This window comes from Pseudomonas sp. NPDC090203 (assembly GCF_044746765.1).
GTDB lineage: Bacteria > Pseudomonadota > Gammaproteobacteria > Pseudomonadales > Pseudomonadaceae > Aquipseudomonas > Aquipseudomonas putida_AD.
Genome location: NZ_JBIVCV010000010.1, coordinates 156,287 through 268,173 on the forward strand (window position 1 = coordinate 156,287; position 111,887 = coordinate 268,173).

The following is a 111,887-nucleotide window of genomic DNA, read 5'->3' on the forward strand; positions in this document are numbered from 1 at the left end:
TTGGTTGGGTTTTGTTGTTTTTCCCCTTCTTGTTTGTTTCCCCCGCGGGGGGGGGGGGGCACCGCGCCCACCAACATTAAAACCATTGCTTTGTTGGGCCCCCCCCCCCCCGCGACGAGGCCCGTCCGGCCCATCCAGGAACTACAGACTGAATCCGGTAACGACTATGCCCGCTCTGACCACCTACAAAACCCCGATCCTCCAGGACTGGGTCGACTACAACGGCCACCTGCGCGATGCGTTCTATCTGCTGATCTTCAGCTACGCCACCGATGCCTTCATGGACCGAATCGGGCTGGCCAGCGACGACCGGGACGCCAGCGGCAACTCGCTGTTCACACTGGAAGCACACATCAATTACCTGCACGAGGTGAAGCTCGGCGAAGAGGTCGAGGTTCGTACGCAGATCGTCGCCCATGACCTCAAACGGGTTCAGCTCTATCACAGCCTGTACAAGGCAGGCGGCGATGAGGAGCTGGCGGCCAGCGACCAGATGTTGCTGCACGTCGATCTGGCGGCAGGCCCGAAATCCGCACCATTCAGCGAGCATTCACTGGAAGCCCTACGGGTGCTCACCGAAGCGCAGCACGACCAACCGGCCCCGGCCTACACCGGTCGCACCATCGGTTTGCCGAAAAAGTAGCAGCACGGCCTACCGGCGGGAGCGATCCTGAGGGCGCCCCGCCGGCAAGCCGGACTGCTACAGACCAGCTACGCAGCCACACGCTTCCCAGGCACAGAAGGCGCCACACTGACGCCCGGTTCGTCATCCAGCTTGATGAACATCGCCAGCACCGGCCCCAGCAACACCACCACTATCGAAGCCGAAAACGCCGCCATCCAGTTGGTCCCCGTCACATCCAGTAGCCAGCCGATCACCACCGGCGACACCGCCCCGGCCACTGCCATGCCGAAAAAGGTGCAGGCGCTCGATGTCGCGGAATGCTCATGGGACACCTCGGTGCCGATCACCCACAGCGGCGAGTCGGCCAGCTCCGAGCAGAAGAACGAAAAGCTCAAGCCCGCTGCGCAGATGTAGATGTTTTGCGTGAACATGAGCGGGATGAGCCCGATGATCGACGCCAGAAAGCCAAAGATGATCAAGTCCCTGCGCGAGCGCAGCTTGTTGCCCGTCACTTTGAAGCGCCAGTCCGAGAGCATCCCGCCGACGGCTGTTCCGACGGTCCCGCCTAAAAGCACGAATGTGGAAAACAGCGCAGTTTTCGACAGATCCATGCCGTAACGCTGTGTGAAAAACGACGGAATCCAGTTCAGAAAGAACCACAACACCCAGCCATGACAGAAACAGGTCGCAGCAGCCGGCCAGACCTTGCGCAGCATCGTCGGCCAGTGCACCGGCGTCGGTGCGCGAACGGGCTCCATGACGACCGCTTCGACCTGCTTCTTCGACTCGCCGAGAATGAAATACATGGCGAACATGTAGATCAGGGTCAGCACGCCCAGGATGATGAACGCCATGCGCCAGGAGAACTGCAGGATCAGAAAGGTCACGATCAGCGGCGCCAGGGCGTTGGCCAGCCGCCCGGACGCATGCATCACGCCTTGAGCAGTGCCGCGCTGGGTGATCGGAATGGCCCGCGCGATCATGCGTGCGGCGGTTGGATAGATCGGCGCTTCACCTACGCCCACCACGAATCGGGCGATGACCAGCACGACCAACCCACTGACCAGGCCTGTGGCAATGGTCGCCACTGACCAGATCACGCCATACAACAGCATTGCCTTGCGTGAACCGATGCGGTCGCTGAGCCAGCCGCCGGGGATCATGAAGCAACTGTAGGCCACCGCGAAGGCCGAGAACATCATGCCCAGGTTGGTGTTGCTGAAGCCCAGTTCCTTGCTGATGGTGGGAGCGGCGACCGCCAGGTTGGTGCGGTCGACGTACATGATGAAAGCCATCACGCAAAGCAACACGAAGGTCAGTGTCGCCCTGCGCTTTTGCGCATGAGTCGGTAACATTTTTTCCACCTGTTCTTGTCTTTATCGTGGAACGAGCGGTCCTCCCGGCGTGGGTCAGACCGCTCGCGTCGCTACTGCATACGGCTGCGACTTACTTGAAGAAGCCCTGCAACACCTCGTAGGTCTCGTCGGGGCATTCTTCCTGCAGGTAATGACCTGAGGGCACGGTGGCCGTCTGCACGATGTTGGTCGCGTAACGGCCCCAGACTTCTGCGGCGTTGTGGTTGCGACCCACGCCGCCCTTCTCACCCCACACAATCAACGATGGCGTGTGGACCTTGCGCCCTGCCTCGAAGTCGGCGGTGTCCATGTCCAGATCGATCCCGAAGGTCGCCCGGTAGTCTTCGCACATGGCGTGAGTGGTGGCCGGGTTCTTGATGCAGCGAATGTAATCGGCCAGCGCCTCGGGACCGAAGAAGCTGGTGCCCTGCGCGGTTTTGGAGAGTTTGCGCAGGATGAAGAACTCGGGGTCCATGTCCATCATCCGCTCAGGCGTCGGGTAATCCTGAGCCATGAAGAACCAGTGCCAGGAAAACTTGCCCCACTGCCGGGTGACGTTGTTGAGCAAGTGATGCTGCGGCAGCATGTCGACAAAGCCTGCTTTGAGCACCTTTTCCGGGTGATCCAGGCACATGCGATGCAACACGCGGGCGCCGCGGTCATGGCCTGCGGCGTTGAACTGCTCGAAGCCCAGCGACTGCATGACCTCGACCTGATCCTGCGCCATGGCGCGGAACGAATACTCGGAATGGTCGCCCCCGCCTTCGGGTTTGGAGCTGTCGCCGTAGCCGCGCAGGTCGGTGCAGACGACGGTGAAATCCCTGGCCAAGCGCGGTGCGATCTTGTGCCAGGACAGGTGATTGAACGGGTTGCCGTGCATCAGCAACAGGGGTGGACCTTCGCCGCCCACAACCGTGACGATCTCGGCGCCGCTGGTTTTGACGGTTGTTTTGGTGAAATTCTCGAACATATCGCCAGCCTCTTTATCGGTTTTATTCTTGAGTACGAACGTCCTTTACCAACCGGGTGAATTCCCTGTCCTTATGCGGTGGCCACCTCGCGCTTGAGCTTGCGGGCGGCGGCGTTGTCCGTGGCCACGCGAAAGGCTGCGGCCATCGCGCCCACGTCCGCCTTGCCGGTGCCGACGATGTCGTAGGCCACGCCATGGGCGGGGGTCGCGTAGACCGTTTTCAAACCGCCGGTCAGGGTCACGCCTTGGGAGAAGCCGAGCAGCTTGGTCGCGATCTGGCCCTGGTCGTGGTACATGATCACCACCGCGTCGAAATCGCCGTTGCGCGCCTTGATGAACACGGTGTCGGAGGGGAATGGCCCCTCGCTGGCCAAGCCCCTGGCGCGCAGCTTTTCCAGGGTCGGGCGGATGATCGTGATCTCTTCGTCTCCGAACAGGCCGTTCTCGCCGTTGTGCGGGTTGAGCGCGGCAACGCCAATGCGCGGGGTGGGATTGCCGAGCGCCTTCAAGGTGTCGTGAGCCAGTTGCAGTGCGCCCTCGATGCGATCCGGCTGGACCATATCGACGGCTTTGCGCAAGGCAACATGGGACGTGACACGAAAGGTGGAAAACTGCGGGATGATGTTCACTTCGCCGAAATAGCCGACATGATCGGTCCAGGCAGCAAACATCTGATGCTCGTCGTGGTAATTCCAGCCGCCGCGATGCAGGCCTGCCTTGTTCAGCGGTGCGAAGCAGATGCCGTCCAGTTCGCCAGCCAGTGCCAGGTCAGTCATCACTTTCAGGGTTTCGCCAGTCAGGCGGCCGGATTCGGCGTTGACCTGACCGCGCTCGAACAACGAAGGGTCAATGTTGTGCAGGTCCAGCAGGGGGACCGCTTCGCTGCTGTGATCGGCGTCGCTCAAGGTCGGGATGACGGTGTAGGGAATTGTCAGGCCTGCATCGCGCATCCCCAGCTTCAGGACACGCTCGTCGCCGATGATCACCACGTCAGCCCGCTCACGCGCCTGGGGTGTCGACAACAGCTTGACCACCAGCTCCGGGCCGATGCCTGTGACATCACCGAGCATAAGTCCAATCAAAGGCTTCATCAGGTGTTCTCCGGTCGGGTTTTGTTTTTGTAGTGATCCCCATCCTAGTCCTGCGCCCGTTCGCAACAACGTGCAAAACGTGGCCGGGCAATTCACGGAGTGTGGTTTTGAGCTCACTCCCACTTGTCCAGGTAACAGCGAGGGGCAGACATTCAATGGTCAAATCCCGGGCACAAAAAAGCCCGCATCGCTGCGGGCTCTTTCCTGTCGATAAACCGATCAAATAATGATCAGTTGACCTTGGCGTTCAACTCGCCTTTGGCGTAACGCTCGAACATGCGCTCCAGGGAGATCGGTTTGATCTTCGAAGCGTTGCCTGCGGTGCCGAAAGCTTCGTAACGGGCGATGCAGACGTCGCGCATGGCCGAAACGGTCTTGGCCAGGTATTTGCGCGGGTCGAACTCGCTCGGGTTCTTGGCCATGAATTCGCGGATGGCACCGGTGGACGCCAGACGCAGGTCAGTGTCGATGTTGACCTTGCGCACGCCGTGCTTGATGCCTTCGACGATTTCCTCGACCGGCACGCCGTAGGTTTCCTTGATGTCGCCGCCGAACTCATTGATGATTTTCAGCCATTCCTGAGGAACGGACGAAGAACCGTGCATCACCAGGTGGGTGTTCGGAATGCGTTTGTGGATTTCCTTGATGCGCTCGATCGCCAGGATGTCGCCGGTAGGCGGCTTGGTGAACTTGTAAGCACCGTGGCTGGTGCCGATGGCGATGGCCAGGGCATCAACGTTGGTCTTCTTCACGAAGTCAGCGGCTTCTTCAGGGTCGGTCAGCATCTGGCTGTGATCCAGCACGCCTTCGGCGCCAACGCCGTCTTCTTCGCCGGCCATGCCGGTTTCCAGCGAGCCCAGAACACCCAGCTCACCTTCTACCGAAACGCCGCAGGCGTGGGCCATGGCGACTACGCGCTGGGTCACGTCAACGTTGTATTCGTAGGTGGTCGGGGTCTTGCCGTCGACGCCCAGCGAGCCGTCCATCATCACCGAGCTGAAGCCCAGTTGCATGGAGCGCTGGCAGATGTCAGGGCTGGTGCCGTGGTCCTGGTGCATGACCACCGGGATGTGCGGGAATTCTTCGATTGCCGCCAGGATCAGGTGACGCAGGAACGGGGCGCCTGCGTATTTACGCGCACCGGCCGAAGCCTGAACGATCACCGGGGAATCGGTCTTGTCGGCCGCTTCCATAATGGCGCGCATCTGTTCCAGGTTGTTCACGTTGAATGCCGGAACGCCATAACCGAATTCGGCTGCGTGGTCCAACATCTGGCGCATGCTGATAAGTGCCATTGTCTGTCTCTCTCCCGGTAGGGTCGTTAATCGCGTGTGCCTGCCGTAACGGCAGCTCTTCAAATTATAGGGGCGCACGGCAAAGGCGGCGCCCGGTGTTGCATCGTTCGAACCGCCAGGTGCCTTATGGCGCCTTGCAGCCGCGACCGATCAAATCGTTGGTAGCGTCCCAGTAGACCAGGCCTTCGCTGCCTTTGTTGTCGAACGCCAGTACGCCGTTGCTGTAAAGCGCGCCGGAAGCACCGGGCGCTGCCTGCAAGCGGAACACCTGCTCGCTCTGGTTCAGGCGTACATCGACCTCTTTCTTCGCAGGGTCGGCGTAGCGCCAGTAAACCTCGGCCTTGCTGTCACAGACCCAGTGGGTCCAGGCAGCGGCCGGTTCGGAAGCCTTCATGCTGGCACAACCGCCCAGCAGCATCAGTGTCGCAAGGGCAATCAAGCCTTTCATTACCACTCCTGGATCCCCTGCCGGACGCGACTCGCGTCAACGCCCGGTAAGTCTGGGGCCGTTCTGTTTCAGATGCACCCTGGCGCCGTCAGTTCAGATTCAGCGACAGGCTACAGGTCCCACGGCGGGCATGAAATCGTACTTTTCCCAGACTTCAGGACCGCCACGCTTGTAAACGATCGGTACGGTTTCAGCCTGCCAGCCAGCCTGATAGCAGCTGACCTGAAGCTGTTCCGGCGCGCCGTTGAGCGCCGTCTGGGCTTCAGGCTTGCTTGCGCAGCCGACCAGCAAACCCGCCATGATTAACAGCGGTAATGGCTTGACCATGTCATTCCCCTTCACCACGGCCTGATAATCAGGCCTTGGCGCGTTGTTCCAGAACTTCCACGGCAGGCAATACCTTGCCCTCGACGAACTCGAGGAACGCGCCGCCACCGGTGGAGATGTAGGAGATTTTCTCGCCCACAGCGTATTTGTCGATGGCTGCCAGAGTATCGCCGCCACCGGCGATGGAGAATGCCGAGCTGTCGGCAATCGCCTGGGCCAGCACTTTGGTGCCATTGCCGAACTGGTCGAATTCGAACACGCCGACCGGGCCGTTCCACAGGATAGTCCTGGAAGATTTCAACAAGTCGGCGAAGTGCTCGGCGGTTTTCGGACCGATGTCCAGAATCATGTCGTCGTCGGCCACGTCGGCGATCAGTTTGACAGTGGCTTCTGCATCCTGGGCGAATGCCTTGGCAACCACAACGTCAACCGGCAGCGGCACGCTGACCTTGGCGGCGATGGCGCGGGCGGTGTCCAGCAGGTCTGGCTCGTACAGCGACTTGCCGACCTTGTGGCCAGCAGCGGCCAGGAAGGTGTTGGCGATGCCGCCACCGACGATCAACTGGTCGCACTTCTCGCTCAGGCTGTTGAGCACGTCCAGCTTGGTGGAGACCTTGGAGCCGGCAACGATGGCGGCCATTGGCTTGGCCGGGTTGCCCAGGGCCTTGCCCAGTGCTTCCAGCTCGGCGGCCAGCAGCGGGCCTGCAGCCGCGACCTTGGCGAATTTGGCGACGCCGTGGGTCGAGCCCTCGGCGCGGTGAGCGGTGCCGAAAGCGTCCATCACGAAGACGTCGCAGAGAGCGGCGTACTTCTGCGCCAGCTCGTCGGCGTTCTTTTTCTCGCCCTTGTTGAAGCGCACGTTTTCGAACAGCACGATGTCGCCGGCCTTGACCTCGACGCCGTCCAGATACTCGGCGATGAGCGGTACTTCGCGACCCAGGGCCTTGCTCAGGTAATCGGCCACAGGCTTGAGGCTGTTCTCGGCGGAGAACTCGCCTTCGGTCGGGCGACCCAGGTGCGAGCAGACCATGACAGCCGCGCCTTTCTCCAGCGCCAGCTTGATGGTCGGAAGCGATGCCAGGATGCGTGCGTCGCTGGTGACGACACCATCCTTGACCGGAACGTTGAGGTCTTCGCGGATCAGTACGCGCTTACCTTGCAGATCGAGGTCGGTCATCTTCAACACGGTCATGAGGTGTTCCTGTGTTTATTACTGTTGTTTGTTGATGCTGCGCAGATAGTGATCGGCGACATCCAGCATTCGATTGGCAAAACCCCATTCGTTGTCGAACCACGCCAGCACGTTGACCAGCCTTGGACCGGAAACCCGGGTCTGGCTGGCATCGATGATGGCCGAATGAGGGTCGTGGTTGAAATCACAACTGGCGTGCGGCAATTCGGTGTATGCCAGCAGGCCTTTTAGCGGGCCGCTTGTGGCAGCCTCGCGCAGAATCCGGTTGATCTCGACCGCGTCGGTGTCACGCCTGACCTGCATCGTGATGTCCAGGCATGAGACGTTCACCGTCGGCACACGAACTGCTTTGGCCTGAATTCGGCCGGCAAGTTCCGGGAGCAGCCGCTCGATGCCGCGCGCCAGACCAGTGGACACCGGGATGATCGACTGGAAAGCCGAACGCGTGCGTCGCAGATCCTCGTGATGATAGGCGTCAATCACGGGCTGGTCGTTCATCGCCGAGTGAATCGTGGTGATGGTGATGTAATCCAGGCCCAGCTCGCGGTTGAGCAGGTCCAGCAACGGCACGCTGCAGTTGGTGGTGCAGGACGCAGCGGACACCAGCAGCTCGTCACCGGTCAGCTTCTGCTGATTGATGCCGTACACGATGGTGGCGTCGACATCCGCCTCGCTCGCCATCGGATGGGAGAACAGCACACGGGGTGCGCGGGCCGCCAGGAAGCGCTCGCCGTCGGCGCGGGTGTGATAGACACCCGAGCACTCGATCACCAGATCGACGTCCAGTTCGTTCCAGTCGATGCCTTCCGGCGTCTCGCTGCGGAACACTTTGATGACGTGATCGTTGATGTGCAGAAAATCGCCTTCGACCCGCACTTCGCCGGGAAACCGGCCGTGTGTGGAGTCAAAGCGCGTCAGGTATTCGAGACTGGCCATGTCGGCCAGATCGTTGATCGCCACCACTTCAAAGCCCGCCTTCGCCCCTCGCTCGCACAGCGCGCGCAGCACGCAGCGGCCGATCCGACCGTAACCATTGAGGGCAACTTTGTAAGGGCGTGACTCTGGCATGGGGGTTCTCAAAAGCTTGAGTGGTAGAGAACCTGTAGGAGCGCGCTTGGCCTGGGCCGCACCCGGACGATTGCGACATGTCAGTGACACCTGTGGTGGATGACACGACGCAATCGCGGGCAAGCGCGCTCCTACAAGGGGGCGCGCGTCGGTTACTCGTCTTCCAGCAGCTCTTCAGCCGTGCTGATGACGTTCTCCAGCGTGAAGCCGAACTCTTCGAACAGCGCAGGCGCAGGGGCCGACTCGCCGAAGGTGGTCATGCCGATCACGCGGCCTTCCAGACCGACGTACTTGTACCAGTAGTCGGCGTGAGCAGCCTCGATGGCGATACGCGCACTGACTTCCAGCGGCAGGACCGACTGCTTGTACAGCGCGTCCTGGCTTTCGAAGACGCTGGTGCACGGCATGGAAACCACACGTACGTTCTTGCCGTCGGCCGTCAGTTTGTCGAACGCCTGAACGGCCAGGCCGACTTCCGAACCGGTAGCGATCAGGATCAGGTCAGGCTCGCCGTTGCAGTCACGCAGCACGTAGCCACCACGGTTGATGTTCTCCAGTTGCAGCGCATCGCGTGCCTGGTGAGGCAGGTTCTGGCGGGAGAAGATCAGGGCCGAAGGACCGTCGTTGCGCTCGATGGCGTGTTTCCAGGCCACTGCCGACTCCACGGCATCGGCCGGGCGCCAGGTGTCCAGGTTCGGCGTGGAACGCAGGCTGGTCAGTTGCTCGATCGGCTGGTGAGTCGGGCCGTCTTCGCCCAGGCCGATGGAGTCGTGGGTGAACACGTAGATCACACGCTTTTTCATCAGCGAGGACATGCGCACCGCGTTGCGGGCGTATTCCATGAAGATCAGGAAGGTCGCGCCGTATGGCACGAAGCCGCCATGCAGGGCGATGCCGTTCATGATCGCGCCCATGCCGAACTCACGCACACCGTAGTGCAGGTAGTTGCCGCTGGCGTCTTCGCCGGTGATGGACTTGCAGCCTTTCCAGATGGTCAGGTTCGAACCTGCCAGGTCAGCCGAGCCGCCGAGGAACTCGGGCAGCAGCGGGCCGAAGGCGCTCAGGGCGTTCTGGCTGGCTTTACGGCTGGCGATGGTTTCGCCCTTGGCGTTGACTTCAGCCACGTAGGCAGCGGATTTCTCGGCGAAGTCAGCTGGCAACTCGCCGCTCATGCGACGGACCAGCTCGTTGGCCAGCTCAGGGAAAGCAGCGGAGTAGGCAGCGAAACGCTGGTCCCACTCGGCCTCGGCCGCCAGGCCTTTTTCCTTGGCGTCCCACTCTTTGTAGATGTCGGCCGGGATTTCGAACGGGCCGTGAGTCCACTTGAGCGCAGCGCGGGTCAGGGCGATTTCGTCGTTGCCCAGCGGAGCGCCGTGGCACTCTTCCTTGCCCTGCTTGTTCGGCGAGCCGAAACCGATGGTGGTCTTGCAGCAGATCAGGGTCGGCTTGTCGCTCTTGCGAGCGGTTTCGATGGCGGTCTTGATCTCGTCGGCGTCATGGCCGTCGACGTTGCGGATCACCAGCCAGCCGTAGGATTCGAAGCGCTTTGGCGTGTCATCGGTGAACCAGCCTTCGACTTCGCCATCGATGGAGATGCCGTTGTCGTCATAGAAGGCGATCAGCTTGTTCAGGCGCAGGGTACCGGCCAACGAAGCGACTTCGTGGGAAATACCTTCCATCATGCAGCCATCACCCATGAACACGTAGGTGTGGTGGTCGACGATGCTGTGGCCAGGACGGTTGAACTGTGCGGCGAGCGTCTTCTCGGCGGCAGCGAAACCGACGGCGTTGGCGAAACCCTGGCCCAGCGGGCCGGTGGTGGTTTCAACGCCCGGGGTGTAGCCGTATTCAGGGTGGCCCGGGGTGCGGCTGTGCAGTTGACGGAAGTTCTTCAGGTCGTCGATCGACAGGTCGTAGCCGGTCAGGTGCAGCAGCGAGTAGATCAGCATCGAGCCGTGGCCGTTGGACAGGATGAACCGGTCACGGTCGGCGAACAGCGGGTTGCTCGGGTTGTGTTTCAGATAATCGCGCCACAGGACTTCAGCGATATCCGCCATGCCCATAGGGGCTCCTGGGTGGCCGCTGTTGGCCTTTTGCACGGCATCCATGCTGAGGGCACGAATGGCATTGGCACGCTCACGACGGCTGGGCATCGCTGATCTCCTGGGGCAAAGAAGTGGGATCTGAAAAAGGCGGCCATTTTCCCTCAGGCACTGCCTTGGGGGCAATGACAGATACATCCCGAAGCACGATTTTCCTGCCTTGCAGGCGATATTTCTTCACTCGCAAGGGACTTGCGCCCGCAAACGGCGCAATCACGGCGTCAGCCCGTCGCCACCCATCGACCAATATCAAAACTTTTTGATATTGCCCTTGCAGCATCCCGGATCGGTATCTAGACTGCCAGCCCTATGAGTATTCCTGCGTCCGCCATCAGCCCCGAGCAAAGCGATGAACTGGCTGCCTTGTGCAAGGCCGGCGGCGACCCGCTGCGCCTGAACGTGCTGCGCGCGCTGTCCAACGATTCGTTCGGCGTGCTGGAACTGGCGCAGATCTTCGCCATTGGCCAGTCCGGCATGAGTCATCACCTCAAGGTGCTGGCCCAGGCGGACCTGGTGGCAACTCGCCGGGAAGGCAACGCGATCTTCTATCGCCGCGCCCTGCCCCACACCGATTTATTCGGCGGCAAGCTGCACGCGGCACTGCTTGAAGAGGTCGATGAGCTGACGCTTCCCGACGATGTCCAGGCCCGTATCGGCCTGGTCCATCGCCAACGCGCCAACGCCAGCCAGGACTTTTTCGCACGGACCGCAGAGAAATTTCGTGCCCAGCAGGACCTGATCGCAGGACTGCCGCAATACCGCGACAGCCTGCTGTCGCTGCTGGACAAACTGAGTTTCGAGGCAGGCGCCACGGCCGTTGAAGTCGGGCCCGGTGACGGCGGTTTCCTGCCGGACTTGGCGCAGCGCTTCGGGCATGTCACAGGGCTGGACAACAGCCCCGCCATGCTCGATCTGGCGCGAGACATCTGCACGCGCAAGGCGCTGGATAATGTCGAGCTGAAACTGGCCGATGCATTGACCGACGCTAATGTTTCGGCTGACTGCGTCGTCTTGAATATGGTGCTTCATCATTTTGCGGCGCCGGCCGAAGCACTCAAACAACTGGCCAACCTGTTGCGACCGGGCGCAAGCCTCTTGGTGACAGAGTTGTGCAGCCACGACCAGAGCTGGGCAAAGGAAGCCTGTGGCGATCTCTGGTTGGGTTTCGAACAGGAAGACCTGGCCCGCTGGGCCATCGCTGCGGGGCTGGTCCCCGGAGAAAGTCTGTACATAGGTTTACGTAATGGTTTCCAGATCCAGGTCCGCCACTTTCAGCGACCGGCTGGCGACACTCACCATCGGTAACACAGGAAAATTGTCGAGATGAGCGAATACTCCCTTTTCACCTCCGAGTCCGTGTCCGAAGGGCATCCGGACAAAATCGCCGACCAGATCTCCGATGCGGTGCTGGACGCCATCATTACCCAAGACAAACACGCCCGTGTGGCCGTGGAAACCCTGGTCAAGACCGGCGTAGCCATCGTGGCAGGCGAAGTCACCACCAGCGCCTGGGTTGATCTGGAGCAGATCGTTCGCGACGTGATCAGCGGCATCGGCTACACCAGCTCCGACGTCGGCTTCGACGGCGCGACCTGCAGCGTGATGAACATCATCGGCAAGCAGTCCCCTGACATCAACCAGGGCGTTGACCGCGCCAAGCCTGAAGATCAGGGCGCTGGCGACCAGGGCCTGATGTTCGGCTACGCCAGCAACGAAACTCCAGAGCTGATGCCTGCGCCAATCGCGTTCTCGCACCAGTTGGTCAAGCGCCAGGCTGAAGCCCGTAAATCCGGCCTGCTGCCTTGGCTGCGCCCGGACGCCAAATCCCAGGTCACCTGCCGCTATGAGAACGGCATCGTGGTCGGTATCGACGCCATCGTGCTGTCGACCCAGCACAACCCGGATGTGTCTTACAACGACCTGCGCGACGGCGTGATGGAACTGATCGTCAAGCACGTGCTGCCAGCCGAGCTGCTGCACAAGGACACCCAGTTCCACATCAACCCGACTGGCCAGTTCATCATCGGTGGCCCGGTGGGCGACTGTGGCCTGACCGGCCGCAAGATCATCGTCGACAGCTACGGCGGCATGGCCCGTCACGGCGGCGGCGCGTTCTCCGGCAAGGATCCATCCAAGGTTGACCGTTCGGCTGCCTACGCCGGTCGTTACGTGGCCAAGAACATCGTTGCCGCTGGCCTGGCCGAGCGCTGCGAGATTCAGGTTTCCTACGCCATCGGCGTCGCGCAACCGACTTCGATCTCGCTGAACACCTTCGGCACCGGCAAGATCAGCGATGACAAGATCATCCAGCTGGTACGCGAGCACTTCGACCTGCGTCCGTACGCAATCACCAAGATGCTCGACCTGCTGCACCCGATGTACCAGGACACCGCAGCCTACGGCCACTTCGGCCGCACGCCGGAAACCAAGACCGTGGGCGAAGACACCTTCTCCACGTTCACCTGGGAGAAAACCGACCGCGCTGCCGCCCTGCGCGCTGCTGCAGGCCTGTAATACGGGTTAGCGGTTGTTGTAAGAAAAAGCCCCTGGCGATGAGAGTCGTCAGGGGCTTTTTCGTGGGTGTCACCCCCTGCGTGCCACCAGCAGGAACGAGGCGGCGCTGGCCAGCAAGCCTGCGCAGATCCTGTTGAACAGCCGCTTGCCGCTGGGCTTGGCGAACAGCCGCCGGGCATACACGCCCATATAGCAGTACAGGGCGATGGCAACGCACTCCAGTGCCAGGAACATCGCACCCAACTGTGCGAACTGTGTGGTGATCACCCCGGAACGATCGACGAACTGCGGCAAGAACGCAGTAAACAGAAGGATCGCCTTGGGATTGCCGATGGCCACCAGAAACTCTTGCCGCGCCAGACGCCCTACCCCGACCGAGCCCGCCGCCTCATCCACAGGCGAATCCCCATTGGCGCGCCAGAGTTGCACCGTCAGATAGAACAGGTAGGCGGCGCCAACGATCTTGATCGCGTGAAACAGCAGTTCGGAGGTGTGCAGCACTGCCGCCAGCCCCACCGCCGCCAGGGCAATCATGATCGCGAATGCCAGCAGCCGCCCAAGGCCACCGCTGCACGCCCGCATGAATCCGTAGCGTGAGGCATTGCTGATCGACAGCAGGTTGTTCGGACCGGGTGCCATGTTCAGGGCGAAGCAGGCAGGGATAAAGACCAGGAGTGTCGACAGGTTCACGGAGAATCTCCTTGTTGTTTTCTGACACACATAAGAGACCCCATTCTGCACCCTCGCCGAATCGGCTCAAGGGACAGCCAGGCAGCGAAAACGGCCCCAACTGTACCGGCAGCCGAAAAAGCCTGTAACCAGACTGCCGGGCAAGCCTGGCGCCGAAACCTTAGCCTGACTGCCCACTCGTTCAGGCAAGGATGCTTCGATGCTGCGTTACCTGTGCTTCATGGTCGGTGGGCTGATCGCCCTTTCAGTCAGCTTCGCCAATGCCCAGCCCTGCCCCGAGTGGCCCGGGGGTCGGGCCGAGAGTGAAATCCGCTCACTGCAGCAACAGATCGAGCGCTGGGACGATGCCTATCATCGCGAGGGCGTCTCGCTGGTGGCCGACGAGCTTTACGACCAGGCCGTGCAGCGGTTGGGCAAGCTGCGCAAGTGTTTTGACCAACAGGCACCCAAGGACGAAAACCCGCTCAAGACTGCGACAGGCCCGATACTGCATCCTATCCCCCACACAGGTTTGAACAAGCTGCCCGACGAACACGCCGTGCAGGCCTGGATGAGCGGGCGGAGCGACCTGTGGATTCAGCCGAAAGTGGACGGGGTTGCGGTCACTCTGGTCTACGAGAAAGGCAAGCTGGCCAGGCTCATCAGCCGTGGCGACGGCGTCAGCGGGCAGGACTGGACCGGGCACGCCCATCAGATCCAGGCGATTCCGCCCTCGTTGGCGTGGGAATCGACACTGGTGCTGCAAGGCGAGCTGTACTGGAATCTGCCCGATCACAAGCAGGCCGAAGCCGGCAGCGCCAATGCTCGCAGCAAGGTCGCTGGCCTGCTCGCGCGCAAGGCGATCAGCGAAGAGGAAGGCGCGCAGGTTGGGCTGTTCGTCTGGGACTGGCCAGAGGGGCCGGCGGGCATGCGCGAGCGTATGGCCGGACTGCACGCGCTTGGCTTCACCGACAGCCAGCGCTTCAGCGAACCGGTATCAGGCATCACCCAGGCCAAAAGCTGGCGTGAGTTCTGGTACACCCACGCCCTGCCCTTTGCCTCCGATGGCGTCGTGATTCGAGAAGGCCAGCGCCCGCCTGCGGAGCGCTGGCGGGCCAGGGCGCCTTACTGGATTGCGGCGTGGAAATATCCGCTTGCACAAATACTGGCGCAGGTGCGAAGCGTTCATTTCAACGTCGGACGCAGCGGAAAGATCACGCCGGTGCTGGAGCTCGAACCGCTGACACTGGATGACCGAAACGTCAGCCGGGTGAGCGTCGGCTCGTTCAAACGCTGGGAGACGCTGGACATCCGCCCCGGCGATCAGGTCGCCATCAGCCTTGCAGGGCTGACGATCCCGCGCCTGGACGGCGTCGTCACCCGCAGCGATGAGCGCACCCCGTTGACCATCCCCAACACCGCCGACTATCACGCGCTCAGTTGCTGGCAGCCGGTTTCTGGTTGTGAAAGCCAGTTCCGCGAGCGACTCAAGTGGCTCGGTGGCAAGCAGGGCCTGGCCATGACCGGTGTAGGACCGGGCACTTGGGACAAGCTGATCGAGGCCGGAAAAATCAACGGACTGCTGGACTGGATGCACCTCGACGGTGCACAGCTTGCTAACATTCCCGGCCTGGGAGAGCGCAGCAGCGCTAGACTGTTGGAGAGTTTTCAGGGCGCAGGCGAACAAAGCTTCGAAATCTGGCTCAAAGCGCTCGGCTTGCCGCCGGTCGCGGGCGCGCAGCTGGGCGGTTCGTGGTCCGAGCTGTCTGCCCGCAGCGTTGCCCAATGGCAGGCCGAACCCGGCATTGGCCCGGGACGTGCGGTGCAGTTGCAGGCATTTTTTCAAGACCCGCACGTGCAGGCCCTGAGTGGCAAGCTGCGCGAGCGGGGTATCAAAGGGTTTTAGTCACTTTTCATCCCGGACTTCATGTCGTCTGTCCGGGCATCTTTTTCAAGGAGCGTTCATGAAATTCTTGTCATCACTGCTGATGGTCACCGTCTGCGGGATATGGGCGGCGCCGTCAATGGCGGCCGAGCCTTTGTGCGAAGCCAAGCGCGCGGACATTCAGGCGCAGATCGAGCAGGCCAAGACCGCCGGGAACAGCGATCAACAGGCGGGCCTGGAAAAAGCCCTGAGCGAGAACACCGAGCACTGCACCGACGCGAGCCTGATCAAGGCACAGGAAAAGAAAGTGCTGGAGGCCAAGCAGGAAGTCGGCAAGCGTCAATCGGACCTGGACAAGGCGATGAAGAAAGGCGACGCCGACAAGATCAACAAGCGCAAGGACAAACTGGCCGAATCGCGCAAGGAGCTGCAGGACGAACAGCAGAAGCTGGAGCAGATCCAGCCCGATGAAGACGACGAGTAAGAAAGCTGCAAGCCATAAGCTTCAAGCCGCAAGCCACGCCAACACCGCGCACGACTTGCGGCTTGTGGCTTGCCGCTTGAAGCTGACGCCAGTCAGTGATCGCGAAACTCCTTGTGACAGGCATCACAGGCATCTTCGACGTTGTTCATCGGCGGGATCATGTTGGCCGGGGTCAGTTGCAAGGTTCTGGTCGCGATGACCAGTTCCCCGGTCCGGGCCTCAAGCGCCCGGGCCAGTTCCTGAAAGCGCGCCTGACGCTCCCACACCGCATCCCTGGCGCTGGTGTGTTCTGCTTCACGAACGGGCGGGAAGTGTTTCCACGGTTCGTGGGCCAGGCCATCGAGCTTCACCGCACCCTCGGCGAACTTTGCGCCGTCGAACGGCAACCGCCCGCGCAGCATGCCGCCGGTGTCTTCGCTGGTCTTGAGCATCTGCTTGAAGATTGCCTTGCGCTGGCCGAGCGGGGAATCCGGGTCGACGCCCCCGCAGGCCGTCAACGCAAAGGCTGCGACCAGCAGCAGACCGAAACTTCTCAACGCGACGCTCTTTGAATTCATGGCGACTACTGGCGAAAAAGGGTCGCCAGTATCTGCGTACGCCCTGAAAAACCCAAGTGAATGTTCAGGCAGGCGTGCCGACGGAAACGCCGAACAAAGCGACCACCAGCGCCAGCCCGATGAACCACACCAGCGAGCGCAGGGCGGCCAGATCCGCCAGGTAGAAAATGATGTAGAGCAGGCGCGTGGTGACGAACAGCACCGCCAATACATCGATGGTCACCAGTTGGGCGACCCCGGCGATATGGGCAATGATCACACCGGCTGCGAACCCCGGAATCGCCTCGAAGCTGTTCTGCTGCGCGGCATGGGCACGGCGCGGGAATCCTTCGAGGCTTTCGAGGAAATCCCGGGGGTCGTGGTTGTCGCTCATGCGGAATCCACCACCGCCGAACTTGGCAATCCCGGCACACACAATCGGCAGCAGAATCACGATCAACACGCACCAGAAGGCAACGGTCATGTTCACATCCTTAAAAAGTGAGCTTCATCAGAAGCATTCCGAGTAAAACCAGCGCACAGGCTAAGAGCCGCGGCCGGCCAAAAGGTTCTTTGAGATAGCGCATGCCGAACAACACCACCAGCACCACACTCACCTCGCGCAACGCTGCCGCCTCTGCCACTGAGCCTAGCTGCATTGCCCAGAGCACCAGGGCATAACTTGCCAGAACGCAAAAACCGACAGCCAGGCCCAGCCTCCACTGCTCGCGCCAGAACAGGGTGAATGCCGGACGTTTCTTGAGCACCGCCAGCAGCGGGAAGGGCCAGGCGCTGATGAACGTCAGCCAGACCAGATAGTCCAGCGGGGCGATGCCACGCTTGAGCGCCTGGCCATCGATCCAGGTGTAACAACCGATGCACAGGCCGATCAGCCCGACAACCGGCAGCATCGACCACGGCAGACGATCCCCGCCGCCACCCTGCCATAACAGGCAGACCATGCCGGCAGGGATCAGCAGAATGCCGAGGATCTGCTGGGTCGTCAGGTGCTCGCCTGCGAAGATCAAAGTCAGCGCCAGCACCACCAGCGGCGACAACCCTCGCATCAGCGGGTAGACCAGGCCCAGATCGCCCACCTGATAGGCGCGGATCAGCAAGGCGCGATAAACCAGCTCGAACAACGCCGACGCCACAAGCCAAGGCCAGATGTGCAGCGGCGGCGGCGTGACGAACCCCAGCGCGATCACCGCGAGGACAAAAGCGACCACGTCCATGCTGGCGATGACCAGCAACCGCTCGCCGCTGAATTTGATGAGGGTGTTCCAGGTGGCATGCAGCAACGCTGCGATCAGGACCAGGGTTGTCGCCAGCACGTACTCTCCTTATTCGCCCACACCAACCACCAGGCGACACTTTTTCGAGCATAAAGGTTGGCGATGACGGAATACACCAGGCGTCCCGATTGGCTAAGATGCCAGCCATCACAGCCGAGATCGGCCGTACACCGAACCGTTGTATCAGGAGCCTGAATGTCCAGCGAAGAAGACACCACCATCAGTGGTGCAGCGCCCATGATTCCCGACCAGCGCCGGGAGCTGATGCTGCGTCAGTTGCGCAAGCACCAGGTGCTCAGCGTGCACCAACTGATGGAAATGTTCGACTGCTCGCACATGACCATCCGCCGCGACATCGCCTTGCTGGAACAGAGCGGGCGCGCATATTCGGTCACCGGCGGCGTGCGCATCGCAAGCCAGGTGCACAGCGAGCCCAGCCACCAGTCCAAGGCCGTGGTCGAACTTCCCCACAAACAGGCGATGGCCCGGCTGGCCGCAACCTTGCTGCACCCGGAAATGACCGTGTACCTGGACGCCGGCACCAGCACGCTGGAGCTGGTGCCCTATATCGTCGCTCTGTCGGGGATGACCGTGGTGACCAACGATTTCGGCGTGGTCAATGCGCTGGCCGATGCGACCCATGTGGACGTGATTCACACCGGCGGCCTGCTGGATCACCCGAACCGCTCCTGCGTCGGCGGCCTGGCAGCGGCGACCCTGCGCCAACTGGCGACGGACGTTGCCTTCATGTCGACCAGTTCATGGGACCTGCAACGCGGCACCACCACGCCGTCTGCCTTGAAGGTCGAGGTCAAGCAGGCGGCGATGCAGGCCGCCTCCCGCAGCGTGCTGCTGACCACCAGTTCCAAGTACGGCACCTTCGGCATGTACAAGGTCGCGGGGCTTGAGCAGTTCGACACGATCGTCAGCGACGACGGCCTGGGCGGCGCGGCGGCAGACAGCATCCGTGCGCTTGGGGTGGATGTGTTGTTGGCGTCGATAACCGGTTAACCACCTGTAGGAGCGCGCTTGGTCTGGGCCGCATCCGGACGAGGGCGGTGTGCCAGACGCAATTGACGTAACTGACACACCGCCGTCGCGGGCAAGCGCGCTCCTACACCTGAACTGCGTATACCTTCAAAGCCCCGGGCCAGATACCGGGGCTTTTTTGTTGTTCAAAAAATGATCTATGTTAAATTTTGTTAACTCAAAAAATTACTTCACATTATTCGTTCACAGGTTCACTATCTTTAACAGATCCGAACATACATCTTTCAAGTGCCAACGGTAGCGAAGGCACTCGACCCGAGGAGAGACTCATGAATAACAAGAACGTCGGCGTCATTGGCCTGGGTGCCATGGGCCTTGGTATCGCCCGCTCGCTGCTGCGCAGCGGCTTCAATGTGCATGCCTGTGACGTGCGCGCAGCCGTCACCGAGCAGTTCGCCAGCGAAGGCGGCGTTGCTTGTGATTCTCCAGCCGCGATGGCTGCTGCCTGCGACGTCATCATCACTGTCGTGGTCAACGCCGAGCAGACCGAAACCGTACTCTTCGGTGAGAACGGCGCCGTCGCCGCTCTGGCTCAAGGCAGCCTGGTCATCGGTTGCGCCACTGTCGCCCCGACCTTCGCCATCGAGCTGGGCCAGCGCCTGACTGAAAAAGGCCTGCTGTACCTCGATGCACCGATCTCCGGTGGCGCCGCCAAAGCCGCTGCCGGCCAGATGACCATGATGACCAGCGGCCCTGCCGACTCCTACGCCAAGGCCGACGCGGTGCTCAACGGCATGGCTGGCAAGGTCTATCGCCTGGGCGACGTCCATGGCCTGGGTTCGAAAGTCAAAATCATCAACCAGCTGCTGGCCGGTGTGCACATCGCCGCGAGCGCCGAAGCCATGGCCTTGGGCCTGCGCGAAGGTGTCGACGCCGACGCCCTGTACGAAGTCATCACCAACAGCGCCGGTAATTCGTGGATGTTCGAAAACCGCGTGCCGCACATCCTCAAGGCTGACTACACGCCGCTGTCGGCCGTGGACATCTTCGTCAAGGACCTGGGCCTGGTACTGGATACCGCCCGCGCCAGCAAATTCCCGCTGCCGCTGTCGTCCACTGCGCACCAGATGTTCATGCAGGCCTCGACCGCAGGCTTCGGTCGCGAAGACGATTCGGCCGTGATCAAGATCTTCCCGGGCATCACCCTGCCGGGCGCCAAAGCCGCCAACGACTGAGGACATCGCACATGAGCACTACGACTGCGCGCCCTCTGCTGGGCTGCATCGCCGACGACTTCACAGGCGCCACCGACCTTGCCAACATGCTGGTGCGTGGCGGCATGCGCACCGTGCAAAGCATCGGTATTCCAAGCGCTGAAAGCCTGGCCGAACTGGACGCCGACGCCATCGTCATCGCCCTGAAATCGCGCACCACCCCGGCTGCCGAAGCGGTCGAGGAATCGCTGCAGGCCTTGCAGTGGCTGCGTGATCGTGGCTGCGAGCAGATCTTCTTCAAGTACTGCTCCACCTTCGACTCGACCGCCAAAGGCAACATCGGCCAGGTCAGCGAAGCCCTGCTGCAGGCGCTGGACAGCGACTTCACCCTGGCCTGCCCGGCCTTCCCGGAAAACGGTCGCACGATCTTCCGTGGCCACCTGTTCGTGCAGGATCAACTGCTCAACGAATGCGGCATGCAGAACCACCCGCTGACGCCGATGAGCGACGCGAACCTGGTCCGCGTGTTGCAATCGCAAACCGAAAAGAAAGTCGGCCTGCTGCGCTACGACAGCATCGCCAAGGGCGTTGAAGGCGTGCGTGCGCGCATCGCCGAACTGCGTGCCAACGGCGTGGTCATGGCCATTGCCGACGCACTGTCCGATGCCGACCTGTACACCCTGGGCGAAGCCTGCGCCGACCTGCCGCTGCTGACTGGCGGTTCGGGTCTGGCGCTGGGCCTGCCGGGCAACTTCCGCAAGGCCGGCAAGCTGCGCGACATCGACGCTGCAAAACTTGCGCAGGTTGACGGCGGCGAAGTGGTCCTGGCCGGTAGCGCATCGGTCGCCACCAATGGCCAGGTGGCTGCCTGGCTGGAAGCCGGTCGCCCTGCCCTGCGGATCGATCCGCTGGCGCTGGCCGACGGCAAGCCTGTGGTCGAAGACGCCTTGGCCTTCGCCCGCGATGCCGGTCAGACGGTTCTGATCTACGCCACCAGCAGCCCGGATGAAGTCAAAGCCGTGCAGCAGAAGCTGGGCGTCGAGCGCGCAGGCGCGATGGTTGAAGAGGCGCTGGGCAAGATCGCCAGCGGCCTGCTGAAGGCCGGCGTAAAACGCTTCGTCGTCGCAGGTGGCGAGACCTCGGGCGCGGTGGTTCAAGCGCTGGGCGTGAGCCTGCTGAAAATCGGCGCGCAGATCGATCCGGGCGTTCCGGCGACCATCAGCAGTGGCGACCAGCCGCTGGCACTGGCGCTCAAGTCCGGCAACTTCGGTGGCCGTGACTTCTTCGACAAGGCCCTCAAGCAGTTGGCCGGAGGTGCTGCATGAGTGCCGAAAATAAACTGCGCGAAGAAATCTGCGACATCGGCCGCCTGCTGTTCGGCCGTGGCTATACCGTCGGCAGCGCGGGCAACATCAGTGCACGCCTGGATGACGGCTGGCTGATCACCCCGACCGACGCCTGCCTGGGCCGTCTGGACCCGGCAGCCATCGCCAAGGTCAACCTGGCGGGCGAATGGGTGTCGGGCGACAAGCCGTCGAAAACCCTGATGCTGCACCGCGAAGTCTACGACCGTAACCCAAGCGTTGGCGGCGTGGTGCACACCCACTCCACGCACCTGGTGGCGCTGACCCTGGCCGGCGTCTGGCAGCAGAACGACATCCTTCCGCCCATCACGCCGTATCAGGTGATGAAGGTCGGTCACATCCCGCTCATCAACTACGAGCGCCCGGGCTCGCCGAAAGTCGCCGAACAGGTGGCGAAACTGGCGAACAGCGTGCGCGGCGTGATGCTCGAGCGGTTGGGCCCGGTGGTCTGGGAAAGCTCGGTCGCCAAGGCAGCCTTCGCCCTGGAAGAGCTCGAAGAGACCGCCCGCCTGTGGCTGATGAGCAACCCCAAACCCGAGCCTCTGGACGCAGCGGCGCTGGAAGATCTGCGCCAGGCGTTCGGTGTGAACTGGTAACCCGCTGACAAAGCGTTTGATTGGGGACCGCTTCGGCGGTCTCCGGCTCCCGGCTCGCCGGACAAAAATAACAACAGGACACGACACTCAACATGACTCCTCTGATCCTAATGACCATCGCAGGTGCCGGCATCGCGCTGTTGCTGCTGCTGGTCCTCAAGTACAAATTCCAGCCGTTCGTGGCCCTGATGCTCGTCAGCATCATCGTCGCCCTGGTCGCGGGCGTTAAGCCGGCTGACCTGGTGGCAACCATCGAAGGCGGCATGGGCAAGACCCTGGGCCACATCGCGATCATCATCGCGCTGGGTGCCATGATCGGGCGAATCATCGAGTTGTCCGGCGGCGCCGAGGCGCTGGCCAAGACCCTGATCAACCGCTTCGGCAACAAGCGCACGCCGCTGGCCCTGACCGTCGCCGGTTTCATGGTCGGTATCCCGGTGTTCTTCGAGGTCGGCGTGATCATCCTCATGCCACTGGCCTACGGTGTTGCTCGCGCTGCACGCAAGCCGCTGCTGATCTTCGCCCTGCCGATGTGTGCCGCGCTGCTGTCGGTGCATGCGTTCCTGCCGCCGCATCCGGGCGCTGTCGCCGCTGCCGGGCAACTGGGCGCTGACCTTGGCCGTGTGCTGATGTTCGGTATCCCGATGGTGGCTGTGCTGTGCCTGATCGGTTACGTGATCGCCGGTCGCATGACCCGCAAGACCTACCCGATGACCGACGACATCCGCAGCGAAGTCTACGGTCCGCACATCACCAACGAAGACCTGGTGGCGTGGGCCAACAACGACTACTCCAACACCAAGGAAGCGACCCACACCAAAGAGTTGGGCCTGGAAGAAAGCGCCAGCAGCCTGGCAGCCAAATTGCCCAAGGCTCCGGCACCGGGCGCCGGGATTATCGTTGCGCTGATTCTGCTGCCGATCATCCTGATCCTGCTGGGCACCCTGGCCACCACCATGCTGCCAGCGGATTCGACCCTGCGCAGCGTGCTGACCGTGCTGGGCGCGCCGCTGGTTGCGCTGCTGATCGACACCTTGCTGTGTGCCTGGATCCTGGGTTCGCGCCGTGGCTGGAGCCGCAGCCAGGTGTCCGACGTGATCGGCTCGGCCCTGCCGGGCGTTGCCATGGTGATCCTGATTGCCGGCGCCGGTGGCGTGTTCGGCAAGGTCCTAGTGGACACCGGCATCGGTGCTGTCGTTTCCGAAGCGCTGCGTAACACCGGCCTGCCGGTTCTGGCGCTGGGCTTTATCCTGACGCTGCTGTTGCGCGCCGTGCAAGGCTCGACCACAGTGGCACTGGTGACCACTGCCGGCATCCTCAGCCCACTGATCGCCAGCATGAACCTCTCTGCCAACCACATGGCCCTGCTGTGCCTGGCCATGGGCGGTGGCGGCCTGGCGATGTCGCACATCAACGACGCCGGTTACTGGATGTTCACCAAGCTGGCCGGCCTGAACGTGGGTGACGGCCTGCGCACCTGGACCTTCCTGGTCACCGTGCTCGGCACGCTGGGCTTCTTGATGACCCTGGTGATCTGGCCGTTCGTTTGATACCCCAGGCGGTGTGCGAATCCTGATTGCACGCCGCCTGTCTCTTAGAAGACAGGAGTAAGACATGCCTCGTTTCGCTGCCAACCTCAGCATGCTGTACCCGCAACACGATTTCCTCGACCGCTTCGCTGCTGCGGCGGCGGACGGTTTCGAGGCGGTGGAGTACCTGTTCCCGTACGACTTCACGGCAGCCGAGATCAAACAGCGCCTGGTCGACAACAAACTGACCCAGGCGCTGTTCAACGCACCGCCGGGCGACTGGGCCAAGGGCGAGCGCGGGATTGCCTCGCTGCCGGGTCGTGAGGAAGAGTTTCGCGCAGGCATCCAGAAGGCACTGGAGTACGCCGCCGTGCTGGGCAACGACCGCATTCACGTGATGGCCGGCCTGCTGCCAAGCGAAGAGCTGCGCGAAAAGCACCATGCGGTGTATATCGAGAACCTGCATCATGCAGCGCAGGAAGCGGCCAAGGTCGGCGTGACCGTGCTGATCGAGCCGATCAATACCCGCGACATGCCAGGCTTCTTCCTCAATCGCCAGGACCAGGGCCAGGCGGTGTGCAAGGAAGTCGGTGCCGACAACCTGAAAGTGCAGTTCGACTTCTATCACTGCCAGATCGTCGAAGGCGATGTGATCAGCAAGTTGCGTCGTGATTTCGCAGGCGTGGGCCACATCCAGATCGCGGGCGTGCCGGACCGTCATGAGCCGAATCTGGGCGAAGTGAATTATCCGTGGCTGTTCGAAGAAATCGACCGCTTGGGCTACACCGGCTGGATCGGTTGCGAGTACCGCCCTAAAGGCGATACCAGCGAAGGCCTGCAGTGGCTGCGGGACTGGAAGGCGAAGAACCCTTCCTGACCTCGTTGTGGGAGCGCGCTTGCCCGCGATTGCGGTGTGCCTGTGGCCTCTGTGGTGACTGACAGGCCGCCATCGCGGGCAAGCGCGCTCCTACAAGCGGCGGTCGCGTATTTCGCGCATCCTCACACAACGATCACTCGTTCACCGCCTCATCCTTGAACTGGTCCTTCACGTACGTGATCTCGGTCTTGCCGTGGGGCGCTGGCAAACCGTCTTCGCCCAGGTTCACGAACACCATCTTCTCCACCGTCAGGATGCTCTTGCGAGTGATCTTGTTGCGCACCTGGCAGGTCAGGGTGATCGAGGTGCGGCCAAACTCCGTCGCGGTGATACCCAACTCGATGATGTCGCCCTGGCGCGAGGCGCTGACGAAGTTGATCTCGGAAATGTACTTGGTCACCACCCGCTGGTTACCCAACTGAACGATGGCGTAGATCGCCGCTTCCTCGTCGATCCAGCGCAGCAGGCTGCCCCCGAACAAGGTACCGTTGGGGTTGAGGTCTTCGGGTTTCACCCACTTGCGAGTGTGGAAGTTCATAGGGGGCTCCAGGGCGTTTGGAAAATCGTGGCGTTTGTGCCCCCAAGCTTCAAGCTTCAAGCCCCAAGCTGCAAGTAAAAGCAGATCTGCTTTCACTTGTCGCTTGCAGCTTGCAGCTTATAGCTCAGAAGTTATAATCGCCCCCGCTTCAAAAAACGGTCATCACCACTTGATACCGTTTTCCCGCCACCTGTCCGAGGGGCGCTGCAGCAGGTCAGACCTGTCAGGCTCGGATGGGGCGTTGTTTGTTCAGGTTCGTCTCGAACCGGACAAGCCTTAAACGCACAACGGCGCCCATTCGCACACTACGAATGGAGACTCTTATGAGCGCTGTACAGACGCCCGCCGATTTCAACGATTTCAAGGTTGCCGACATTTCCCTGGCTGCATGGGGCCGTCGCGAGACCATCATCGCTGAGTCCGAAATGCCTGCCCTGATGGGCCTGCGTCGCAAATACGCTGGTGAGCAACCGCTCAAGGGCGCGAAGATTCTCGGCTGCATCCACATGACCATCCAGACTGCCGTGCTGATCGAAACCCTGGTTGCCCTGGGTGCCGAAGTACGCTGGTCGTCGTGCAACATTTTCTCGACTCAGGACCAGGCCGCTGCCGCCATCGCCGCTGCCGGTATCCCTGTCTTCGCCTGGAAAGGCGAGACCGAAGAAGAGTACGAGTGGTGCATCGAGCAGACCATCCTCAAGGACGGTCAGCCATGGGACGCCAACATGATCCTCGACGACGGCGGCGACCTGACCGAGATCCTGCACAAGAAATACCCGGCGATGCTGGACAAGATCCACGGCGTCACCGAAGAAACCACCACTGGCGTACACCGCCTGCTGGACATGCTGGCCAAGGGCGAACTGAAGATCCCTGCGATCAACGTCAACGACTCGGTCACCAAGAGCAAGAACGACAACAAGTACGGCTGCCGTCACAGCCTGAACGACGCCATCAAGCGCGGCACCGACCACCTGCTGTCCGGCAAGCAAGCGCTGGTCATCGGTTACGGTGACGTGGGCAAGGGCTCGGCCCAGTCCCTGCGTCAGGAAGGCATGATCGTGAAGGTCACCGAAGTCGACCCGATCTGCGCCATGCAGGCATGCATGGACGGTTTCGAGCTGGTTTCGCCGTTCATCAACGGTGAAAGCGACGGCACCGAAGCGACCATCGACAAGGCTCTGCTGGGCAAGATCGACCTGATCGTGACCACCACCGGCAACGTCAACGTTTGCGACGCGAACATGCTCAAGGCGCTGAAAAAACGCGCTGTGGTCTGCAACATCGGTCACTTCGACAACGAAATCGACACCGCTTTCATGCGCAAGAACTGGGCATGGGAAGAAGTGAAGCCACAAGTGCACAAGATCCACCGCACAGGCGCAGGCGATTTCGATCCACAGAACGACGACTACCTGATCCTGCTGGCCGAAGGCCGTCTGGTGAACCTGGGCAACGCCACCGGTCACCCAAGCCGCATCATGGACGGCTCGTTCGCCAACCAGGTTCTGGCCCAGATCTTCCTGTTCGACCAGAAGTACGCTGACCTGAGCCCGGCTCAGAAAGCCGAGCGCCTGACCGTCGAAGTTCTGCCGAAAAAGCTGGACGAAGAAGTGGCCCTGGAAATGGTGCGCGGCTTCGGCGGCGTGGTCACCAAACTGACCAAGACCCAGGCCGACTACATCGGCGTGAGCGTCGAAGGTCCGTTCAAGCCGCACGCTTACCGCTACTGATCTGTGTGTTGCACGGCTTGCCCGCCGTTACGGGCAAGCCGCTCACGCATGAACGGCCGCAGCCCTGGTAGGAGCGCGCTTGCCCGCGACCGCGGAGTGTCAGTCGTAATGTTTGTATCTGACACACCGCCGTCGCGGGCAAGCGCGCTCCTACGGGGGCAGGCGTAAGGTTTACGAGTTCCCCAGGATACGACCATGTCCCAAGACCGTCGCTACAGCTTCGAGTTCTTCCCGACGAAGACCGACGCTGGTCATGAAAAACTGATGGCTGTCGCCCGCACGCTGGCCAGCTACAACCCACACTTCTTCTCCTGCACCTACGGTGCCGGTGGGTCCACGCGCGAGCGCACGATCAACACCGTGCTGCAGCTGGAAAAAGAAGTGAATATCCCGTCGGCGCCGCATTTGTCGTGCGTCGGTGACAGCAAGGCCGACCTGCGCGGCCTGCTGACGCAATACAAGGATGCGGGCATCAAACGCATCGTCGCCCTGCGCGGCGACCTGCCTTCGGGCATGGGCATTTCCGGCGGTGAGTTGCCTCACGCCAGTGATCTGGTGACGTTCATCCGCGAAGAAACCGGCAACCATTTCGAAATCGAAGTCGCCGCCTACCCGGAAATGCACCCACAGGCGCGCAACTTCGAAGACGACCTGAAGAACTTCGTGCGTAAGGCCAACGCCGGTGCCAACAGCGCGATCACCCAGTATTTCTTCAACGCCGACAGCTACTTCTACTTCGTCGAGCGCGTGCAGAAGATGGGCGTGAACATCCCGATCGTGCCGGGCATCATGCCCATCACCAACTACAGCAAACTGGCACGTTTCTCCGACGCCTGCGGCGCAGAGATCCCACGCTGGATCCGCAAGCAACTGGAAGCCTACGGCGATGATGCGGCGAGCATCCAGGCGTTTGGCGAACAGGTCGTGACGCAAATGTGCGAGCAATTGTTGCAAGGCGGCGCACCGGGCCTGCACTTCTATACGATGAACCAGACTGAACCTAGCCTGTCGATCTGGAACAATCTCAAACTGCCCCGCTGAACGGTTTGAATCTGTCTCGAACATGCCGGTCACTATAGGGTAATGTTCGCACGGCAGGCTGATAGTACATGGCCTGCCAGTGCCTGACCGAGACGGATATCCAAGCAGTTGACTTCATTCAATAACATCTCTTCCCGCCCGCAGCTGGTCTACCTGGTATTCGGTGCCGACACCTACCACCAGGAAGCAGTCTTCAGCATTGCGAGCGCCCTGGCAAAAGCCGGTGATACAACCGAGCGTCCCTTCGACATTCAAGTCTTCAGCGACAACCCAGAACCCTATCGTCATCTGCCGGTGCGCGTACGCGCCATCGATGCCGAGATGCGTCGCCAGTGGAGCGGGCCGCACCATTATCACTTCCGCTGCAAACATGTCGTTGCGCGGATGGTGCTGCAGGAGTCGGAAAAAGCGATCCTGATCGACACCGACACCTTCTTCCACGCAAGCCCCATGGCGCTGTTCGAACGTGTTCAGCCAGGCACGTTGCTGTGCAACGCCTTTCAACTGCGCTATGCCGATTGCAAGGGCACCATCCTCTACACCGCACTGGCCGAAACCCTGGCGCAGCGCGGCCTGGCCGATGATGAAATGTCGCTGGTGAACTCCGGCGTGATCGGGCTCACACATCAGGACATGGCGCTGCTCGACAGCTCCATCGCATTGATGGACGAGTTCTTCCCCATCACCCCCGGCGCCTACACGCTGGAGGAATTCTGCCTGGGCGTTGCCGCCTACCGCTCGATGAAAGTCGATCAGTGCACCGACCTGATCCACCATTACTGGAGCCGCAAGCAGCTGTTTCGCGCCAAGGTTCGCGCCTGGCTGGGCAAGCACGGTCACGCTCCGCTCAGCGCCCAGGCCCTGCACGACACCGGCAATGTCTCGGCACAGTTGCCGCGGCCCGGTACCTGGCAGCGCCTGGTCTACAAGAGCGCGACCCTCGCGGTGCCACAGCCGCAGCGCCAGTTCGTACGTGAAGTGCTGTACGGCTGCTGTGAGTACCCGAACGAATTCGATCGCGCCTGCTCCGCCGTCTGGTGGGAAAAGGCCTTCAGCAACGCCGAACGACGGATGCAGGGTCCCATCCCGCCAGCGCAGCTCCAGCAATGGCTGGAGCACTGGGCAGTGCGCAGGCTGCTTGGCCGTCGGCGTACCGCCATCTACCAGCATCTGGTCAAGGTGCAGCGCTCGGCCTGATCGACCACAGGCGGCGCGAGCGATCTCTTGCGCCGCCCCTTCTATTTGGCGGGCGAGCATCGTACTCTCGCGCCATGCCCCTGAACCTGCGACTGCTATGCGCCGCCCTTCTCGTCTGCCTGAGCTTCACCGCTCTGGGCGAAAGGCTGCGTCTTGTCACCGAACCCTGGGCGCCCTATGTGATGGTCGATGGCCAGGAGGCGTCGGGGCTGGACTACGAGATGACCACCATCGTCTTCAAGCGCCTGGGGATCGACGTGCAGTGGCAGTTCCTGCCCTGGAAGCGTTGCCTGTTGATGCTTGAGCAGGGTGAAGCCGACGGCGTGCTGGACATTCTCAAGCTGCCCGAACGCGATAACCTGCTGCTGTACCCGAACGAGCCGCTGTCCGAGATCAACTGGGTGCTGTTTCAGGCCAAGGCCCGCCCGCACCGGTTCGAGCGCATGGAGGACCTGACCGGGTTGACCGTCGGGGTATCCCCCGGCTACCAGTACAGCCCGGAATTCGACGCCTCGACCCTGTTCATCCGGGAGCCGGCGCCCACCCACGAGGCCAACTTCGGCAAGCTGGCCCGTGGCCGCGTCGATCTGGTGGTGACCGAGCGTCTGGTCGGCCAACAGATGATCGACAAGCTCAAGCTGCGCGACGAGATCAGCGAAGTGCCCAACGTGATTGCCCGCCAGGACCTGTACCTGGCGGTGCGGCGCAACGTCGGCATGGATCTGCTGGTGCAGCGCTTCGGCGCCGAACTCAAGCGCTTCAAGCGTGAACCGGCCTATGCCGAGCTGGTGGCGCGTTACACCGGGGAGCTGCCGCCGGCCCCGGCAACCACGCAAACGGCCGACGGGCATGATAAAACCGTTGAGCAGCACGAACGCAGCGAGTTGTGATTGCTCTGTTATACTCCCGCGATCCCGCCAGGCTCACGCCCGGATGCTCGGTCTCACAGAAGACTTCTCGAACACGTCAGCAGCGCATTTTCTTTCACCCGCGCCCTGCCCCGAGTTGAACTTACAGACCCCGGGACTGCGCCCTTCGAACTCTTTTTCGCGCCGAGCACCTCACTTCTATTCGGGCCCATTGCCCCAACTTAAGACAGGATTACTCATGTCCTTTGCTTCCCTCGGTCTCTCCGAGGCTTTAGTCAGCGCCATCGAGGCGGCTGGCTATTCCCAGCCTACGCCAGTGCAACAGCGGGCTATCCCCGCCGTGTTGCAAGGCCGCGATCTGATGGTCGCCGCACAGACAGGTACTGGTAAAACCGGTGGTTTCGCTCTCCCTATCCTGGAGCGCCTGTTCCCCAACGGTCACCCGGACAAATCCCAGCGTCACGGCCCGCGCCAACCGCGCGTACTGGTCCTGACCCCAACCCGTGAACTTGCAGCCCAGGTCCACGACAGCTTCAAGATCTACGCCAAGAACCTGAAGTTCGTCAGCGCCTGCATTTTCGGCGGCGTCGGCATGAACCCCCAGGTGCAGGCCATGGCCCGTGGCGTCGACGTTCTGGTCGCCTGCCCCGGCCGCCTGCTGGACCTGGCAGGCCAGGGCAGCGTCGATCTGTCCCACGTTGAAATCCTGGTCCTGGACGAAGCCGACCGCATGCTCGACATGGGCTTCGTTCACGACGTGAAGAAAGTCCTCGCGCGCCTGCCGGCCAAGCGTCAGAACCTGCTGTTCTCGGCCACTTTCTCGGCCGACATCACCGCCCTTGCAGGCAAGCTGCTGCATGACCCGGAGCGCATCGAAGTCACGCCGCCGAACACCACGGTCGAGCGCATCGAACAACGCGTCTTCCGCCTGCCGGCCAACCACAAGCGTTCGCTGCTGGCGCACCTGATCACCCAGGGCGCGTGGGAACAGGTGCTGGTCTTCACCCGCACCAAGCACGGCGCCAACCGCCTGGCCGAGTACCTGGACAAGCACGGCCTGAGCGCCGTCGCGATCCACGGCAACAAGAGCCAGAACGCCCGCACCAAGGCCCTGGCCGATTTCAAGGCCGGCACCGTGCGCATCATGGTCGCGACCGACATCGCCGCCCGTGGCCTGGACATCGACCAACTGCCTCACGTGGTCAACTTCGAACTGCCTAACGTCGACGAAGACTACGTGCACCGCATCGGTCGTACCGGCCGTGCTGGCCGCAGCGGCGAGGCGATCTCGCTGGTCGCGCCGGACGAAGAGAAGCTGCTCAAGAGCATCGAGCGCATGACCAGGCAGAAGATCGCCGACGGCGATCTGATGGGCTTCGACATCAACTCGGTCGAAGCGGAAAAGCCTGAAGTGCGCGAACGCCCGGACGTGCGCAACCCGCGCAACGGTCGTGGCCCGCGTGGCGACGGTCCTAACGGCGGCGGCGGTGGTGGCGGTCGCAAGGACAAAGGCAAAGACAAGGGCAAGGACAAGGAAAAACCGGCTGCCGCAACCGCCTCCGAAGGCGAGCGTCCTGCGCGCAACCAGCAGCGCCGGCAGAAGCCGCGTCAGGGCACGCCATCCGGCGAAGCGCGTCAGGCCCAGCCGCAACCGGCCCCGCGCGCCAATCGCGATCCGGAAGAGTTCCTGGACGACGAAGTCGACAACTTCGGCAACCGCGCCGACTACGTCAGCCCCTACCAGGGCAAGAACCAGCAAGGCCGCGGCCGTCGTCCGGGCGCTCCGGCCACCGGCACCGCGCCTGCTCCACGGGGTCAGGGCCAGGGTCGCAGCAACCCGCGTGGTGGCAGCGCTTCGAACGGCAGCACCTCGGGTGGTGCTCGTTCGGGTGGTGGCGCCAGCACCGGTTCAGGCGAAAAACGCGGCGGTTCGCGCACAGGCCAAGGCCGTCGCGAAGATCAGCCACGCAACCGCCGCCCGGCGCGTGACGATCAGCCTGCGCGCCAAGAGCCAGCCGTTCGCGGCCCTCGCGATGGCCAGCCTGGTCCGAAGATCATGCACAAAGAGTCCAAGGTTGACCGTTTCCCGTCTGCCGAACTGCTCGACCAACTACCAAGCCGCCCGCGCGGTGAAAAGCCGGCCTTGCTGACGCGTAACCGCGAAGGCTAAGCCCTCAGGCAGAAACGAAAACGCCCCGACTGGTTCGGGGCGTTTTTGTATCTGCTATGTAGGAGCGCGCTTGCCCGCGATTGCGGCGTGTCAGTCACCTTTGAAATGTCTGCCTTGACGCCGTCGCGGGCAAGCGCGCTCCTACAAATTGCCGTACTGCGTTGTTACTTGGCTTTGACGCCTTCGAACGAGATTTCGAAGTTGACGACGTCAGACGCTGGACCCAGGTCCATCATCTTGCCGAAATCCGAACGCTTGATCGAAGTGGTGCCATTGAAGCCAGCGCGGTAGCCGCCCCATGGGTCCTTGCCTTCGCCGTTGAAGGTGGCCTTGATCACGACCGGCTTGGTCACGCCGTGCAGGGTCAGGTCGCCTTCTACGTCAGCAGTGGTCTTGCCATCGGCGTTCTTGCCAACGTTGGTGACCTTGGTGGAGACGAACTTGGCGTCAGGGTAGGTAGCGACGTCCAGGAAGTCCTTGCTGCTGATGTGCTTGTTACGCTCGGCGTGGTTGGTGTCGACGCTGGCGGTCTTGATGTCGATGCTGATCTTGCTGTCTTCAGGCTTGGCAGCATCGAAGCTGAAGTTACCGGTCCAGTCCTTGAAGGTACCGTGGATGAAGCTATAGCCCAGGTGGCTGATGGTGAAGTCGATGAAGGCGTGCTGGCCTTCTTTATCGATGGTGTAGTCAGCCGCCATTGCCTGGCCTGCCGACAGCAGCGCGGAACCGATGGCCAGTGCAGCAAGTGTCTTTTTCAACATACGTCGTCTTCCTATGGTTCAGTTGAGAAGCGTCAGGCCTTGCGGCCAAGCATACGAATAAGCGTCGCATCACGGTCGATGAAGTGATGCTTGAGGGCGGCCAGACCATGAAGTACAGCGAAGATCACCAGGGTCCAGGCCAGGTACAGGTGCACTTCGCCAGCAACGTCCGCCTGGTCGGGCAGTCCGCTGATCAGCGCAGGCACTTCAAACAGTCCGAACACCGGAATACCGACACCTTCTGCGGTGGAAATCAGGTATCCGGCAAACATCACCAGGAACAGGTCCAGATACAGGAACGCGTGCCCCAGTGTCGCCGCGACCCGCACGAACCGGCTATGGTTGGCCGGAGGCGGCGGTGGCGGGCTGACGAAACGCCAGACCACACGGATCAGCATGAACAGAAACAGCGTGATCCCGATGCTCTTGTGCAGATCAGGACCGGCCTTGCGCCAGGTGTCGTAGTAACCGAGCCCGACCATCCACAAGCCCAGCGCGAACAACCCGAAAACCGTCAGCGCCACGCCCCAGTGCAGAACAATGCTGACCCAGCCATAGCGAGAAGAAGAGTTGCGTAACTGCATGGTAGAGATCCTGTAAAAGCAGCCCTTGAAGCTGCGAGAAAGACTAGCGGTTTACCTATCGAAAGAAAGCGCAAAATTTTGCTCTGAAATATCAGGAAATACGATGGGAAAATCCCGTCATATTTTTCTCCATGGCCGATTAACGCAACGTTACGGTCGCAGCGAACATTCCCCTCGTAGCAGCACGGCTTGCCGGCGGGAGCGATCTCACTGCCGCCCCCGCTGGCAAGCCATGCTGCTACGGTTTGGCGTCGATCCGAACCTCATAGATAACAACACTCTAGACGCTGGGCTTATTCGCCAGGCGAAAAAAAAGGCGCGGTCTCAAACCGCGCCTTTCTCATTGCCAGCACTCAGCGATCAGTTCTTGCTGTCCGCTGCCGGAGCCGCCTTGTCGGTCGCAGCCTTGGCTGGCGCCTTTTTCGCGGCGTCAGTCTTGGCAGGTGCCTTGTGGGTGGTGGCAGGCTTGGCCGGAGCCTTTTTCACAGGTTCCTTCTTGGCCGGTTCTTTCTTGGCCGGTGCCTTTTTCGCGGGCTCAACCACCGCAGGCTTGGCCGGCTCGACCGCAGGCGCAGGCGGCGGAGTCACTGGTGCTGGTGCAGGCGCAGGGGCCGGTGCTGGAGCAGGCTCTGGTGCCTTCTCGGCCGGTTTGGCTTCAGGCTTGGAACCACCAAACATGTTCGAGAAGAAGCCGCCAATGCCGCCGCCGCTTTCCTTCGGTGCTGCGTCAGGCGCTTTCGGTGGCGCAACTTTCACAGGCTCGAAAGACTTGCCGGCCGCCAGGTCCTGAACCTGCCCGGCAGCGCGCTGACCGGTGCGCAATGCGCCCTCCAGCGTGCCTGGGTACAGGGCGTCGGTGTGCTCACCGGCGAACGCAATGCGCTGCAGCGGCTTTTCCCACAGGCGCCAGTATTTGCTGATCTGCCCCGGACCAAACGCCAGGTAGGCACCGCCCGTGGAAGGATCGACGCTGGAGCGACGGATTTCATAACCGGTAAACGCGCCACGGGCCTGCGGGTAGAACGCATGCAGGCGAATCAGCACCTGGTCCACCATCTGCTTGTCGCCAAAGGCCTGCATGATGCGGGCGTTGTCGCCGGACAGGTTGATGACCGCGTTGGCACCGCCCTTCAGGGCAGGCTCGATCCACAGCATGCCAAGGCCGGTGTTGCTGTAGATTTCACCGGACATGCGCGCCTTGCTGTCCCAAACCGGCGTCTTGAACTTGAGCATGATCTGGTCATGCCAGCCGTAGTTGGTGCTCTTGATCGCGCCCTGATGCTGGGCGTCCAGCGCCGGGGTCAGCTGAATCTTGCTCAGCGCGCGCAATGGCACGGCCAGTACCACGTACTCGGCTTCATAGCCTACCGCGCCGACCTTGACGGTCACGCCGTCCTTGTCCTGGTTGATGGCCGATACCGGCGAGTTGGTCTTGATGACTTTCAGCTGTTTGACGAACTCTTCAGCCAGCACCGCACTGCCGCCCGGCAGGCGTGCTGCACGACGGTCACGATCCTCGACATTGCGATTGACCCGCGACTGCTGTGCGAAATACAGCAGCGACAGGCGCGAAGGTTCGTCGTAACGGGTACGAATCTGCTGATTGATGAGCTGGCGCGCAGTCGGCGGCAGGTTCAGGCGATCCAGCCAGTTGGCGACGTTGATCTGGTCCAGCGCGAACAGCGTGCTGTTGGCGGCCGGGTTTTCGGGATCGGTGATCGAACGGGCCATGTCGTCCAGCGCAGTTTCATAGCGCTTGATGGCTTCGGCAGTGGCCGGTTGTTTGGTCGCAAGATCGGCGGCGGAGAAGTACTCGCCTTCGATCAGGTAACCCGGCGTGCGCACGAACTCTGGCGCAGGCACGGGTTTGAGCTTGAAGCGCTCCAGGTACTGGTTGAGCACCGGCTGCGCCTTGGCGTTGCCGATCCACTCGCTACCGGCCAGGCCAGATCGACCGCCAACCGCGGGCTTGGCTTCCAGCAGGGTGACTTGCCAGCCCTTGTTCTGCAGCTCATAAGCCGCCGTCAGGCCTGCCAGGCCACCCCCGACGACAATCGCCGTATGCGGCTTATCCACAGCCTGCGCGTGCGCGCTGACCAGCCCAACCATCACCAGCGCACAGGCGCGCAGCCAACCAGAAAGCATTTAGCGAACTCCGGAATAAAACGAGGGAAGGGGCGGATTTTCTTGTTCGCGCCTTCAAAGAGCGCGAAGGATACGCCAGCCGTGAAAGGCCCGCCAGCACTGCGCGCAGGGCCGATTTCTGGCGTCAGCCAAGCGTTTGAAAATACGCTAAAGGTTGTCCCTGTCCGACGCATTGCATAGGCTTGCGCGATTGTTTGCCCTCGCGTCATGCGAGTCGTCACCGGGAGATTAAAGATGGGCCTCAACGATCAGTGGATGCAACGCGACTTGAAAGTCCTGTGGCACCCCTGCACCCAGATGAAAGACCATGAAAAGCTGCCGCTGATCCCGATCAAGCGCGGCGAAGGCGTGTGGCTCGAAGATTTCGAGGGCAAGCGTTACCTGGACGCAGTCAGTTCCTGGTGGGTCAACGTGTTCGGCCACGCCAACCCGCGCATCAACCAGCGCATCAAGGATCAGGTCGACCAACTGGAACACGTGATTCTGGCAGGTTTCAGCCATCAACCGGTGATCGAGCTGTCGGAGCGCCTGGTGGCCATGACGCCGGAAGGGCTGACGCGGTGCTTCTACGCCGATAACGGTTCGTCCTGCATCGAAGTCGCGCTGAAAATGAGCTTTCACTACTGGCTCAATCGCGGCAAGCCGGCCAAGAAACGCTTCGTGACCCTGACCAACAGCTACCACGGCGAAACCGTCGCGGCAATGTCGGTGGGCGATGTGCCGCTGTTCACTGAAACCTACAAAGCGCTGCTGATGGACACCATCAAGGTGCCGAGCCCCGACTGCTATCACCGCCCTGAAGGCGTGAGCTGGGAAGAGCACACCCGCACCATGTTCGCGGTGATGGAACAGACCCTGGCCGAGCATCACGACACCATCGCCGCGGTCATCATCGAGCCGCTGATCCAGGGCGCCGGCGGCATGCGCATGTACGATCCGATCTACCTCAAGCTGCTGCGCGAGGCCTGTGATCGTTATGGCGTGCACCTGATCCACGACGAAATCGCGGTGGGCTTCGGTCGCACCGGCACCATGTTCGCCTGCGAGCAGGCCGGCATACGTCCGGACTTCCTGTGCCTGTCCAAGGCGCTGACCGGCGGCTACCTGCCGCTTGCGGCGTGCATCACCACCGATGACGTCTACGACGCCTTCTACGACGAATACCCGACCCTGCGCGCCTTCCTGCACTCCCACAGCTACACCGGCAATCCGCTGGCCTGTGCGGCGGCGCTGGCGACGCTGGACATCTTCGAGCAAGACAACGTCATCGAGAACAACAAGGCGCTGGCCCAGCGCATGAAGACCGCGACCGCGCACCTGGCCGATCACCCCAACGTCGCCGAAGTGCGCCAGACCGGGATGGCCGTTGCCATCGAGATGGTCCAGGACAAGGCCAGCAAGGCGGCCTACCCTTGGCAGGAGCGACGCGGCCTGAAAGTCTTCGAACACGCCCTGACCCGTGGCGCGCTGCTGCGTCCGCTGGGCAGCGTGGTGTACTTCCTGCCGCCCTACGTGATCACCCCGGAGCAGATCGACTTCCTGGCCGAAGTGGCCAGCGAAGGCATCGACATCGCGACCCGCAGCAGCGTCAGTGTGGCGGTGCGGGAGAACTTCCACCCGGACTTCCGTGATCCGGGCTGACAGCCCACACGAATGATGATGGTTTCCACGCTCCGCGTTGGGGGCCATCAATTAATCCTGTAGGAGCGCGCTTGCCCGCGACTGCGATATGCCTGTGCCAAATGCGCAATCTGACACACCGCTATCGCGGGCAAGCGCGCTCCTACGAATGACCGCGTTGCATTCAACATCTTCAGAGAAACAACCATGAGACTCTCCCGCTTTTTCATCGACGCCCCCCTGAGCATCGGCGAGCACGAACTGCCAGAAGCCCAGGCGCATTACATCGGCCGGGTGCTGCGCATGGCTGTGGGCGATGCCGTGCAGCTGTTCGACGGCTCCGGGACGGAGTTTCGCGCAACGCTCACCGAGGTCGGCAAGAAACAGGTGCGCGTGCAGGTGACCGAGGGCTTTGCGGGGATGGCGGAATCGCCCCTGCAGATCCACCTGGGCCAGGGCCTGTCTCGCGGCGAGCGCATGGACTGGGCGATCCAGAAGGCCACCGAGCTTGGCGTTACCCAGATCACCCCGATCATCAGCGAACGCTGCGAAGTACGGTTAAAAGATGAGCGGGCCGAAAAGCGTCAGGCCCACTGGCAGCAGATTGCGATCAGCGCGTGCGAGCAGTGCGGGCGCTCGGTGGTGCCGGTGGTCAATCCGCCGGTGACCTTGGCCGACTGGCTCAAGCACACCCAGGCCGCCCTGAAACTGGTGCTGCATCCGGTGGCCGAGCCGTTGGTCAGCCATGCCAAGCCTGCAAGCCTGGCGTTTCTGATCGGGCCCGAAGGCGGCTTGAACGATGCCGAGGTGGATCAGGCGCAAGACGCCGGCTTCCACGCCGCCCGCCTCGGCCCGCGCGTGCTGCGCACCGAAACCGCCCCGGTCGTGGCCCTGAGCGTCGCGCAGCAGTTGTGGGGGGATTTCTGAGGGAAAGTCTCCTTCGGGACCCACCCAACATTTCATCTGTTCTCCTCGCCCCGTAGCAGCACGGCTTGCCGGCGGGAGCGGTGTGTCAGTCAACTCATCATTGGCTGACACACCGCCCCCGCCGGCAAGCCGTGCTGCTACGGGTGGCTGTGTAGCTCAGAGCACATACCACGTGATCGCCACAAAATGCAGCAGACTCCCGGCGATCACGAACAGATGCCAGATCCCGTGCCAGTGCCGAAAGCGCTTGTCATACGCAAAGAAAATAATCCCCACCGTGTACAGCACCCCACCCAGCGCCAGCCAGGTAAAACCGGCGGTGCCAAGCGCCGCCATCAGCGGCTTGACCGCCACCAGAACGATCCAGCCCATGACTGCGTAGATCACAATCGACATCACCCGCGCCTCCGAACGCGGCTTGATCTCCTGCAGCATGCCGATCACCGCCAGTCCCCAGACAATCCCGAACAGCGTCCAGCCCCACGGGCCGCGCAGGGTGACCAGGCAAAACGGCGTGTAGCTGCCGGCAATCAGCAAATAGATCGACAGGTGATCGACCTTTTGCATGATGACCTTCGCCCGCCCACGCACGCTGTGATACACCGTCGAGGCGCTGTACAGCAGCACCAGCGCCACGCCATACACCGCCACACTGACAATCTTCCACACGTCACCTGCAAGGCTCGCGATCACCAGCAGCCACACCGCACCGACGGACGCCAGCACCGCACCGACCAGGTGGGTCCAGGCATTGAATTTTTCTCCGTAATACATCCGTAACGGACCTCTCTAGTGACGCCTCAGAAGCTCAAGGCTCAAGCTTATGACGCCAAAGTGCAACGCATGTGTCAGTGAAGATGAGAATTTAATGCAGCCGGACGCCTGCGACTTCGGCACAATCGAGCGCATGGACAACAAGAATCAGCAGCGGAAGACACGATGCAGATCGACGAAGAGCTGACCCTCAAGAAGCTGGAAATCTTCCTGGCCTTCATGCGCACCGGCAACCTGGCCCGGGCCGCTTCGGAGCTTTCGACCAGCACCGTGAGCGTGCACCGCGCCATCCACTCGCTGGAGAGCGCCCTGCGCTGCCCGCTGTTCAAGCACGAAGGCCGCAACCTGACGCCCCTTGAGAGCGCCTATGTGCTGGAAGAGCGCGCGCAGAAAATCGTCCAGGAAGTGCTCGCCACCGTCGAACAGACGCGCCAGGCGGCGGGCTTCTCCGCGGCGCGCTTCAAGCTGGGGGCGCTCTATTCGCTGACGGTCAAGACCGTGCCGCAGCTGATCATGGGCCTGAAGATCCGCCGCAGCGAACTCAACATCGATCTGATCCTGGGCTCGAACATCGACCTGTTCTACAAACTGAAAAACATGGAAGTGGATGCGATCCTGGTGTCGCTCAACGAGAGCGTCAACGACCCGGATTGCGAGCAGTTGCCGCTGTTTTCCGACGACATCTTCCTCGCTACCCCCGCCGACTCGCCGTTCGCCCAGCAAAGCGAAGTAGACCTGAGCGACCTGCGCGAAGCCACCTTCATCACCCTCACCCAAGGCTTCGCCACCCACCGCGACGGCATGCGGGTGTTCCAGCAGGCCGGCTTCGAGCCCAAGGTGGCGATGCAGGTCAACGACATCTTCACCCTGCTGAGCATGGTCAGCTCAGGCGTAGGCTATGCCCTGCTCCCCGGCCGCATCGCCGCCGTCTACGAAAACCGCGTCCGCCTGATCCCGCTGCAAGCCCGCTACCACATGCAGCAACACATCGGCCTGGTCTTCCTCAAGGCCCGCGAACGCGACCCGAACCTGCTGGCGTTGCTGGCGGAGTGCAGGATGTATTCGAATCGGCTGGTGGAGGGTTAGAAACGCCACGACCCACCCGCCGACGAATGCTGTGGCTCCGTCAGCGGGTGGGTTGTCGCGAAACTCAGTGCTGGTTCTTGTCCAGCGTGCGCAGCTTCTCCGGCAGGGCCCACAGCAGCAAGGCGGCGGCGATGACGGTGGTGACGCCGATCACGTACAGCGCCGGGGTGGTGCTGCCGGTCATGTCTTTGATGCGGCCGACCATGACCGGGCTGACGATGCCGCCGAACTGACCCAGGGTGTTGATCAGGGCGATGCCGCCTGCGGCACCCGCGCCTGCGCCGGCCAGCAGTTTGGGCGGCAGGGTCCAGAAGGCCGGGATGGAGGCAACGATGCCGCCACCGAGCATGGCCAGGGACAGGATCAGCATGCTGGTGTGCTGGGCGAAGATGCCGGCGCAGAAGAAGCCGATGGCGCCGAGGATGGTCAGGCCGCAGACGAACTTGCGACGTTCGCCGCTGGCGTCGGACAGACGGCCGATGACAACCATGCTGATGGCGCCGCAGATGTACGGGATGGCGGTGAGCAGCCCGATCATGACCGGGCTTTCGACGCCGGCGCTGCGAATCAGCTGCGGAGCCCAGAAGTTCAAGCCGTAGGATGCCACCTGGATCAGGAAGTAGATCAGGCCGAGCATCAGGAAGCCTGGCATTTTCAGCGCGGTCAGTAGCGAGCCGTGCTGGTTCGGCTCATGCTGGGCGATGCGGCTGGCGAGGTAAGTCTTCTCGGATTCGCTTAGCCAGTGAGCGTCGCTGATGCGGTCCTTGAGGATGGTCAGCACGGCGAAACCCAGGGCGATGCACGGCAGGCCGCCCAGCAGGAACAGCCAGTGCCAGCCGCGCATCTGCATGACGCCATCCATGTGCCCCAGTACCAGGCCGGAGATCGGCGCGCCCAGCAGGCCGGCGAACGCCGAGGCCAGGAACAGGATCGAGGTGATACGGCCACGGTAGGTTTGCGGGAACCAGAGTGTCAGATAAAACAGCACGCCCGGTGCGAAACCGGCTTCCATCGCGCCGATGATGAAGCGCAGGGCATAGAACTGCCATTCGGCGTTGACGAACACCATCAGGGCCGTCGCCACGCCCCAGGAAATCATGATGCGCGCGATCCAGCGCCGGGCACCGACCTTGTACAGCATGATGTTGCTGGGCACCTCGAACAGCACGTAGCCGATCACGAACAGACTCGCGCCCAGTCCGTAGGCGGTGTCGCTCAGGCTCAGGTCGGTCTGCAACTGGAATTTGGCGAAGCTGATGTTGATGCGGTCGAAGAACGCAAACAGGTAGCAGACCATGATCAGCGGCATCAGGCGCCACGCGACTTTGCGGATCAACGCCTTTTCAGCGCTCACAACCTCGGCGAGGCTGCTGTTCGGGTTCAGAACAGAGATAGACATAACGGTGACTCCAGTTGGACTTCCCAGGGGGAGCCCGATTGTTTTTGTTGTCTGGACGAACGCCTGTGGTGGCACGTTCGTTCGGTTGGAACTCATTTTTGTAGGAGCGCGCTTGCCCGCGATTGCAGCGTGTCAGTCAACATCGCAGCGTCTGACAAATTTCATCGCGGGCAAGCGCGCTCCTACAGGATCAAACGGTCGCCCTGAGTCAGGCAGGCAGATTCTCGGGAGTGGGATGCAGGTCGCAGTTGCGCCCGGCCTTGGCCACTTGCCCTGGCATTTCATGGCCGAGCAGCGCTGGCAGGCGCCGGGACATCTTCAACAGGTGCGGCAAGTCGATGCCGGTCTCGATACCCATCTCCTCGCACATGTTCACCAGATCCTCGGTGCAGATATTTCCCGAAGCCCCCGGCGCGAACGGACAGCCACCCAGGCCGCCCAGCGACGCATCGAAACGCCGCGCACCGGCCTCATAAGCGGCCAGCACGTTGCTCAGCCCAAGGCCTCGGGTGTTGTGGAAATGCAGGGTCAGTGCCGAGGCCGGAATGCGCGTCAACACGCGCTGCACCAGGCGATGGACCTGACGCGGGTTGGCCATGCCGGTGGTGTCCGCCAGGGAAATGCCCTGTATGCCCAGCTCCAGATACGTATCGACGATCTGCAGCACGCGGTCTTCGTCGATCTTGCCTTCGAAGGGGCAGCCGAAGGTGGTGGCAATCGAACCGTTGAGGCTGACCGACGATCCCGCCGCAAACGACACCACATCGGCAAAGGCCGCCAGCGACTGCTCGCAACGCATGCGCATGTTCGCCAGGTTATGAGTCTGGCTGGCCGACATCACCAGATTCAGTTCGTCTGCAGCGGCCTCGATGGCCCGCTGCGCGCCGCGCAGGTTGGGAATCAGCGCCACGTAGATCACGCCCGGATGGCGACGGATGCCACGAAACACTTCGTCACCGTCGCGCAGGGCCGGGATGGCCTTGGGCGAAACAAAAGAACCGGCCTCGATGCGGCTGAAACCGGCCAGAGAAAGCTCATCGATCAGCGCGATCTTGTCAGCGGTCTCGACCCAGGTCGGCTCGATCTGCAAGCCGTCCCTGGGGGAAACTTCCTGAACGATCAGGCGTTCGGAGAAATCGGTAATCATTGCACCACCCCTTGGGATTTGAGTTGCGCGATATCGGCGCCGGTCAGCCCCAGATCGCCCAGTACGCTGTCGGTGTGCTGGCCCAGTGCGGGCCCTTGCCAGTTCACCGAGCCCGGCGTCTCGGAGAGTTTGGGCACGATGCCCGGCATCTTGACGCTAGCGCCGCCGGGCAGTTGCGCATCCAGAATCATCTCGCGGGCCTGATAGTGCGGGTCCGCCACGATGTCGGCCACGTTATAGATGCGCCCGGACGGCACTTCGGCCTGCTCCAGCACTTGCAGCACTTCATCGATCGGCAGGCTGGACGACCAGGCGCTGATGGCTGCATCGAGCATGTCGCTCTGCGCGGCGCGGCCATCGTTCTGCGCAAATTCCGGCGCTTCGGCCAAGTCAGGGCGGCCGATGGCGTGCATCAGGCGCTTGAAGATCGGGTCGCTGTTGCCGGCGATCACCACATAGGCACCGTCGCCGGTCGGGTAGGTGTTGGACGGCGCGATGCCCGGCAGGGCACCACCGGTGCGCTCGCGAACGTGGCCGAGCATGTCGTACTCCGGCACCAGGCTTTCCATCAGGTTGAACACGCTTTCGACCAGCGATACATCGACGATCTGCCCGTCGCCCTGCCCGGTTTTCACCCGCAGCAGCGACATCAGCGCACCCATGACTGCGTGCATCGACGCCAGCGAGTCACCCAGGCTGACGCCCACTCGCGCCGGTGGCGAACCGGGGGTGCCGGTGGTGTAGCGAATGCCGCCCATGGCCTCGCCGATGGCGCCAAAGCCGGGACGGTCGCGATAAGGGCCGGACTGGCCGTAGCCGGAGATGCGCACCAGCGTCAGTTTTGGATTCAGGGCATGCAGGACATCCCAGCCCAGACCCAGCTTTTCAAGAGCGCCCGGACGCAGGTTTTCAATCAGCACGTCAGCGCTCTCGGCCAGGCGCTTGACGATGGCGATGCCTTCAGGTGACTTGAGGTTCAGCGAAAGAGATTTCTTGTTGCGCGACTGCAGGTACCACCACAGCGAAGTGCCTTCATGCAGCTTTCGCCATTTACGAAGAGGATCACCCTGCCCCATCGACTCGATCTTGATCACCTCGGCGCCGAACTCGCCCATCAGGCGGGCAGCGAAGGGTGCGGCGATCAGTGTGCCGATTTCAATCACGCGCACACCGTTCAGGGGGCCTGTCATAGCGGATACCTCAAGTGTTTCTTGGAATTTGAACCAAGACTAGAGGACCGGCGTTCGGCAAATCCAACCGTTTGTTGGCAAGTGTCGTTCGCGAAACGCGAACGCTAGGTCGCGTGGCGCTGGAGATGCTCGAACAGCAGGGTGCTGACCGGTGAAAGCGCATCCTTGTCCCGCACCACTAGAATCAACGTGCGTTGCGCCCACGAGTCGCTCAGGGACACGGCCGTCAGGCCCAGTGGCACGCCCAGCAATTCGAACGCCTTGCGCGGCAGCACGCCGATGCCCATGTTGGCCTGGACCATCCGGCACATGGCGTCGAACCCCGGCACATGGATACGCACGCGCAACGGCCTGCCGTGGGATCGGGCGGCGGTATGGGTGCGCATGTTGATCGAGCTGGCGGCGTGCAAGCCGATGTAGTCGCTGCCCAGGGTGTCTTCGAAGGCCACCTGTTTCAGGCTCGCCAACGGATGGTCGGCCCGCATCACCACGACCAGTTGGTCCCGGCGATAAGGCACGCTGTACAGGCCTTGCACGTCGGTGTCTTCGGAACAGATGCCGATGTCGGCCACGCCGTCGATCAGGCCCTGGACCACGCCGGTGCTGGGCCGCTCTTCGAGATCGACCTTGACCCGTTCGTGGTGGGTGGTGAAATCGTGCAGGTCTTCGGGCAGGAACTGGATGATCGCCGACAGGTTCGCCAGCATGCGCACATAGCCGCGCATCCCTTGCAGATGCTCGTCGAGCTCAAGCCCCATTTTTTCGAGGTCCGAGAGCATGCGCCGGGCGTGGTGCAGCAGCGTCTCGCCGGCAGCCGTCAGGGTCATGCCCTTGGCGTTGCGCAGGAACAGGCCGATGCCCAACACCTCTTCCAGCTCCATCAGGCGCTTGCTCGCCGCCGACACGGCAATGGCTTCACGGGCTGCGGCGCGGGTGAGCGTGCCTTCTTCATACACTGCAACGAAGAGTTTCAGGGTAATCAGGTCGAGGCGGCGAATGAGGTTTTTGTGCAGCATGCAGGCACTCTCGATGACGAAGCTGGCTGACAACGCGGGGCCAAGAATACACGCAAACCGTCGCAGGGAACCTTGCAAGGCAGGCTTGTCTGAGTCTTGGGCAGCGCGCATCGCCTGTGTTTGCAGCGATGCCGACAGATTGGGGGCCACGCCCCCTCCCCGAGCACGTCACCATCGAGTAACGTATAGGCATGTCTGACGGGGTTTCGCCATCTTGAGCCGGCGATCCGACCCGCAACCCGCAACACGAGAGAAGGCCCTACCGTGCATAACGTCCGATTGATCAAATATGTCTGGACCCACCAGACCCCCGAGATCTCCTCAGAGTGGTCCAAGCTTCTGTATGAGGTCGAGTTGCCGTTCGTCCCGTTCCACGGCCTGAACATTCAGTTGCCGGACCAGCGCGCCTGGCGCATCCGCGATGTGGAGTGGAACGTCGAGGAACAGACGTTCCGCTGCCATATCGAGGATCAGTTCATGAACCTGCTCGATGTCGATGATTCCTACGAGGACTGGATCGACATGCTGCTTGAATGCGGCTGGGAAATGAGCGGGCGCTACACTAATGAACACAACAAGACCTGATACCACTTTGCCTGGCTGCCATGAAACGGATTTCCTGCTGTACCCGCGTCGCGATTCGGGCGCTCCTGGCGTGGTCGTCGATTACCTGTGCCGCGCCATCGGTTGACCTGTACGTCCCCGAAGCCCCTCCCCTGACCATGCTGACCGTGGGCGATCAACATGGCATCGTCGGCGATATCGCCCTTAAAGCCATGGCATCGGCAGGGTACTCGGCCAATACGCTTTCACCTCCCTGGCCCCGCGCGCAACGGGAAGTCAGCCAGGGCAAGGACCTGCTGATCGCCCCGCTGACCCGCAATCAGAGCCGGGAAGCCAACTACACCTGGATCGCGCCGATTCTGACGATGGACCGAGCCTTTTTCAGCCTGGATCGTCGGGTGGAGAGCTTCGACGAGGCCAGGAAGACTTTCAGGCTGATCGCGGTGGGCATCGGCACCGCGCAGGAAACCCGGTTGCGCGAGGAAGGCTTCGCCGACTCGCAGATCTATCCCCTGAAAATCGGCGAGAACCCTGCGCAGATGCTGCTCAAGGGAAGGGTCGATGCGTGGTTCAACGGGGTGCCGGAGAGCCGTTACATCTGGCAACAGCTGACTGATCGCCCGCTGGTCATGAGCCGCGTGGTGATGACTGCCAACCTGTATCTGGCGTGTTCGAAGGATTGCGATCCGCAGATGGTCAGCCGGCTCAGGGCCGCGATTGATACGCTGGAGAAAGACGGGACGATAGACAGGGTCGAAGCGCAGTACACGAAAGGCTTGCCGGTGCGCTGAGCAGCGCACCGGTCCTGTAGGAGCGCGCTTGCCCGCGACAGCATCAGACCAGTCACCCAGGGGTGCCAGAACAGACGCCATCGCGAGCAAGCTCACTCCTACAGGTATGTGATACGACGAGGACGCCCGCGCCGTTCATGTCGATCAAGGCAGCAGAATCACCTTGTCCGTGCTGCCCTGATTCACCTCTGCATAACTCGCCAAGCCGTGCTGCAGCGACACCTCGACCAGGCCGGTCGGCAACGGCAATGACCCCTCGTCGAACAGCGCGCCAAATTGCTCCAGCATCCGCGCACAGGCTTCGACGCTGTACAGCAGCGAGTTGATCCCGACCACCGAGCCACCCTTGCGATACAGCGCCAGCGCCGGCAACTGCACATGACCATCCACGGGCGCTGCGATGATCGCGATACGGCCGAAAGGCGCCAGCGCCTGCACCGATGGCGGCAGCCAGAAACCGGTGGTGTCGAAGATCACGTCTGCGCCGCCGGCAAACACCTCGCCGACCTGGGCCGACAGCTCTTCAGGCTTGCCCAGCAGAATGGCCTCGAAGCCCTGCTCTTGAAGCGCCGCGACCTGCTCCGGACGGCGCACCGCCGCCAGTACCTTGGCCCCGCGCACTTTGGCCAGGGCGATGGCCGCGCTGCCGACCGCGCCGTTGGCACCTATGACCAGCAGGCGCGTATCGGCATTCACGCCGCTGCGCTCCAGCGCATCCCAGGCCGTGGTGTAAGGCACACCCAGGCTGGCGGCCTGCACGAAGCTCAGGGACTTGGGCTTGAGCGCCACGCCCTTGGTCGACAGGGTGATGTAACCGGCATGGGAGCCGTTGCGGGAGAAACCGATCTGGTTGCCCGTGCCCCAGACTTCCTTGCCGATCAGTTCCTGTGGGCCGTCTACCACAACGCCAGCGAAATCCCGGCCGGGCACGCGGGGCAGCGTGGTGTAGGGGAAGCGGCCGAGTACGTTTTTCACATCGCTGGGGTTCAGGCCCGCCGCCTTGATCTGCACCAGGACCTCGCCTTCGGCGGGGATCGGCTTGGGCAGATCGACGACTTCCAGTGCAGCCAGATCGCCAGTTCGGGAAAATTGCAGTGCTTTCATGGTGTTCACATCCGAAGAGAATAACGGTTCGCGTCAGGAAATCAGGTTGGCAACCAGCTGCCGGCCCATGGGCCAGAGCTTTTCGCCCGCCTGCATGCCCAGCAATCCCACCAGTGCGACCAGGGGCGGCGCCGGTGAGCGGAAGTCCAGCGCGCCGTATAGCAGGCCGACGGCAATGCCGATTGCGAGGGAAATGATGTAGCTCATGATGAACTCCGGTGCCAAAGGCGATGACCAGAGTGTATGCAGAGCCGGCGCACCGTACCGGCCAAGTGCTTCTGAATTTCGGACAGACCCGCCCCGTAGCAGTCCGCCTTGCCGGCGTCAGCGGCCTCAGGACCGATCCCGCGGGCAAGCCCGGCTGCTACGGGAGCGCGGGCGTATGGAAAACCACCGTTCCGTAGCAGCACGGCTTGCCGGCGGGGGCGATTTCGAAGGCGCCGACGCCGGCTAGCCGGACGGCTAAGGGGTATCCAGGATAACGGGGTACTGCGTCGGCGCCATCCCCAGCTCGCGGCGGAACATGTCGCTGAAACTGCTGGGCGAGTAGCCCATGGAGCGGGCGATGGTGCTGACCGGAACGCCCTGAATGATCTCGGCCACCGCAGTAGCCAGTTGCACCTGCCTGCGCCACTCGGCGAAGCCCATGCCCAGCACGCCCTGAAACAGCCGCGACAAGGTCCGCACGCTGGCCCCGGCATTCTCGGCATGCTGCTCAAACGACACATCGATGGAAGGCTCGATCATCACCGCCTGACAGACATTCATCAGCCGCCGGTCGCTCTCGTCAGGCATCGGCACCTTGAGCAGTGAACGTCGGGCGCGCTTAAGCTCCAGCAGCGCCAGATTGACCAGCGCCTCGTAGTAGGCCGAATCCTTGTCCTCTTCAGCCACCAGATTGACGATCAACTCGCGCAGCAGACGCGCCACCTCCAGCACCTGAACCGTCGGCTCCAGGGTCTGCGCAAGCGCCGGGCGCAGGTAGATATTGCGCATCTCAAGGTCCGAAACCACGCGGATCCCGTGGGGCACACCCGGCGGCAACCACACCGCGCGCTGGGGAGGCACGACCAGTGCTTCACTGGGCGTCTCGACCCACATCACGCCTGACATCGCATACAGGACCTGCCCCCATTCATGCTCATGGGGCTCGATGTACAGGCCACGAGGGTAAGTACGCGAGACCCGTTGCACGGGAACGGCGGTGTCAGTGAGATCGGGCGGGGCGGCGATGGCCATGATGGTGACCGGTACGAATCTAAAGACGCAATGTTAGCGGCTAGATCCCCAGCCCCGCCACCTGCACCAGCCCGGCATCCACCAACCGCTGCTCCAGCGCAACCAGGTCCGGCACCTTGGCGACGGTATCCCCGACTTGCACCGCCGCCAGTTCAAGCTCGCTGAGCGGCACATCGACGTAACTCAACTGATTGTCGAGCTTGCACGAGCGCGGGATGCCCTGGGTGAGCAGCGCGATGAACTTGAGGTCCGGCCGCCCGCCCAGTGCATTGAGGACGACGATCCGTGCACGGCCACCCACACGGGCGCGGCTGCCGCAGGCGGCTTCGAAGCTCAGCAGCGGCAGGCTGCGGTTGCGCCAGTTGATCGGCCCCAGATACCACTGGGGCGCGGCAGGGTCGGCGATGCTGTCCTGATAGTCGATCAGCTCGGCCACGGCCACGTTGGGCAGCAGCAGACTGCGGTCGCTCAAGGGAATGAGCAAGCCGGTGAGACTGGTCAGGCGAGCGGCCTGGGTGGTGCCGTCAGACATGGGCCTGGCTCCAGTGGGCGATGCTCTCAAGCAACGCCGCCTCTTGATAAGGCTTGCTCATGTAGTCGTTCACGCCGAGTGCCATGGCCCGGTCACGGTGCTTCTGGCCGGAGCGCGAGGTGATCATGATGATCGGCAGGTGCTTGAGCGATTCGTCCGCGCGGACCTTGCTGGCGACCTCGAAGCCGTCCATGCGCGGCATCTCGATGTCCAGCAGCATGACGTCCGGTGTGTGTTCCTGCAGCAGGGCCATGGCATCGACCCCGTCCTTGGCGGTCACCACGTTCATGCCGTTGCGCTCCAGCAAACGCCCGGTGACCTTGCGCACGGTGACCGAGTCATCCACCACCATCACCAGTAAAGGTCGCGCCTGTTCAGCTTCGACATAGGGCGTCGGCGTCTGCCCGGAAACGTGCAGCGCCAGCAATCGCGAATGGAAGCGGCGGATATGGGCGAACAGGTCGAGAATCAGCACCACCCGGCCATCACCCAGGATCGTCGCGCCGGACACACCCGGCACCGTCGCGAACTGCGCCCCGAGATTCTTCACCACGATTTCCCGCGAGCCCGCCAGCGCATCCACCTGCACCGCCACCCACTGGTCATGCACATGCACCAGCAGCACCGGCAGCGGTTGGGTCTGGCCGATCAGCCGGGGCGGCTGGCCGTTGTTCAGCAGTTCGCCCAGGTAACGCAATTCATAGCTGCGCTCGCCGTATTGATAACGGGGCGGCGCCGACTGGTAATAGGCCTCCAGCTCGCTGGGCAAAACCCGCACGATGCCTTCGATGCTGTTCAGCGGCACGGCGTACTGCTCTTCACCGCATTGCACCATCAACGCGCGGTTGACCGAAACCGAGAACGGCAGGCGAATGCGGAAACGCGCGCCCTGTCCCGATTTCGAATCGATGACCATCGAGCCGCCCAGTTCCTTGACCTCGGCGTGCACCACGTCCATCCCCACGCCACGCCCGGAAATCTGGGTGATGGTTTCAGCGGTGGAAAACCCCGCCTGCAGGATGAACTGCAAGGTGTCGTGCTCGCTCAGTTCGGCATCCGGGCTGATCAGGCCACGCTTGATCGCCTTGCGCCGCACGGCTTCGAAGTCGACCCCCGCGCCGTCGTCGCTCATCTCGATGACGATGTCACCGCCTTCGTGGGCCAGGCTCAGGGTGATGTGGCCGGTTTCCGGCTTGCCCTTGGCCTGGCGTTTTTCGCCGGTTTCAAGGCCGTGATCGATGGCGTTGCGCAGCATGTGCTCCAGCGGCGCGACCATGCGCTCCAGCACGTTGCGATCCATCTCGCCTTCGGCGTTGATCACATCGAAGCGGACTTTCTTGTTCAGCTCGTTCGACACTTGCCGCACGATCCGGCGCAAGCGCGGCACCATTCGCTCGAACGGCACCATGCGCGTGCGCATCAGGTTTTCCTGAAGCTGGGTGTTCACCCGCGCCTGTTGCTGCAACAGGGTTTCAGCTTCGTGGGCGCGGGTGTCGAGGGTTTCCTTGAGGTCCATCAGGTCCGAGGCGGACTCGAACAGCGCCCGGGACAGCTGCTGGAGCTGGGAATGGCGATCCATCTCCAGCGGGTCGAATTCTTCATAGCCCATCTGCTCGGCCTGCCGGTCGCGGCTGAGAATCCGGCCCTGGGTTTCCATGTCCAGACGCCGCAGTTGGTCGCGCATCCGTTCGATGGTGGTTTCCATTTCGGCCAGGGTCACCTGTGCGTCGCTGACCTGCTGTTCGATGCGCCCACGAAAGATCGAGGTTTCCCCGGCCAGGTTGACCAGGTCTTCCAGATCTTCGGCAGGCACCTTGACCATTTCAGGCCCGGGGCGCTCGGCATCGGGATCTGCCGCAGGCGTTGCAGGCTCGGAAACAGGCGGCGCCACGGCCAGCGGCTCTTCAGCGGGTTTGCTGACAACCTCCTGAATTGCACCCGAGGACGAGTAGTGGGAAATACTGTCGATCAGCAACGCGGGGTTGGGCAAGGGCTCGTAGCCGCGCACCGCATCGACCATGTCGGCGAGCATGTCGTGACCGCTTTGCAACAGGCCGTTGAGCAAGGCGCTGTTCTTCAGCGACCCGCTCGAAAGCCCCTCGTACAGCGACTCAAGCTCGTGGGCCAGGTCACCGATGGGCGCAATCTCGACCATCCGCGCGCCGCCCTTGAGGGTGTGCAGGTCGCGCAGCAGGTTCTCCACTTCGACGGTGTTCTGCGGGTCGGCCTGCCAGCGCACCAAGGCGGCGCTGGAGCTTTCGATGATGTCGTCGGCTTCTTCAAGGAAGATTTCCAGCAACTCGGGATCGCGCTCATCCAGCGGCTGGATCATCGACCCGACGTTGCGCGCTTCGCCTTCCTGGGGCAGCACATAGCAGTTGTTCTGGCGAAACTCGCGAATCGCCGCGATCAGCGCTTCCGGGTCAGCCAGTTGCGCCCGGTTCTGCAACTGGTCGAGCATCAGCGCCAGCGCGTCATGGCTATCCACCAGCAGGTCGGCCAGCCGGGACGAATAGCTGCAACGCTTGTCGGTCAGCGCTTCGTAGAGGGATTCCAGCTCGTGGCCCAGATCGGCCACCGGCCCGATTTCCGCCATCCGCGCGCCGCCCTTGAGGGTGTGCAGGTCGCGTTGCAGGGAAGACAGCGGCAACGGATTGTCCGGGTCTGCCAGCCAGCGTTGCAGGGCCTGGCCCGCGCCTTCGAGGATGTCGACAGCCTCTTCGAGGAAGATGTCGACGATTTCCTGATCCAGCCCATCCTGAGGCGCTTGCGTGCTCGCGAGGCTGTCGGTGGCCTGACTCAGCTCGGTGACCTCAGTCGCCAGGCCGCCATTGCCCTTGATGACGCCCATGGCATCGGGGTCCAGCCCTTCTTCCAGCAGATCGCGCAGCGCCTGCACACGCTGCGGACAAGGCTGCACCTGCTGCCCGGCCGCTACCTGGTCGAGCATGTTGATCAGTTCTTCATGGGCATTTTCCGCCTCATGGAAAAACCGCTCGCTGACCGCAAGGCTGCTCTCTTCCACCGCGCCGTACAGGTCCAGCAGCGCCTCGCACAGTTCGTCCACCTGAGGCAGATCGGCCATGTGCGCACCGTGACCGAGCATGGTCAGCTCGTCGAGCAGTGCGTTGAGTTCCTGGCGCTCGCCGGGGTGTTGCCGCCAGCGTTTGAGCAGGCTTTCGGCGTCCAGCAGGATGTCCATGCCTTCGGCCAGAAAACTTGCCAGTAGTTGCGGATTGCGACGACTGCGCAGGCCGTTCTTGTCGTCATTCAGGACATCGGCCATGCGCGCCGCCAGCAACGCTTGAGCGTCAGAAATGAGCGTCGAAGCCCCTTCGATCGGCATCAGCGGGTCGATTCTCAGCTGTGCCAGGCCTTGGTAAAACAGCGGCGGCGCCAGACGCAGCAGGTCCAGCTCCTGCGCGCCGACGGCGATCTGGTTGGTCTTGTACTCGCGCACCAGCGTGTCCAGCGGCGTTGCCAGCTCTGCCATCGGCAGCACGCCTGCCATGTAGGCGCTGCCTTTGAGGGTGTGCAGCGCACGCAGCAGTTCGTCGCTGAAAATGGGCGATTCGTCGCCCTCGCTCATGTCCAGATAGCGGGTGAAGGTGTCGAGGTGGGTCTGGGCTTCCTGGCGGAAGATTTCCAGCAATTGCGGATCGAAGCCTTCGTCTTTCGGCTCTGGAGTTGTCCTGGTGGCCACCGGCTCAGGCTCGACCCGTTCGCCCTGGGCCAGCGCGTGAGCGCGAGCGGCCAGCAGGTCAACGTCGTCGCGCTGGCGCTGGACGTCTTCGGCAAAGTCGCGGATCACGTCCGGCAATAGGGTTTGAACGTCTGTCAGCAGTTGCCGGACCTGTTCATCCGGCGTGACGCTGCGTTCCAGCACGCGGTTGAGCAGGTTTTCCACCGCCCAGGAAAGTTCGCTCAGCACCAGGGCCCGCACCATGCGCCCACTGCCCTTGAGGGTGTGGAATGCACGGCGGATTTCACTCAAGGCAGAGGAATTCTCGCCATCGGCCAGCCAGCGCGGCAGGTATTCGTGCAGCGCTTCGAGCACCTCGTCGGCTTCTTCAAGGAAGACATCGCGCAGCTCGTCGTCCACCGGCGGCTCGTCCTTGGGCGGCGGCAGCAGGCTGGCGGGCACGTGCCGGGCCGGCGGGTTGACCTTCGACAAAGGGCTGGCCAGCACCTCGGCGAGGCTCTTGCTCGGGCTGACCAGCGCCTGGCGGTCATGCAGTTCGTTCAACTCGTCGTCGCTGATGACCTGTTCCAGCACTGGCACTTCGACGGTTTCGGCGGCCGGCGAATAACCCAGCCGGGCAAGGCTTTCCTGGGCCAGGTCCAGCACATGCTCGCCCGGCGCTTCCGGATCCTCGGCCATGCGCTCCAGGTAGTACTCGATGCCGATGATGACATCGGCCAAATGATCCAGCTGGGAAACCGCAGGCTTCTGCTCGCTGCCCAGCAAATGGGTGACGATGTACTCGTTGCACGCCGCCAGCAGGCTGGAGGCGCGGGCCAGGGGAATCATCGCCAGCGCGCCACGCACCTGAATCAGTTGCGCAGACAACGGCGCCAGACGCTCGCGGTTAAGGCCACCATCGAAGTAATCGTCGATCACGTCCTTGGCCTGTTGCAACACGACCCGCGCTTCCTTGATCACCAACTGGTGAATCTGGCTCAGGTCGGTGGTGGGCAACCGGCTTTCTTCCGGGCTGCTCTGATCAACCGTCCCGGCCATGCCAGCCAGTGTGGCCTCGACGTAGAGCAAGGCTCCGGCGACGTCCATCAGTGTCGGATCGCTGGGCTCGCGCTGCCCTTGAGCCATGCCCTGGACCACGGTCAGTTGATCGATGATGACCTTGCGCGGCTGGCCGAACCCCAGCACCGCCAGGGTGTCGGCGATCTGTCGCAGCGGCGGCAACAGGCTGTTGAGTTCGCTGACGTGCTGGCGATCGCCGCGCACGAAGACGTCGAGCCGCTCCTTGGTGCGCACCAGTTCGTCGCACAGGGCGATGATGACCGAGCGCATCGCATCGCGGTCCGGCCCGGCCATGCGTGCGCGCTCTTCATCGACCAGCGCGCTTTCCGGCAAGGCTTCGGCGAGCCCGTAGTCGTCCTTCAAATCAATCATCCTCTGGGCCTGGCTGTCTGACTTTGCGATGTAAAACAGCAGGCTTTTCAGCAGTTCGTCCGGCGCCGGCTGGTTGATGCCGGCAATGCCCTGTTCCAGCAGGCGCTTGAGTTCCTTGTCGGCATCCTTGAACAGACTGCGCAGCGCCGGACTGTTGGTGAAGTTGCCGTCGGCCATGGTCTCGGACAGTGCCGAAGCGATGCGCCACAACGGTTCGAGCGGCGCGCCCTTGCACAGCGTTTCGAGGCGGGTGAAGACTTTACTCATGTAACCGAGCTGGGTCTGCACATCCTGCTCGCGCAGCAGCCCGACCAGCGCAGTTTGCAGGGTGTGTCGCAATTTTCGCAGCTTGGCAGGCAACTCGGGGCTGTCGCGCTCGGCCAGGGCATCGGCGCCCAGTTCTGGAATCGACAGCAGTTGCGGGGCAAACAGGCTGGTTTCGGTGAGCAGGCTCTCGCCACGGGCGCTGCGAAGGTCGTTGAGCAAAGGCAGCACCACCAGCGGAAGGTCACGGCGGGCCGAATGCACGCGGTCCAGGTACACCGGCAACTGGCTCATGGCCTGGTTGAGCAACTGCACGGCCTCGGCTTCCTGGGCCACGTGGCCTTGTTGCAGGGCGAGCGCCAGTTGCTCGATTTCCTCGGCGAACAGGGCCGCGCCGTAGAACTCGATGATCTGCAGGCTGCCGTGCACCTGATGGATGAAATCCAGGCAGACTTCGAGGCTCGACGGGTCATGGGGGCGCGCGACAAAGGCGTCCAGCGCCTGCCGGGCGTGCTTGAGGGTTTCGGCTATCTCGCCCTTGACCCACTCCAGGGCCACGTAGTCGTGACGGTCAGCCATGCTGGCTCCAGTTGCCCAAATGGTACGGCGTGACGATCAATGCTGATCCCGCGAGGCAGGCAGCGTGAAACCGGACACCGTGCGGCGCATCTCGCTGGCCATTTTCGCAAGGTTGCCCATGCTTTTAGCGGTGGCGGCCGTGCCGGAGGTGGTCTGGGTGGTGGTCTCCTGGATGACGGTCATGGTCGAGGAAATCTGCCGACCCAGCGCCACCTGTTGCTGGGCGGCATTGGTGATGCTTTCCACCAGCGCCGCCAGCACTTTGGAAACCCCTTCGATTTCCTCCAGCGCCACCCCTGCATCCTGCGCCAATCGCGCGCCACGCACCACTTCGGTGGTGGTCTGCTCCATGGAGATTACCGCTTCGTTGGTGTCATTTTGAATCGCACGCACCAGGGTTTCGATCTGCTTGGTGGCCGAGGACGAACGTTCGGCCAGCCGCTGCACCTCGTCCGCCACCACGGCAAAGCCGCGACCGGCATCACCGGCCATGGATGCCTGGATCGCGGCGTTCAAGGCCAGGATGTTGGTCTGGTCGGCAATGTCGTCGATCAAGCTGACAATGTCGCCAATTTCCTGGGAGGACTCACCCAGGCGTTTGATCCGCTTCGATGTGTCCTGAATCTGCTCGCGAATGTTGTCCATGCCGTTGATGGTGTTGTGGACCACCTCATTGCCCTTGTTGGCGATCGCCACCGAGCGTTCGGCCACCGCTACCGACTCAGACGCGTTGGCCGAAACCTGCTGCACCGACCGGGACATGTCGTTGACCGCGTTGGACGCCGCCGCGATCTGCAACGCCTGGTGCTCGGACGCCGCAGCCAGCTGGGTTGCGGTGGTCTGGGTGTCCTTGACCGCGCCGAACACCTGTTCAGCGGTGAGGTTGATGGTCGCCACCAGCTCCCGCAACTGGTCGATGGAGTAGTTGATGGAATCAGCGATGGCGCCGGTGAAATCCTCGGTCACCGAGGCGGCCACCGTCAGGTCGCCATCGGCCAGGTCTTCGATCTCATCGAGCAGGCGCATGATCGCGGTCTGGTTGCGTTCGTTTTTCTCGGCGGTTTCCCGCAACTGGCGGTTGGTTTCCCGCACCATCACCAGGCCGATGAGAATGATCGACGCCAGCGCCAGCAGGCCCAGGATGTAGCCGCCGTAGCTGTTGGTGGCGCGGCCTCCCGCCAGGTGCTCGAAGCTGTTGGCCAGTACCGAGGCTTCATCGAGCAGGGTCTGCGACAGGGTGAAGATATTGCTCGACGCCTCGCGCACTTCCAGTAATTCCGGCGAGGTTTCCAGAATTTCGTCTACCGATCCCGACACGAACTGGAACAGCTCGGCGATATCGGCCAGCCGTGCGCGGGCTTCCTTGTCCTCGACCTGGGTGATTTTCAAGGTCGCGTTGCCTTCGAGCATGCCATTGAGCACACGCCCGAACTGCGTGGCGTCGCGGCCAAAGGCGTCGGCGGCCTGGACGGCGGTTTCGTCGCCGGACAGCACGGTATTCACCGCGCCCAGGATGCGCTCGGCCAGCAGTGATTGACGCTGGGCCAGCGCGACCTGGCTGGCGGGGGCGCGGTTTTGCAGGAGAATATCGACAACCTTCTCCGATTCGATCTGCAGTTGCGGAATGGTCTCGGCCAGCGTCGCCGCCACCTGGTGAAGGGACAGCACCGTCTGCTCACGGGAAAGAATCACATCGGTGCTTTTTCGCAGATTTTCCCAGTCGTTCTGCACTGCTTTCAGTTCATCGGTGACTTCAGCGGGTGCGGCGGGCAATCCGGTGTTCTTGTCGCCCTTCTTCAGGTACTGCCAGCGGGTGTCGAAATCGTTGCGCGAATCGGCCAGCAACTTGAACGCCGCAGCCTTGCCGGTGGCGGCTTCCGAGGCGTTCTTGGCGATACGTTGGGACAGTACGCGCAACTCGCCGGCATGGCCGATGTACTGCTTGTCGTAGTTGGACTGGGTGCTCAGGTACGCGAAATTGACGAACAGCAGCATGATGAACACGATCAGGCCGACAAACAGCGCGATAATCAGCGAACGGCTGCGAGCGCCTTCAAGGGACTTGCCGGTATTACTCATTTCTCAGGGCTCCGCCCGAAGATCGGTTGTGTTTTGCAGGAGCCGCAGTGCCGAAGTGATTCACAGGGCAACATCCATGAACCCCGGCGACTGCACCAGGGCCCTTGGGCTGAACACCCGCCAGGCCTGTTCGCGCAGGAAGCGGCCCTGGATATAGGGCGAGATGTTCGGCTCGCTGTCACCGGCGAGTTCCGGCATCAGGCTGCGTTCGTTGAAATGCTGCATACCCAGCACCTCATCGACCAGCAGCCCGGCGAATACATCCTGATGATCGATCACCAGCACCCGCCGCTGCTTGCGCACCGCTGAAAGCTCGTGACCGAAGTAGGCGTGCAGGTCCATGACTGGCAGCAGGCGCCCGCGCAGGTTGGCGATGCCCCTGACCCACGGCTTGACGCCGGGAAGGGCGGCGCAACGAGGTTCGTGAAGGATCTCGTCGACCTCGCCCATGGGCGCCACATAGAGGCGCTCGCCCATGCGAAAGCCGATGCCACTCCAGCCTTGCTGCCGGGTTTCCTGCAACGGCAGGCCGGCAGCCAGCGAGCGGCAGCGCTGGTCGATGTCGAGCAGCAGGGCGAAGGCAGTCTGCGACTGGGCCATGAACGCCAGCCGGCCTTAGCCTGCCAGAACCGCGTTCAGGGTTTTCATCAGGGTTTCTTCGTCCACAGGCTTGGTCAGGTAATCCCGCGCGCCCTGGCGCTTGCCCCAGACCTTGTCGGTTTCCTGATCCTTGGTGGTGATCATGATCACCGGGATCATGTTGGTGTCGGCGTCCTTGGTCAGCTGGCGGGTCGCCTGGAAGCCGTTGAGGCCAGGCATGACGATGTCCATCAATACCGCGTCGGGTTTTTCCTGGCGGGCCAGCGCCACGCCATCGGCACCGTTTTCAGCCTTGAGGACTTCATGGCCGTGCTTTTCCAGCATGCCGGTCAGCTTGTACATTTCGGTCGGCGAATCATCGACGATCAGAATTCGAGCCATGGTGCTTCCCCATACAAACAGCCGCCCCGTGCGAGGTCGGCATCAAGATAGTTGTTGTTCTACCGCAACGAACTCCGGCACATGCGCCTTGATTGCGCTGAGCAGTTCTTCCCTGCTGAACGGCTTGGTCAAAAACTGATCAGACCCCACGATACGGCCCTTGGCCTTGTCGAACAGGCCGTCTTTGGAGGACAACATGATCACCGGCGTAGACTTGAATGCCCGGTTGTTCTTGATTAACGCACACGTCTGATACCCGTCCAGCCTGGGCATCATGATGTCGACAAAAATGATTCTCGGGTGATTATCGGCAATCTTGGCCAACGCGTCGAAACCATCGACCGCGGTGATCACTTCACAGCCTGCGTTCTTCAACAGGGTCTCGGCGGTGCGACGAATCGTGCGCGAATCGTCGATAATCATCACTTTCAATGGGGCTGAATGCTGTTCCATATCTGCTCTACCATCGCTCAGGCGATTCAGACGGGTTGGCCTTCGGCCTGGCGCGTGGTTCGGTTCGGATCGCTGTATGACAACTGGCATCGCGCTGGATGACGAGCCTTTTTAGCACACTCCCGTGACGCATTCCATAAAGCATATGCGCCACTCTTGCCCCTTGACCCCAAGGCTGCGCAGCGCCACCCTGACGCGTATTTTCAGGCCCGCAGGGCCATTACCGATCAGAGGATATTGCCCATGAGCGTTCGCGTTGGAATTGTCATGGACCCCATCGAGCGCATCTCCTATAAAAAGGACAGCTCGCTGGCCATGCTCCTGGCAGCGCAAGCGCGCGGCTGGTCGCTGTTCTACATGGAGCAGCAGGACTTGTATCAGGTCGCAGGCCAGGCCCGCGCCCGCATGAAGCCTTTGAAGGTCTTCGCCGACCCTGAGCACTGGTTCGAATTCGAAGCCGAAATCGACAACGGCCTGGATGACCTGGACGTGATCCTGATGCGCAAGGATCCTCCGTTCGACATGGACTTCATCTACACGACCTACCTGCTGGAACAGGCCGAGCGCGCCGGCACCCTGATCGTCAACAAGCCGCAGAGCCTGCGCGACTGCAACGAGAAGCTCTTCGCCACCCAGTTCCCGCACTGCACCCCGCCGACGCTGGTGAGCCGCCGCGCCGATATCCTGCGTGCTTTTGCCGCCGAACATGGCGATGTGATCTACAAGCCACTGGACGGCATGGGCGGCACCTCGATCTTCCGCCATCGCGCCGAAGACCCGAACCTGTCGGTGATGCTCGAAACCCTGACCGTCAACGGCGCCCACCAGATCATGGCCCAGGCTTACCTGCCAGCGATCAAGGACGGCGACAAACGCATCCTGATGGTCGATGGCGAGCCTGTGCCGTATTGCCTGGCGCGTATTCCGGCTGCCGGCGAGACCCGTGGCAACCTGGCTGCCGGTGGCCGTGGCGAAGCCCGCCCCTTGAGCGAACGCGACCGCTGGATCGCCAACGAGATCGGCCCGACCCTGCGGGAAAAAGGCCTGCTGTTCGTAGGCCTGGACGTGATCGGCGAGCACCTGACCGAAATCAACGTCACCAGCCCGACCTGCATCCGCGAGATCGACAATGCGTTCGGCACGGATATCGGCGGGTTGCTGATGGATGCGATCGAGAAGAAGCTCAAGGCGCGCTGAGCTCCGACACTGTAGGAGCGCGCTTGCCCGCGATGGCGGTGTGTCAGATGGCAATGATGTCATAGACAGATCGCGGTCGCGGGCAAGCGCGCTCCTACAGTTGTTGTGGCGGCTGGCTGCCCATTAATCGGCCAACACGCATCAAAGCGAAAGTCCCTACGAACATTGCGTTATCATGCGCGGCCTGAATTTCGCCCCAGGGTGGTTTTTTGCAATGCTGGCTCATGCGATACCGGAGCGTCGATGAACGCTGCGGTCAACAGTGATCTCCCGATGGCCCTGACCCGTACCTCCGTGCGCCCGGCTGATCGTCTGGGCTTTACCCTGATGATCGCGGCCCTCGTGCACCTGGCATTGATCCTTGGCGTGGGCTTCACCTACGTGAAGCCAGAAAAGATCAGCCAGACGCTGGAAATCACCCTGGCGCCCTTCAAGAGCGACAAGAAGCCCAAGGACGCTGATTTCCTGGCCCAGGAAAACCAGCAGGGCAGCGGCACTCTCGACAAGAAGGCGGTGCCCAAGACCACCGAGATCGCGCCCTACCAGGACACCAAGATCAACAAGGTGACGCCTCCGCCCGCCGCCAAACCGGTGGTCAAGCAGGAAGCGCCGAAGACGGCCGTCGCCACCAAGGCCCAGGCGCCGCAGAAGACTGTCGCCAAGCGTGACGAAGTCAAACCCGAGGAGCCGAAAAAGGCTGCACCCGCGTTCGACAGCACCCAGCTCAACAGCGAGATCGCAAGCCTTGAGGCCGAACTGGCCGATGAGCAACAGGCCTACGCCAAGCGCCCGAAGATCCACCGCCTGAGCGCCGCCTCGACCATGCGCGACAAAGGCGCCTGGTATAAAGAAGACTGGCGCAAGAAGATCGAGCGCATCGGCAACCTCAACTACCCCGAAGAAGCCCGCCGTCAGCAGATCTACGGCAGCCTGCGGATGATGGTGTCGATCAACCGCGACGGCTCTCTCTATGAAGTGCTGGTGCTGGAATCTTCCGGCCAGCCGTTGCTGGACCAGGCCGCCCAGCGAATCGTCCGGCTGGCCGCACCCTTCGCGCCGTTTACCGGCGACTTGTCGGACATCGACCGCCTGGAAATCATCCGCACCTGGAAATTCGCCCGCGGGGACAAGCTTTCCAGTAATTGACCGACACGCGCCTTTGCGACACCCACCCGTACGAGCGCGCTTGCCCGCGACGGCGTCGTGTCAGCCACATCGAATTGCCAGAAAGATCGCGGTCGCGGGCAAGCTCACTCCTACAGGTTATGTGTTGCTACATGAAACCTGACCCGCGTCGCGATTTATCCACCGTCGGGTCGGTTCTGCCAGTTGTCACAACAGCCCCACGGCGCCACACTAGGGCTCATGAAAAACGTACCCGCGACCTACCTCAAGCATCAGTTTCTGATCGCCATGCCCCACATGCACGATGAGAACTTCGCCCAGACCTTGACCTACATCGTCGAGCACAATGCCAATGGCGCCATGGGCCTGGTCATCAACCGACCGCAAAGCCTCTCCCTGGCGGACATCCTTGAGCAGCTTCGCCCGGAATTGCCGCCGCCATCGCGCTGCCAGCACATTCCCATCCATGTCGGCGGCCCCGTCCAGACGGATCGCGGCTTCGTCCTTCACCCCACAGGCCAGGTGTTTCAGGCCACTGTGGACCTGGGCGGCATCTCGCTGTCGACCTCCCAGGACATCCTGTTTTCCATCGCCGACGGCTACGGCCCTGATCAAAATCTGATCACCCTGGGCTACGCCGGCTGGGATGCAGGCCAGTTGGAGGCGGAGTTTGCCGCCAATGCCTGGCTGAACTGCGCCTTTGACCCGGCCATCCTGTTCGAACTGGACAGCGAGCAGCGCCTGAATGCCGCCGCCGCCAAGCTGGGGATCAACCTGAGCCTGCTCACAAGCCAGGCGGGTCACGCCTGATGGCCGCACTGCGTCTGCTGCTGGGTTTTGACTACGGCACCAAACAGATCGGCGTAGCGGTCGGCCAGGTGATTACCGGCCAGGCCCGCGAGCTGTGCACCCTCAAGGCTCAGAACGGCGTGCCCGACTGGGACAAGGTCCAGGCCCTGATCAACGAGTGGAAGCCCGACGCCATCGTGGTCGGCCTGCCCCTGAACATGGACGGCACGCCCAGCGAAATGAGCGCACGGGCCGAGAAGTTCTCGCGCAAGCTCAATGGCCGCTTCAACCTGCCGGTCTACACCCACGACGAGCGCCTGACCACCTTCGAAGCCAAGGGCGAGCGCATGGCCCGTGGCGGTCAGCGCGGCACTTACCGTGACAACCCGGTGGACGCCATCGCCGCAGCGCTGTTGCTGCAAGGCTGGCTGGAAGCCAACGGCGCACTGTTTGACACCTGAGCGCCTTACACTGCATCGAATCTGAGTTTTAGCCCTGCCGTCTGCAACCTGCGCGGCGGGGCTCTTGAAGGAGCGACCATGACCCTGCCCAACCCCGCCGAACTGATCAGCCAGATGGCGATCGATCTGAACGCGCACCTGAACAAACGCGGCATCAGCGAACCCCGCTTCATCGGCATTCGCACAGGTGGCGTGTGGGTCGCACAGGCTCTGCTTGAAGCGCTGGGCAGCCAGTCGCCGCTGGGCACGCTGGACGTATCGTTCTACCGCGACGACTTCAGCCAGAACGGCCTGCATCCGCAAGTGCGCCCTTCCGAACTGCCATTCGAGATCGAAGGCCAGCACCTGGTGCTGATCGATGACGTGCTGATGAGTGGCCGCACCATTCGCGCCGCGCTCAACGAGCTGTTCGACTATGGCCGCCCGGCCAGCGTAACCCTGGTGTCGCTGCTGGACCTGGACGCCGCCGAACTGCCGATCCGTCCAAATGTGACCGGGGCGACGCTGGACCTGTCTCCCAACGAGCGCGTCAAGCTGTCCGGCCCGACGCCGCTGACGCTTGAACTGCAAGACCTCTCCACCGATTCCGCCGCCCTTTAAGAGTCCTTTGCGATGACGCCTCTCGACGCCAAGCGCCCGCTGCAACTGAACCATCAGGGTCAGCTGCAACATTTCCTCTCGCTCGACGGTTTGCCCCGCGAACTGCTCACCGAAATCCTCGACACCGCCGACTCCTTCCTTGAAGTCGGCGCCCGGGCGGTGAAGAAAGTCCCGCTGCTGCGCGGCAAGACCGTGTGCAACGTGTTCTTCGAGAACTCGACGCGCACCCGCACCACCTTCGAACTGGCGGCGCAACGGCTGTCGGCGGATGTCATCACCCTGAACGTGTCGACCTCTTCGACCAGCAAGGGCGAAACCCTGTTCGACACGCTGCGCAACCTGGAAGCCATGGCCGCCGACATGTTCGTGGTGCGTCACGGCGACTCCGGCGCGGCGCACTTCATTGCCGAGCATGTCTGCCCGCAGGTGGCGATCATCAACGGCGGTGACGGCCGCCACGCGCACCCGACCCAGGGCATGCTCGACATGCTGACCATTCGCCGCCACAAGGGCGACTTCAAGAACCTGTCGGTGGCCATCGTCGGCGACATCCTGCATTCGCGGGTCGCACGCTCGAACATGATCGCGCTCAAGGCGCTGGGTTGCCCGGACATCCGCGTGGTCGCGCCGAAAACCCTACTGCCGATTGGCGTCGAGCAGTACGGGGTGAAGGTTTATACGGATCTGGACGAGGGCCTGAAAGACGTGGACGTGGTCATCATGCTGCGCCTGCAGCGCGAGCGCATGTCGGGCGGCCTGCTGCCCAGCGAAGGCGAGTTCTACCGCCTGTTCGGCCTGACCACCGCACGTCTTGCCGGCGCCAAGCCTGACGCCATCGTCATGCACCCGGGCCCGATCAACCGGGGCGTGGAAATCGAATCAGCGGTGGCCGACGGCGCCCACTCGGTGATTCTCAATCAAGTGACCTACGGCATCGCAGTGCGCATGGCCGTGTTGTCCATGGCCATGAGCGGCCAAACCGCACAACGTCAGTTCGAGCAGGAGAACGCCCAGTGAAGTTCAGCATCCTCGGCGCTCGCGTCATCGATCCGGTCAGCGGTCTGGATCAGGTCCTCGACATTCATCTGGAAGCCGGCAAGATCCTCGCCCTGGGCGCGGCACCTGCCGATTTCACCCCATCGCAAACCATCGACGGCAAGGGCCTGATCGCCGCTCCCGGGCTGGTCGACCTGAACGTGTCCCTGCGCGAGCCGGGTTACAGCCGCAAAGGCAGCATCGCCAGCGAAACCCGCGCCGCAGCGGCCGGTGGCGTGACCAGCCTGTGCTGCCCGCCGCGCACCAAGCCAGTTCTGGACACCTCGGCGGTTGCCGAACTGATCCTTGACCGCGCCCGCGAAGCCGGCCACAGCAAGGTGTTCCCGATCGGCGCGCTGAGCAAGGGCCTGGAAGGCGAGCAACTGGCCGAACTGATCGCCCTGCGCGATGCTGGCTGCGTGGCCTTCACCAATGGCCTGCAGAACTTCGGCAGCAACCGCACCCTGTGCCGTGCGCTGGAGTACGCCGCCACCTTCGACCTGACGGTGATCTTCAACTCCCAGGACGCTGACCTGGCCGCCGGCGGCCTGGCCCATGACGGCCCGACGGCAGCCTTCCTCGGCCTGCCGGGCATCCCGGAAACCGCGGAAACCGTGGCCCTGGCCCGGGACCTGCTGCTGGTTGAGCAAAGCGGCGTGCGCGCCCACTTCACGCAATTGACCAGCGCCCGTGGCGTGGCCCTGATCGCCCAGGCCCAGGCACGCGGCCTGAAGGTGACAGCGGATGTGGCGCTGTATCAGTTGATCCTGACGGACGAGGCGCTGATCGATTTCTCCAGCCTCTATCACGTGCAACCGCCGCTGCGCACCCGCGCCGACCGCGATGCGCTGCGCGAGGCGGTCAAGTCGGGCGTGGTGCAAGCGATCTCCAGCCATCACCAACCCCACGAGCGTGACGCCAAGCTGGCGCCGTTCGGCGCCACCGAGCCAGGGATCAGCAGCGTGGAACTGTTGCTGCCGCTGGCCATGACGCTGGTGGAAGATGGCCTGCTGGACCTGCCAACATTGCTGGCGCGCTTGAGCTCCGGCCCAGCCTCGGCCCTGCGCCTGCCCACCGGGCAACTGGCGGCGGGTGCGGCGGCGGACCTGGTGCTGTTCGACCCGGCGGCGTCCACCGTGGCTGGCGAGAAGTGGCTGTCCAAGGGCGAAAACTGCCCGTTCCTGGGCCACTGCCTGCCAGGCGCGGTGAAGTACACCTTTGTGGATGGGCGAATCAGCTATATCGGGTGATCTGTTTCCACCCTGTAGGAGCGCGCTTGCCCGCGACGGCGGTGTTTCAGTCCATTCATGCATGGCTGACACACCGCCGTCGCGGGCAAGCGCGCTCCTACAAGCCGGCGTCGTTCGGGCCGGCGTCGCCGTTCAAGCCTATGCGGTCGGTCAGCGGCTTTGTGCGTTCTTCATGGACACCTGATCATTGAGCGTCCAGAAGTCATACAACACCCCCAGAAACGCCAATCCGCCGGTCAGCAGGTACAGGATCCCGGTGATCCACTTGCCCTGATACATCCGGTGCACGCCAAACACGCCCAGAAACGTCAGCAGAATCCAGGCGACGCTGTAATCGGTTGAGCCTGCGTTGAAGCGCAGATCCGCCTCACGATCCATCGACGGGATCAGGAACAGGTCGATCAGCCAGCCGATGCCGAGCAATCCCAGGGTGAAAAACCAGATCGTGCCGGTCACCGGCTTGCCGTAATAGAAGCGGTGGGAACCGGTGAAACCGACTATCCACAGCAGATACCCCATGATCTTGCTGTGGGTGTCCGGGCGTTGAACGTCATGCTGATAGGTGTTCATTGGGTACCTCATTTGCCGCGATAGAAAAAAATATGCGTAACTTTTGTGACTTTCGTGCCGCCTTCCGACGTATGGCTTGAACCTCTCGCCTTTCACGCAAACCCTTGTTCTGCAAGGCGATGGCTACAGGCATGTGACAGTTTATGGGTCAAAACTGACCGCAAGGGCAGTAAATTGTTCGACAAATGGCCTCGGAAAGCGTGCAAAAGCTGTTATAAAGTTGCGCGCTGACCAACATGAGCCCTGCCTAATGCGTCCATTTTTAAAGACATGGCTGACTATTTGTCTCTTTATGCCACTGGCCGCCCACGCCACCAATCGTGAGCAAACGCTACCCCCAAGCTTCTCCGGTTTCACTGCGAAAAGTCATCCTTCGCAAACCACCGAAACCACGGTAGCCAGCAATACCACCACCCAGGAAGCACTCGAGGAAACGGCTACGCCGCTCAAGACTTCCAGTAAAAAGAGCCGGGCAATCAAGGCCAAGAACGCCAAGGGTTCCCGCAAGATTTCGCAGAGCACTGTCGCCCTTGCTGCACCTTCGCAGATGGGGACCAAACAGAGCAGCAACGTCGTCAATCGCGCTGTAAAAGCCATTGGCACACCTTATCGTTGGGGCGGCACCAGCCCAACCAAAGGGTTCGATTGCAGCGGTCTGGTGAAGTACGCCTTCAACGACGTCAGTGAAGTGGATCTGCCGCGCACCTCCAACGCCATGGCCGAAGGCCACGGGCAGAAAGTGGACCGCAAGGATCTGAAACCGGGTGACCTGCTGTTCTTCAACATCAAGAGCCGCAAGGTCAATCACGTCGCCATCTACCTGGGTGACGACCGCTTTGTCCACGCACCGCGTCGTGGCAAGTCGGTGACCATCGATACGCTGAAGAAGCCGTATTGGGACAGCCACTACGTGGTTGCCAAGCGCGTACTGCCCAAGCAGGCGCCGAACCACAAAGGCACCGTGCGCATCGCACAGCGCTGAGTTCTCAGGCGACACCGACATTGTAGGAGCGCGCTTGCCCGCGACAGCGTCGTATCAGGCACATTGAAGTTGCCAGACAAATCGCCGTCGCGGGCAAGCGCGCTCCTACAAATGCGCCGCAATCAGAAATTATCCGGCGTCTTCGCCTTCTCGCGAGCGCTCTCGCGGGTAATCAGCCCTTTCGCAATCAAGTCCTTCAGGCACATGTCCAGGGTCTGCATGCCCAACGCCCCGCCGGTCTGGATCGACGAGTACATCTGCGCCACCTTGTCCTCGCGGATCAGGTTACGGATCGCCGAGGTGCCGATCATGATCTCGTGGGCCGCCACGCGACCGCCGCCGACCTTCTTGAGCAGCGCCTGGGAGACGATGGCGTGCAGCGACTCGGACAGCATCGAGCGGATCATCGATTTTTCCTGAGCCGGGAACACGTCCACGATCCGGTCGATACTCTTGGCCGCCGACGTGGTGTGCAGCGTGCCGAACACCAGGTGGCCGGTTTCCGCGGCGGTTAGCGCCAGGCGGATGGTTTCCAGGTCACGCAGCTCGCCCACCAGGATCACGTCCGGGTCTTCACGCAGCGCTGAACGCAGGGCTTCGGCGAAGCCATGGGTGTCGCGGTGCACTTCACGCTGGTTGATCAGGCTCTTCTTGGACTCGTGAACGAATTCGATCGGGTCTTCGATGGTCAGGATGTGGTGATGCTTGTTGGCGTTCAGGTAATCGACCATGGCCGCCAGGGTCGTCGATTTACCGGAACCGGTCGGCCCGGTCACCAGCACCAGCCCGCGGGGCACGTCGGTAATCTTCCGAAACACCTCCCCCATGCCCAACTCTTCCATGCTCAGGACCTTCGAAGGAATGGTCCGGAACACGGCACCCGCGCCGCGATTCTGGTTGAATGCGTTGACCCGGAAACGCGCAACGCCCGGCACTTCGAAGGAGAAGTCCGTTTCCAGATCCTCTTCGAAATCCTTGCGCTGCTTGTCGTTCATGATGTCGTAAATCAGCGCCTGGACTTCTTTCTGATCCAGCGCTGGCAGATTGATCCGCCTCACATCGCCATCGACACGAATCATCGGTGGCAGGCCGGCAGAGAGGTGTAAGTCCGACGCGCCTTGCTTGGCACTGAAGGCAAGCAGCTCGGTAATATCCATACAGCTCCTCATCACATAGAATGCCGCAGACTTTAGCCCTGCTGGCGCAAATCAATGTCCACGATAGCAGAGAACATTTCAACGCTCGCAGAGCGAATTCGTAACGCGGCGCAAGCGGCACAGCGCGATCCGGCATCCGTCGGCCTGCTGGCCGTGAGCAAGACCAAACCTGCCAGTGACCTGCGCGAAGCCCATGCCGCCGGATTGCGGGATTTTGGCGAGAACTACCTGCAGGAGGCCCTCGGCAAACAGGCCGAGTTGAGCGACCTGCCCTTGATCTGGCACTTCATCGGCCCCATCCAGTCGAACAAGACTCGCGCCATCGCCGAGAACTTTGCCTGGGTGCACTCAGTGGATCGTCTGAAAATCGCTCAACGCCTGTCCGAACAACGCCCCGCCGAGCTGCCACCGCTGAACATCTGCATTCAGGTCAACGTCAGCGGCGAGGCCAGCAAGTCCGGCTGCACCCCTGAAGACCTTCCGGCCCTGGCCCAGGCGATCAGCGCCCTGCCTAATCTGCGATTGCGCGGATTGATGGCAATTCCCGAGCCGACCGAAAATGGCGACGAACAGAACGCGGCCTTCGCGGCCGTGCGCACTTTGCAAGATCGATTGAACCTGCCGCTCGACACGCTTTCCATGGGCATGAGCCACGACCTGGAGGCCGCCATCGCACAAGGCGCGACCTGGGTCCGGATCGGCACTGCCCTCTTCGGCGCCCGCGATTATGGGCAGCCTTAACCTTTGCCTCACAGGAAATCCTTCATGAGCAAGACCCGTATCGCGTTTATCGGTGCCGGAAACATGGCTGCCAGCCTGATTGGCGGCATGCGTGCCCAGGGTGTCGACGCTGAACTGATCCGCGCCAGCGACCCGGGTGCCGAAACCCGCGAGCGCATGGCCCGCGAGCATGGCATCAAGGTGGTGGCCGACAACGCCGAAGCCATCGAAGGCGCGGACGTTGTGCTGCTGGCCGTCAAGCCGCAGATGATGAAGGCCGTCTGCGAAGCGCTCAAACCTGCGCTCAAGCCTAACCAGTTGATCGTCTCGATTGCTGCGGGCATCACCTGCGCCAGCATGAAAGCCTGGCTGGGCGAGCAGCCGCTGGTGCGCTGCATGCCCAACACCCCGGCGCTGCTGCGCCAGGGCGTGAGCGGGCTGTACGCCACCGACGACGTGACCCCGGCCCAGCGCCAGCAGGCCGAAACCCTGCTGTCGGCTGTGGGCATCGCCCTGTGGGTCGACACTGAAACGCAGATTGACGCCGTGACTGCCGTATCGGGCAGCGGCCCTGCGTACTTCTTCCTGCTGATCGAAGCCATGACCGCCGCCGGCGTCAAGCTGGGTCTTTCGCCCGAAGTCGCCAAGCAACTGAGTCAGGAAACGGCTCTGGGTGCTGCGCGCATGGCCACCACCAGCGATGTCGATGCGGCCGAGCTGCGTCGTCGCGTGACCTCGCCTGCGGGCACCACGGAAGCGGCGATCAAATCGTTCCAGGCGGACGGTTTCGAAGCGATCGTTGAAAAGGCGCTTGGCGCAGCCGCTCATCGTTCGGCTGAACTGGCCGAACTGCTGGGCAAATAAGGAGCAATTCATGAATGCACTCACCGGCGCCACGATTTTCGTCATTCAGACCCTGGTCAGCCTGTACCTGACCATCGTCCTGCTGCGCTTCGTGCTGCAACTGGTCAAGGCCAACTTCTACAACCCGCTGAGCCAGTTCACGGTCAAGGCGACTCAGCCGCTGCTCAAGCCGATCCGGCGCATCGTGCCGAGCGTTCTGGGCCTGGATACCTCATCCCTGCTGCTGGCGATCGTCATTCAGGCGCTGCTGATGGCCTTCGTGCTGATGATGACCTACGGCACCATTGGCGACGTGCCGCACCTGATGATCTGGTCGCTGCTGGGGATCGTTTCCCTGCTGCTGAAAATCTTCTGGGTGGCGATGATCATCATGGTGATCGTGTCCTGGATCGCGCCGGGCACGCACAACCCGGCGGCGGAACTGGCCTGGCAGATCAGCGAACCGGTGCTGGCGCCGTTTCGCCGGATCATTCCCAACCTGGGCGGCCTGGATATTTCGCCGATCTTCGCCTTCCTGGCGATCCAGGTGGTGCAGTCGTACGTGATGCCCGAGTTGGCCTCGTCCGTCGGCATGCCCCCGGAGTTGTGGCGGTTGATCTAAATCCCGCCCCCACCCCTGTAGGAGTGAGCTTGCTCGCGATGACGGTGGATCAGACGATACCTCGGTCCGGATCTGACGCCATCGCGGGCAAGCGCGCTCCTACGCCCTGCGGGCAGAATCAAAAGCCCGCTCAACGATTTACTTTGTTGCCGCTACCCCGCCCGATCTTTAGACTTACGCCTCATTTCAATGAGAGCAGGGTCGATGTCCACGGTGTTTCCCGAAGATTCTGTCGGTCTAGTCACGCCGCAAACGGCGCATTTCAGCGAGCCTCTGGCGCTGGCCTGCGGTCGCTCGCTGGCGGCCTACGACCTCATCTATGAAACCTACGGTCAACTCAACGCTGCCAAGAGCAACGCGGTGCTGATCTGTCACGCCTTGTCCGGCCATCACCACGCCGCTGGCTACCACAGCAGCGAGGACCGCAAGCCGGGCTGGTGGGACAGCTGCATCGGCCCCGGCAAGCCGATCGACACCAACAAATTCTTTGTCGTGAGCCTGAACAACCTCGGCGGCTGCAATGGCTCTACCGGCCCGAGCAGCATCAACCCGGAAACCGGCAAGCCATTCGGCGCCAACTTCCCGGTGCTGACCGTCGAAGACTGGGTGCACAGCCAGGCGCGCCTGGCCGACCGCCTGGGCATCATGCAATGGGCCGCCATCGTCGGCGGCAGCCTGGGCGGCATGCAGGCGCTGCAATGGACCATGACCTACCCGGACCGCGTGCGTCATTGCCTGGCAATCGCCTCGGCGCCCAAGCTCTCGGCGCAGAACATCGCCTTCAACGAAGTCGCCCGCCAGGCCATCCTCACCGACCCCGAGTTCCACGGCGGCTCGTTCCAGGAACAAGGCGTGATCCCCAAGCGCGGGCTGATGCTGGCGCGCATGGTCGGGCACATCACCTATCTGTCCGATGACTCCATGGGCGAGAAATTCGGCCGTGGCCTGAAGAACGAAAACCTCAACTACGACTTCCACAGTGTCGAGTTCCAGGTCGAAAGCTACCTGCGCTACCAGGGTGAAGAGTTCTCCGGGCGTTTCGACGCCAACACCTACCTGCTGATGACCAAGGCACTGGACTACTTCGACCCCGCTGCCAGCTTCAACGACGATCTGGCGGCCACCTTCGCCAAGGTCTCGGCCAAGTTCTGCGTGATGTCGTTCACCACCGACTGGCGCTTCTCCCCGGCCCGCTCCCGTGAGCTGGTGGACGCGCTGATGGCCGCCAAGAAAGACGTCTGCTACCTGGAAATCGACGCTCCACAGGGCCACGACGCCTTCCTGATGCCGATCCCGCGCTACCTGCAGGCTTTCTCCAGCTACATGAACCGAATTGCACTCTGAGGACACCATGAGAGCCGACCTGGAAATCATCCAAGACTGGATACCGGCAGGCAGCCGCGTGCTCGACCTCGGCTGCGGCGACGGCGAATTGCTGGCCTGGCTGCAGGAAAACAAGCAAGTGACCGGCTACGGCCTGGAAAACGACGCCGACAATATTGCCCGCTGCGTGGCACGGGGCGTCAACGTCATCGAGCAGGACCTGGACAAGGGCCTGGGCAACTTCGCCAGCAACAGTTTCGACATCGTGGTCATGACCCAGGCGCTGCAAGCCGTGCACTACCCTGACCGGATCCTCGATGAAATGCTGCGCGTGGGTCGCCAGTGCATCATCACCTTCCCCAACTTCGGCCACTGGCGCTGCCGCTGGTACCTGGCGAGCAAGGGCCGGATGCCGGTATCCGAGTTCCTGCCGTACACCTGGTACAACACGCCAAACATCCACTTCTGCACCTTCGCCGACTTCGAAGAGCTGTGCCGGGGCCGTTCGGCCAAGGTCATTGATCGGCTGGCGGTCGATCAACAGCATCGTCATGGCTGGGCAAGCAAGCTATGGCCTAATCTGTTGGGTGAGATCGGCATCTATCGCGTCAGCAGCCCAAGCCTGCAGGACCACCAGATCGCCGTGTAACCCCGATATCAGGAGGAACGATCATGCGCCGTCTGACTTTACTGCTTGGCGTGCTGCTCACGCTGGCCACCCAGGTGATGGCCGCCGACAGCGCAAGCCCGAACCGGCAACAGCAGTTCGGCGACCTGATCGTTCACTACAACGCCTTCGCCTCGGGCGTGCTGCAACCGCAGATCGCCCAGCAGAACGGCCTGACCCGCAGCAAGGGCATGGGCGTCATCAACATCACGGCGATTAGGGACGGCAAGACCGTTACCGCCAGTGTCGATGGTTCGGTCGCTGACCTGACGGGCCGGAAAAAGCCGCTGACCTTCAGGCCGATCAGCGAAAACAGCTCGGTCAACTACATCGCGCAGTTCGCGGTGGAGCCTGACACTTCGGCGACCTACGTCTTCACGATCAACGTCAAAGCCGGTGATGGCGAAATCCACACGCTGAGCTTTAACCAACAGATTTTCTCGGACGAATGATGAATTTTCCCCAACTCGTACTGGCCAGCCACAACGCCGGCAAACTCAAGGAACTGCAAGCCATGCTCGGCGGCAGCGTCCAGTTGCGCTCCATCGGCGAATTCAGCACGGTCGAGCCTGAAGAAACCGGCCTGTCGTTCGTCGAAAACGCCATCCTCAAGGCGCGCAACGCCGCGCGCATCTCCGGCCTGCCGGCACTGGCCGACGACTCGGGGCTGGCGGTGGACTTTCTTGGCGGCGCACCGGGCATCTATTCGGCGCGCTACGCCGACGGTAAAGGCGATGCGGCCAACAATGCCAAGCTGCTGGATGCCTTGAAGGATGTGCCCGAAGAACAACGTGGCGCGCAGTTCGTCTGCGTCCTGGCGCTGGTGCGGCATGCCGACGACCCGCTGCCGATCCTCTGCGAAGGCCTGTGGCACGGGCGCATCCTGACGGCCGCCAGCGGCGAGCACGGCTTCGGCTACGACCCGTTGTTCTGGGTGCCGGAGCGCAACCTGTCCAGCGCCGAACTGACCCCTGCCGACAAGAACCAGATCAGCCACCGCGCCCGCGCCATGGCCATCCTGCGTCAGCGTCTGCAGTTGGATGCAGCATCGACATGACCCAGGATTCCACCACACGGCCGCTGATCCTTGGCGCGGCCGGTTTCAGTTCCGAGCAGCCGAGAAGCCCGTTGCCCGAGCTGCCCCCGCTGTCGCTGTACATCCATATTCCTTGGTGCGTGCGCAAATGCCCGTACTGCGACTTCAACTCCCACACCGCCAGCGCAGTCCTGCCGGAACAGGAGTACGTCGACGCGCTGCTGGCAGATCTGGATCAGGACCTGCAGCACGTCTACGGCCGCGAACTGAGCACGATCTTCTTCGGTGGCGGTACGCCAAGCCTGTTCAGCGCCGATGCACTCGGACGGCTGCTCAAGGGCGTGGAGCAGCGCATTCGCTTCGCAGCGGACATCGAGATCACTCTGGAAGCCAACCCCGGCACCTTCGAGCAGGTCAAGTTCAGCGCCTACCGGGGCCTGGGTATCAACCGGCTGTCCATCGGCATCCAGAGTTTCCAGGAAGCCAAGCTCAAGGCCCTCGGCCGCATCCACAATGGCGACGAAGCCGTGCGTGCAGCAGACATGGCGCGCCAGGCGGGCTTCGATAACTTCAATCTGGATCTGATGCACGGCCTGCCGGATCAGTCCCAAGAGGATGCACTGGGCGACCTGCGCCAGGCCATCGCGCTGGCGCCGACGCACCTGTCCTGGTATCAACTGACGCTGGAGCCGAACACCGTGTTCTGGAATCAGCCGCCGACCCTGCCCGAAGACGACATCCTCTGGGACATCCAGGAGGCCGGTCAGACGCTGCTGCGGGAAAACGGCTACGCCCAGTACGAAGTCTCGGCCTACGCCCAGCCAGGCCGCGCTGCACGGCATAACCTCAATTACTGGAGCTTCGGCGACTTCATCGGCATCGGCGCGGGCGCCCACGGCAAGCTCAGCCATCCGGACGGGCGCATCGTGCGCACCTGGAAGACCCGCCTACCAAAGGATTACCTCAACCCGGCCAAGCCCTTCCAGGCCGGCGAGAAGCTGTTGCCGCTGGACGAAATGCCCTTTGAATTCCTGATGAACGCCTTGCGCCTGACAAAAGGCGTGGACGCTGCATTATTTGCCCGCCGCACCGGTCTAAGCCTCGATTCGCTGGCCAGCGCCCGTCGCCAGGCTGAACAACGGGGCCTGCTGGAAGCCGATGAAACGCGACTGGTCGCCACTGCCCGCGGTCAACTGTTCCTCAATGACCTGCTGCAGGACTTTCTTCTTTAAGGCTTAACTAAGGACCCTGAATGGATCTCGTACTCGACCTGCTGGCCACCGTCTCACGCTGGAGCCGCAGCAACCTGTCGGAAATCGCCCTGGCGTTGGTGGGCTGTCTGCTGATCCTGTTCGGCGCGGACATCAAGGGCTGGATCGAAGGTCGCCTGAGCAGCTTTGCCGGCGCCTTGCGCGTACCGGTCATGGCCTTGCTGTGCACCATCGGCAGCGGCGCGGCGCTGATCTACGCCACACCCTGGGTGGTGCGCGGCCTGAGCCAGTTCAACAACTACAGCCTGGCGCCGGTGTTGCTGGTGGTGCTGGTGCTGATCGGCGTCGTCGCCGACCGCAAGTGACCTACGACACGTTGTAGGAGCGCGCTTGCCCGCGACTGCGGTGTGTCAGCGACGTAATCGTTACTGATACGCCGTCGTCGCGGGCAAGCGCGCTCCTACGAGGGTCAGGCGAACTTACGCCAGCTTCTCGAATTTCAAATCCCAAACCCCATGCCCCAACCGCTCACCACGGCGTTCGAACTTGGTGATCGGACGTTCCGCAGGGCGCGGGACGCATTTGCCGTCTTCGGCTAGGTTGCGATAGCCCGGCGCGACGTTCATTACCTCCAGCATGTACTCGGCATAAGGCTCCCAGTCGGTGGCCATGTGCAGAATGCCGCCTGGCTTGAGCTTGCTGCGCACCAGCGCGGCGAACTCGGCCTGGACGATACGGCGCTTGTGGTGACGCGACTTGTGCCATGGGTCCGGGAAAAACAGCATCAGGCGGTCCAGGCTGTTGTCGGCCACGCAGCGGTTGAGCACTTCGATCGCATCGCAATCGTAGACCCGCACATTGGTCAGGCCCTGAGTCAGCACGCCATTGAGCAGCGCACCGACACCCGGACGATGCACTTCAACGCCGATGAAATCCTGCTCAGGCGCCGCCGCTGCCATTTCCAGCAGCGAGTGGCCCATGCCGAAGCCGATTTCCAGGGTGCGCGGCGCCGAGCGGCCGAACACCTTGTCGTAATCGACAGGCGCGTCGGCCAGTGGCAGCACGAACAGCGGGCGGCCCTGATCCAGGCCGCGCTGCTGGCCTTCGGTCATGCGTCCGGCGCGCATCACAAAGCTCTTGATGCGCCGGTGATGGCTGTCATCGCCCTGCTCTTTACCGTCTTCGTCGTTCATCACTTCGTCGTCCGGAAGTGGGTCGCTGCTTTGCGAATCAATCATCAACAGGCTCTTACTTGATCAGACCATCCAGCGGCGAGGACGCGCTGGCATAGAGTTTCTTCTGCATGCGACCAGCCAGGTAAGCCATGCGGCCTGCCAGGATGGCGTGTTTCATGGCTTCGGCCATGAGGACCGGTTGCTGCGCATGGGCGATGGCCGAGTTCATCAGCACCGCTTCGCAGCCCAGCTCCATGGCGATGGTGGCGTCGGATGCAGTACCGACACCGGCATCGACCAGCACCGGGACTTTCGATTCTTCGAGGATGATCTGCAGGTTGTACGGGTTGCAGATGCCAAGACCGCTGCCAATCAGACCGGCCAGCGGCATGACCGCACAGCAGCCGATTTCAGCCAGTTGGCGGGCGATGATCGGATCATCGCTGGTGTAGACCATCACGTCGAAGCCTTCCTTGACCAGCGTTTCGGCGGCCTTGAGGGTTTCGATCACGTTGGGGAACAGAGTCTTCTGGTCGGCCAGTACTTCCAGTTTGACCAGGTTGTGGCCGTCGAGCAGCTCACGGGCCAGGCGGCAGGTGCGCACGGCTTCGATGGCGTCGTAGCAGCCAGCCGTATTGGGCAAGAAGGTGTAGCGATCCGGTGACAGCACCTGGAGCAGGTTCGGTTCGCCTTCGATCTGGCCGAGGTTGGTACGGCGCACAGCGAAGGTGACGATCTCGGCGCCCGAGGCTTCGATGGCCAGACGGGTTTCTTCCATATCCTTGTACTTGCCAGTGCCGACCAACAGGCGCGACTGGAAAGTACGACCGGCCACTGTGAACGGCTTGTCGCTACGAACATTGCTCATCGAAAATCCTCTTTACGGTTGAGGTTTTTGCAGTTCTTCTGGATCAGGCAGGCTGCGGCGCTGCGGATCAGCCGCCGCCGATGGCGTGCACCACTTCGACCTGATCGCCCTCATTCAACGCCGTGGAGGCGTGCTGGCTGCGCGGGACGATATCCAGATTGAGCTCGACCGCGATACGGCGCCCGGCCAGGTCCAGACGGGTCAGCAACGCCGCAACGGTCTCGCCGTCGGGCAGTTCATAGGATTCACCGTTCAACTGAATGCGCATGCGAAGGGCAGCCATCATTTTAGGGGGCGTGCATTCTAGCCCGATCAGTCAGGATTCCCAAGGCAAAGGCGCGCCATTCGTCCTGCACAGGTCTAGAGCCCCGTAGCAGCACGGCTTGCCGGCGGGGGCGGTGTATCAGTGCCTGAAGTGTTGCCTGACACACCGCTCCCGCCGGCAAGCCGCGCTGCTACGGGTTGGGTGTCGTGGTTTAGAGGGTATCCAGCCCCAGCCGCCACGCGAGCCAGCCCAGGATGAACCAGCCGATCAGAAAGCACAGTCCGCCAATCGGCGTGATGATGCCCAGCTTGCTGACGCCGGTCAGGGTCAGCAGGTACAGGCTGCCGGAGAACAGCAGGATGCCCAGCACGAAGGCGATCCCGGCGTAGCTGACCAGCCGCCCTTGAATCTGCGTCGCCAGAATCGCCACGCCGAAAATCGCCAGGGCGTGAATCAACTGATAGAGCACACCGGTGTGAAAGATCGCCAGGTACTCCGGCGTCAGGCGGTTCTTCAGGCCGTGGGCTGCGAATGCGCCGAGGGCAACGCCGGTGAATCCGAAGAATGCAGCCAACATCAGAAAGGTTCGTAACATGTGCAGCTCCCTGCGAAGTCGTTCAATGGCCCGTGGTCTGTATAATGGCCCGCTCAACGGGTTCGGCCAAGCCATCTCTATGCTGCGTTTTCTCCTTCGTCGTGTCGCCAAAGGCCTGCTCTGGTTCGCAGCGGCAAGTGTCGTGCTGGTTTTGATTTTCCGTTTCGTGCCTCCTCCGTTTACCGCATTGATGGTCGAGCGCAAGATCGAATCCTGGTTCGACGGCCAGCCCATTGACCTGCAGCGCGACTGGGAGCCGTGGGAGAAGATCTCCGATGACCTGAAAGTCGCGGTGATCGCCGGTGAAGACCAGAAATTCGCCGAGCACTGGGGTTTCGATATCGACGCCATCCAGGCCGCACTGGTTCACAACGAGCGTGGCGGCTCCATTCGCGGCGCCAGCACCCTGAGCCAGCAGGTGTCGAAGAACCTGTTCCTGTGGTCCGGCCGCAGCTACCTGCGCAAGGGCCTGGAAGCCTGGTTCACCGGGTTGATCGAGGTGTTCTGGTCCAAGCAGCGGATTCTCGAGGTGTACGTCAACAGCGTGGAATGGGACGACGGCGTCTTCGGCGCCCAGGCCGCCGCGCAGCATCACTTCCACGTCAACGCCAGCCAGCTATCGACCCAGCAGGCCAGCTACCTGGCCGCCGTGCTGCCCAACCCGCGGGAATGGAGCGCCAGCCACCCGAGCAGCTACGTCTCACGCCGCGCCGGCTGGATCCGCCAGCAGATGCGGCAGTTGGGTGGGGATGATTATCTGGTGGGGATAAACAATCGGCGGCAGTGGTAACAGCTGCCCCTGTAGGAGCGCGCTTGCCCGCGACTGCAATGTGTCAGCGAACAGATCGGTCATTGATGCACTGCGGTCGCGGGCAAGCGCGCTCCTACAACGTATGGCGCTGAACTCCCAAACAAAAACGCCCCGATCATCTCGGGGCGTTTTGCATTGCGGCTTTTCGCTTACGCGGCAATCGACAGCTTGAGCTTGTTCATCGCGCTCTTTTCCAACTGACGAATACGCTCGGCAGACACGTTGTACTTCTCGGCCAGGTCGTGCAGCGTGGCTTTCTCCTCGGCCAGCCAGCGCTGGTAGAGGATGTCGCGGCTGCGGTCGTCCAGCACGTTCAACGCTTCGTGCAGGTTGGCCGTCGAGCTGTCAGTCCAGTCGGCATCTTCCAGCTGGCGAGCCGGGTCGTAGCGATGGTCTTCCAGATAGTTGGCCGGCGACTGGAATGCGCTGTCGTCGTCAGCTTCGGCTGCCGGGTCGAACGCCATGTCCTGACCGGTCAGGCGGCTTTCCATTTCGCGCACTTCACGCGGCTCCACACCCAGGCTTTCAGCCACGCGGTGCACTTCTTCGTTGTTCAGCCAGGCCAGACGCTTTTTCTGGCTGCGCAGGTTGAAGAACAGCTTGCGCTGAGCCTTGGTGGTGGCGACTTTCACGATGCGCCAGTTGCGCAGGATGAACTCGTGAATCTCGGCCTTGATCCAGTGCACAGCGAACGACACCAGACGAACGCCCATTTCAGGGTTGAAGCGTTTTACAGCCTTCATCAGGCCGACGTTACCTTCCTGGATCAGATCTGCCTGAGCCAGGCCGTAACCGGAATAGCTACGTGCGATGTGCACGACGAAACGCAGATGGGCGAGCACCATCTGGCGGGCCGACTCTAAATTCTGCTCGTAATAGAGACTCTCGGCCAGTTCACGCTCCTGCTCGGGAGTCAGCAGCGGAATGCTGTTCACCGTGTGCACATAGGCTTCCAGGTTTGCACCGGGAACCAGGGCATAAGCAGGTTGCAAAGAATTGGTCATACGAAAAAACCTCCTACACATGACTCGTGCAGTTCAGCACTGCGAAATTGACCGGGAACCGCGAGACAAGTTCCCTTAGCTGAAAAGTCAATAGATGAAACAATATTTACACTGAAAACATTATATGAACATTAACACTCAACGAGGTGCCAGCTCTCTCAAATGGCGTGCAACGGCAATCCACGCACCGATATACCCCAACAACACGGCCCCAAGCAAGAGCGACAGACCGTCGGCGGGCGGCACACCGGCCAGCGAGAAATCACTGCCGTACAGCCCCGCCAGCTTGATGACCGCATCGTTCAGCCAGTCCAGGCCAAAGGCCAGCACGCCCCAGGCGAAGATCCCTGCGCCCAGGCCGTAGATCGCCCCCATATAGAGGAAGGGCCTGCGCACGTAGCTGTCAGTACCGCCCACCAGTTTGATGACCTCGATTTCCGTACGACGGTTCTCGATGTGCAGACGGATGGTGTTACCAATCACCAGCAACAGCGCACCGACCAACAGCACCGTGAGCCCGAAGACAAAGCGGTCACCCAGCTTGAGAATCGCCGCCAGGCGCTCGACCCAGACCAGATCCAGCTGGGCCTGCTGCACCTTCGGCAACTCGGCAAGGCGTGTACGTAATGCCTCCAGCGCGGCCTTGTCAACTTCCTGCGGCGTGACCAGCACCACGCCCGGCAGCGGGTTCTCCGGCAGTTCCTTGAGGGCTTCCCCCAGGCCGGACTGCTGCTGGAACTCGTTCAGCGCCTGATCGCGGCTGATGTACTCGGCTTCGGCGACACCGGGCATTTCCTTGATCTGGGTCACCAGACCCTGACCTTCTGCCGACGAAGCATCCAGTTGCAAATAAAGCGAGATTTGCGCCGCGCGCTGCCAGGAGCCGCCAAGACGCTCGACGTTGCTCAGCAGCAACGACAGGCCCATCGGCAGGCTTAACGCTACCGCCATCACCAGACAGGTGAAAAAGCTGCCGATCGGCTGCTTGCCCAGGCGACGCAAGCTGTCCAGCAGGCTCGAACGGTGAGCTTCTATCCAGGCGTGGAAAAGCTGGCCGAAGCCGGGGCCGTCGTCATCATCGTGTTTCTTTTTCTTCGGCGGCGCAGGTTCGGCCACCTTGGGTGCGACACGCTCGGACACTTTAGGGCTACGAGTGGCGCTCATGCGCTGGCCTCCCCGTCACCGATCAGTCGGCCGCGTTGCAGGGTAAGCATGCGATGGCGCATGCGCGCGATCAGGGCCAGGTCGTGACTGGCGATCAGCACGCTGGTGCCCAGGCGATTGATATCTTCGAAAACACCCATGATTTCTGCCGCCAGCCGTGGGTCGAGGTTACCGGTCGGTTCGTCCGCCAGCAGCAAGGCCGGGCGGTGAACGATGGCGCGAGCGATGCCGACGCGCTGCTGCTGTCCTGTGGACAAGTCACCAGGGTACAGCTCGGCCTTGTCGGACAGCGCCACGCGCTCCAGCGCCGAGTCGACGCGCTTGGTCACTTCGGCCTTGGACAGGCCGAGAATCTGCAGAGGAAGCGCGACGTTGTTGAAAACCGTGCGGTCGAACAGCAACTGGTGGTTCTGGAACACCACGCCGATCTGGCGACGCAGGAATGGGATCTGCGCGTTGCTGATCTGGCCCAGGTCCTGCCCGGCCAGCAGCAGCTTGCCGGAAGTCGGGCGCTCCATCGCCAGCAACAGGCGCAGCAGGGTACTTTTACCGGCACCGGAGTGGCCGGTTACAAACAGAAACTCGCCACGACGTACTCGAAAGCTCAGCTCATGCAAGCCGACGTGTCCGTTCGGATAGCGTTTACCGACCTGTTCGAAACGAATCATGTGCGCTCCCGCTCGGCGAATAGGGCCTGAACAAAGGGTTCGGCCTCGAAAGTCCGCAAATCGTCGATGCCTTCACCGACACCGATGTAACGAATCGGCAGCCCGAACTGCTTGGCCAGGGCGAAGATCACGCCACCCTTGGCGGTGCCGTCGAGCTTGGTCAGGGCAAGGCCGGTCAGGTTCACGGTCTGGTTGAACTGCTTGGCCTGGCTAATGGCGTTCTGCCCGGTACCGGCATCCAGCACCAGCAGCACTTCGTGAGGCGCGGCTTCATCCAGCTTGCCGATGACCCGGCGGACCTTTTTCAGCTCTTCCATCAGGTTGTCTTTGGTGTGCAGGCGACCGGCCGTGTCGGCGATCAGCACGTCGATGCCACGAGCCTTGGCGGCCTGCACGGCGTCGAAGATGACCGATGCGGAGTCGGCGCCGGTGTGCTGGGCGATGACCGGGATCTTGTTGCGCTCGCCCCAGACCTGCAGCTGCTCGACGGCGGCGGCGCGGAACGTATCGCCCGCGGCCAGCATGACCTTCTTGCCTTCGAGCTGGAGTTTCTTCGCCAGCTTGCCGATGGTGGTGGTCTTGCCGGCGCCGTTGACGCCGACCACCAGGATCACGAACGGCTTGTGCTGCTGTTCGATCACCAGCGGCGCTTCGACCGGCTTGAGCATTTCGGTCAGCTCGGCCTGCAGCGATTTATAAAGCGCGTCGCTGTCGGTCAGTTGTTTACGTGCCACTTTCTGCGTCAGGTTACGCACGATCAGCGACGTTGCCTCCACACCGACGTCGGCAGTCAGCAACCGGGTCTCCAGCTCGTCGAGCATGTCGTCGTCGATGGCCTTCTTGCCCAGGAACAGGCTGGCCATGCCTTCACCCAGGCTGGCGCTGGTCTTGGACAGGCCTTGCTTGAGGCGGGCGAAGAAGCCCGGCTGCTTGGGCTCGACGGGCTGAGGCTGAGCCTCGACCACGACAGGCGCTGGCTGGGTTACCGGGGCAACTGGAGCAACTGGAGCTGCGACAGGCGCGACAGCAACCGGTGCGGCGAGCGGCGCTGGCTGGGACAAGGCTGGCAAGTCGTCAGCTGCGACAGGGTCAGGCGTGGCAACGGGAGTGGGCTCAACCACCGGCGGCACTTGCACCGGGGCAGGCTCGACGACCTCTGGCTGCACGTGGGACGCGGTGTACGCCGGAATCTGCGGAGTGACGTGGGGCTCGGCTTCGTCAGTCAGCGCCACCGGCTCTTCAGCGACCGGCAGTTTCAGCCATGGCTCGCCCGCTGGCTGCTCGATAACAGGCGCAGGGGCTTCGAAGGCCGCAGTGGGCTGAGGCGCTGGCGCTGGGGGAATAGGCGGGGCGATCTGCGGCTCAGCAACGGGCGGCGTCGACTCGGCGACTGGCTCAGGCGCTGCTGCGGGCAAGTCCTTGGGCTGCTCGGCGACGGTTTCCTGCGGCTTCTTGCGCAGCCATCCGAACAGGCCTTTCTTCTCTCCAGCCGGGGCTGGGGTCTTCTTGTCGTCGTTGGAACCAAACATGGAGGACGGCTATCTCAAGGTAGCGACGCGCCAGACCGGCGCCTCTGAAAAATTCTGTATGCGAAACAGACTGCTTTTATGTCCGCTTGTTCATCTGCCGGGCGGGCACAGCGCTATGCCGGGATCCGCCGTCGGACACAACGTATCCGAAAACTCCTACATCTTAGTCGTGGTAGGCGAGCAAACTGGTCGCTATCCTAACACCCCCGCGCCCGCCGACGCTAAGTTCACGCAGGCCGTCTCGAAGGTTCAAATTACGAATGAATGCTCTCGCCCGCCGTGCCGCAGGCCTTCTGCTCGGCACATTGTGTTTGCCCCTCGCAGCCATGGCCGCCGATCCTCAACCCACTTCCGAGTTCACGCTGGAAAACGGCCTGAAGGTCGTCGTGCGCGAAGATCACCGCGCCCCGGTCGTGGTGTCCCAGGTCTGGTACAAGGTCGGCTCCAGCTACGAGACGCCCGGCCAGACCGGCCTGTCCCATGCACTGGAACACATGATGTTCAAGGGCAGCTCCAAGGCTGGCCCCGGTGAAGCCTCATTGATCCTGCGTGACCTGGGCGCCGAAGAGAACGCCTTCACCAGTGACGACTACACCGCTTATTACCAGGTGCTGGCCCGGGACCGCCTGAGCGTGGCCTTCGAGCTGGAAGCCGACCGCATGGCCAGCCTGCGCCTGCCGCCTGAAGAATTCGCCCGGGAAATCGAAGTCATCAAGGAAGAGCGCCGCCTGCGCACCGATGACAAGCCCAACGCCAAGGCCTACGAGCGCTTCAAGGCCATCGCCTACCCGGCCAGCGGCTACCACACGCCGACCATCGGCTGGATGGCCGACCTGGACCGCATGACCGTCCAGGAGCTGCGCCACTGGTACGAATCCTGGTACGTGCCCAACAACGCCACGCTGGTGGTGGTCGGCGACGTGAAACCCGACGAAGTGAAGGCCCTGGCCGAGCGCTTCTTCGGGCCGATCCCGCGCCGTGACGTTCCGCCGTCGAAAAAACCGCTGGAACTGGCCGAGCCCGGCCTGCGCCAGATTACCGTGCATGTGGCCACCCAGATGCCCAGCCTGATGTACGGCTTCAACGTGCCGAGCCTGTCCACCGCAACTGACCCGCAGTCGGTCAATGCCCTGCGCCTGATTTCCGCCCTGCTCGACGGCGGCTACAGTGCCCGCATTCCGACCCGTCTCGAGCGTGGCGAGGAGCTGGTTACCGGCGCGTCGTCCAGCTATGACGCCTACTCCCGTGGCGACAGCCTGTTCACCATCAGCGCCACGCCGAACATGCAGAAGAAGAAAACCCTGGCGGACACCGAAGCCGGCATCTGGCGCCTGCTCGATGAGCTGAAGAACAAGCCGCCGACCAAGGAAGAGCTCGAGCGGGTTCGCGCCCAGGTCATTGCCGGCCTGGTGTACGAGCGGGACTCGATCACCAGCCAGGCCAGCACCATCGGCGAGCTGGAAACCGTCGGCCTGTCGTGGCGGCTGATCGACCGGGAGCTGACTGACCTGCAAAGCGTCACGCCCGAAGACATCCAGAAAGCCGCACGCACCTATTTCACCCGCGAACGCCTGGCCGTCGCGCACGTACTGCCAGAGGAGAAAGCCCAATGACCCGGCGCATCGAGACACGCTTCGCACCGAAGCGGGCCCCTGCTCTGCTGTTGGCCGTCACCCTCGGGCTGTTCGGCGCCACCCAGACCTTCGCCGAGGAGGCCACCCAGGCACCTGCAGAAACACCAAAAGCCATCGACAAGGCGGCCTCCAGGCTTGAAACCCTCAAGGAACTGGACGGCAAGGCACCTGCCAGGCGCACCTTGAACATCCAGTCGTGGAACACCGCTGAAGGCGCCCGCGTACTGTTCGTCGAAGCCCACGAACTGCCCATGTTCGACATGCGCCTGCTGTTCGCCGCAGGCAGCAGCCAGGATGGCGCCACACCGGGCATCGCACTGATCACCAACGCCATGCTCAACGAGGGCGTCAAAGGCAAGAACGTCGGCGCCATCGCCGAAGGTTTCGAAGGCCTGGGTGCCGACTTCAACAACGGCTCCTATCGCGACATGGCCATCGCCTCGCTGCGCAGCCTGAGCGCGCCCGACAAACGCGATCCGGCCTTGAAGCTGTTCTCGGAAGTGGTGGGCAAGCCGACCTTCCCGTCCGACTCGCTGGCGCGTATCAAGAACCAGCTGCTGGCCAGCTTCGAATATCAGAAGCAGAACCCCGGCAAGCTGGCGGGCGACGAGCTGTTCAAGCGCCTGTATGGCGATCACCCCTACGCGCACCCGAGCATGGGCACCGCCAAGAGCATCACGCCGATCACCCTGGCGCAGCTCAAGGCCTTTCACGCCAAGGCTTATGCCGCTGGCAACGCGGTGATCGCGCTGGTGGGCGATTTGTCTCGCGCCGATGCCGAAGCTGTCGCGGCGCAGGTCTCGGCCTCGCTGCCAAAAGGCCCCGCGCTGGCGAAAACCGTCGCGCCGACCGCGCCCCAGCCGGGCGATACCCATATCGAGTTCCCGTCCAAGCAGACTCACCTGATGCTGGCCGAGCTGGGCATCGACCGCGCCGACCCCGATTACGCCGCGCTGTCGCTGGGCAACTCGATCCTCGGCGGCGGCGGTTTCGGCAGCCGCCTGATGACCGAAGTGCGTGAAAAGCGCGGCCTGACCTACGGCGTTTCGTCGGGCTTCACCCCGATGCAGGCCCAGGGGCCTTTCATGATCGGCCTGCAGACCCGCGCCGAACTGAGTGAAAACACCCTCAAGCTGGTCAAGGACATCACCCGCGACTTCCTTGCCAACGGCCCTACCCAGAAGGAACTGGACGACGCCAAGCGCGAGCTGGCGGGCAGCTTCCCGCTCTCGACCGCGAGCAACTCGGCCATCGTTGGCCAATTGGGTGCCATTGGCTTCTATAATCTGCCCCTGAGCTACCTCGAAGATTTCATGACGCAGTCTCAGAGCGTTACGGTCGAGCAGATCAAGGCTGTAATGAACAAACACCTGGACGTTGACAAGCTGGTCGTCGTGACCGCCGGTCCCACCGTCCCGCAGAAGCCTCTGCCACCCCCTACTGATAGACCTGCCGAGCAACCCCTCGGCGTTCCGGAGCACTGATGACCTCGACTTCCAAGCCGCCGCGTATCCACAAAGGCCACAAAATTCACACGGGCCTTGGCCAACTGCGGATCATCGGCGGCGAATGGCGCAGTCGGCGTCTGAGTTTCCCTGACGGCCCAGGCCTGCGCCCGACGCCGGACCGGGTGCGTGAAACCCTGTTCAACTGGCTGGCGCCTTATATCGAGGGCGCTCGCGTGCTCGACCCGTTCGCCGGCAGCGGCGCGCTCTACCTCGAAGCGCTGTCACGCGGTGCGAGCATGGGCCTGGCGCTGGACACCAACTCTGCCGCCATTTCCAGCCTGCGCGAGCACCTGGGCACCTTGCGCTGCACCGTGGGCAAGACGTCCACAGGCGATGCATTGCGTTACCTGGAGACACAGCCAGCTGAACAGTTCGACGTGATCTTCCTCGACCCGCCGTTCCACCAGAACCTGCTGGCCCCTGCCTGCACCCTGCTGGAGGAACGCAACTGGCTGGCCGACGACGCCTGGATCTATACCGAGAGCGAAACCGCGCCTTCGACGCTGGGCATGCCGGGCAACTGGCGCCTGCATCGGGAGAAGAAGGCTGGCCAGGTGTACTACGCGCTGTGGGAACGAAGTGGCACCGATCACTGACAGCCGCCCGTTCGTCCCGGCGACCGGCCTGGGCAACCCTCACCTGCAAACCCTGTGGGGGCCGCTGTGGCGCAAGACCGTTCATCTGGAGCGCCGCCGCGAACGCATCTGGCTCGAAGACGGCGACTTCCTCGACATCGACTGGCATGGCCCCCATGACGCCAAAGTGCCGGTCGTGCTGGTCTTGCACGGGCTGACCGGTTCTTCCAACTCGCCATATGTGGCCGGCCTGCAACAGGCCATGGCCAAACGGGGCTGGACCAGCGCTGCGCTGAACTGGCGTGGCTGCTCGGGCGAACCTAACCTGCTGCCGCGCAGTTACCACTCAGGCGCCAGCGAAGACCTGGCCGCCGCGATCGATCACATCCGCACCGCCCGGCCACTGGCGCCGTTGTATGCGGTTGGCTATTCGCTGGGCGGCAACATCCTGCTCAAGCACCTTGGCGAATCGGGCCTGGACAGCCACCTGCAAGGGGCGGCTGCGGTGTCGGTGCCGTTTCGTCTGGATGAATGTGCAGACCGCATCGGCCAGGGTTTTTCCAAGGTCTACCAGCGGCATTTCATGCGCGAGATGGTCGGCTATATCCGCGACAAGCAACGGCGCTTTCAGCATGAAGGCCTGAGTGAAGGGCTGGCTGAACTGGCCGCGCTGGGTTCGCTGGAAAACCTGCGCACCTTCTGGGAGTTCGACGGCAAGGTCACCGCGCCGTTGAACGGCTTTCTCGACGCCCACGACTATTACCGCCGGGCCTCCAGCCGCTACTTTCTCGGAGCGATTCGCACCCCGACCCTGCTGGTGCAGGCGTTGGACGACCCGTTCGTGTTCAGGCACAGCCTGCCCGATGCCAGCGAGCTGTCGTCCAGCACCGAGTTCGATTTGCAGAACAAGGGCGGGCACGTGGGCTTCGTCGGTGGCTCGATCAGGACACCGAGTTATTACCTGGAGCAGCGCATTCCGCAGTGGCTGGTGGATGTGCATGGCAGCGAACACTCCCCACTGTAGGAGCGCGCTTGGTCTGGGCCGCATTCGGACGATGGCGGGGTATCTGTACCTAATACGGGTCCTGACACTCCGCCATCGCGGGCAAGCGCGCTCCTACAGGGGTGTCAAACCTTGCAGGATCGTTCAAGACACACCGCCCGCACCGGCCTACCATCCGGGACATAAGGAGAAAACCCATGTCCCGCTATCCACTCTTCGTTCGCGGCCTTCGAGACAGCGTGCCCATGCTGTTTGGCATTGCGCCGTTCGGCATCATCTTCGGAACCCTGGCCGGCGTCGGCGGCCTGTCGCTGTGGCAGGCGGTCGGGATGTCGCTGTTCGTCTACGCCGGTTCCGCGCAGTTCATCGTCATCAGCCTGATGGGCGCGGGCGCCAGCGCCGTGGTGATCCTGCTCACGACCCTGATCGTCAACCTGCGCCACGTGCTGTACAGCGCCACGCTGCAACCCCAGGTTCAGGGCATGCCGCAACGCTGGCGCCTGTTGCTGGCATTCTGGCTGACCGATGAAACCTTCGCCGTGGTCCAGCGCTACTACCTGGTGCACGGCAAATCGCCGCTGGCCCACTGGTACTGGCTGGGCGTGACCTGCTCGCTGTATGCCTGCTGGGTGGGCAGTTCGCTGGTGGGGGTGCTGTTCGGGCAGGCGGTGCCGGATATGGCGAGTTGGGGGCTTGAGTTTGCGATGCTGGCGACGTTCATCGGCATCGTCGTGCCCATGCTGCGCAATCAACCGCAAGTGGCGGCGGCGCTGGCTGCAGGTGCAGTGGCGCTGATGACATGGGCATGGCCCTACAAACTGGGCTTGATGGCCGCGGCGTTCAGCGGGATTGCCGTCGGCGTGATTCTGGAGCGTCGGCAGATCAAGGGTGCCGCGTCTGGCACGCAGGTGCATTCATGAGTTACTGGTGGCTGATTCTGGGCATGACCGCGATCACTTTCCTGATGCGCTACAGCCTGTTCGCCTGGCCGAACCTGCGCTTCCCGCCGGTGGTGCGCCAAGGCCTGCATTACGTGCCCACTGCGGTACTGACCGCCATCGTGGTGCCCGGCATGCTGCTCCCGGATGGCCAGCACTGGCAGTTGTCGCTGGATAACGCTTACCTGCTGGCCGGCATCATTGCCATTGCCATCGCCGCATTGACCCGCAACCTTTTGGCGACCATCGGTGGCGGGCTGGCGGTGTTCTTCTTGCTGCGCTGGGCGATGGGGCAGATCTAGGATCGTCGCCGACCTCAAGACCGCACCCGCCGGCAAGCCGTGCTGCTACAGGATTGTGGGTGTACGCAAAATCGAGACCCGACCATTTCCCGTAGCAGCCGGGCTTGCCCGCGGGGCGGTGTTCGGCCTTACTCCCCGGTCGCGACGCCGCGCTGTGGATCATTGATCCACTCACTCCACGACCCCGCATACAACCGCCCCAACGGGTAACCCGCCAGGCACAGGGCGAACAGGTTGTGGCACGCCGTCACACCCGAGCCGCAATAGGCCACCAGTTTCTCGGCAGGCCGTCCGTTCAAGGTCTGGGCGAAACGCTGCTTGAGCTGGTCGGCGGGCAAAAAGCGTCCATCCGCCCCGAGATTGTCAGTGAACGCCGCGCATTGGGCGCCAGGGATGTGCCCCGCCACCGGATCGATCGGCTCCATCTCGCCACGAAAACGCGCCGGGGCCCGGGCATCGATCAGAGTCACTTCCGGCTTGTCGAGTTTCCTCTGCACGTCCGCCGCGCTCAGCACCAGCGAGTCGTCCGGCTTGCCCTGAAAGTTGCCCTCGCGATGCTCCGGCGGGTCCAGGCTCAGAGGCAGGCCCGCGCCGTGCCAGGCCTTGAGGCCGCCATCGAGCACGAACACGCCATCGCGCTTGCCCAGCCAGGCCAGCAACCACCAGGCACGGGCGGCGTAGGCGCCGGGACCGTCGTCGTAGAGCACGATCTCGCTGTCATTATCCACACCCCAGAAACGCAAACGCTCGATCAGCACCTGAGGGTTGGGCAACGGATGACGCCCCGTGACGCCCCTGGTGATGGGACCGCTCAAGTCATTGAGCAGGTCGGCGTAGGAAGAACCCTCGATATGCCCCTCGGCATAGCTGCGCTGGCCGTAGTCCAGATCATCCAGGGATGAGCGACAATCGAGGATCACCAGCCCCGGTTTCTTTTGCCGTTCGGCCAGTTGTTGCGGGCTTATCAGTTGCGCGATGGACATGACAGACTCCTGCAGACAGTAAAAATGGCTAAAGCGAAAAACAATCGGTGCGAAGGGCTGTTCAGCCAGCCTCTTCCAGTGCCTTGGTCAGCGGCACGAAAAATTCCTGGCACAACCCATGGACCGCTTCCCGCGCATCGGGGGTGACGTAGGCCAGTTCCAGCATCAGCACCTGATAGACGCCGCGACGGATGGCGTTTTCGTTCAGGTGAGCGGAATTCTCACGGGTGGTGCAGAGAAAACGCACCCACGAGGTAAGGATGATCCACGCATTGAGCGTCAGCGACTCGATCTGCACCTTGTCCATCTGCAGAATCCCCGCCTCGACGAAGCCGCCGTAAATCGCCATGGCCTTGAGCAGACAATGCTGGGAAAAACGCCGATAACGCGCCGCCAGCTCAGGATCGGCGTCGAGCAGATGCTCGAGATCCCGATGCAGGAAGCGATAGCGCCACATGCCGTCGAGGATCGCCAACAGGTAATGGCGCTTGTCTTCAACGTCGGGAAGCCGACCCTTGGGCAGGTGCAGAAAGCTGTCCACCAGGGCTTCATATTCGGTGAACAGCTCGGCAATGATCGCCTGCTTGTTGGGGAAGTGGTAATACAGGTTGCCCGGCGAAATTTCCATGTGGGCCGCGATGTGGTTGGTGCTGACACTGCGCTCGCCCTGCAGATTGAACAGCTCCAGACTGGTCTGCACGATGCGTTCTCGGGTTTTGATGCGGAGTGTCTTGATGCGCGGCGCCATGCTCGACTCGAACGTTGGAATGTAACAGGGATGTGCTCGATCTTAACGCAAGGATCGACGCCCGGGGCAGCCATCACGACTGGAGGGGCGTCACACTTTTCGTCCGGGCGACCACAACCACGGCAATCGCGATCACCCCGGCCAGCAGCGTCAGCACCAGAATCACCCCGCGCAACCCCAGCGGTGCAGCCAGCATCCCGACCAGCAAACCGGCCAGCGGCTGGGAGAGATTGTTGAGCAGCGTGATCACGCCAACGGTCTTGCCGAAGTCGCGCGTCGGAATCACACGCTGACGAATGCTGCGCATGTAGATGTTGAACATCTTGTCGAAGCCGACCACCAGCAGAAAGCCCAGAACGTAGATTGCCGACGCAGCGCCCGTGGCCATCAACAGTCCGCCCAGGGTGATAGCCAGGTAGGACAAGGCGCCCAGCACCTTGAGCGGGAGGTCGATGCGCGCCAGCACGAACAGAATGCCGATCGTGACCAGCGCCCCCGCCGCCTGAAGCCCGGCATAGAAATCCTTGCTCTGCTCCAGACTGCCAATGACCATCGCCGCCGAGCTTGCCAGCGTCACCCCGACGATGAGGTTCACACCCACCGCCAGGCAGATGATCTTCTTCAACTCCGGGATGCGAGCGATGTGCCCGCACGCGGTTTTCAGCGGCTCAATCCAGGAAGCTGTGCCATGCCCGGGCGGGTCGAGCTTGAAGTCACTGCTGCGCTGCCATTCGCGCATCGCAACATCCGCCAGGCCAAACAGCATCGCCGCACCCAGCACCACCCCAGGCCATGGGCAGAACTCCAGAGACATCGCCGCCAGCAAAGGCCCCAGCACCAGACCGGTCTGATCGGCGATCTGCGAGTAGGAAAGCGTCTTGCCGTAGCGATAGTCAGCGAACACATGGGGCATCACCACTTCACGGGCCATGATGCCCTGGGTCGTCAGGACACCGCAGATTGCCGACAGCAGCACCAGCCAGTACAGCCCGCCGAACACGCCATAGAGCACCATCGCCAGCAGACAGAGCCCGGCGCGGTAGACCTGGCTGATGTGCAGCAGACGGATCGGTGAAAAACGATCGCAAAGCGCCCCGCAGATCGGAAAAGCCAGGAAGCGCGGCAGCGTTTCGACGAAGAACGCAAGGCCCGCCCAAGCCGCGCTGTTGGTGGTCTGAAAGACGATCAGCGGTACGAGAAACAGCAGGATCTGGTCGGCAAGCCGGGAGAGAAACAGGGAAAAGAAGAACGCTAAATAGTCCGTGCGCATTGAGACTCCATGTCAGACATCACGAGCGGCAGCTCAGGAAAGCGCGGCAAACAGTCTGGCCCCGAGCCTGCCCACGTGCAAGGTTTGGCCTGCTGATTTGCAGGATTTGACTTTATAGAGCAATAACTCTAAAACCATTCTATAAAATCAAAAAGGAACAGCAGCGATGCCTGTCGAATCCCTCCGCTCGCCCCTGCCAGATGACGACCCCGCCTCGCATCATGAGCTTGAGCGCCTCTTCGATCTTCAGCGTCAGGCCTTCGCTGCGAACCCGATGCCAGGGGCCGGGCAGCGCCTGCAATGGCTCGACAGCCTGCGGCAGTTGCTCAGCGATGAACGTCAGGCCCTGATCGAAGCCATCAGCGCCGATTTCAGCAACCGCAGTGCCGACGAAACGCTGCTTGCCGAACTGATGCCCAGCCTGCACAACATCCATTACGCCCGCCGCCATGTGAAAAAATGGATGCGCCCGGCCCGGCGCAGCGTGGGCATGGCGTTTCAGCCCGCGTCGGCAAAAGTCGTTTATCAGCCACTCGGCGTGGTCGGGGTGATCGTGCCGTGGAACTACCCGCTTTATCTGGCCATTGGCCCGATGGTCGGCGCCCTGGCGGCAGGCAACCGGGTAATGCTCAAGCTCAGTGAATCCACGCCCGCCACCGGTCAATTGCTCAAGACCCTGTTCGCCAGGGTGTTTCCTGAGGACCTGGTGGCCGTGGTACTGGGCGAGGCAGAGGTCGGCGTCGCGTTTTCGAAGCTTGCGTTCGATCACTTATTGTTCACCGGTGCGACCAGCGTCGGGCGCCACGTGATGCGCGCCGCAGCTGAAAACCTCACCCCTGTCACGCTGGAGCTGGGCGGCAAGTCGCCAGCCATCGTGGCCCATGACGTACCGCTCAAAGACGCCGCCGAACGCATCGCCTTCGGCAAAACGCTGAATGCCGGACAAACCTGTGTGGCGCCGGACTACGTGCTGGTCCCCAAGGATCGTGTCGAGGCATTCGTCGATGCCTACAAACAGGCGGTTACCGGGTTTTATCCCACGCTCGCTGACAACCCGGACTACACCGCGATCATCAATCTCCGGCATCTGGCGCGGCTGAACAGCTACCTGCAGGATGCAACGGACAAAGGTGCGCGGGTTGTCTCGCTGTACGGGCAAGGCCAGGGCCGGCGCATGCCGTTCAGCCTCCTGCTGGATGTGCGCGACGATATGCTGGTCATGCAGGACGAGATATTCGGCCCGCTGTTGCCGATCGTCCCCTATGAACGGATCGAGCAGGCGTTTGACTACATCAACCAACGCCCTCGCCCACTGGCGCTCTACTACTTCGGCTACAACAAGGCGGAGCAAAAACGCGTGCTGGAACAGACTCATTCTGGCGGAGTGTGTCTGAACGACACCCTGTTGCACGTCGCCCAGGACGACTTGCCCTTCGGCGGCGTCGGGCCATCCGGCATGGGGCACTACCACGGGCACGAGGGTTTCCTGACGTTCAGCAAAGCCAAAGGCGTCTTCATCAAGCAACGTTTCAACGCTGCCCGGCTGATTTACCCGCCCTATGGCAAGGCGATCCAGAAGCTGATCCAGCGGCTGTTCGTGCGATGAGCGCCCAGGCCGTTGATGGGCTCTCCCGACGGGGCTTGCTCAAATTCAGCGTCGGCGCCACCGCATTTCTGGCAACGGCGGGCGTGACGGCCAGCCTCAGCGGCTGCTCCAGCAGCGACACGGCGCCCGGATTCGATGCGTTGCGCACCAGCGACCTGCCGTTTTTGCTGGCCGTGATCCCGGTGATGCTCGATGGCGCGCTGACGGGCGTTACCCCGCAATCCGCCACCGAGCTCACCCTGCGCGGCCTGGACAGCGGCCTTTCGCACCTGTCGCCGGAAATGCTCAAGCTCACCCGGCAACTGTTCGACGTGCTGGCTATGGCCATCACCCGCGGGCCGCTGACTGGGATCTGGGGCCCATGGGAAAACGCCGAGCCCGGACAGATTCGCCACTTTCTCAGCCGCTGGGAGAACAGTTCGCTGGACCTGCTGCGTCAGGGACACAGCTCTCTGCTGCAGCTGGTGCTCATGGCCTGGTACAGCCAACCGCAATCCTGGGCGGGTTGCGGCTATCCCGGACCACCGAAGATTTGAACCCATACAACAATAAGAAGAGGTTCCATGCCAGTTCCCGACACGTTTCGCGAAGGTCTCGCACGCGGATGGAAAACTCACGATGGCTCGCGCCTTGAGAGCGATCTGACGCTGGAGGCGGATGTCGCCATCATTGGCAGTGGCGCAGGCGGCGGCACCACCGCTGAGATCCTCAGCAGCGCCGGGCTCAAGGTGCTGATCATCGAGGAAGGCCCGCTGAAAACCAGCTCCGACTTCACCCTGCTGGAGGATCAGGCCTACTCGACCCTGTATCAGGAAGGCATTGGCCGCATGAGCAAGGACGGCGCGATCACCATTCTGCAAGGCCGGGCCGTGGGTGGCACGACGCTGGTGAACTGGACGTCGAGCTTTCGCACGCCGGACCAGACGCTGGAGCACTGGGCGCGGGAACATGGCGTCACGGGTCACAGCGCCGCCGAGATGGCGCCCTGGTTCGACAAGATGGAACAGCGATTGGGCGTAGCGCCCTGGATCATGCCACCGAACGCCAACAACGACGTGATCCGCCAAGGCTGCGAAAAGCTCGGTTACAGCTGGCACGTGATTCCGCGCAACGTGCGCGGCTGCTGGAACCTGGGTTACTGCGGCATGGGCTGCCCGACCAATGCCAAGCAATCGATGCTGGTGACCACTATCCCGGCGATGCTGGATAAGGGCGGCGAGCTGCTGTACCTGAGCCGTGCCCAGCGTCTGATCATCGAGAATGGCAAGGTTACGGGCGTGGAATGCCAGGCGATGGACTCGCGCTGCGTGGCGCCCACCGGACGCAGGATCACCGTGAAGGCGCGCCACACGGTGCTGGCCGGGGGTGGCATCAACAGCCCCGCACTGCTGATGCGTTCCAAGGCTCCCGACCCGCACGAGCGATTGGGCAAACGTACCTTTCTGCACTTGACGGTGTTTTCCGCCGGGCTGTTCGATCAGGTGATAAACCCGTTTTACGGGGCGCCGCAGTCGATCTACTCCGATCATTTCCAGTGGCGTGACGGCGTCACCGGGCCCATGGCCTACAAGCTCGAAGTGCCGCCGTTGCAACCAGCACTGGCCAGCACCCTGCTCGGAAGGTACGGCCCCGCCAATGCCGAGCGCATGGCGCAACTCCCTCACACCCACATGATGCTGGCGCTGCTGCGCGACGGGTTTCATCCGCAGAGCCCGGGTGGCACCGTGCACCTGCGCGACGACGACACGCCGGTGCTGGACTACCAGGTTTCGCCCTACGCCTGGGAGGGCGTGCGTCGCGCTCTGCACAGCATGGCCGAGATCCAGTTCGCCGGCAGCGCTCGGGCCGTGATGCCGCTGCATGGCGATGCGGACTACGTGAAAACCGCTGCCCAGGCACGCACGCTGATCGACTCTCTGAAGCTGAAAATTTTCCTCACCCGGCTGGGTAGCGCCCATGTGATGGGCGGTTGCGCCATGGGCGAGGACCCCGCGCAGGCCGTGGTCGACAGCCTGGGGCGCCATCATCAACTGGAGAACCTCTCGGTTCATGACGGCTCGCTGTTCCCCACCAGCATCGGCGCCAACCCGCAGCTGTCGGTGTACGGGCTGACCGCGCAACTGGCGACGGCGCTGGCCGAGCGCCTCAACCCGCCAACTTGATCCGTAGCAGCACGGCTTGCCGGCGGGGGCGGGGCGTCAGTCGATGGATTGGTTGCAGATACAACACTCCCGCCGGCAAGCCGTGCTGCTACGGGGGGCGCGATAGCCGACCTGCGACTTGGCCCCGCGAGCCCGCTACGCTACCATCCCGGTTCCCTTTTGCACTGCGACATCAGGACGATCCGATGAACCGAGCGTTGTACCCAGGCACCTTCGACCCAATCACCCGGGGCCACGGCGATCTGGTCGAGCGCGCCGCTCGCCTGTTCGATCAGGTCGTGATCGCGGTGGCGGCCAGCCCGAAGAAAAACCCGCTGTTCACACTCGATCAACGGGTCGAACTGGCCCGCGAGGTGACCAAACACTTGCCCAACGTCGAAGTCGTGGGCTTTTCCAGTCTGCTGGTGCATTTTGCCAAGGAGCAGAACGCCAACATCCTGCTGCGCGGTTTGCGCGCCGTTTCTGACTTCGAATATGAATTCCAGCTGGCCAACATGAATCGGCAGCTGGCTCCGGACGTCGAAAGTCTTTTTCTCACCCCGTCCGAACGCTATTCATTCATTTCATCTACGCTGGTCAGAGAAATCGCAGCGTTAGGCGGTGATATCAGTAAATTCGTACATCCTGCGGTCGCCCAGGCGCTGAGCGAAAGGTTCAAACCCTAGCCCGGACGTCACGGTCCAGGTGCATATGCAGCGCTAATGCGGCACAATTCGCCGCATTAGTGTTTATATGCCCCGGTGTCGACCGTGGCAGGAGTATCCATGTCCCTGATCATCACCGACGATTGCATCAATTGCGACGTCTGCGAACCCGAGTGCCCGAACGAAGCGATCTCTCAAGGCGAGGAGATCTACGTAATCAACCCGAACCTGTGCACCGAGTGCGTCGGCCATTACGATGAACCGCAATGCCAGCAAGTGTGCCCTGTGGATTGCATTCCGCTGGATGAAAACCACGTGGAGAGCAAGGACGAGCTCATGGCCAAGTACACGTTGATTACCAGTAAGGCATAACCGAAGGCATATCCTGTCGGCATCCGCGCTTTCGCCGAAGACACTGGCTGTAATGCCTGTTGACCTGAGCGAGATACGCATGACATCGAAGCTTTCGCGGGTTCCGTCCTCGGTGGGCGCTGCGCTTTTCCTGTGCGCCTTCACCACCCAGGCCAGCCCGGATCATCCGGATCAGGCGGCTATCGCCAGCCCCCACCCCATTGCGACCGCCGCCGGTCGGGAAATTCTGGTCGATGGGGGTAACGCCTTCGACGCCGCCATCGCCATCAGCGCGACCCTTGCCGTGGTCGAGCCCTACGGCTCGGGAATGGGTGGCGGCGGCTTCTTTCTGCTGCGTCAGGCCGGGGAGCCTGTGCAGTACCAGTTCCTGGACGCGCGGGAAAAAGCGCCACTCAAGTCCAAGAGCAAGATGTTCTACCGCCATGGCATCGCCCAGCCCGATCTTTCCCTGAACGGCCCGATGGCCGCAGCCATTCCCGGTCTACCTGCCGCGCTGGTCGAACTGGCCGAGCGTTATGGCCGCCTGCCGCTCACCATCTCTCTGGCCCCGGCCATCCGCATCGCCTACCGCGGCTTCAAGGTCGATGAGGTCTATCGCGATCGCGCCAGCTGGCGGCTGTTTGCGCTGCGGGAGAACAAGGAGAGCGCCCGGCTGTTCCTGCGTAACAACGACGTGCCGGAGCTGGGCGAGATCATCAAGCAACCGGAACTGGCCCAGACCCTGGACCGTCTGGCCGATAAAGGCCGCGCAGGTTTCTACAGTGGGCTGACGGCCCAGGCGATGGTGAGCGGGGTTCGGGCGGCGGGTGGGGTCTGGAACTACCACGATTTCGAAGAATACGACGTCATCACCCGCACGCCGCTGCGCTTCCAGTTGGCGGATCAGCGCGAACTCATAAGCGCCCCGCCACCCTCGGCCGGCGGCGTGGCGCTGGCGCAGAGCCTGTACATGTTGCAGCAATTGCCGTGGCGCGAGTCCGAGAAGGTGCAGCGCGCCCATTATGTGGTCGAGGTGCTGCGCCGGGCCTATCGCGACAGGGTGCTGTTCGGCGATCCTGATTTCGTGCCCAACCCGGTGGCGCAGGTACTTGCCCCGGACTATCTGATGGAACTGGCCACCAGCATCGACCCGCACCGGGCCACGCCCAACAACATCCTGCCGCCCGCCCCGCGCTGGCGTGAAGGGGACAACACCAGCCACTTTGCCGTGCTCGACAACGAAGGCAACGCCGTCGCCGCGACCCTGTCACTGAACCTGCCGTTTGGCTCGACCTTCACCGTGCCGGGTACCGGGGTGATTCTCAATGACGAGATGGATGACTTCGCCGTCGATCCCAAGGGCAGCAACACCTACGGTCTGGTCGGCAGCCAGGCGAACATCATCGAACCGGGCAAGCGCCCGCTGTCGAGCATGAGCCCCAGTTTCATCGAAGGCCCGAACGCGTTCACCGCCTTTGGCACGCCAGGGGGCAGCCGGATTCCCAGCATGGTGCTGCTGTCGATGCTGCAGTACCTGGACGAACAGCCCATCGCCAACTGGGCATCGGTGCCGCGCTATCACCACCAGTACATTCCTGACGTGATGGAGTATGAGCCGGGGGCGTTTACGGAAGAGGAACTGGCCGACTTGCGCGAACGCGGCTATCGGCTGCGGGAGACCAAGCGCGACTTCGGCAATCAGCAGGTGCTGCTGTGGCGCAAGAACAACGCCCGCGTGGAAGCCGCGAGCGATCCTCGCGGCATCGGGGTTTCAGAGATATTCAAACCGACTGCGCCATTGAGCTTGATGCGGGCCTGCGCCGATCAGTCGTGCTTGCCGTAGCCGCTGGTGGTGCAGCCCAGGCAGCGCACGAACGCGGCCTTGCCCGGATCGACCACCAGCGCCTTGCCGGTGGCGCCGAGGTTGCCGCCTGCGGCCGCGAACGGCGAGGCGATGACGAACAGGCCGGCGCCCAGCACGGTCGCGACAATCAATAGCGGGCGGGCGACCAGCAAGTCGCCGATCATCGCGTAGGCTGGCGGATTCTGGATCTGATAGACGGGATCATCCCCGCCCGAGGCCTCGACCTGAGCCATGGCAGGTGTCATCTGCAAACCAAAAAACAGGGCCAGGGTAGCAGCGAGAATGCGAAACGGGCTCATGGCGTGGTCCTTCAGGCTCGGCAAATAGTGATGCTGCTCACTATAAACAGGGATGGGGGTTAAGCAAGGGGCGAAGGCGCAAACCACACTGCCGTAGGAGCGCGCTTGCCCGCGATGGCGTCGGGTCAGCGCTTACAGCCGGTACAGATCCACCGCCGTCGCGGGCAAGCGCGCTCCTACAGGCACCAGCTGAGCGTTTTGGTTACGGGTTACTTCTGACACTTGGGGCAATACACGCTCGCCCTCTGCCCCAGCTTCACCTCACGCATCGTCGTGCCGCAAACCTTGCACGGCTCTTCGCCACGGCCGTAGGCAAACAGCTCCTGCTGGAAATAACCGGGCTGGCCGTCGCCGCCAATAAAGTCCCGCAGCGTCGTGCCGCCACGCTCGATCGCAGCGGCCAGGATTCGCTTGATCTCGATCGCCAGCTTTATATAGCGCGCCTTGGAAATGCTCTTGGCCTCGCGCCGCGGATCAATGCCCGCCGCGAACAGCGCTTCGGTCGCGTAGATATTGCCCACGCCCACCACCACGGCGTTGTCCATGATGAACGGCTTGACCGCCATCGAACGGCCACGGGACAGCTCGAACAGGCGCAGGCCGTCGAACAGGTCGGTCAGCGGCTCAGGCCCCAGGCGCACCAGCAATTCGTGATTGTGCGGATCGAGGCTCCAGAGCATCGCGCCGAAACGACGAGGGTCGGTGTAGCGCAGGGCAAGGCCCGACTCCAGCTCGATGTCCACGTGTTCGTGTTTAAGCGCAGGCAGCCCCGCCTCCACCAGCCGCAGATTGCCGGACATCCCAAGATGGCTGATCAGCGTGCCCACCTCGGCCTGGATCAGCAGGTACTTGGCCCTGCGCTCCACGATCACGATTTTCTGGCCGGACAGGCGTACGTCCAGATCTTCCGGAATCGGCCAGCGCAGGCGGCGATCACGCACGATCACGCGGCTGACGCGCTGGCCTTCCAGATGAGGGGCGATGCCCCTACGGGTGGTTTCGACTTCAGGCAATTCAGGCATGGGGCAACTCGATGAGGGACAGACGCAAGGCTCGCAGGATCAGTGCGAGCTCAGTTCACGAAGGCTTTCCTTGAGGTTCTCGAAGTCGTAGTCCGACAGCCCCACGTAATCGAGGATCAGGTGGCCGATGCTGTTCCACTCATGATCGACCACCTGGTTGCCCAGCACACGATGGGAAGAGCAGATGTGCTCGGCCATCTTCAGGATCGCCAGCAGGTTCTTGAGCGGCGCATTGCGGCCCGACTCGTCCTGGAAGATCGCCAGCGCGTTGTGGTGGTTGGCGATGGCATTGCTGACATGTTCAGGCAAACGCCACGACTTGGCAGTGAAATAGCCGACAACGGCGTGGTTTGTGTTGAGAATGCGGTTTTCGGTGTCCACCACGCGAGACTCTGGCCCGGCCTTGGCGTAGGCCTCTTCGAGCACGTTCATGTACTCGGGAAAACGCTTGAGCATCAAGGGCACGCCGCAATCATGGAACAGACCCAGCGCGTAGGATTCATCCACGGTTTGCGAGCCGATGCGCTTGGCCAGCGTCAGACTGGTCATGGCCACGTCCTGGGCGGTGTCCCAGAAGCGGTTGAGCACCACGATGGTCTCGTCGCTCATCTCGCCCTTGATCGACTGCGCATTGATCAGGTTGATGATCGAGCGGCTGCCCAGCAGATTGACCGCGCGCTGGATCGAGGCGATCTTGTTGGCCAGGCCGTAATGGGCCGAGTTGACGATCTTGAGCAAAGCCCCGGACAGCCCCGGATCCTGCGCAATCAACCGGGCGATGACACCCAGGTCAGGGTCGGGCATGTACTGCTCCATCTGCAAATCCACCATGATTTGCGGCTGGGGCGGGACGCTGATGCCTTGCAACGCCTGCTGGATCTGCTCGGAAGTAAGCTCTTGGGACATAAGTACACACTCGGGGTCAGGGGGCGATTTTAACCCTTACCGCCCATGCTACGACAACCGTTGATACAGTCTCTGGATCCGACAGACCGTCAGCCAGTTAATTCACAGCCGTGCGCCCGCAGGCCGGATCACGGGTTATAATCCCGCTCTTTTTTCCGGAGCGACGTCATGTCCCTGCCTAGCTTGCGCCTCAAGCCCAACGCCGACCGTCGCCTTCGCGCCGGTCACCTGTGGATCTACAGCAACGAGATCGACGTTGCCGCCACGCCGCTCAACGGCTTCGCTCCAGGCGCCCAGGCGATCCTTGAAACCGCCGGCGGCAAACCGCTGGGCATCGTCGCCCTGAGCCCGAACAACCTGATTTGCGCACGCCTGCTGTCGCGCGACGTCAAGCTGCCGCTGGACAAATCGCTGCTGGTGCACCGCCTGAACGTGTGCCTGTCGCTGCGCGAGCGCCTGTTCGACAAGCCGTTCTATCGCCTGGTCTACGGTGATTCCGACCTGCTGCCGGGCCTGGTGGTCGACCGTTTTGGCGACATCCTGGTGGTGCAACTGGCTTCCGCGACCATGGAAGAGCACAAGGACGACGTGCTCGCAGCACTGATTCAGGTCATCAAGCCAAGCGGCATCCTGCTCAAGAACGACTCGGCAGCGCGTGACGCCGAAGGCCTGAACCGCTACGTCGAAACCGCCTTCGGCCTGGTGCCGGAGTGGGTCGCGCTGGAAGAAAACGGCGTGAAGTTCGAGGCCCCGGTGATGGAAGGCCAGAAGACCGGCTGGTTCTACGACCACCGCATGAACCGCGCGCGCCTGGCGCCGTACGTCAAGGGCAAGCGGGTACTGGACCTGTTCAGCTACATCGGTGGCTGGGGTGTGCAGGCCGGTGCATTCGGTGCCAGCGAAGTGTTCTGCGTCGACGCCTCGGGCTTCGCCCTTGATGGGGTGGAGCGCAACGCGACCCTGAACGGCTTTGCCGACAAGGTCACCTGCGTCGAAGGCGATGTGTTCGAGGCGCTTAAAGAGCTGAAAGCGGCTGAAGAGCGTTTCGACGTGATCGTCGCCGACCCGCCTGCGTTCATCAAACGCAAGAAAGACCTGAAGAACGGTGAAGGCGCCTACCGTCGCCTGAACGAACAGGCCATGCGCCTGCTGAGCAAGGACGGCATCCTGGTGAGCGCTTCGTGCTCGATGCACCTGCCGGAAGACGACCTGCAGAACATCCTCCTGACCAGCGCCCGCCACCTGGACCGCAACATCCAGCTCCTGGAACGCGGCGGCCAGGGCCCGGACCACCCGGTACACCCGGCAATCCCTGAGACCCGGTATATCAAGAGCATTACTTGCCGGTTGTTGCCGAACAGCTAAGAGCGTCGCGGGCAAGCGCGCTCCTACAGTTAGGCGCCGGCGTGGGAACGCGCCCGCAGGTTCATGTGTGACCTGTAGGAGCGCGCTTGCCCGCGACAGATGTCACAGCCACACCGCATCCCACAGCGGATAATCACCGACACGTCGCACCAACCCCGCCCTCAACGGATTGGCCACCACATATCGTGCAATGCTTTGCAGATCTTCTTCCCGCCTGACAGCGCGGTCGTGATAGCCCTTCTGCCAGACCCGCAACGGGCTGTGGCCTGCTCTCATGATCGCCAGTGCGCTGCCTGATTTCACACGCCGCATCAACGCACCCAGACAGTGAGTCTTCAACTCCAGCAGCCAGTGAAAATGATCCGGCATGACCACCCAGGCCAGGGATGCAGCCATGCCATCTGCTTGCGCCTTGCGAAACTCATCTACCACGAGCCGTCCTGCTCGCCAGTTATCAAACAATCGCTGGCGACCATGTACCACCGAGGTGACCAGATAGATTTGCCCCGGTGCGGAGTATCGTCCGCGGCGCAGATCAGCGCCTCGTTGAGGTCCTGGCATTCCGTTGCCCTCTTGAAGTTGGTTTCACCAAAGATAGGCAGATTCATGGAAGGCGGGCGTAGATTAGGAATTCCGGATGTGTCATTGAGGACGCCTTCGTCCGGATGCGGCCCAGACCAAGCGCGCTCCTACAAGGTGGGCGCGTTTTGTAGGAGCGCGCTTGCTCGCGATAAAGCCCTGGCACGGTCTCAAAGCCCCAGAATCACCGAAGCAATCCCGAAATACACCAACACCCCCGCCGCATCGGCAATCGAGGTAATCAGCGGGCCGCTGGCCACTGCCGGGTCCATGTTCAGGCGGCTGAACAGGAAGGGCAGGCTCAGGCCGATCAGGCTGCCGACCAGCACGATCACCAGCATGCTGCTAGCAACGACCATGGAAATCTCCCAGCCGCCACGTACCGCACCCAGAAATGCCACGGCCACTGCCATGGTCACACCCAGCGCCAGGGCCACCGAGCATTCGCGCCACAGCAGGCGCAGCCAGTCCTTGATGACCACCTCGCCAGTGGCCAGGCCCCGCACCATCAGGGTTGCCGACTGCGCGCCAGCGTTGCCGCCGCTGTCCACCAGCAATGGCAGGAAGAACACCAGCACGATATTGGCCGCGATCACGTCTTCGAAGGCTGCGATGCCGGCGCCGGAAAACAGGTTGCCGAACACCAGCAGCACCAGCCACAGCACGCGCTTGCGATACAGGAAGGCAGCGGTGGCCGTGCTCAGGTTGCCAAGGGGTGTGGAGATCAAGGCGCCCTTGTGGAAGTCTTCGGTGGCTTCCACGGCAGCATCGGTATTGAGCCGACCCAGGACGTCAGCACGCTTGTCATGAGGCAGCGCGTCCAGATGCGCAGCGATTTCGGCTGCGGACAGGTCGGTGAAAGAGGTGTTGCCGTGTACGAGGTCAAATGTAGTCATGCTTCTCTCCAGGCGGCCGCGCAGGCCACCCGGAAAGCCGACCACGTCAGCTCACAGGCAAGCCCGCCGCCGCTGCGGTCGGTGCCAGATTGTTCGTTCCGGAGGAACTTGAACTGGGGTGGTCCATTGAGGGATTTCTCGTAGGCCGCACATGCGGCGCGGGGATAGTAACCAAGCGGGCGCGATGACAAAACCCGTGCAAATGATTTTCAGAAACTTCCTACAAGCGCATTCCAGACCGCCCCTGATCGGTCTTGGCATTCCATCGGCACGCAAGCGGTGTAGAATCGGCGTATTCATCGCCAATCATCCCCGGCGGGTTTATGAGCTCCGGTCAAGCGCAGCGATCCTGTGGCGTCACCGACCTCATCCGCGACGGCAGCTACCTGTCGCCGTTGCAATGGACCAAGAGAAGCTCACTCCCTGTTTAAACCTGATTAGCCGCCCGGAGTGCTCCATGCCTGATTATCGTTCGAAAACATCCACCCATGGCCGCAACATGGCCGGCGCACGTGCCCTGTGGCGCGCCACGGGTATGAAAGACGAAGACTTCAAGAAACCGATCATCGCCATCGCCAACTCGTTCACCCAGTTCGTGCCAGGCCATGTGCACCTCAAGGACCTGGGCCAGCTGGTCGCCCGCGAGATCGAAAAAGCCGGCGGTGTGGCGAAAGAATTCAACACCATCGCGGTCGATGACGGCATCGCCATGGGCCACGACGGCATGCTGTATTCGCTGCCTAGCCGCGAAATCATCGCCGACTCCGTGGAGTACATGGTCAACGCGCACTGCGCCGACGCCATCGTCTGCATCTCCAACTGCGACAAGATCACCCCCGGCATGCTGATGGCCGCCCTGCGCCTGAACATCCCGGTGATCTTCGTGTCCGGCGGCCCGATGGAAGCCGGCAAGACCAAATTGGCCAGCCACGGTCTGGACCTGGTCGATGCTATGGTCATCGCCGCAGACTCCAGCGCCTCCGACGAGAAAGTCGCCGAATACGAGCGCAGCGCCTGCCCGACCTGCGGTTCGTGCTCCGGCATGTTCACCGCCAACTCCATGAACTGCCTGACCGAGGCCCTGGGCCTGGCATTGCCTGGCAACGGTTCGACCCTGGCCACCCACAGCGACCGCGAGCAGCTTTTCCTGCAGGCTGGCCGCACCATCGTCGAGCTGTGCAAGACCTACTATCGCGACAACGATGACTCGGTACTGCCGCGCAACATCGCCAACTTCAAGGCTTTCGAAAACGCGATGACCCTGGACATCGCCATGGGTGGTTCGACCAACACCATCCTGCACCTGCTGGCCGCCGCCCAGGAAGCCGAGATCGCGTTCGACCTGCGCGACATTGATCGCCTGTCGCGCCGCGTGCCGCAGTTGTGCAAGGTCGCGCCGAACATCCAGAAGTACCACATGGAAGACGTGCACCGCGCCGGCGGCATCTTCAGCATCCTCGGTTCGCTGGCCCGTGGCGGCCTGCTGCACACCGACCTGCCGACCGTGCACGCCAAGTCCATGGAAGAAGCCATCGCCAAGTGGGACATCACCCAGACTGACGACGAAGCGGTTCACCACTTCTTCAAGGCAGGCCCGGCCGGCATCCCGACGCAGACCGCATTCAGCCAGTCGACCCGCTGGGAAACCCTGGACGACGACCGTGAGAATGGCTGTATCCGCAGCGTCGAGCACGCCTATTCGCAAGAAGGCGGTCTGGCCGTGCTGTACGGCAACATCGCGCTGGACGGCTGCGTGGTGAAAACCGCCGGTGTGGACGAATCGATTCACGTGTTCGAAGGCAACGCGAAGATCTTCGAAAGCCAGGACAGCGCCGTACGCGGCATCCTCGCTGACGAAGTGAAGGCCGGCGACATCGTCATCATCCGTTACGAAGGTCCGAAAGGCGGCCCGGGCATGCAGGAAATGCTCTACCCGACTTCCTACCTGAAATCCAAGGGCCTGGGCAAAGCCTGTGCGCTGCTGACCGACGGCCGCTTCTCGGGCGGTACTTCGGGCCTGTCCATCGGCCACGCTTCGCCGGAAGCCGCTGCCGGTGGCGCGATTGGCCTGGTGCGCGACGGTGACAAGGTGCTGATCGACATTCCGAACCGTGGCATCAACCTGTTGGTGTCCGACGAAGAACTGGCCGCCCGCCGCGCCGAGCAGGACAAGAAAGGCTGGAAACCGGTCGAGTCGCGTCCACGCAAGGTGACCACCGCGCTCAAGGCTTACGCCCTGCTGGCGACCAGTGCCGACAAAGGCGCTGTGCGTGACAAGGCGATGCTGGACAAGCTGGTGCCGTAAACGGCGTTCAGTGCAGCAAACAAAAAGCCCGGCAGCGATGCCGGGCTTTTTTTGTGCACGATGTAGGAGCGCGCTTGCCCGCGACCGCGGTGTCTCAGGTATCAATTCGCATCTGACAGACTGCGGTCGCGGGCAAGCGCGCTCCTACGGGCGGATCAAAGGCATCTCACGCCAACGCCCCATCCACCAGCACCTGAATGCTGCCCTGCGAGCAAAACTCGACCCGCCCCTGTACGCCATAAACATCAGCAAGCAACCCTGGCGTGAGAATCTGCCCGGCGCTACCAAACGCAAACAACTGCCCATCCCGCAGCACCGCGAGCTGGTCGGCATGCCGGGCTGCGAGGCTGATGTCATGCAGCACCACCACGGCGATCAATTGATGTTCACGCACCATGTCCCGCACGCTGGCCATGACCTTGAGCTGGTAGTTCAGGTCCAGCGCGCTGGTCGGCTCGTCCAGCAGCATGACCGTCGGGCGGCGAGCGATGAGTTGCGCCAGGCTGACCAGTTGCCGCTGCCCGCCAGAAAGACCATTCAACAGCTGATCGGCAAGATGGGTGATGCCGATCCGCTGCAATGCCCGATACGCCTCGCGCAGACAGCCTTCGCTGGACAAGGGCACACCATTGAAAGCCCCGGCCCGCAAAGCCGCGATCACGCTTTCCATGACGCTGAGCGACAGCCCCGGCGGCAGGTTCTGCGGCATGTAGGCGATCTGTCGTGCACGCTCGGCGATGGACACATCGTTCAGCGCACGACCTTGAAGGCTGACCTCCCCGCTCATCCTTTCCAACCCCGCCACGGCGCGCAGCAAGGTCGATTTGCCTGCGCCATTCGGGCCGATCAGCGCGGTCACGGTGCCCGGTTGCAGATCCGGCAACGACAAACCGCGCACCACCTGGCGCCGCCCGTAACTGACGCAGGCATCGCGCACGCTCAGGCCACTCATAGCTGCCTCCCGCGCTTGAACACCAGAAACACAAAAATCGGCACGCCGACCAACGCTGTCACAATCCCGACCGGCACGATCACACCGGGCATGATCAACTTGCTGGCAATCGACGACAGCGACAGCAACAACGCGCCGACCAAGGCGCTGGCCGGAAACAGAAAGCGCTGATCCTCGCCCACCAGGATTCTGGCGATATGCGGCCCCACCAGGCCGACGAAGCCGATGGTGCCGACAAACGCCACGGCGGTGGCCGACAGCAGGCTTATCCGCAGCAGGGAAAACAGTCGCAGGCGCCGCACATCGATACCGAAACTCTGGGCCCGGTCCTCACCCATGCGCAGCAGCGTCATGCGCGAGGAGGCGGCGAACGACATCGGCATCACCACCACCAAAACCAGCGCCAGCATCCCGAGCTTCTCCCAGTTGGCCCGCGCCACGCTGCCCAGGCTCCAGAACACCAATTGTTGCAACACATCTTCGGTGGCCACCAGTTGCAGCAGCGCCACCAGCGCGTTGCAACTGAACACCAGCGCAATGCCGAACAGCACCAGGCTTTCCACCCCCGCGCCGCGCAATCGCGACATGGCTTGCAGCAGAAAAACCGAGGCGCAGGCGAAAACGAAGGCTGCGACCGTCACGGCGGCATTCCCTGACAGCCAGCTGAACGACAGTGGAAACACGATCACCAGCGAGGCGCCCAACGCGGCCGCCGACGACACGCCCAGAGTGAACGGGCTGGCCAGCGGGTTGTTGAGGATCGCCTGCATTTCCGCACCGGCCAGCGACAACGCGCAACCCACCAGCACCGCCATCAGCGCATAGGGCAGGCGCACGTTCCAGATGATGATGCGGTCGGTGATCGCCAGATGCTCGGGATGCAGCACGCCATCGAGCAAGGTGCCCAGGCTCATGCCGGACGGCCCGGTGGTCAGATCCATGAGCACGGCGAAAACCAGCACCAGCGCCAGTCCCGCCAGTAGCCAGAAACGCCGCGCCAGTAGCCGTCGATACCCCTGGCTTGCGGCTTCAAGACCTGCCGGAGCGTGCTCGGGCAGGCCATGTGCTTGAGAGGTCACTTGTGCTGATCGATCCAGTACTGGCCCGACAGCGGCGTTTGCAGGAACTGCTGGTTCATATCGGCCATGGTCTGCTGCGGGTCCAGGTCCTTGAACTTCCCTGGGCTGATCCACTTGGCGAGGGCTTCGATGGCCAGGATGTTGTACGGCGAGTTGTAGAAGTCATGCCACAGGCCATGGGCCTGACCGTCGCGGATCGGGCGCAGATCCTTGAACTCGGGGCGCGCCAGCACTTTGGCGAACGCCGCCTGGGCCGGAGCAGGCTGCACACCCGCGCCCAGCAGCAAGCCCGGTTCGTGGTTGCCGGTGGCGATGTAGACATCCGGATCGGCCTTGAGCGCGTACTCGACGCTGACGTCGCCCAGCGCGCCCGGCACCACGCCTTCGGCGATGTTGCGCCCGCCCACCAGCTTGATGATTTCACCCATGCCGCTCTTGCCCGTGGTATGCCCCGGTGCCTGCCAGGCGCCGGCCAGCAGTTCGAGGAAGACGCTCGGACGCTGGCTGTCATCGACCGTGCCCACGGTGTCGATCACACGCTTGAGGTGCTGGTCATAGAAATCGATGTAGGCGGCCGCTTCCTTGTCGCGACCCAGCGCCCGGCCCAGGGCCATCATGCTGGTGCGGGTGCCTTCGACGGGCTTGATGCGAAAGTCCACGAACAACACCGGAATGCCCGCCGCTGCCAGCGTGTCGGCCACCGGGCTGTGTTCGGTCGGGCCATGGCCGGAAATGCTGAACACGGCCAGGTCGGGTTTGAGGCTGAGGATTTCTTCAGCGCTGACGCTCTGCTCAGAGGCCTGGCCGATCAGCGGAATCTTGCTGACTTCGGGAAATTTCGCCGCATAGGCGTTGTAGGTGTTCGGGTCCAGCTTCTTCAGATCGGCCTGCCAGCCGACGATGCGCTTGAACGGCGCGTCGCGATCAAGCAACGCAAACACGGAAATCAGGCGGCCCTCGCCCAGCACCACACGCTGAACATGGTCGGAGACCTGCACCTTGCGCCCCAGCACATCGGTGACTTCCTTGGCCGAGGCCAGCGGGATCTGGCCCAGACAGGCGCCCAACAGCAAGACCAGCGCAACTTTGCTGCGCATCGAGAGGAAAGTTTTGAACACGCACGTCTCCAGATTACAATGACTCGCATTTACAACGGCCAGTCTAAAGAGCAGCGCAGTTCGGGTCGGGCCAACTTTGTATTGGTGATGCAGGAATTCGCCGCCCACAACATTCCATTACATTTGCTCCGCCCGCGGGTTGGCTTTTTCGGTAGGACAACGCCCAGCGGGCGTCTCGGCAGGGCTGCCCTTTCTCGACTCACAGGCACAGCGTCCCTTATGTCCAGGCAAGACCACGTTTTGATCGTCGATGACGATCCGGAAATCCGCCAACTGCTTGCAGAGTATCTGCGCGATGCGGGCTATCAGACGTCCACCGCGTGCGATGGCAAGGAAATGCGTCGCCGCCTTGAGCTGAACGTCATCGACCTGATCGTGCTGGACGTGATGCTGCCCGGTGAAGACGGCCTGAGCCTGTGCCGTGAACTGCGCACCACCTCCAATACACCGGTGATCATGCTCACTGCACGGGGCAGCCTGATCGACCGCATCGTCGGCCTGGAAATCGGCGCCGACGACTACCTGCCCAAACCCTTCGACCCTCGCGAGCTGCTGGTACGGATCAAGGTGGTGCTGCGTCGGGTGCAGAGTTTCCCTGAACGCGCCCGCGTCGACGAAACCCCGTTCGTGACCTTCGATGGCTGGCAACTGGACACCCGCGCCCGCCAGGTGCTGTCGCCTGAAGGGCTGGTGATCAGCCTGGGCAACTCCGACTACCGGGTGCTGCGCTTGCTGTTGCAGCACCCCAACCGCCCGTTGAGCCGCGACTTCCTGCTCAACCACGTGTTCGAAAAGAACAGCACGCCGTTCGACCGCTCCATCGATGTCTGCGTCAGCCGGTTGCGCCAGCAACTGGACCCCAGGCTGATAAAGACCGTGCGCAACGAGGGCTACATGCTCACCGCAACCGCCGTGGCCAGCGCCTCGTGAGACTCTGGCCGCGCACGCTGTACGGGCGCCTGGTCATCATTCTGGTCACGGGGATGGTCGCGGCGCAGATCGCCACCAGCAGCATCTGGTACGACGTGCGCCACAGCCAGGTGCTGGAAATACCTACGCGCCTGATCGCCAGCCGGTTGGCCGACATCGTGCGGGTGATTCACATCGAGCCTACCCACACCAACGGCTTCATCGGCCACCTCAATACGCCGGACTTCCGCCTGCAATTCATCGAATCTCCAACGCCACGGGCCGAGAAGCTGAGCAGCGCCGATCAGGCCACCGAGCGTTTGCTCAACAATGTCATCGAGCAGCGCACGGGCATCGCCAGCGACTTGCGCTTGCTGCACCTGTCATTGCTGGACGATCAAGGCAACGCCGCCGGGATGAGCACGCTGTTCGGCTCAAGCCCTGCTGCCGGGATGTTCAACATTGAGCTGCACTTGCCGGACGGTCGCTGGCTGCAGGTGCGCGCCCGCGAAGATCAGGGCTGGACCAGCCTGACGCCGGTGCAGGTGATGTTCGACTATTTCCTGCGCATCTATCTGGTGCGGATCATCCTGCTGACGATCATCGTTCTGCTGGCCGTGCGTCTGGCGATCCGCCCACTGACCGAACTGACCAACGCCGCTCAGGCCCTGGGCCGGGACATCAAGCGCGCACCGCTGGCACTGGACGGCCCGCTTGAGGTGCGCCGCGCGGCTAGGGCGTTCAACAGCATGCAGCAGCGGTTGATCGCCAACCTGCGGGAGCGCACGCGGTTTCTCGCGGCGATCTCCCACGACCTGCGCTCGCCCATCACCCGCCTGCGGCTGCGCACCGAAATGCTCGCCGACGAACAGACCCGCGAGCGCTTTCGCAAGGATCTGGAGGACATGGAGAACATGGTGTCGTCGACGCTGGAGTTCGTCAGCAGCGGCGAGATCAACGAGAGTCGCCAGAGCGTGGACATCAACGCGCTGCTGCAAAGCCTGCAGGCCGACTTTCAGGACATGCACGCCCAGGTGGCCCTGCATGGCTCGGCGCTGCAACCCTTGCCTGCCTATTCGCGCAGCCTGAAACGTTGTGTGCAGAATTTGCTGGAGAACGCTATTCGCTACGGGCATCAGGCGGACATCTTCATCGAGGATCAACCCGAGCGCTTGCGCATCGTGATCGCCGACCAGGGCCCGGGCATTCCGGAAGATCAACTGGAGCAGGTGGTCGAGCCGTTCTATCGGCTGGAAAGCTCGCGTAACGCCGGTACTGGCGGTTATGGGCTGGGCCTGAGCATCGCCCACACCGTCGCAGCGGCCCATGACGGGCGTTTGCAATTGCGCAACCGCGAAAGCGGCGGGCTGGAGGCCATCCTGGATTTACCGAGGGTTTGATGCCACCTGTAGGAGCGCGCTTGCCCGCGATGACGGTGTGTCAGGCACGAATCCGTACCTGACACACCGCGGTCGCGGGCAAGCGCGCTCCTACAGGGTGTTGTGGCTTACTGAATCTCGTCAGGCTTGACGATCACCCAGTTCTTGTCCGCCGTCACCGGCAGCCCTTCCTTGGCCTGGGCCTCGGCGTTGGTCTTCATCATGCCGTTGAGCTGGGTCATGTACTTGTCCTTGCGATTGACCCACAGGTGAATCCCGCCCTTGTTGACGTCAACACCGTGGAACAGCATGTAGCCGTCGCTGCTCGGCGTATCCCCACCCACCAGCACCGGTTTTTTCCACTGGTCGATGTAGGTCAGGATCGCCGCCTGCTTGCCGGCCATCCAGGTGGCGGGCGTCCAGAGGTACGGAGTCAGCTCAAGGCCGAGGTTGGCCTTCTCGTCATACTTGCCGGCGCTGATCTGCTTGCGTGCGGTGGTCAGCTCGCCGGTGTCGCGGTTCTTCAGCAACGTGGTCACGCCGATGACGTTCTGCGGTTTGACGTTGTAGCCGTACTTCGGATCGGAGGCGACCATGCGCACCAGCTCTTCGGACGCGGCGGTCATGACGTAGACCTCGATGCCGTTTTCCATCAGCTTGTTGTACAGCTCGGCCTGGCCGGTGAAGACCTTCGGCGGCTGGACTTCGATGGTCTTGACCACGTCACCTTCGTAATAGGTGCTCGGCACCGGCTTGCCGGACGCCATCAGCTCGTCGACGTAGCCTTTGAGTTCCTTAAGGGTGAAGCCGGAGAACACCTGCGCGACCCATGGGTAGCAGACCATGTCGTCGATTTCACAGAGGCGGTAGTAATAGCTGAACAGGCTTTCCTTGTGGTCGGCCGTGTCCTTGAAGGGAATCAGCTTGAGGGAAGGATCAAGCTTTTCGCGGGTTATCAGCCCTTTGTTTTCCATGAACGGCAGCAGCGACTCTTCCAGATCGTAGCGATAGCTGGTGTTGTCCATGTCGAAGACTGCGAAATTACCCTTGTTGGCATTTGCCGCAATCATGGCGTTCAACTGCTTGGCGGCAGGCTCGGGCCAGTGCTTGAGTTCGGTAGAAAACGCCTGCCCGGCAAGGCCCAGGCAGAGTGCGGCGGCCAACAGTTTTGGTACGAAATTCATAACGGTTTCCTCCCCTTTATTAATTCGAGGAGGGACCGTACCAAAAAGCCATGACTGTTTGAAAACGTCAGCGACCGTGCGCGTTCTGATGGCGTCATGTTGCGCGCTGATCGCGACAGATGACACAAAAACGACATATTTGTTACAAGCCAGGAAATTGTGGCGTTGATGAAATCGCCGTCGCGGGGGGGGGGGCGGCGGCGGGGGGGGGGGGGGGGAAATAATTTACCGCGGGGCCGCCCCCCGCACGTAAGAAAGACCCGCCCACCACAAAAAATTAAATCAGGGTTGGAAAC

General features: G+C 62.4%; 109 protein-coding genes and 1 riboswitch. Of the genes, 55 read left to right on the forward strand and 54 right to left on the reverse strand.

Going from position 1 to position 111,887, the window contains the following annotated elements:
- The first annotated feature begins 166 nt into the window (after positions 1–166).
- Positions 167–643: a thioesterase family protein gene (locus tag ACIPO9_RS18455; protein WP_400782646.1), complete on the forward strand. Its 477-nt coding sequence runs from the start codon at positions 167–169 to the stop codon at positions 641–643.
- 68 nt (positions 644–711) lie between these two features.
- Here the strand turns inward: ACIPO9_RS18455 and ACIPO9_RS18460 are convergent, their stop codons facing one another.
- The 10 genes from ACIPO9_RS18460 to ACIPO9_RS18505 form a co-directional block, all read right to left on the reverse strand.
- Entirely contained in the window at positions 712–1,980 is a 1,269-nt protein-coding gene (locus ACIPO9_RS18460; protein ID WP_400782649.1) for an MFS transporter, read from the reverse strand.
- 91 nt (positions 1,981–2,071) lie between these two features.
- On the reverse strand, positions 2,072–2,950 hold the full coding sequence (locus tag ACIPO9_RS18465; protein ID WP_400782652.1) for an alpha/beta fold hydrolase: 879 nt from the start codon (positions 2,948–2,950) through the stop codon (positions 2,072–2,074).
- Between the two features lie 71 nt (positions 2,951–3,021).
- Positions 3,022–4,041, reverse strand: a complete 1,020-nt coding sequence (locus tag ACIPO9_RS18470) for a PdxA family protein (protein WP_400782654.1) — start codon at positions 4,039–4,041, stop codon at positions 3,022–3,024.
- 230 nt (positions 4,042–4,271) lie between these two features.
- On the reverse strand, positions 4,272–5,336 hold the full coding sequence (fba, locus tag ACIPO9_RS18475) for a class II fructose-bisphosphate aldolase (protein WP_274131592.1): 1,065 nt from the start codon (positions 5,334–5,336) through the stop codon (positions 4,272–4,274).
- A 124-nt stretch (positions 5,337–5,460) separates the two neighbouring features.
- Complete coding sequence (locus tag ACIPO9_RS18480; protein WP_274131593.1) at positions 5,461–5,784, reverse strand: MliC family protein; 324 nt, start codon at positions 5,782–5,784, stop codon at positions 5,461–5,463.
- Between the two features lie 99 nt (positions 5,785–5,883).
- Entirely contained in the window at positions 5,884–6,111 is a 228-nt protein-coding gene (locus ACIPO9_RS18485) for a hypothetical protein (protein WP_274131594.1), read from the reverse strand.
- A gap of 28 nt (positions 6,112–6,139) precedes the next feature.
- Entirely contained in the window at positions 6,140–7,303 is a 1,164-nt protein-coding gene (locus tag ACIPO9_RS18490) for a phosphoglycerate kinase (protein WP_400782657.1), read from the reverse strand.
- A gap of 18 nt (positions 7,304–7,321) precedes the next feature.
- Positions 7,322–8,371: an erythrose-4-phosphate dehydrogenase gene (gene epd, locus ACIPO9_RS18495; protein ID WP_274131596.1), complete on the reverse strand. Its 1,050-nt coding sequence runs from the start codon at positions 8,369–8,371 to the stop codon at positions 7,322–7,324.
- 152 nt (positions 8,372–8,523) lie between these two features.
- Complete coding sequence (gene tkt, locus ACIPO9_RS18500; protein ID WP_274131597.1) at positions 8,524–10,524, reverse strand: transketolase; 2,001 nt, start codon at positions 10,522–10,524, stop codon at positions 8,524–8,526.
- Positions 10,508–10,753: a hypothetical protein gene (locus tag ACIPO9_RS18505; RefSeq protein WP_400782659.1), complete on the reverse strand. Its 246-nt coding sequence runs from the start codon at positions 10,751–10,753 to the stop codon at positions 10,508–10,510. The genes tkt and ACIPO9_RS18505 overlap by 17 nt, the downstream gene beginning before the upstream one ends.
- 29 nt (positions 10,754–10,782) lie before the next feature.
- Between ACIPO9_RS18505 and ACIPO9_RS18510 the strand changes: the two genes are divergently transcribed.
- Both ACIPO9_RS18510 and metK read left to right on the forward strand, forming a co-directional pair.
- Positions 10,783–11,778 carry a metalloregulator ArsR/SmtB family transcription factor gene (locus tag ACIPO9_RS18510; protein WP_274131599.1) on the forward strand — a complete coding sequence of 332 codons (996 nt, stop codon included), beginning with the start codon at positions 10,783–10,785 and terminating at the stop codon, positions 11,776–11,778.
- Positions 11,779–11,796: 18 nt separating this feature from the next.
- Positions 11,797–12,987, forward strand: coding sequence for a methionine adenosyltransferase (metK, locus tag ACIPO9_RS18515; RefSeq protein WP_274131600.1), 1,191 nt, complete (start codon positions 11,797–11,799; stop codon positions 12,985–12,987).
- A 69-nt stretch (positions 12,988–13,056) separates the two neighbouring features.
- Here metK and ACIPO9_RS18520 read toward each other — a convergent pair whose 3' ends face one another.
- Positions 13,057–13,677, reverse strand: coding sequence for a LysE family translocator (locus ACIPO9_RS18520; protein WP_400782662.1), 621 nt, complete (start codon positions 13,675–13,677; stop codon positions 13,057–13,059).
- Between the two features lie 199 nt (positions 13,678–13,876).
- Between ACIPO9_RS18520 and ligB the strand changes: the two genes are divergently transcribed.
- Positions 13,877–15,562 (forward strand): NAD-dependent DNA ligase LigB, encoded by a 1,686-nt coding sequence (gene ligB, locus ACIPO9_RS18525; RefSeq protein ID WP_400782664.1) that lies wholly within the window; start codon positions 13,877–13,879, stop codon positions 15,560–15,562.
- 58 nt (positions 15,563–15,620) lie between these two features.
- Positions 15,621–16,025, forward strand: coding sequence for a DUF1090 domain-containing protein (locus ACIPO9_RS18530; protein ID WP_400782666.1), 405 nt, complete (start codon positions 15,621–15,623; stop codon positions 16,023–16,025).
- A 92-nt stretch (positions 16,026–16,117) separates the two neighbouring features.
- On the opposite strand, the gene ACIPO9_RS18535 is transcribed toward ACIPO9_RS18530, so the two are convergent.
- From ACIPO9_RS18535 to ACIPO9_RS18545, 3 genes are all read right to left on the reverse strand, one after another.
- On the reverse strand, positions 16,118–16,582 hold the full coding sequence (locus tag ACIPO9_RS18535) for a c-type cytochrome (protein ID WP_400782668.1): 465 nt from the start codon (positions 16,580–16,582) through the stop codon (positions 16,118–16,120).
- A 64-nt stretch (positions 16,583–16,646) separates the two neighbouring features.
- A complete protein-coding gene (locus ACIPO9_RS18540; RefSeq protein WP_400782671.1) occupies positions 16,647–17,045 on the reverse strand; it encodes an MAPEG family protein in 399 nt (132 codons plus the stop codon).
- Between the two features lie 10 nt (positions 17,046–17,055).
- Entirely contained in the window at positions 17,056–17,895 is an 840-nt protein-coding gene (locus ACIPO9_RS18545) for an EamA family transporter (protein WP_400608677.1), read from the reverse strand.
- A gap of 156 nt (positions 17,896–18,051) precedes the next feature.
- Here ACIPO9_RS18545 and ACIPO9_RS18550 point away from each other — a divergent pair, with 156 nt between their 5' ends.
- The 6 genes from ACIPO9_RS18550 to otnI all read left to right on the forward strand — a co-directional run bounded on the left by ACIPO9_RS18550 (position 18,052) and on the right by otnI (position 24,426).
- Positions 18,052–18,867 carry a DeoR/GlpR family DNA-binding transcription regulator gene (locus tag ACIPO9_RS18550; protein ID WP_400608678.1) on the forward strand — a complete coding sequence of 272 codons (816 nt, stop codon included), beginning with the start codon at positions 18,052–18,054 and terminating at the stop codon, positions 18,865–18,867.
- Between the two features lie 254 nt (positions 18,868–19,121).
- Positions 19,122–20,081: an L-threonate dehydrogenase gene (gene ltnD / locus ACIPO9_RS18555; protein ID WP_400782777.1), complete on the forward strand. Its 960-nt coding sequence runs from the start codon at positions 19,122–19,124 to the stop codon at positions 20,079–20,081.
- Positions 20,082–20,092: 11 nt separating this feature from the next.
- Positions 20,093–21,385 carry a 3-oxo-tetronate kinase gene (gene otnK / locus ACIPO9_RS18560; protein ID WP_400782673.1) on the forward strand — a complete coding sequence of 431 codons (1,293 nt, stop codon included), beginning with the start codon at positions 20,093–20,095 and terminating at the stop codon, positions 21,383–21,385.
- The gene (locus ACIPO9_RS18565; RefSeq protein ID WP_400608680.1) at positions 21,382–22,020 is read left to right on the forward strand and encodes an aldolase; all 639 of its coding nucleotides are present in this window, start codon (positions 21,382–21,384) and stop codon (positions 22,018–22,020) included. Before otnK ends, ACIPO9_RS18565 begins: the two co-directional genes overlap by 4 nt.
- A 92-nt stretch (positions 22,021–22,112) precedes the next feature.
- Positions 22,113–23,570 carry an SLC13 family permease gene (locus ACIPO9_RS18570; protein WP_400782675.1) on the forward strand — a complete coding sequence of 486 codons (1,458 nt, stop codon included), beginning with the start codon at positions 22,113–22,115 and terminating at the stop codon, positions 23,568–23,570.
- A 64-nt stretch (positions 23,571–23,634) separates the two neighbouring features.
- On the forward strand, positions 23,635–24,426 hold the full coding sequence (gene otnI / locus ACIPO9_RS18575; RefSeq protein WP_400782677.1) for a 2-oxo-tetronate isomerase: 792 nt from the start codon (positions 23,635–23,637) through the stop codon (positions 24,424–24,426).
- 133 nt (positions 24,427–24,559) lie between these two features.
- On the opposite strand, the gene ACIPO9_RS18580 is transcribed toward otnI, so the two are convergent.
- Positions 24,560–24,964 (reverse strand): acyl-CoA thioesterase, encoded by a 405-nt coding sequence (locus ACIPO9_RS18580; protein ID WP_274131613.1) that lies wholly within the window; start codon positions 24,962–24,964, stop codon positions 24,560–24,562.
- Positions 24,965–25,154: 190 nt separating this feature from the next.
- Positions 25,155–25,267, forward strand: a riboswitch (S-adenosyl-L-homocysteine riboswitch).
- A gap of 20 nt (positions 25,268–25,287) precedes the next feature.
- Between ACIPO9_RS18580 and ahcY the strand changes: the two genes are divergently transcribed.
- The 5 genes from ahcY to ACIPO9_RS18605 all read left to right on the forward strand — a co-directional run bounded on the left by ahcY (position 25,288) and on the right by ACIPO9_RS18605 (position 31,974).
- Positions 25,288–26,697: an adenosylhomocysteinase gene (gene ahcY / locus ACIPO9_RS18585; protein WP_400608683.1), complete on the forward strand. Its 1,410-nt coding sequence runs from the start codon at positions 25,288–25,290 to the stop codon at positions 26,695–26,697.
- Positions 26,698–26,892: 195 nt separating this feature from the next.
- Entirely contained in the window at positions 26,893–27,738 is an 846-nt protein-coding gene (gene metF / locus ACIPO9_RS18590) for a methylenetetrahydrofolate reductase [NAD(P)H] (RefSeq protein ID WP_400782680.1), read from the forward strand.
- A gap of 108 nt (positions 27,739–27,846) precedes the next feature.
- Complete coding sequence (locus ACIPO9_RS18595; RefSeq protein WP_400782682.1) at positions 27,847–28,935, forward strand: hypothetical protein; 1,089 nt, start codon at positions 27,847–27,849, stop codon at positions 28,933–28,935.
- Positions 28,936–29,009: 74 nt separating this feature from the next.
- Positions 29,010–29,825, forward strand: a complete 816-nt coding sequence (locus ACIPO9_RS18600) for an ABC transporter substrate-binding protein (protein ID WP_274131617.1) — start codon at positions 29,010–29,012, stop codon at positions 29,823–29,825.
- Between the two features lie 217 nt (positions 29,826–30,042).
- The gene (locus ACIPO9_RS18605; protein ID WP_400782683.1) at positions 30,043–31,974 is read left to right on the forward strand and encodes a DEAD/DEAH box helicase; all 1,932 of its coding nucleotides are present in this window, start codon (positions 30,043–30,045) and stop codon (positions 31,972–31,974) included.
- A 164-nt stretch (positions 31,975–32,138) separates the two neighbouring features.
- Here ACIPO9_RS18605 and ACIPO9_RS18610 read toward each other — a convergent pair whose 3' ends face one another.
- The 3 genes from ACIPO9_RS18610 to ACIPO9_RS18620 all read right to left on the reverse strand — a co-directional run bounded on the left by ACIPO9_RS18610 (position 32,139) and on the right by ACIPO9_RS18620 (position 35,464).
- Positions 32,139–32,735 (reverse strand): YceI family protein, encoded by a 597-nt coding sequence (locus ACIPO9_RS18610; RefSeq protein ID WP_274131619.1) that lies wholly within the window; start codon positions 32,733–32,735, stop codon positions 32,139–32,141.
- A gap of 32 nt (positions 32,736–32,767) precedes the next feature.
- Positions 32,768–33,319 (reverse strand): cytochrome b, encoded by a 552-nt coding sequence (locus ACIPO9_RS18615; protein ID WP_274131620.1) that lies wholly within the window; start codon positions 33,317–33,319, stop codon positions 32,768–32,770.
- Positions 33,320–33,679: 360 nt separating this feature from the next.
- The gene (locus ACIPO9_RS18620) at positions 33,680–35,464 is read right to left on the reverse strand and encodes an FAD-dependent oxidoreductase (RefSeq protein ID WP_400782686.1); all 1,785 of its coding nucleotides are present in this window, start codon (positions 35,462–35,464) and stop codon (positions 33,680–33,682) included.
- Positions 35,465–35,698: 234 nt separating this feature from the next.
- Here ACIPO9_RS18620 and ACIPO9_RS18625 point away from each other — a divergent pair, with 234 nt between their 5' ends.
- Positions 35,699–37,105 (forward strand): adenosylmethionine--8-amino-7-oxononanoate transaminase, encoded by a 1,407-nt coding sequence (locus ACIPO9_RS18625; protein WP_400782688.1) that lies wholly within the window; start codon positions 35,699–35,701, stop codon positions 37,103–37,105.
- A 186-nt stretch (positions 37,106–37,291) separates the two neighbouring features.
- A complete protein-coding gene (locus ACIPO9_RS18630) occupies positions 37,292–38,011 on the forward strand; it encodes a 16S rRNA (uracil(1498)-N(3))-methyltransferase (RefSeq protein ID WP_400782690.1) in 720 nt (239 codons plus the stop codon).
- A gap of 156 nt (positions 38,012–38,167) precedes the next feature.
- Here ACIPO9_RS18630 and ACIPO9_RS18635 read toward each other — a convergent pair whose 3' ends face one another.
- Positions 38,168–38,785, reverse strand: coding sequence for a hemolysin III family protein (locus ACIPO9_RS18635; protein ID WP_274131624.1), 618 nt, complete (start codon positions 38,783–38,785; stop codon positions 38,168–38,170).
- A gap of 165 nt (positions 38,786–38,950) precedes the next feature.
- On the opposite strand from ACIPO9_RS18635, the gene ACIPO9_RS18640 reads away from it, so the two are divergent.
- A complete protein-coding gene (locus ACIPO9_RS18640) occupies positions 38,951–39,871 on the forward strand; it encodes a LysR substrate-binding domain-containing protein (RefSeq protein ID WP_400608690.1) in 921 nt (306 codons plus the stop codon).
- A gap of 64 nt (positions 39,872–39,935) precedes the next feature.
- On the opposite strand, the gene ACIPO9_RS18645 is transcribed toward ACIPO9_RS18640, so the two are convergent.
- The 4 genes from ACIPO9_RS18645 to ACIPO9_RS18660 all read right to left on the reverse strand — a co-directional run bounded on the left by ACIPO9_RS18645 (position 39,936) and on the right by ACIPO9_RS18660 (position 44,623).
- On the reverse strand, positions 39,936–41,270 hold the full coding sequence (locus tag ACIPO9_RS18645; RefSeq protein WP_274131626.1) for an MFS transporter: 1,335 nt from the start codon (positions 41,268–41,270) through the stop codon (positions 39,936–39,938).
- A 208-nt stretch (positions 41,271–41,478) separates the two neighbouring features.
- A complete protein-coding gene (locus tag ACIPO9_RS18650) occupies positions 41,479–42,417 on the reverse strand; it encodes a hydroxymethylglutaryl-CoA lyase (RefSeq protein ID WP_400782692.1) in 939 nt (312 codons plus the stop codon).
- The gene (locus ACIPO9_RS18655) at positions 42,414–43,607 is read right to left on the reverse strand and encodes a CaiB/BaiF CoA transferase family protein (protein ID WP_400782694.1); all 1,194 of its coding nucleotides are present in this window, start codon (positions 43,605–43,607) and stop codon (positions 42,414–42,416) included. The genes ACIPO9_RS18650 and ACIPO9_RS18655 overlap by 4 nt, the downstream gene beginning before the upstream one ends.
- A gap of 104 nt (positions 43,608–43,711) precedes the next feature.
- Positions 43,712–44,623 carry a LysR family transcriptional regulator gene (locus tag ACIPO9_RS18660; protein ID WP_274131629.1) on the reverse strand — a complete coding sequence of 304 codons (912 nt, stop codon included), beginning with the start codon at positions 44,621–44,623 and terminating at the stop codon, positions 43,712–43,714.
- A 264-nt stretch (positions 44,624–44,887) separates the two neighbouring features.
- Between ACIPO9_RS18660 and ACIPO9_RS18665 the strand changes: the two genes are divergently transcribed.
- Positions 44,888–45,208, forward strand: a complete 321-nt coding sequence (locus ACIPO9_RS18665) for a hypothetical protein (RefSeq protein ID WP_274131630.1) — start codon at positions 44,888–44,890, stop codon at positions 45,206–45,208.
- 20 nt (positions 45,209–45,228) lie between these two features.
- Positions 45,229–45,978, forward strand: a complete 750-nt coding sequence (locus tag ACIPO9_RS18670) for a substrate-binding periplasmic protein (protein WP_400782697.1) — start codon at positions 45,229–45,231, stop codon at positions 45,976–45,978.
- 144 nt (positions 45,979–46,122) lie between these two features.
- On the opposite strand, the gene ACIPO9_RS18675 is transcribed toward ACIPO9_RS18670, so the two are convergent.
- The 9 genes from ACIPO9_RS18675 to pilG form a co-directional block, all read right to left on the reverse strand.
- Positions 46,123–47,082: a zinc-binding alcohol dehydrogenase family protein gene (locus ACIPO9_RS18675; protein WP_400782700.1), complete on the reverse strand. Its 960-nt coding sequence runs from the start codon at positions 47,080–47,082 to the stop codon at positions 46,123–46,125.
- A gap of 33 nt (positions 47,083–47,115) precedes the next feature.
- Positions 47,116–47,289, reverse strand: coding sequence for a DUF1427 family protein (locus ACIPO9_RS18680; RefSeq protein WP_081564875.1), 174 nt, complete (start codon positions 47,287–47,289; stop codon positions 47,116–47,118).
- Between the two features lie 255 nt (positions 47,290–47,544).
- Entirely contained in the window at positions 47,545–48,321 is a 777-nt protein-coding gene (locus ACIPO9_RS18685; protein WP_274131633.1) for a helix-turn-helix transcriptional regulator, read from the reverse strand.
- 40 nt (positions 48,322–48,361) lie between these two features.
- Complete coding sequence (locus tag ACIPO9_RS18690) at positions 48,362–48,853, reverse strand: chemotaxis protein CheW (protein ID WP_274131634.1); 492 nt, start codon at positions 48,851–48,853, stop codon at positions 48,362–48,364.
- Positions 48,846–54,830 carry an Hpt domain-containing protein gene (locus tag ACIPO9_RS18695; protein WP_400782702.1) on the reverse strand — a complete coding sequence of 1,995 codons (5,985 nt, stop codon included), beginning with the start codon at positions 54,828–54,830 and terminating at the stop codon, positions 48,846–48,848. The genes ACIPO9_RS18690 and ACIPO9_RS18695 overlap by 8 nt, the downstream gene beginning before the upstream one ends.
- Before the next feature lie 36 nt (positions 54,831–54,866).
- A complete protein-coding gene (locus ACIPO9_RS18700) occupies positions 54,867–56,909 on the reverse strand; it encodes a methyl-accepting chemotaxis protein (RefSeq protein WP_400782704.1) in 2,043 nt (680 codons plus the stop codon).
- Between the two features lie 60 nt (positions 56,910–56,969).
- Positions 56,970–57,509 (reverse strand): chemotaxis protein CheW, encoded by a 540-nt coding sequence (locus ACIPO9_RS18705; RefSeq protein WP_274131637.1) that lies wholly within the window; start codon positions 57,507–57,509, stop codon positions 56,970–56,972.
- A 15-nt stretch (positions 57,510–57,524) separates the two neighbouring features.
- Complete coding sequence (gene pilH, locus ACIPO9_RS18710; RefSeq protein ID WP_002551739.1) at positions 57,525–57,890, reverse strand: twitching motility response regulator PilH; 366 nt, start codon at positions 57,888–57,890, stop codon at positions 57,525–57,527.
- A gap of 42 nt (positions 57,891–57,932) precedes the next feature.
- Positions 57,933–58,343, reverse strand: a complete 411-nt coding sequence (gene pilG, locus ACIPO9_RS18715; RefSeq protein WP_274131639.1) for a twitching motility response regulator PilG — start codon at positions 58,341–58,343, stop codon at positions 57,933–57,935.
- 243 nt (positions 58,344–58,586) lie between these two features.
- Here pilG and gshB point away from each other — a divergent pair, with 243 nt between their 5' ends.
- From gshB to ACIPO9_RS18750, 7 genes are all read left to right on the forward strand, one after another.
- Positions 58,587–59,540: a glutathione synthase gene (gshB, locus tag ACIPO9_RS18720; protein WP_400782706.1), complete on the forward strand. Its 954-nt coding sequence runs from the start codon at positions 58,587–58,589 to the stop codon at positions 59,538–59,540.
- Positions 59,541–59,783: 243 nt separating this feature from the next.
- Positions 59,784–60,686 carry an energy transducer TonB gene (locus ACIPO9_RS18725; RefSeq protein WP_274131642.1) on the forward strand — a complete coding sequence of 301 codons (903 nt, stop codon included), beginning with the start codon at positions 59,784–59,786 and terminating at the stop codon, positions 60,684–60,686.
- A gap of 219 nt (positions 60,687–60,905) precedes the next feature.
- On the forward strand, positions 60,906–61,475 hold the full coding sequence (locus ACIPO9_RS18730) for a YqgE/AlgH family protein (RefSeq protein ID WP_400782708.1): 570 nt from the start codon (positions 60,906–60,908) through the stop codon (positions 61,473–61,475).
- Positions 61,475–61,915 carry a Holliday junction resolvase RuvX gene (gene ruvX, locus ACIPO9_RS18735; protein WP_274131646.1) on the forward strand — a complete coding sequence of 147 codons (441 nt, stop codon included), beginning with the start codon at positions 61,475–61,477 and terminating at the stop codon, positions 61,913–61,915. The genes ACIPO9_RS18730 and ruvX overlap by 1 nt, the downstream gene beginning before the upstream one ends.
- 78 nt (positions 61,916–61,993) lie before the next feature.
- Complete coding sequence (gene pyrR / locus ACIPO9_RS18740; protein WP_274131647.1) at positions 61,994–62,515, forward strand: bifunctional pyr operon transcriptional regulator/uracil phosphoribosyltransferase PyrR; 522 nt, start codon at positions 61,994–61,996, stop codon at positions 62,513–62,515.
- A 12-nt stretch (positions 62,516–62,527) separates the two neighbouring features.
- The gene (locus ACIPO9_RS18745) at positions 62,528–63,532 is read left to right on the forward strand and encodes an aspartate carbamoyltransferase catalytic subunit (RefSeq protein ID WP_400782710.1); all 1,005 of its coding nucleotides are present in this window, start codon (positions 62,528–62,530) and stop codon (positions 63,530–63,532) included.
- Positions 63,529–64,800, forward strand: coding sequence for a dihydroorotase (locus ACIPO9_RS18750; protein ID WP_400782712.1), 1,272 nt, complete (start codon positions 63,529–63,531; stop codon positions 64,798–64,800). Before ACIPO9_RS18745 ends, ACIPO9_RS18750 begins: the two co-directional genes overlap by 4 nt.
- 150 nt (positions 64,801–64,950) lie before the next feature.
- Here ACIPO9_RS18750 and ACIPO9_RS18755 read toward each other — a convergent pair whose 3' ends face one another.
- The gene (locus tag ACIPO9_RS18755) at positions 64,951–65,370 is read right to left on the reverse strand and encodes an NINE protein (RefSeq protein ID WP_400608700.1); all 420 of its coding nucleotides are present in this window, start codon (positions 65,368–65,370) and stop codon (positions 64,951–64,953) included.
- A gap of 250 nt (positions 65,371–65,620) precedes the next feature.
- Between ACIPO9_RS18755 and ACIPO9_RS18760 the strand changes: the two genes are divergently transcribed.
- On the forward strand, positions 65,621–66,352 hold the full coding sequence (locus ACIPO9_RS18760) for a C40 family peptidase (protein ID WP_400782715.1): 732 nt from the start codon (positions 65,621–65,623) through the stop codon (positions 66,350–66,352).
- 122 nt (positions 66,353–66,474) lie between these two features.
- Here ACIPO9_RS18760 and ACIPO9_RS18765 read toward each other — a convergent pair whose 3' ends face one another.
- Positions 66,475–67,509 (reverse strand): type IV pilus twitching motility protein PilT, encoded by a 1,035-nt coding sequence (locus tag ACIPO9_RS18765; RefSeq protein ID WP_274131653.1) that lies wholly within the window; start codon positions 67,507–67,509, stop codon positions 66,475–66,477.
- A 54-nt stretch (positions 67,510–67,563) separates the two neighbouring features.
- Here ACIPO9_RS18765 and ACIPO9_RS18770 point away from each other — a divergent pair, with 54 nt between their 5' ends.
- The 9 genes from ACIPO9_RS18770 (at position 67,564) to ACIPO9_RS18810 (ending at position 74,296) form a co-directional block, all read left to right on the forward strand.
- A complete protein-coding gene (locus ACIPO9_RS18770) occupies positions 67,564–68,250 on the forward strand; it encodes a YggS family pyridoxal phosphate-dependent enzyme (protein WP_400782717.1) in 687 nt (228 codons plus the stop codon).
- 24 nt (positions 68,251–68,274) lie between these two features.
- A complete protein-coding gene (gene proC / locus ACIPO9_RS18775) occupies positions 68,275–69,093 on the forward strand; it encodes a pyrroline-5-carboxylate reductase (RefSeq protein WP_400782718.1) in 819 nt (272 codons plus the stop codon).
- 10 nt (positions 69,094–69,103) lie between these two features.
- Positions 69,104–69,694: a YggT family protein gene (locus ACIPO9_RS18780; RefSeq protein ID WP_400782720.1), complete on the forward strand. Its 591-nt coding sequence runs from the start codon at positions 69,104–69,106 to the stop codon at positions 69,692–69,694.
- Positions 69,695–69,898: 204 nt separating this feature from the next.
- A complete protein-coding gene (locus tag ACIPO9_RS18785; RefSeq protein WP_274131661.1) occupies positions 69,899–71,038 on the forward strand; it encodes a homoserine O-acetyltransferase in 1,140 nt (379 codons plus the stop codon).
- Positions 71,039–71,045: 7 nt separating this feature from the next.
- The gene (gene metW / locus ACIPO9_RS18790) at positions 71,046–71,666 is read left to right on the forward strand and encodes a methionine biosynthesis protein MetW (RefSeq protein WP_274131662.1); all 621 of its coding nucleotides are present in this window, start codon (positions 71,046–71,048) and stop codon (positions 71,664–71,666) included.
- 23 nt (positions 71,667–71,689) lie between these two features.
- The gene (locus tag ACIPO9_RS18795; RefSeq protein ID WP_400782722.1) at positions 71,690–72,136 is read left to right on the forward strand and encodes a DUF4426 domain-containing protein; all 447 of its coding nucleotides are present in this window, start codon (positions 71,690–71,692) and stop codon (positions 72,134–72,136) included.
- Positions 72,133–72,741 carry an RdgB/HAM1 family non-canonical purine NTP pyrophosphatase gene (gene rdgB / locus ACIPO9_RS18800; RefSeq protein WP_274131664.1) on the forward strand — a complete coding sequence of 203 codons (609 nt, stop codon included), beginning with the start codon at positions 72,133–72,135 and terminating at the stop codon, positions 72,739–72,741. The genes ACIPO9_RS18795 and rdgB overlap by 4 nt, the downstream gene beginning before the upstream one ends.
- Positions 72,738–73,952 (forward strand): radical SAM family heme chaperone HemW, encoded by a 1,215-nt coding sequence (hemW, locus tag ACIPO9_RS18805; RefSeq protein WP_400782724.1) that lies wholly within the window; start codon positions 72,738–72,740, stop codon positions 73,950–73,952. The genes rdgB and hemW overlap by 4 nt, the downstream gene beginning before the upstream one ends.
- Before the next feature lie 20 nt (positions 73,953–73,972).
- Positions 73,973–74,296: a DUF3392 domain-containing protein gene (locus tag ACIPO9_RS18810; protein ID WP_062385487.1), complete on the forward strand. Its 324-nt coding sequence runs from the start codon at positions 73,973–73,975 to the stop codon at positions 74,294–74,296.
- A gap of 114 nt (positions 74,297–74,410) precedes the next feature.
- On the opposite strand, the gene trmB is transcribed toward ACIPO9_RS18810, so the two are convergent.
- The 4 genes from trmB to ACIPO9_RS18830 all read right to left on the reverse strand — a co-directional run bounded on the left by trmB (position 74,411) and on the right by ACIPO9_RS18830 (position 76,834).
- Positions 74,411–75,124, reverse strand: a complete 714-nt coding sequence (gene trmB, locus ACIPO9_RS18815) for a tRNA (guanosine(46)-N7)-methyltransferase TrmB (protein ID WP_400608733.1) — start codon at positions 75,122–75,124, stop codon at positions 74,411–74,413.
- A 55-nt stretch (positions 75,125–75,179) separates the two neighbouring features.
- Positions 75,180–75,974 carry a thiazole synthase gene (locus tag ACIPO9_RS18820; protein WP_400782725.1) on the reverse strand — a complete coding sequence of 265 codons (795 nt, stop codon included), beginning with the start codon at positions 75,972–75,974 and terminating at the stop codon, positions 75,180–75,182.
- Positions 75,975–76,041: 67 nt separating this feature from the next.
- A complete protein-coding gene (thiS, locus tag ACIPO9_RS18825; RefSeq protein ID WP_296186335.1) occupies positions 76,042–76,242 on the reverse strand; it encodes a sulfur carrier protein ThiS in 201 nt (66 codons plus the stop codon).
- Positions 76,243–76,450: 208 nt separating this feature from the next.
- Complete coding sequence (locus ACIPO9_RS18830) at positions 76,451–76,834, reverse strand: DUF423 domain-containing protein (protein ID WP_400608707.1); 384 nt, start codon at positions 76,832–76,834, stop codon at positions 76,451–76,453.
- A 79-nt stretch (positions 76,835–76,913) separates the two neighbouring features.
- Between ACIPO9_RS18830 and mtgA the strand changes: the two genes are divergently transcribed.
- Positions 76,914–77,624, forward strand: a complete 711-nt coding sequence (gene mtgA / locus ACIPO9_RS18835; RefSeq protein ID WP_274135234.1) for a monofunctional biosynthetic peptidoglycan transglycosylase — start codon at positions 76,914–76,916, stop codon at positions 77,622–77,624.
- Positions 77,625–77,794: 170 nt separating this feature from the next.
- On the opposite strand, the gene rpoH is transcribed toward mtgA, so the two are convergent.
- The 4 genes from rpoH to ftsY all read right to left on the reverse strand — a co-directional run bounded on the left by rpoH (position 77,795) and on the right by ftsY (position 82,010).
- On the reverse strand, positions 77,795–78,649 hold the full coding sequence (gene rpoH, locus ACIPO9_RS18840; RefSeq protein WP_274135233.1) for an RNA polymerase sigma factor RpoH: 855 nt from the start codon (positions 78,647–78,649) through the stop codon (positions 77,795–77,797).
- 138 nt (positions 78,650–78,787) lie between these two features.
- Positions 78,788–79,813, reverse strand: a complete 1,026-nt coding sequence (gene ftsX, locus ACIPO9_RS18845) for a permease-like cell division protein FtsX (RefSeq protein WP_274135232.1) — start codon at positions 79,811–79,813, stop codon at positions 78,788–78,790.
- Positions 79,810–80,481: a cell division ATP-binding protein FtsE gene (gene ftsE / locus ACIPO9_RS18850; protein WP_274135230.1), complete on the reverse strand. Its 672-nt coding sequence runs from the start codon at positions 80,479–80,481 to the stop codon at positions 79,810–79,812. The genes ftsX and ftsE overlap by 4 nt, the downstream gene beginning before the upstream one ends.
- Positions 80,478–82,010: a signal recognition particle-docking protein FtsY gene (ftsY, locus tag ACIPO9_RS18855; RefSeq protein ID WP_400782729.1), complete on the reverse strand. Its 1,533-nt coding sequence runs from the start codon at positions 82,008–82,010 to the stop codon at positions 80,478–80,480. The genes ftsE and ftsY overlap by 4 nt, the downstream gene beginning before the upstream one ends.
- Before the next feature lie 260 nt (positions 82,011–82,270).
- Here ftsY and ACIPO9_RS18860 point away from each other — a divergent pair, with 260 nt between their 5' ends.
- From ACIPO9_RS18860 to ACIPO9_RS18885, 6 genes are all read left to right on the forward strand, one after another.
- A complete protein-coding gene (locus ACIPO9_RS18860) occupies positions 82,271–83,623 on the forward strand; it encodes a pitrilysin family protein (protein WP_274135226.1) in 1,353 nt (450 codons plus the stop codon).
- 8 nt (positions 83,624–83,631) lie between these two features.
- Positions 83,632–85,128, forward strand: a complete 1,497-nt coding sequence (locus tag ACIPO9_RS18865; protein ID WP_400782779.1) for a M16 family metallopeptidase — start codon at positions 83,632–83,634, stop codon at positions 85,126–85,128.
- On the forward strand, positions 85,128–85,748 hold the full coding sequence (rsmD, locus tag ACIPO9_RS18870; RefSeq protein ID WP_400782731.1) for a 16S rRNA (guanine(966)-N(2))-methyltransferase RsmD: 621 nt from the start codon (positions 85,128–85,130) through the stop codon (positions 85,746–85,748). The genes ACIPO9_RS18865 and rsmD overlap by 1 nt, the downstream gene beginning before the upstream one ends.
- On the forward strand, positions 85,741–86,751 hold the full coding sequence (locus ACIPO9_RS18875; protein ID WP_400782782.1) for a hydrolase: 1,011 nt from the start codon (positions 85,741–85,743) through the stop codon (positions 86,749–86,751). The genes rsmD and ACIPO9_RS18875 overlap by 8 nt, the downstream gene beginning before the upstream one ends.
- Positions 86,752–86,927: 176 nt before the next feature.
- Entirely contained in the window at positions 86,928–87,650 is a 723-nt protein-coding gene (locus tag ACIPO9_RS18880) for an AzlC family ABC transporter permease (RefSeq protein ID WP_274135219.1), read from the forward strand.
- Positions 87,647–87,970, forward strand: coding sequence for an AzlD domain-containing protein (locus ACIPO9_RS18885; protein ID WP_400782733.1), 324 nt, complete (start codon positions 87,647–87,649; stop codon positions 87,968–87,970). The genes ACIPO9_RS18880 and ACIPO9_RS18885 overlap by 4 nt, the downstream gene beginning before the upstream one ends.
- Before the next feature lie 128 nt (positions 87,971–88,098).
- Here the strand turns inward: ACIPO9_RS18885 and ACIPO9_RS18890 are convergent, their stop codons facing one another.
- From ACIPO9_RS18890 to ACIPO9_RS18900, 3 genes are all read right to left on the reverse strand, one after another.
- On the reverse strand, positions 88,099–88,953 hold the full coding sequence (locus tag ACIPO9_RS18890; RefSeq protein WP_400782736.1) for a sulfurtransferase: 855 nt from the start codon (positions 88,951–88,953) through the stop codon (positions 88,099–88,101).
- A gap of 61 nt (positions 88,954–89,014) precedes the next feature.
- Positions 89,015–89,701, reverse strand: a complete 687-nt coding sequence (locus ACIPO9_RS18895; protein ID WP_400782738.1) for a TetR/AcrR family transcriptional regulator — start codon at positions 89,699–89,701, stop codon at positions 89,015–89,017.
- A gap of 73 nt (positions 89,702–89,774) precedes the next feature.
- Entirely contained in the window at positions 89,775–90,971 is a 1,197-nt protein-coding gene (locus tag ACIPO9_RS18900; protein WP_400782740.1) for an MFS transporter, read from the reverse strand.
- Positions 90,972–91,137: 166 nt separating this feature from the next.
- Here ACIPO9_RS18900 and ACIPO9_RS18905 point away from each other — a divergent pair, with 166 nt between their 5' ends.
- From ACIPO9_RS18905 to ggt, 6 genes are all read left to right on the forward strand, one after another.
- On the forward strand, positions 91,138–92,577 hold the full coding sequence (locus ACIPO9_RS18905; protein WP_400782742.1) for a coniferyl aldehyde dehydrogenase: 1,440 nt from the start codon (positions 91,138–91,140) through the stop codon (positions 92,575–92,577).
- Complete coding sequence (locus ACIPO9_RS18910; RefSeq protein WP_400782744.1) at positions 92,574–93,113, forward strand: twin-arginine translocation pathway signal protein; 540 nt, start codon at positions 92,574–92,576, stop codon at positions 93,111–93,113. The genes ACIPO9_RS18905 and ACIPO9_RS18910 overlap by 4 nt, the downstream gene beginning before the upstream one ends.
- 27 nt (positions 93,114–93,140) lie before the next feature.
- Positions 93,141–94,739 (forward strand): GMC family oxidoreductase N-terminal domain-containing protein, encoded by a 1,599-nt coding sequence (locus tag ACIPO9_RS18915; RefSeq protein ID WP_400782747.1) that lies wholly within the window; start codon positions 93,141–93,143, stop codon positions 94,737–94,739.
- A 185-nt stretch (positions 94,740–94,924) separates the two neighbouring features.
- Complete coding sequence (coaD, locus tag ACIPO9_RS18920; RefSeq protein ID WP_274135204.1) at positions 94,925–95,404, forward strand: pantetheine-phosphate adenylyltransferase; 480 nt, start codon at positions 94,925–94,927, stop codon at positions 95,402–95,404.
- A 99-nt stretch (positions 95,405–95,503) separates the two neighbouring features.
- Entirely contained in the window at positions 95,504–95,755 is a 252-nt protein-coding gene (locus tag ACIPO9_RS18925) for a YfhL family 4Fe-4S dicluster ferredoxin (protein WP_081565136.1), read from the forward strand.
- 79 nt (positions 95,756–95,834) lie between these two features.
- Positions 95,835–97,577: a gamma-glutamyltransferase gene (gene ggt / locus ACIPO9_RS18930; RefSeq protein ID WP_274135200.1), complete on the forward strand. Its 1,743-nt coding sequence runs from the start codon at positions 95,835–95,837 to the stop codon at positions 97,575–97,577.
- On the opposite strand, the gene ACIPO9_RS18935 is transcribed toward ggt, so the two are convergent.
- The 3 genes from ACIPO9_RS18935 to ACIPO9_RS18945 form a co-directional block, all read right to left on the reverse strand.
- Positions 97,559–97,897, reverse strand: coding sequence for a multidrug transporter (locus tag ACIPO9_RS18935; RefSeq protein ID WP_274135198.1), 339 nt, complete (start codon positions 97,895–97,897; stop codon positions 97,559–97,561). The genes ggt and ACIPO9_RS18935 overlap by 19 nt on opposite strands.
- Before the next feature lie 209 nt (positions 97,898–98,106).
- A complete protein-coding gene (gene mutM, locus ACIPO9_RS18940; protein ID WP_400782749.1) occupies positions 98,107–98,919 on the reverse strand; it encodes a bifunctional DNA-formamidopyrimidine glycosylase/DNA-(apurinic or apyrimidinic site) lyase in 813 nt (270 codons plus the stop codon).
- A 39-nt stretch (positions 98,920–98,958) separates the two neighbouring features.
- Positions 98,959–99,825 (reverse strand): HDOD domain-containing protein, encoded by an 867-nt coding sequence (locus ACIPO9_RS18945; RefSeq protein WP_274135193.1) that lies wholly within the window; start codon positions 99,823–99,825, stop codon positions 98,959–98,961.
- A 168-nt stretch (positions 99,826–99,993) separates the two neighbouring features.
- Here ACIPO9_RS18945 and ACIPO9_RS18950 point away from each other — a divergent pair, with 168 nt between their 5' ends.
- The gene (locus ACIPO9_RS18950; protein WP_400782751.1) at positions 99,994–101,190 is read left to right on the forward strand and encodes a class I SAM-dependent rRNA methyltransferase; all 1,197 of its coding nucleotides are present in this window, start codon (positions 99,994–99,996) and stop codon (positions 101,188–101,190) included.
- 102 nt (positions 101,191–101,292) lie between these two features.
- Here the strand turns inward: ACIPO9_RS18950 and ACIPO9_RS18955 are convergent, their stop codons facing one another.
- Together ACIPO9_RS18955 and ACIPO9_RS18960 are read right to left on the reverse strand one after the other, a co-directional pair.
- A complete protein-coding gene (locus ACIPO9_RS18955) occupies positions 101,293–101,751 on the reverse strand; it encodes an REP-associated tyrosine transposase (RefSeq protein ID WP_400782753.1) in 459 nt (152 codons plus the stop codon).
- 188 nt (positions 101,752–101,939) lie between these two features.
- Complete coding sequence (locus tag ACIPO9_RS18960; RefSeq protein ID WP_274135188.1) at positions 101,940–102,665, reverse strand: magnesium transporter; 726 nt, start codon at positions 102,663–102,665, stop codon at positions 101,940–101,942.
- A 457-nt stretch (positions 102,666–103,122) separates the two neighbouring features.
- Between ACIPO9_RS18960 and ilvD the strand changes: the two genes are divergently transcribed.
- Entirely contained in the window at positions 103,123–104,970 is a 1,848-nt protein-coding gene (gene ilvD / locus ACIPO9_RS18965; protein WP_400782755.1) for a dihydroxy-acid dehydratase, read from the forward strand.
- A gap of 166 nt (positions 104,971–105,136) precedes the next feature.
- Here ilvD and ACIPO9_RS18970 read toward each other — a convergent pair whose 3' ends face one another.
- From ACIPO9_RS18970 to ACIPO9_RS18980, 3 genes are read right to left on the reverse strand one after another with little or no spacing between them, the layout of a single operon-like run.
- Complete coding sequence (locus ACIPO9_RS18970; RefSeq protein WP_400782758.1) at positions 105,137–105,922, reverse strand: ABC transporter ATP-binding protein; 786 nt, start codon at positions 105,920–105,922, stop codon at positions 105,137–105,139.
- Positions 105,919–107,001 (reverse strand): FecCD family ABC transporter permease, encoded by a 1,083-nt coding sequence (locus ACIPO9_RS18975; RefSeq protein ID WP_400782760.1) that lies wholly within the window; start codon positions 106,999–107,001, stop codon positions 105,919–105,921. The genes ACIPO9_RS18970 and ACIPO9_RS18975 overlap by 4 nt, the downstream gene beginning before the upstream one ends.
- Entirely contained in the window at positions 106,998–108,098 is a 1,101-nt protein-coding gene (locus ACIPO9_RS18980) for an ABC transporter substrate-binding protein (RefSeq protein ID WP_400782785.1), read from the reverse strand. Before ACIPO9_RS18980 ends, ACIPO9_RS18975 begins: the two co-directional genes overlap by 4 nt.
- Positions 108,099–108,338: 240 nt before the next feature.
- Here ACIPO9_RS18980 and ACIPO9_RS18985 point away from each other — a divergent pair, with 240 nt between their 5' ends.
- Positions 108,339–109,049, forward strand: a complete 711-nt coding sequence (locus ACIPO9_RS18985; protein WP_400782762.1) for a response regulator — start codon at positions 108,339–108,341, stop codon at positions 109,047–109,049.
- Complete coding sequence (locus ACIPO9_RS18990; protein WP_400782765.1) at positions 109,046–110,428, forward strand: ATP-binding protein; 1,383 nt, start codon at positions 109,046–109,048, stop codon at positions 110,426–110,428. Before ACIPO9_RS18985 ends, ACIPO9_RS18990 begins: the two co-directional genes overlap by 4 nt.
- A 107-nt stretch (positions 110,429–110,535) precedes the next feature.
- Here the strand turns inward: ACIPO9_RS18990 and ACIPO9_RS18995 are convergent, their stop codons facing one another.
- On the reverse strand, positions 110,536–111,591 hold the full coding sequence (locus ACIPO9_RS18995; protein WP_274135179.1) for a haloacid dehalogenase-like hydrolase: 1,056 nt from the start codon (positions 111,589–111,591) through the stop codon (positions 110,536–110,538).
- Positions 111,592–111,887 lie beyond the last annotated feature (296 nt).

What these genes read in the sequence shown, in the direction of transcription:
- ACIPO9_RS18455 (WP_400782646.1), top strand. Translation starts at nt 167, where the DNA reads ATGCCCGCTCTGACCACCTACAAAACCCCGATCCTCCAGGACTGGGTC.
- ACIPO9_RS18460 (WP_400782649.1), bottom strand. Translation starts at nt 1,980, where the DNA reads ATGTTACCGACTCATGCGCAAAAGCGCAGGGCGACACTGACCTTCGTG.
- ACIPO9_RS18465 (WP_400782652.1), bottom strand. Translation starts at nt 2,950, where the DNA reads ATGTTCGAGAATTTCACCAAAACAACCGTCAAAACCAGCGGCGCCGAG.
- ACIPO9_RS18470 (WP_400782654.1), bottom strand. Translation starts at nt 4,041, where the DNA reads ATGAAGCCTTTGATTGGACTTATGCTCGGTGATGTCACAGGCATCGGC.
- fba (WP_274131592.1), bottom strand. Translation starts at nt 5,336, where the DNA reads ATGGCACTTATCAGCATGCGCCAGATGTTGGACCACGCAGCCGAATTC.
- ACIPO9_RS18480 (WP_274131593.1), bottom strand. Translation starts at nt 5,784, where the DNA reads ATGAAAGGCTTGATTGCCCTTGCGACACTGATGCTGCTGGGCGGTTGT.
- ACIPO9_RS18485 (WP_274131594.1), bottom strand. Translation starts at nt 6,111, where the DNA reads ATGGTCAAGCCATTACCGCTGTTAATCATGGCGGGTTTGCTGGTCGGC.
- ACIPO9_RS18490 (WP_400782657.1), bottom strand. Translation starts at nt 7,303, where the DNA reads ATGACCGTGTTGAAGATGACCGACCTCGATCTGCAAGGTAAGCGCGTA.
- epd (WP_274131596.1), bottom strand. Translation starts at nt 8,371, where the DNA reads ATGCCAGAGTCACGCCCTTACAAAGTTGCCCTCAATGGTTACGGTCGG.
- tkt (WP_274131597.1), bottom strand. Translation starts at nt 10,524, where the DNA reads ATGCCCAGCCGTCGTGAGCGTGCCAATGCCATTCGTGCCCTCAGCATG.
- ACIPO9_RS18505 (WP_400782659.1), bottom strand. Translation starts at nt 10,753, where the DNA reads ATGCTGCAAGGGCAATATCAAAAAGTTTTGATATTGGTCGATGGGTGG.
- ACIPO9_RS18510 (WP_274131599.1), top strand. Translation starts at nt 10,783, where the DNA reads ATGAGTATTCCTGCGTCCGCCATCAGCCCCGAGCAAAGCGATGAACTG.
- metK (WP_274131600.1), top strand. Translation starts at nt 11,797, where the DNA reads ATGAGCGAATACTCCCTTTTCACCTCCGAGTCCGTGTCCGAAGGGCAT.
- ligB (WP_400782664.1), top strand. Translation starts at nt 13,877, where the DNA reads ATGCTGCGTTACCTGTGCTTCATGGTCGGTGGGCTGATCGCCCTTTCA.
- ACIPO9_RS18530 (WP_400782666.1), top strand. Translation starts at nt 15,621, where the DNA reads ATGAAATTCTTGTCATCACTGCTGATGGTCACCGTCTGCGGGATATGG.
- ACIPO9_RS18535 (WP_400782668.1), bottom strand. Translation starts at nt 16,582, where the DNA reads ATGAATTCAAAGAGCGTCGCGTTGAGAAGTTTCGGTCTGCTGCTGGTC.
- ACIPO9_RS18540 (WP_400782671.1), bottom strand. Translation starts at nt 17,045, where the DNA reads ATGACCGTTGCCTTCTGGTGCGTGTTGATCGTGATTCTGCTGCCGATT.
- ACIPO9_RS18550 (WP_400608678.1), top strand. Translation starts at nt 18,052, where the DNA reads ATGTCCAGCGAAGAAGACACCACCATCAGTGGTGCAGCGCCCATGATT.
- otnK (WP_400782673.1), top strand. Translation starts at nt 20,093, where the DNA reads ATGAGCACTACGACTGCGCGCCCTCTGCTGGGCTGCATCGCCGACGAC.
- ACIPO9_RS18565 (WP_400608680.1), top strand. Translation starts at nt 21,382, where the DNA reads ATGAGTGCCGAAAATAAACTGCGCGAAGAAATCTGCGACATCGGCCGC.
- ACIPO9_RS18570 (WP_400782675.1), top strand. Translation starts at nt 22,113, where the DNA reads ATGACTCCTCTGATCCTAATGACCATCGCAGGTGCCGGCATCGCGCTG.
- otnI (WP_400782677.1), top strand. Translation starts at nt 23,635, where the DNA reads ATGCCTCGTTTCGCTGCCAACCTCAGCATGCTGTACCCGCAACACGAT.
- ACIPO9_RS18580 (WP_274131613.1), bottom strand. Translation starts at nt 24,964, where the DNA reads ATGAACTTCCACACTCGCAAGTGGGTGAAACCCGAAGACCTCAACCCC.
- ahcY (WP_400608683.1), top strand. Translation starts at nt 25,288, where the DNA reads ATGAGCGCTGTACAGACGCCCGCCGATTTCAACGATTTCAAGGTTGCC.
- metF (WP_400782680.1), top strand. Translation starts at nt 26,893, where the DNA reads ATGTCCCAAGACCGTCGCTACAGCTTCGAGTTCTTCCCGACGAAGACC.
- ACIPO9_RS18600 (WP_274131617.1), top strand. Translation starts at nt 29,010, where the DNA reads ATGCCCCTGAACCTGCGACTGCTATGCGCCGCCCTTCTCGTCTGCCTG.
- ACIPO9_RS18605 (WP_400782683.1), top strand. Translation starts at nt 30,043, where the DNA reads ATGTCCTTTGCTTCCCTCGGTCTCTCCGAGGCTTTAGTCAGCGCCATC.
- ACIPO9_RS18610 (WP_274131619.1), bottom strand. Translation starts at nt 32,735, where the DNA reads ATGTTGAAAAAGACACTTGCTGCACTGGCCATCGGTTCCGCGCTGCTG.
- ACIPO9_RS18615 (WP_274131620.1), bottom strand. Translation starts at nt 33,319, where the DNA reads ATGCAGTTACGCAACTCTTCTTCTCGCTATGGCTGGGTCAGCATTGTT.
- ACIPO9_RS18620 (WP_400782686.1), bottom strand. Translation starts at nt 35,464, where the DNA reads ATGCTTTCTGGTTGGCTGCGCGCCTGTGCGCTGGTGATGGTTGGGCTG.
- ACIPO9_RS18625 (WP_400782688.1), top strand. Translation starts at nt 35,699, where the DNA reads ATGGGCCTCAACGATCAGTGGATGCAACGCGACTTGAAAGTCCTGTGG.
- ACIPO9_RS18630 (WP_400782690.1), top strand. Translation starts at nt 37,292, where the DNA reads ATGAGACTCTCCCGCTTTTTCATCGACGCCCCCCTGAGCATCGGCGAG.
- ACIPO9_RS18635 (WP_274131624.1), bottom strand. Translation starts at nt 38,785, where the DNA reads ATGTATTACGGAGAAAAATTCAATGCCTGGACCCACCTGGTCGGTGCG.
- ACIPO9_RS18640 (WP_400608690.1), top strand. Translation starts at nt 38,951, where the DNA reads ATGCAGATCGACGAAGAGCTGACCCTCAAGAAGCTGGAAATCTTCCTG.
- ACIPO9_RS18645 (WP_274131626.1), bottom strand. Translation starts at nt 41,270, where the DNA reads ATGTCTATCTCTGTTCTGAACCCGAACAGCAGCCTCGCCGAGGTTGTG.
- ACIPO9_RS18650 (WP_400782692.1), bottom strand. Translation starts at nt 42,417, where the DNA reads ATGATTACCGATTTCTCCGAACGCCTGATCGTTCAGGAAGTTTCCCCC.
- ACIPO9_RS18655 (WP_400782694.1), bottom strand. Translation starts at nt 43,607, where the DNA reads ATGACAGGCCCCCTGAACGGTGTGCGCGTGATTGAAATCGGCACACTG.
- ACIPO9_RS18660 (WP_274131629.1), bottom strand. Translation starts at nt 44,623, where the DNA reads ATGCTGCACAAAAACCTCATTCGCCGCCTCGACCTGATTACCCTGAAA.
- ACIPO9_RS18670 (WP_400782697.1), top strand. Translation starts at nt 45,229, where the DNA reads ATGAAACGGATTTCCTGCTGTACCCGCGTCGCGATTCGGGCGCTCCTG.
- ACIPO9_RS18675 (WP_400782700.1), bottom strand. Translation starts at nt 47,082, where the DNA reads ATGAAAGCACTGCAATTTTCCCGAACTGGCGATCTGGCTGCACTGGAA.
- ACIPO9_RS18680 (WP_081564875.1), bottom strand. Translation starts at nt 47,289, where the DNA reads ATGAGCTACATCATTTCCCTCGCAATCGGCATTGCCGTCGGCCTGCTA.
- ACIPO9_RS18685 (WP_274131633.1), bottom strand. Translation starts at nt 48,321, where the DNA reads ATGGCCATCGCCGCCCCGCCCGATCTCACTGACACCGCCGTTCCCGTG.
- ACIPO9_RS18690 (WP_274131634.1), bottom strand. Translation starts at nt 48,853, where the DNA reads ATGTCTGACGGCACCACCCAGGCCGCTCGCCTGACCAGTCTCACCGGC.
- ACIPO9_RS18695 (WP_400782702.1), bottom strand. Translation starts at nt 54,830, where the DNA reads ATGGCTGACCGTCACGACTACGTGGCCCTGGAGTGGGTCAAGGGCGAG.
- ACIPO9_RS18700 (WP_400782704.1), bottom strand. Translation starts at nt 56,909, where the DNA reads ATGAGTAATACCGGCAAGTCCCTTGAAGGCGCTCGCAGCCGTTCGCTG.
- ACIPO9_RS18705 (WP_274131637.1), bottom strand. Translation starts at nt 57,509, where the DNA reads ATGGCCCAGTCGCAGACTGCCTTCGCCCTGCTGCTCGACATCGACCAG.
- pilH (WP_002551739.1), bottom strand. Translation starts at nt 57,890, where the DNA reads ATGGCTCGAATTCTGATCGTCGATGATTCGCCGACCGAAATGTACAAG.
- pilG (WP_274131639.1), bottom strand. Translation starts at nt 58,343, where the DNA reads ATGGAACAGCATTCAGCCCCATTGAAAGTGATGATTATCGACGATTCG.
- gshB (WP_400782706.1), top strand. Translation starts at nt 58,587, where the DNA reads ATGAGCGTTCGCGTTGGAATTGTCATGGACCCCATCGAGCGCATCTCC.
- ACIPO9_RS18725 (WP_274131642.1), top strand. Translation starts at nt 59,784, where the DNA reads ATGAACGCTGCGGTCAACAGTGATCTCCCGATGGCCCTGACCCGTACC.
- ACIPO9_RS18730 (WP_400782708.1), top strand. Translation starts at nt 60,906, where the DNA reads ATGAAAAACGTACCCGCGACCTACCTCAAGCATCAGTTTCTGATCGCC.
- ruvX (WP_274131646.1), top strand. Translation starts at nt 61,475, where the DNA reads ATGGCCGCACTGCGTCTGCTGCTGGGTTTTGACTACGGCACCAAACAG.
- pyrR (WP_274131647.1), top strand. Translation starts at nt 61,994, where the DNA reads ATGACCCTGCCCAACCCCGCCGAACTGATCAGCCAGATGGCGATCGAT.
- ACIPO9_RS18745 (WP_400782710.1), top strand. Translation starts at nt 62,528, where the DNA reads ATGACGCCTCTCGACGCCAAGCGCCCGCTGCAACTGAACCATCAGGGT.
- ACIPO9_RS18755 (WP_400608700.1), bottom strand. Translation starts at nt 65,370, where the DNA reads ATGAACACCTATCAGCATGACGTTCAACGCCCGGACACCCACAGCAAG.
- ACIPO9_RS18760 (WP_400782715.1), top strand. Translation starts at nt 65,621, where the DNA reads ATGCGTCCATTTTTAAAGACATGGCTGACTATTTGTCTCTTTATGCCA.
- ACIPO9_RS18765 (WP_274131653.1), bottom strand. Translation starts at nt 67,509, where the DNA reads ATGGATATTACCGAGCTGCTTGCCTTCAGTGCCAAGCAAGGCGCGTCG.
- ACIPO9_RS18770 (WP_400782717.1), top strand. Translation starts at nt 67,564, where the DNA reads ATGTCCACGATAGCAGAGAACATTTCAACGCTCGCAGAGCGAATTCGT.
- proC (WP_400782718.1), top strand. Translation starts at nt 68,275, where the DNA reads ATGAGCAAGACCCGTATCGCGTTTATCGGTGCCGGAAACATGGCTGCC.
- ACIPO9_RS18780 (WP_400782720.1), top strand. Translation starts at nt 69,104, where the DNA reads ATGAATGCACTCACCGGCGCCACGATTTTCGTCATTCAGACCCTGGTC.
- ACIPO9_RS18785 (WP_274131661.1), top strand. Translation starts at nt 69,899, where the DNA reads ATGTCCACGGTGTTTCCCGAAGATTCTGTCGGTCTAGTCACGCCGCAA.
- metW (WP_274131662.1), top strand. Translation starts at nt 71,046, where the DNA reads ATGAGAGCCGACCTGGAAATCATCCAAGACTGGATACCGGCAGGCAGC.
- ACIPO9_RS18795 (WP_400782722.1), top strand. Translation starts at nt 71,690, where the DNA reads ATGCGCCGTCTGACTTTACTGCTTGGCGTGCTGCTCACGCTGGCCACC.
- rdgB (WP_274131664.1), top strand. Translation starts at nt 72,133, where the DNA reads ATGATGAATTTTCCCCAACTCGTACTGGCCAGCCACAACGCCGGCAAA.
- hemW (WP_400782724.1), top strand. Translation starts at nt 72,738, where the DNA reads ATGACCCAGGATTCCACCACACGGCCGCTGATCCTTGGCGCGGCCGGT.
- ACIPO9_RS18810 (WP_062385487.1), top strand. Translation starts at nt 73,973, where the DNA reads ATGGATCTCGTACTCGACCTGCTGGCCACCGTCTCACGCTGGAGCCGC.
- trmB (WP_400608733.1), bottom strand. Translation starts at nt 75,124, where the DNA reads ATGAACGACGAAGACGGTAAAGAGCAGGGCGATGACAGCCATCACCGG.
- ACIPO9_RS18820 (WP_400782725.1), bottom strand. Translation starts at nt 75,974, where the DNA reads ATGAGCAATGTTCGTAGCGACAAGCCGTTCACAGTGGCCGGTCGTACT.
- thiS (WP_296186335.1), bottom strand. Translation starts at nt 76,242, where the DNA reads ATGCGCATTCAGTTGAACGGTGAATCCTATGAACTGCCCGACGGCGAG.
- ACIPO9_RS18830 (WP_400608707.1), bottom strand. Translation starts at nt 76,834, where the DNA reads ATGTTACGAACCTTTCTGATGTTGGCTGCATTCTTCGGATTCACCGGC.
- mtgA (WP_274135234.1), top strand. Translation starts at nt 76,914, where the DNA reads ATGCTGCGTTTTCTCCTTCGTCGTGTCGCCAAAGGCCTGCTCTGGTTC.
- rpoH (WP_274135233.1), bottom strand. Translation starts at nt 78,649, where the DNA reads ATGACCAATTCTTTGCAACCTGCTTATGCCCTGGTTCCCGGTGCAAAC.
- ftsX (WP_274135232.1), bottom strand. Translation starts at nt 79,813, where the DNA reads ATGAGCGCCACTCGTAGCCCTAAAGTGTCCGAGCGTGTCGCACCCAAG.
- ftsE (WP_274135230.1), bottom strand. Translation starts at nt 80,481, where the DNA reads ATGATTCGTTTCGAACAGGTCGGTAAACGCTATCCGAACGGACACGTC.
- ftsY (WP_400782729.1), bottom strand. Translation starts at nt 82,010, where the DNA reads ATGTTTGGTTCCAACGACGACAAGAAGACCCCAGCCCCGGCTGGAGAG.
- ACIPO9_RS18860 (WP_274135226.1), top strand. Translation starts at nt 82,271, where the DNA reads ATGAATGCTCTCGCCCGCCGTGCCGCAGGCCTTCTGCTCGGCACATTG.
- rsmD (WP_400782731.1), top strand. Translation starts at nt 85,128, where the DNA reads ATGACCTCGACTTCCAAGCCGCCGCGTATCCACAAAGGCCACAAAATT.
- ACIPO9_RS18880 (WP_274135219.1), top strand. Translation starts at nt 86,928, where the DNA reads ATGTCCCGCTATCCACTCTTCGTTCGCGGCCTTCGAGACAGCGTGCCC.
- ACIPO9_RS18885 (WP_400782733.1), top strand. Translation starts at nt 87,647, where the DNA reads ATGAGTTACTGGTGGCTGATTCTGGGCATGACCGCGATCACTTTCCTG.
- ACIPO9_RS18890 (WP_400782736.1), bottom strand. Translation starts at nt 88,953, where the DNA reads ATGTCCATCGCGCAACTGATAAGCCCGCAACAACTGGCCGAACGGCAA.
- ACIPO9_RS18895 (WP_400782738.1), bottom strand. Translation starts at nt 89,701, where the DNA reads ATGGCGCCGCGCATCAAGACACTCCGCATCAAAACCCGAGAACGCATC.
- ACIPO9_RS18900 (WP_400782740.1), bottom strand. Translation starts at nt 90,971, where the DNA reads ATGCGCACGGACTATTTAGCGTTCTTCTTTTCCCTGTTTCTCTCCCGG.
- ACIPO9_RS18905 (WP_400782742.1), top strand. Translation starts at nt 91,138, where the DNA reads ATGCCTGTCGAATCCCTCCGCTCGCCCCTGCCAGATGACGACCCCGCC.
- ACIPO9_RS18910 (WP_400782744.1), top strand. Translation starts at nt 92,574, where the DNA reads ATGAGCGCCCAGGCCGTTGATGGGCTCTCCCGACGGGGCTTGCTCAAA.
- ACIPO9_RS18915 (WP_400782747.1), top strand. Translation starts at nt 93,141, where the DNA reads ATGCCAGTTCCCGACACGTTTCGCGAAGGTCTCGCACGCGGATGGAAA.
- coaD (WP_274135204.1), top strand. Translation starts at nt 94,925, where the DNA reads ATGAACCGAGCGTTGTACCCAGGCACCTTCGACCCAATCACCCGGGGC.
- ACIPO9_RS18925 (WP_081565136.1), top strand. Translation starts at nt 95,504, where the DNA reads ATGTCCCTGATCATCACCGACGATTGCATCAATTGCGACGTCTGCGAA.
- ggt (WP_274135200.1), top strand. Translation starts at nt 95,835, where the DNA reads ATGACATCGAAGCTTTCGCGGGTTCCGTCCTCGGTGGGCGCTGCGCTT.
- ACIPO9_RS18935 (WP_274135198.1), bottom strand. Translation starts at nt 97,897, where the DNA reads ATGAGCCCGTTTCGCATTCTCGCTGCTACCCTGGCCCTGTTTTTTGGT.
- mutM (WP_400782749.1), bottom strand. Translation starts at nt 98,919, where the DNA reads ATGCCTGAATTGCCTGAAGTCGAAACCACCCGTAGGGGCATCGCCCCT.
- ACIPO9_RS18945 (WP_274135193.1), bottom strand. Translation starts at nt 99,825, where the DNA reads ATGTCCCAAGAGCTTACTTCCGAGCAGATCCAGCAGGCGTTGCAAGGC.
- ACIPO9_RS18950 (WP_400782751.1), top strand. Translation starts at nt 99,994, where the DNA reads ATGTCCCTGCCTAGCTTGCGCCTCAAGCCCAACGCCGACCGTCGCCTT.
- ACIPO9_RS18955 (WP_400782753.1), bottom strand. Translation starts at nt 101,751, where the DNA reads ATGCCAGGACCTCAACGAGGCGCTGATCTGCGCCGCGGACGATACTCC.
- ACIPO9_RS18960 (WP_274135188.1), bottom strand. Translation starts at nt 102,665, where the DNA reads ATGACTACATTTGACCTCGTACACGGCAACACCTCTTTCACCGACCTG.
- ilvD (WP_400782755.1), top strand. Translation starts at nt 103,123, where the DNA reads ATGCCTGATTATCGTTCGAAAACATCCACCCATGGCCGCAACATGGCC.
- ACIPO9_RS18970 (WP_400782758.1), bottom strand. Translation starts at nt 105,922, where the DNA reads ATGAGTGGCCTGAGCGTGCGCGATGCCTGCGTCAGTTACGGGCGGCGC.
- ACIPO9_RS18980 (WP_400782785.1), bottom strand. Translation starts at nt 108,098, where the DNA reads ATGCGCAGCAAAGTTGCGCTGGTCTTGCTGTTGGGCGCCTGTCTGGGC.
- ACIPO9_RS18985 (WP_400782762.1), top strand. Translation starts at nt 108,339, where the DNA reads ATGTCCAGGCAAGACCACGTTTTGATCGTCGATGACGATCCGGAAATC.
- ACIPO9_RS18995 (WP_274135179.1), bottom strand. Translation starts at nt 111,591, where the DNA reads ATGAATTTCGTACCAAAACTGTTGGCCGCCGCACTCTGCCTGGGCCTT.